Source organism: Kitasatospora sp. Ki12 (assembly GCF_054601375.1).
The window spans coordinates 2773537-2885201 of record NZ_BAAIHT010000002.1 but is presented as its reverse complement, the minus strand read 5'-3'; the positions used below and the strand labels follow the sequence as shown (position 1 = coordinate 2885201).

The window sequence follows — 111665 nt, the reverse complement described above, 5'->3', positions numbered from 1 at the left end:
CGGCCAGCGGGACCACGCGGACGTCCGTGGTCTCGATCACCGCGACCCGGCGGCCGTCCGAGTCCAGGACGGCGGCCAGCTCGCCGACCTGCGGCAGGGGGTCGCCCTCGTGCTCGTAGTCGGCGACCAGTCCGGTGGTGCTGGTCTTGGCGCCGCTGAGGACGGCCGCGACCAGCTGGTCGCGCAACGGACCGGGGAAGGCGAACTCCTCCGGTGGCAGGGCGGTGACCCGCGGGTCGTCCGGGCCGCTGTAGGGGTGGTCGGCAGGCTGGCCGCCGGGCTGCTCGCTCATGCGGGCGAGCGTAGCCCCGGGCCGGCCGGACGGCCGCGCATTTTCCGGCGGGCGCTGGGCGGCGGGCGGTGGGTGGTGCGGTGGGTGGTGGGTGGGGAGGGGGTGGGAAGGGGAAGGGGGGAAGCCCCCACCGGCGGTGCCCGAATGGCGATGTCCGATTCCCGCCAGTCACCCCCCACCCGATCCCGCAGACTGGACAACGTGATCGACGACGACATCCGGTACCGAGCCGTGGACAGCCGAGACGCCCGCTTCGACGGCGTCTTCTTCACGGCCGTCACCTCCACCGGCATCTACTGCCGACCGAGCTGCCCGGCCGTGACCCCCAAGCGCGTCAACTGCGTCTTCTACCCCAGCGCCGCGGCCGCCCAGGGCGCCGGTTTCCGGGCCTGCCGGCGCTGCCGCCCCGACTCGGTGCCGGGTTCGCCGGAGTGGAACCACCGCGCCGACCTGGTCGGCCGCGCGATGCGCCTGATCGGCGACGGCGTGGTGGACCGCGAGGGCGTGGCGGGCCTGGCCGGCCGGCTCGGCTACAGCTCCCGCCAGCTGCAGCGCCAGCTCACCGCCGAGCTCGGCGCCGGCCCGATCGCGCTGGCCCGCGCCCGGCGCGCCCAGACCGCCCGGCTCCTCCTGCAGACCACCGAACTGCCCGTGACCGACGTCGCGTTCGCGGCCGGCTTCGCCTCCGTCCGCCAGTTCAACGACACCGTCCGCGAGGTCTACGACCGCACCCCCAGCGGCCTGCGCGCCGAGGTCGCCGCCGGCCGCCGCACCGCCACCCCGGCCGGTGGCCTGACCCTGCGCCTCGCCTACCGCGGCCCGCTGGACAGCGAGCACCTGATCGACTTCCTCGCCCTCCGGGCCGTTCCCGGCGTGGAGGAGGTGGTCCCCGGTGCGTTCCCCGGCGTCCGTACGTACCGGCGCACCCTCGCGCTGCCGTACGGCCACGGCATCGCCGAGGTCGACGGCCTGGCGCCGGACGAGCCGCGCACCCGCGGCTGGCTGGACTGCCGCCTGTTCCTCGCCGACCTTCGCGACCTGCCGACCGCCGTCCAGCGCCTGCGCGTCCTCTTCGACCTGGACGCCGACCCGCTCGCGGTCGACGAGCAGCTCGGCGCCGACCCGGTGCTCGGTCCGCTGGTCCGGGAGCGTCCCGGGCTGCGCTCGCCCGGCCACGTGGACCCGCACGAGCTCGCCGTCCGCGCCGTCCTCGGCCAGCAGATCAGCGTCGGCGCGGCCCGTACCCTGGCAGGGCGGCTCGCCGAGAAGTACGGGACCGAGCTGCCCGAGCCCAGCGGCGGCCTGCGACTGCTCTTCCCGACCGCGGCGGCGCTGGCCACCGCCGACCCGGAGGACTTCGCGATGCCCGCCGCCCGCCGCCGCGCGCTCACCGGACTGTGCGCGGCCCTGGCCGAGGGCACGGTGAGCCTCGACAGCGGGGTCGACCGGGAGGAGGCCGCGGCCGGGCTGCTGGCCCTGCCGGGCATCGGCCCCTGGACGGTCGGCTACCTGCGGATGCGGGCGCTCGCCGACCCCGACGTCTTCCTCCCGAGCGACGTGGGCGTCAAGCACGGCCTCGTCCGGCTCGGCGCCCCCGGCGACCCGAAGTCCGCCGCCCACGCGGCCGAGACCTGGGCGCCGTGGCGCTCCTACGCGGTCCACCGGCTGTGGGCCGGCCCCGCGACCACCAGCACCGGAACGGAGAACGCACCAGCATGAGCACCACCGACCCGATCACCGACCCGACCATCGGCAGCGACAGCGCTGCCACCACGGACAGCGCCGCCGCCACCAGCGTTTACACGACCATGGAGAGCCCCTTCGGCCGGCTGCTGCTCAGCGGCGTCCTGCCCGAGGACGGCGGGCCGGCCGCGCTGGCGACCGTCACCGCGCCGGGCCAGAAGTACGCGCTGGCCGAGCCCGCCGACGACTGGGTCCTCGACCCGGAGGCGCTCGCCGAGCCGGTCGCCCAGCTGACCGCCTACTTCGCGGGCGAGCGCACCGAGTTCGACCTGCCGCTCGCACCCGTGGGTACCGAGTTCCGCCGCAGGATCTGGGCCGCGCTGGACGAGATCCCGTACGGCAGGACCGTCACCTACGGCGAACTCGCCGAACTGGCCGGGCAGGAGCCGCGGATGGTCCGGGCGGTCGGCGGCGCGGTGGGCGCCAACCCCTTGCTGATCGTGCGCCCCTGCCACCGGGTGCTCGGCGCCAACGGTTCGCTCACCGGCTTCGCGGCGGGCGTGGACCGCAAGCGCCGACTGCTGGAGCTGGAGAGCGGCACCCTCTTCTGAACCCCTTCCGGGCGCCGCTCCGAGCCCGGTTCAGGGCCCCGTTCCCAGCCGGCGGGTCACTCCGAGGCGCGCAGGTCCACCCGCCAGTTGTGGCTGCGCATGAACCGGCCGGGAGGGAACTCGAACTCGGTCTCGCCGAGCAGCGTGAACCCGGCCTTGGCGCACACCGCGTTGGAGGCGGGGTTGTCCACCGAGGGGAAGGCGTGCAGGTACCGGTGGGCGGCCTCGCGGCGGGCGGCCGCGACGGCGGCGCGGGTGGCGGTGACGGCGATGCCCCGGCCCTGGTGACCGGGCAGGACGTTCCACCCCATCTCGTGGACGGTCTCGCCCTCCCAGGTCCGGGTGCCGTAGCCGACCGTGCCGACGGCCTCGCCCGCGGCGGTCCCGCCGTACGCAGCCACGCCGTCCGAGGCCTCGCCGTCCGCGGCACCGTCGTCGGGCAGCAGCACGATCCGGTACATGCAGCCGAGGCCGGACGGGACGAAGTCCAGGTAGCGGCCGTGCCGGACGAGCAGCTGCTCCTCGGTCTCCGGTCCGCCGACGTGCTTCTTCATCTCCGGCGTGTTGACCCGGCGCAGCAGCGCCAGGTCGGCGTCCGTCCAGGGCTCGATCCGTACCCGTGCGGTGGTCATGCCGGGGAGGGTAGTGCTCGGCCCGGGGCGGTGACCAGTGGTTTTGTCCGCGGGGTGGGCCCTCGGTGTCAGTCCGTGCCGGTGTCAGTCGGTGCCGGTGCCGGTACCGCTGCCCGGCTGGGCGAGGGCACGGGCGAGCTGTTCCAGCGCGGGCAGGGCGTGGACGACCGCCTCGCGGTCGGCGGGGTCGAGGGTGCCGAGCGCGGTGGCGATGCGGCGTTCGTGGGCGTGCTGCCAGTCGTCCAGCTGGCGCCGGCCGGCCGGGGTGAGGGCGATCCGGGCGGTGCGGCGGTCGCCGGGGTCGGCCTGGCGGTCGACGAAGCCGGCGTCGAGCAGCTTGCCGACCAGTCCGCTGACGGTGTTGGGGGCGAGTCGCTGCCGGGCGGCGAGTTCGCCGACCCGCAGCGGTGCGGCGGCGAGGGTCTGGAGGAGTTCGACCTGCGCCATCGGCAGGGACTCCCACGGGTAGTCGGTGCGGATGCTGCTGCGCAGGGCGCGGCGCAGCCGGGTGACGGTGTCGGTCAGCTGCCGGGCGTGCTCGACCGCCGGGTCCGGGCCTTCGGTGGCGGAATCGGGAACGTGCGGTGACGACGGCATGGCGGACAGCGTATCTCCTGGTGCAGGGCGTTTCGGGGGCGCGGTCCGCTTAGCGGACGCGGGTGCGGACACGGGTGCGGACGCGATGTGGACGCGGGTGCGGACGCGATGTGGACGCGGTACGGACGCCCTGTGGGACGCTTCGTATCGCAGGGCGAGCTGCTCGTAGAAAGAACATATCTGTATCCGATATATTCGTGGCATGAACGCCACCGCCCTCGCCGCCCGGCTGCTCACCGAGCGGCCCCGCCCCCGCGGCATCGCCGGCTGGCGCCACGCCCACTGGCTGGCCGTCGGCACGGTCTGCCTCGGCGCGTTCCTCGGCCAGCTCGACGCCAGCGTCATCGCCCTGGTCTTCCCCGCGATCGGCCACCACTTCGACGCGGGCTTCGCCGCCGTCGAATGGGTCGCCCTGGCCTACCTGCTCGTCCTGGTCGCCCTGCTGGCCCCGATCGGCTGGCTGTCCGACCTGGCCGGCCGCAAGACGATGTACATCGGCGGCTTCGCCGTCTTCGGCCTCTCCTCGCTCGGCGCCGGATTCGCCGGCAGCCTCTGGATCCTGGTCGGCTGCCGTGCCGTCCAGGCCGTCGGCGCCGCGATGATGCAGGCCAACAGTGTCGCCCTGGTCGCACGCGGTGTGCCCGAACGCGCGATGCGGCGCGCGCTCGGCATCCAGGCCTCCGCTCAGGGCCTCGGGCTGGCGCTCGGGCCCAGCCTCGGCGGGCTGCTGGTCGAACACGCCTCGTGGCGCTGGGTGTTCTGGGTCAATGTGCCGATCGCGGTGTTCGGCATCCTGGCCGGCTGGTACCTGCTGCCGCGCACCCGGACGGGCGGCGGGGGCCTCGTTCCCAGCCCCCGGACGCGGCGACCGGCGGGTCCCTCGGCTGGTCCCTTGGCCGGTCCTGCGCGGGACGACGCCCGCTTCGACCTGCCCGGCATGCTGCTGCTCACCGGCGCGACCACAGCGCTGCTGCTCGCCCTCTCCACCGCCTCCGGCCTGCCGCTGCCCGGCTGGGCCGTCACCGTCCTGCTGCTCGCCGCCGCCGTGCTCACCGTGGCGCTGGTGCGCCAGGAGCGGCGGGCGGCGCGGCCGATCCTGGCGCCGGGGCTGGTCAACACCCCGGGTGTGCGGTCCGGCCTGGTGCTCGCGCTGATCGGGTACCTGCTGCTGTTCTGCCCGTTGGTGCTGGGCCCCGTCCTGCTGACCGGCGCGGGCGTGTCGACGGCCGGTGCCGGACTGCTCGTCACCCTGCTGCCCGCCGCGTTCGCCGTCGCCGCGACGGTCGGTGGCGGGCTGCTGCCCGCGGGCTGGTCGGACGTGGCCAGGTGCCGCCTCGGCGCGGCCGTCGCGGCGGGCGGGCTGCTGCTGTTCGCCCTGCTGCCGGCCTCGATCGCGTCGGCCGCTCCGCTGCTGGTCGCCGGGTACGGGCTGGGCCTGCTGCTGCCGGCCAACAACGCGCTGGTGATGCGGGCCGTCCCGGCGGAGTGCTCGGCGGTCGGCGGCGGCATGGTGAACATGGCGCGCAGCCTCGGTACGGCGCTCGGCATGGCGCTGTCCGTCCTCGGTGTCCACCTGGCGGGCGCGGCGTCCGGTGGGCGGACGGTGCTGTTCGCCCTCGCGGCGGTCGCGGCGGCGGCCGCGCTCCTCACCCGCCCGGCCCACCACCCGCTCCGCAGCCCGTTCCGCAGCCCGTGGACCGGGCACGCTCCAGGGGCGCCCGGGGATTCTCACTCGAAGTCGTCGGCCGCGGTGAGGCCTTCGAGGAACGACCGGAAGTCCGGGGCGAGCGGGAACTCCCGGCCGAGGTCCGCCTCGAACCAGGTGACGGACGGTTCCCCGTCCCGGCCGCCGTCCCGGTAGTCCAGCCCGAGCCAGCACGGTCCCTCGCCCGCGAACAGGACCACCGGCGCGGGCAGACCCCACTCCGCGACCAGGTACGGGCTGTCGAGCAGGGACAGCGCCCCTTCGCGGCGGCCGATGCCCAGCAGCCAGTCGAACGGCACGTGGTCGCCGCTCCACGAGGTCGGCCGGCTGGTGGGGAAGGCGTTCCGGTCGTCCGCGACCTCGCCGCCGTCGCGGTGGTGCAGCAGTTCCAGGAGGGCGGCGGGGAGGGTGACGCCGAGCAGGTGCTCGGCCTCGGCGACCGCCTCGGCGGTCAGCGCCGACCGCCCGTCGTCCTGCCGCGCGTCGTCGCCGGGTCCGGCGCTCCACAGGGAACGCCGGAGGTCCTCAGCGCCCGCCATGGTCAGCCTCCGCGCCGTGACCGGTCTTCGCGCCGTGACCGGCCTCCGTACCGTGACCGGCCTCCGTGCCGTGACCGGCGTCAGGTGCGGGGCGGGCGTTCAGGGTGTCCTGGGCGCGGTTCAGGCCGAGCCGCACCAGGGTCTCCAGGGCGTCCGCGCAACGGTCCAACTCGCCGGGCATCACGGCCAGTTCGTCGTCCGAGAACTTCTTCAGCACGAAGTCGCCGACGCTCTGCCCCTTCGGCGGACGCCCGATGCCGAACCGCAGCCGGACGAAGTCGCGGGTGCCGAGCACCTCGCCCACCGAGCGCACCCCGTTGTGGCCGCCGGGCCCGCCGCCGCGCTTGAGCCGGGCGGAACCGAACGCGAAGTCCAGGTCGTCCTGCACGACCACCAGCCGCTCCACCGGCACGCCGTGCCGGCGCAGCAGCGCGGCCACCGGGCGGCCGGACAGGTTGATGAACCACAGCGGCTTGGCGAGCAGCACCGGCCGGCCGTCGACCTCGATCTCCGCGACCAGGGTGGCGATCCCGCGCCGCCGGAACCGGGCGCCGTGCCGCTCGGCCAGCCGGTCGACGGCCAGGAAGCCCGCGTTGTGCCGGGTCTGCCGGAACCAGGGGCCGGGATTGCCCAGCCCGGCGATCAGCCAGCGGCGGTCCGGGGCGCCGGCGGGGTCGGCGGCACCGGTGGGGTCGGCGGCACCGGTGGGGTCGGGGGTCATGTGAGGGGTCTCCGGGAGGTGGTACGGCGGACGGCCGGGGCGCGGCGCGGACGGTACGGGACCGTCGGCCGTGCCCCGGCCGTCCGGGGAACGAGAACGCTGGGCCGGTTCGGGAGCCGGTTCGGGAGCCGGCTCAGGAGGCGGGCACGCCGGGGGCGGCGCCGCGTTCCTGGAGCATGTCGGTCATCAGCTGCAGCTCCGAGGTCTGGGCGATCACCATCGACTGCGCGAGCCGCTTCTCGGTGTCGTTCTTGGCCAGGTCCACGTAGCCCTGGGCCATCTCGACGCCGCCCTTGTGGTGCTCGATCATCAGCTGCAGGTAGAACACCTCGGCGTCCCGCCCGCTGAGCGAACGCAGCTTCGCGATCTGGGTGTTGGTGGCCATGCCGGGCATCAGCGAACCGTCGTGGGCCTGGTACTCGTGGCCCATCTTCATCCACGCCATCGGCTTGGCGTTCACGTGCTGCGTCAGCCCCCACTGGTCCAGCCAGCCCATCATCATCCCGCGCTGGTTGGCCTGGGTGTTGATGATGTCGAAGGCGAGGGTGCGGGTCGGCTCGTCACCGGTGCGGTCCCGGACAGCGAACGACAGGTCCACCGCCTGCTGGTGGTGGGTCGCCATGTCGCGGGCGAACCCGGCCTCGGGCGAGTCGTCCGCCGGGACGGAGAGCGAGCTGCCGGAGGCCGAGGTCCCGCTCGCCACCAGGGCCGGCACCCCGAGCGCCAGCGCCACGGTGGCCGCCAGCGCGGCCGGCCACCACATCCGCCGGTGGCGCGGCGCGGCGGCTCCGCCGTCCTCGGCGGTGACGGCTCCGGTGACGGCTTGGGCGGCCGTCCCGACAGCGGCCTCGGACGCGCCTCCCTCGGCAGCGGACCCCTTGGCAGCGGGCCCCTCGGGACGGCCCGGGTCGGCGGTCACATCTGCCCCATGGTGCAGGAGGCGCCCGGCTCCTGGGTCTGCTTGCCCTGGACGTACTTGGTGAAGAACTGGTTCACCCGGGGGTCGCTGGCGCTGTCCACGACGAGCTGGGTGCTCCAGGCGTTCAGGGTGATGGTGCCCTGCTCGTCCGGGTACGGGCTCATCAGCGAGTACGGGGTGGTCTTGACCTTGTCGGACAGGGTCTTGATGTCGTCCGGCGTGGCCTTGCCGTTGTAGGTCACCCAGACCGCGCCGTGCTCCAGCGAGTGGACGGCGCGCTCGTTCTCGACCGGCTGGTCGTAGACGTGGCCCATGCAGTCCAGCCAGATCGCGTTGTGGTCGCCGCCGACCGGCGGGGTCATCGGGTAGGTGACCTTCTCCTTGACGTGGTTGCGGGTCAGGTCGCCGAAGGTCTTCACGCCCGGGATGTCCGCGTTGGCGGCGGCTTCCTTGTCCTTCTTCTTCTGGTTCTGGTCCATGACGACCCAGGTGCCGGTGGCGATCGCGCCGATCACCAGCACACCGGCCGCCACCGAGGCGACGATCTTGTTGCGGCGGTCGCGGCGCTGCTCGGCGGCGCGCAGCTCGGCTATCCGGGCGCGGCGGTCGAGACCGGCCTGCTTGCCGCCGGACTTGTTGGACTGCTTGGAGGCGGAACCCATGGCGGTGTCCTTGTCTCCGCCGCGCACCGGTCGGTGGCGACGGTCAGCTGGAAGGTGAGGCGGGGCGGATCCGCCGGCGGCAGCGCCGGCGGTGGGTTCCGCTCAGGACCGGTGGACCTGGAGCTCGTGCAGGTCGGGCGCCGAGTGCGAACCGTCCAGCAGGCCGGCGGGCACCACCCGGGGCAGCGCATCGGGCGCGGCCGGGGCGACGGGTGGCACGACGGGCAGCGGCTGCGGCGGGGGATTCGGCAGCTGGGCGTCCTGCGGGCAGTACGGGTGGCTGGAGCAGCCGTTGTTGCGCGGGGGCTCGCCGTCGGCGGTGCAGAGGATCCAGTGCCCCTGGCTCTGGCCCTCGGCGATCCGGCGGTGGTCGGAGGCCTTCGCGGCCTTGCCGCCCGGGTCGCTCCGGTCGCCCGGGTTGCCAGGGGAGGCCCGGTCGCCTCGGTCACCTCGATCGCCGGGGGAAGCCTGGGCGGTCCCGGCGGAGCCGACGAGCTTCGCGGCCTTGGCGGGCCTGGTGGCCCGGCCTCCGTGGCCGGGGTGGGGCGCCTGTCCGGTCGCGACCTCGACGCTGACCACGCTGACGGCACTGACCGGGGCCGCGGCCGGCACCGGAGGGTTGGACCCGTCCAAGGCCTTCGCCTGGCCCGCGCAGGGCAGCATCGTCAGCAGGGCGACGAGCAGAAGGACCAACAGTGCACCCACCGGGCGGCCCGCCGGTGCGGCCCACCCCGGTCGGGGCGAGCTGGGGGCCGACGCGGTCATGCGGACATTTAATCAGCCGAACGTGTGAAGCGATGCCCCCCATCGGCCCTCATTTTCGGGGGCCGACACGCCCGGATCTCCAGGAAACACCCTGCTCCGGGCACATCCGGCAAGCCTGGACGGAACGGAAGCGGACCAGGAGCCGACCGGAGGCGAACCGGAAGCCGACCGGGCGGTGACGCCCACGCCGCCGCCCCCGCGGCGCGGACGACGAACCGGCTGGTCGGCGCGGTGGCCGGGATGTTCCGATGGGTGACCGGTTGTCGCCGAAACCCGGACAGGGTCGTTGCACTTGGAGAACAATGACGTCGAGCCCGGCCCGCCGGGGGCGGCGCGCGACCCACGGACCGAGCAGGAGCCGCCAGATGAGCAAGCAGGGTGCACCCGCACAGCCGCCCCGGCCCGACGACGGCTGGTGGGACACCGTCTACGACGGCCCGGCGGGCACCCTCCCCGACACCCCGCACGCCGACCCGGGGGACGGCAGCGTCGACGACTGGTTCGACACGGCGGCGGGACTCATCGGGCAGCAGCGATCGGCGGAGCCGGATCCGGAGCTGCTGGTGGAGCCGGAGCCGCTGGTGGAGCCGGAGCCCGCGCTCGCACAGGACAACCGGGACAGCATCGACGACTGGTTCGACACCGCGGTCGGCGTGATCAGCGGGTCGGAGGGGATCGGCCGCCAGCGGACATCGTCCACGGAGACCCACCAGTTCCGGGCGCCCTCCTTCGCCGACGACGCACCGGAGGCGGCGGTGGAGCCGGAGGCGGCGCCTGCGCCGGAGCCGGAGGCTGAGCCCGTCTCGCTGGAGAAGGCCGCCCCGTCCGCCGACTCCGACTCCGACTCCGAGCCCGAGCCGGTTGCCGAGGTCGAGCCCCAGCCGGTCGTCGCCGAGACCCCCTCAGCTCCCGAGGTCGTCTCCGCCCCTGAGGCCCCTGAGGCCCCTGAGGTCCCTGAGGTCCCCGTGACCCCTGAGGTCCCCGCGGTGGACGAGGCCCCCGTCCCCGACCCGGTCCCCGTGCCCGAACCCGAACCCGACCACGCGGCGGTGCCCGAGCCCGACCCGGAACCGGCGCCCGCCATCGTCCCCGACCCCCGGCTGGCCGTCCGCGCACCGCTCGCCGACGGCGGGGCCGCCGTCCCGCACGTCGGCGAGCGCCCCCCGACGTACGGGCCCGAGCCGACGGCCGTACCGGAGGCCGACCCGGGCGCGCTCCGCTCGCTCGTCCCGGACACCGTGCTGGAGGGCGCGCAGTACGGGCCGTCCGTCCTGCGCGCCGTTTCCGTCCGGGGCGACTCCGCCCGCTACCGGGGCGAGCCGCGCCGGGACTCCCTACTGGTCACCCGGTTCGGCGAAGGACCTGACGGACTGCTGCTCGCCGTCCTCGGCGGCTTCGACCGGGCGGACGGCGCCGAGGTCGACACGGTCACGGCCGAGGCCGTCGCCACCGCCTCTGGTGAGGCCTGCCGCCAGCTCGCCGCCGCGATCGGACGCAGCCGGGCCGGCCTGGCCGCCGACCTGCGCGACGGCGCCCGGGACCGGCTCCGCTACGGGCTCCAGCGACTGGCCACCAGCGCCGTCGCCCCGCTACGCGCGCTCGCGCCCCGGACGGAGGGGGACGACACGCCCTCCCCGGCCTCGCTGCACTGCCTGATGGTGTCGCTCGACCCGGAGGCCGGCTACCGAGCGGCCTTCGGCGTCGGCCCGGGCGGCCTCTACCTGCTGCGCTCCGGCCACTGGATCGACGCGTACGCGGCCCGCCTGCTGCACCACCCGGACGGCCAGCCGCCGGTGCCCGAGGCTCCCGTCCCGGACCCGCGCCCGTTCCGCTTCCGGCTCGTCCCCGCGACCCCGGGCGACATCCTGCTGCTCTGCACCCCCGGCCTGGCCCGCCCGATCGCCGACGAACCCGCCGTCGCCCACTTCCTCTCCACCCACTGGGCCCACCCCCACCCCCCTGGCACCGTCGACTTCCTGCGCCAGGTCCAAGTCCGCGCCAAGGGGTACGCCGACGACCGCACCGCCGCCGCCATCTGGACCGACTGACCACAGCACCCCCGCGCCAGAAGTCGCCCCACCCGACTTCTGGCGTACCCACCTGCTTATCCCAGTGAAATCTGTAGACCGGTCGTCATATTCGAGGCGAAGCCCTGCGCCGGCAAGCCGCACCAAAAGTCGGCCCAGCCGACTTTTCGTGCGCGCGGTCTCCTGGCGCCCATCAATCAGTAGACCGGTCTGCATATTTCTCGGGCTCCTCCCGCGCGCCGGGTCGACGAGCCGTACAGGAAGTCGGGCTGGTCGACTTCTGGTGCGGGCAGCTGGGCAGGGGTCGGGAAACGGAATCACTAGACCGGTCTGCAGATTCACCGGGGGTGGGGCGGCGGTGGGTGGCACAGGAAGTCGGCGGGGCCGACTTTTGGCGCGCGGGGCGAGGGGCTCCGTGGGCAAATCTGTAGACCGGTCGTCATATTTCCCCCGCGCCGGCGAGCCGCATCGCAGGAAGTCGGTTCCGCCGACTTTTCGCGCGTACGGGGCCGCTGGGGCGAGCCTGATCTGTAGGCCGGTCTGCATATTTCTCGGGCTCCTCGCGCACGCCGGGTCGACGAGCCGTACAGGAAGTCGGGCTGGTCGACTTCTGGTGCAGGCAGCTGGGCAGGGCCGGGCAGCAGAATCACTAGACCGGTCTGCATATTCCCCCCGCGCCGCACAGGGTCGGCTTCAGGGTCGGCTTCAGGTGCGGAGGAGGATGCCCGTCACCGTGGTGGCTTGGGTGAGGGCGGTAGGGGGGTGGGCGCCGGGGAGGCCGATGGCGATGGGGACGGCGAGGCCGTCGAGGAGGGCGCGGATCTGGAGGGCGCGGTCGGCGGCGGGGCCCGGGGTGAAATGGCCGGTGGCGGTGCCCTCCTCGATGAGGGAGACCAGGTCGGTCTGCCAGGGGGCCTCGATCTCCTGCTGTCCCTGGCGGATCTCGGCGCTCGCGGGGGAGCGGCCCCACACCTCGACCCAGAGGATCCAGCGCGGGTCCCCCGCTCCCTCGGGCAGGTAGAGGCGCAGGTAGGCGTCGAGGCGTTGCCAGGGGTCGAGGGCGTGGTCGGTGAGGGCGTCGCGGCGGCGGGCGCCGAGCTGGTCCTCGCTCCAGCGGAGGGTCTCCAGCAGCAGCTGGTCCTTGCTGCCGAAGTAGTAGAGCAGGTGTCCGGCGCTCATCTGGAGCTGTTTGCCGAGTCCGGCCATGGTGAGTTTGGCGAGCCCGTGTTCGGCGATCGCGGCCCGGGCGGTGGCGAAGACCTCCTCGCGGGGGCGCGCCGGCCTGCGCGGGCGGGGGTCCGCCATGTGGGTTGCTCTCCCTCGGTGGAACGGAGGTTCGAAGGCTACCGGAGTGGAGCGGGGCCCCACTCCGGTGGCGACGGGTCTCGCGGCGGGTGTCAGAGCGCCTTGGGCTGCTGCTGGGTGATGCAGTGGATGCCGCCCCCGTTGGCGAAGATCTCGCGGGCGTCGACGAGTTCGACGGTGCGGCCCGGGTAGGCGCGGCCGAGGACGGCGGCGGCTTCCTGGTCGCGCGGGTCGGCGAAGGCGCACAGGATCACGGCGCCGTTGGCCACGTAGTGGTTGATGTAGGAGTAGTCGACCGGCTCGCCGTCCTCGTCCAGCAGGACGGTGGGGGCGGGCAGTTCGATGACCTCCAGGGCTCGGCCCCGGGCGTCGGTGGAGGCGCGCAGGACGGCGACGAGTTCCTGGCAGACCTGGTGGTCGGGGTGGGCCGGGTCGGGCTGGACGTGGGCGACGACGACGCCCGGGCGCACGAAGGAGGCGACGATGTCGATGTGTCCGCGGGTGCCGAACTCGTCGTAGTCGCGGGTGAGTCCGCGCGGCAGCCAGATGGCCTTGGTGGTGCCGAGGAAGGCGTGCAGCTCGGCCTCGACCTCCTCCTTGGTCCAGTCCGCGTTGCGGCCCTCGCCGAGCTGGACGGTCTCGGTGACGAGCACCGTGCCCTCGCCGTCGACGTGGATGCCGCCGCCCTCGTTGATCAGCCGGGAGGCGAAGCGCTGGACGCCCGTCAGTTCGCCGATGTGCTCGGCGACGTGCTGGTCCTTGTCCCAGCGGGCCCAGGACTGCGCGCCCCAGCCGTTGAAGATCCAGTCGGCGGCGGCCACCGAGCCCTTGCCGTCGATCAGGAAGGACGGGCCGATGTCGCGCATCCACGCGTCGTTGAGCGGGCGCTCGACGATCTCGACCTGCTCGGAGACGTACTTGCGGGCCTCCGCCGTCTCACCGGTGTTGACGATCAGCGTCACCGGCTCGTACCGGACGATGGTGTCGGCGACGGCGGCCCAGGCCTCGCGGCCGGCGTGCAGTGCCTCGGGGGTGTCGAAGGTGGGGTTGGCGGTCGGGAAGGCCATCCAGGTGCGGTCGTGCGGGTGCCATTCGGCGGGCATCCGGTAGCCGAGGGAGGCGGGCGTGGGGGTGGTCATCGTGGAGTCCTCAACAGTGGGGGGATCAAGTGGGGGATCAGAGGAAGTAGAGGCGGCTGAGCGAGACGCTGTCGGCCGGTTCGGAGCGCAGCGGTGCGCCGTCCAGCGAGACCAGTCCGGTCTCGGTGACCTCGACGTGGCCGACGCGGGCGTTGCGCACCATGTCGCGCGGCCCGATGCCGCGGGTGCCCCGGACGCCGACGCGGCGGCGGCGGGTGGGCAGCCCGTCGGCGGGCCGGTCGAGGTAGGCGCCGTCGGCGGCGGCCTGGGCGACGAAGGCCACCGAGATGTCGGCGGCGGTCGCTCCGTGGGCGCCGAACTGCGGTCCCAGGACGAGGGGTTCGCAGCGGTCGGTGGAGGCGTTGGGGTCGCCGACCACGCCGTACGCGGGGAAGCCGGACTTGAGGACGAGTTGCGGCTTGGCCCCGAAGTGGTCCGGGCGCCAGAGCACGATGTCGGCGAGCTTGCCGATCTCGATCGAGCCGACCTCGTGCGAGAGGCCGTGCGCGATGGCCGGGTTGACGGTGAGCTTGGCGATGTAGCGGAGCACGCGCTCGTTGTCGTCGCCGCTCTCGGTCGTCCCGTACGAGCCGCTGCCGTCGAGCGGGCCGAGTTCGGCCTTCATCTTGCCGGCCATGGCGAAGGTGCGGCGGACGGTCTCGCCGGCCCGGCCCATGCCCTGGGCGTCGGAGGAGGTGATGCCGATGACGCCGAGGTCGTGCAGCACGTCCTCGGCGCCCATGGTGCCGGCCCGGATGCGGTCGCGGGCCATGGCGGCGTCGCCGGGCAGGTCGACCTTGAGGTCGTGCGCGGAGACGATCATGCCGAAGTGCTCGCCGAGGGCGTCGCGGCCGAACGGCAGGGTGGGGTTGGTGGAGGAGCCGATGACGTTCGGCACGCCTGCCATCTTGAGCACGTTGGGGACGTGGCCGCCGCCGCAGCCCTCGATGTGGAAGGCGTGGATGGTCCGGCCCTCCAGCACCCTCAGGGTGTCCTCGACCGACAGGCACTCGTTCAACCCGTCGGTGTGCAGGGCGACTTGGACGTCGTACTCCTCGGCGACCCGCAGGGCGGTGTCCAGCGCGCGGGTGTGCGCGCCCATGTCCTCGTGCACCTTGAAGCCGGAGGCGCCGCCCTCGGCCAGCGCCTCGACCAGCGGGGCCGGGTCGGAGGACGAACCGCGGCCCAGGAAGCCGATGTTGACCGGCCAGGCGTCGAAGGCGTTGAACGCGTGGCGCAGCGCCCAGGGCGAGTTGACGCCGACGCCCCAGACCGGGCCGAACTCCTGGCCGATGATCGTGGTGACGCCGGAGGCCAGCGAGGCCTCCATGATCCGTGGCGAGAGCAGGTGGACGTGGGTGTCGATGGCGCCGGCGGTGGCGATCAGGCCCTCGCCGGAGACGATGGTCGTGCCGGTGCCGACGACCACGTCCACGCCGTCCAGGGTGTCCGGGTTGCCGGCCCGGCCGATCGAGGCGATCCGGCCGCCGATCAGGCCGATCGAGGTCTTGCGGATGCCCTGGACCGCGTCGATGACCAGGACGTTGCTGATCACCACGTCGCAGGTGTCGCGGACGGCGGCGGGCTTGAGGTGGAGGCCGTCGCGGGCGGTCTTGCCGAAGCCGGCCAGGAACTCGTCGCCGGGCGCCTGGGAGTCGGACTCGACGCGGACGATCAGGCCGCTGTCGCCGAGCCGGACCCGGTCCCCGGCGCGCGGGCCGTGCACGGAGATGTAGTCGTGGGGGGTGATCGACGTCATGACGGCACCTCCGCGTCGTCGAAGCCGGTCAGGTAGCCGGTCGCGCGGGCCTTGGCCAGGGCGGCATCCTTCGCGCCGGGCGCGTCCAGGGGGCCGTCCACGAGCCCCGCGAACCCGATCGCGACCCGTGCGCCGCCGATCGGCACCAGGCCGACCTCGACGGTGGCGCCGGGGTCGAAGCGCACCGAGGAGCCGGCCGGGACGGCGAGGTGGGTGCCGTACGCGGCGGCGCGGTCGAAGGCCAGGCGCGGGTTGGCCTCGAAGAAGTGGAAGTGCGAGGTGACCGAGATCGGCACCTCGGAGGTGTTGTGGACGGGGATGAGCAGCGTCTCCTCGACCGGGTCGTAGCCGGCGCCGTCGCCGATCAGCGCACCGCCGGGGGCCTCGTCGCCGAGCGAGCCGGCGCCCTTGAACGGGTCGTTGACGACGGCGAGGCGGGTGCCGTCGTCGAAGACGGCCTCGACCTGGACGACGGTGACCACGTCCGGCACGCCGGGCAGCACGTCGTCGGCGGTCAGCACGGAGCGGCCGGCCTCGATGGCCTCGGCCAGGCGCCGGCCGTCGCGGGCGGCCTCGCAGACGGTGTCCGCGATCAGGGCGGTGGCCTCGGGGATGTTGAGGCGTACGCCCCGGGCTCGGCGGGCGCGGGCCAGCTCGGCTGCCGTGAAGATCAGCAGCCGGTCCCGCTCGGTGGGGGTCAGTCGCACGGTACCTCGCTCGCGGTCGCCGGGGGGAGGGGGTCGGCTCGGGTCTCGGGGTCTCGGGGGCTCGGGGCTTCCGGGGCTTCCGGGGTGATGTTAGAACGTCGTTCAAACATCTCGGGTCATTGAACCCGCGCCGGGCCGCCCTGTCCAGCGTTGCCGGTCCGCGCGGGTTCGGCGCCCTGGGCGGGGGATGGGGGTGAGGAGCCCCGGCCCCCGATCCGCCCCGACCCCGCCCGCCCCCGGCCCGCCCCGGCCCCGGCGCGCGGCGGGAGCGGAGCAGGGGGCGCGTGGTCGGGCGCACGGCTCGTACGGGCGCCGGGTGTGCGCGGGATCGGGTGGCGGCGGGTTCGAAAACGGCCTCTGCGCTTCGCAAACCTGTCCGGCGCGGGCGGTTGGATCACGCGAACCTCCCCGTGCCCCTTTCACCCCACGTGATCGGACGCACACTGTTGCAAACGCCGTCAACTGGGCATGAGGATGGTGGTCAGATCGAGGGGGCCACCCGGCCGGCGGGGGATTCCGGAGGCGGGGGCCCGGATTTTCAGGGCGGGGGCATGTGGTGATGGACGGTCAGTCGCGATTCCCGCGGCAGCGGACGAGTTCGGGCGACGCCTACCGGTCCGGTCCGGTCCAGGGCCCGGTCGGCGGCGGTAAGGCCGGGAAGGCCGGGGGCACCGGAGCGACCGGTACGACCGGGACGGCCCTGCCGGGCGCGCCGGCCCCCGGCTGCGCGCTGCACCGGCGGCTGCACCTGACGCTCGACCCGGCCGACCTGGTTGCGGTCGGGTCGGTGCGGCGGCGGCTGCGTTCGGCGCTGAGCCACTGGGGGGTGCCGGAGCTGTCCGACACCGCCGAGCTGCTCTCCTCCGAGCTGGTCACCAACGCGCTGCTGCACACCGGCAAGGGCGCGGTCTTCGACGCGGTGCTCGGCTCGGACCACCGGCTGCGCATCGAGGTGCAGGACGGCACGAGCCGGCTGCCCGGGCGCCGGCGCGATCCGGAGGCCGAGTACGCGACCTCGGGGCGGGGCCTGCTGCTGGTGGAGGCGCTCGCGGACTCCTGGGGCGTCCAGTTGAGAGGCGACGGAAAGGTCACCTGGTTCGAACTCGCGTTGCCCTGAGTCCGGTCGTATGGTCGTACGATTGTTCGCAGCCGATTGATTCGCTGTCGAAGGAAGCCCTGAACAGAAGGCGGAACGGAAGATTTCCGGCCCGTTGGCATTGCCGCTCGGCGGAACTTTGGCCAGGATGGTGGGAATGTGTGTCCACGTGCGGGAAGCAGCGGGGAGACCGAACCTCGACTGACCACCGTCCGTCGGCACCGTCCTATCCAGCACGACCCATCTCACCGCCACGCGGCCCGGCCGGACGGTCGGCGCGGTCCGCCACGGCAGCGGCAGGAGCAGCATGCCCACTGAGCCCGAGTCGCCGGGGCCGGCGCTTCCTCCCGGCGCGTCCGCCGTAGAACCGCGAGCCGTGGAACGGCGTGCCGTGGAGACCGGAACCGTGGAACCGCGCATCGCCGAGCAGCCCACCGCCGGCCCACCCGCCGCCGAGAAGCCTGCCGCCGGCCGGGCCACCGCCGGTCAGCCCATCGCCGGTCAGGCCACCGCCGGACGGACCACCGCCGGGACGGGCCGGGCCCGGCCGCCCGCGCAGGCGACCCGCAGGACCCCCGCGGCGCGCCCGTCCCCCAGCCTCGCCGCCGCCCGGCTGGCGCCGGTGCTGTCCGGCGGACTGCCGCCCTCCTCCGCCGACACCATGCCGGACTGGCTGGAGCCGGCGATGGCCGCCAACGGCATCGGCTCCTTCGACTGGGACATCCGCCGCGACGTCCTGGAGGGCGACCAGCGGGCCTGCGCGATCATCGGTCTGGACGCCGCCGAGCAGGCCCGCTTCGACCGCACCGCCGCCTCCTTCCTGGCCCTGCTGCACCCCGAGGACGCGCCCGTGGTGCGCCGCCGGGTCGAGCGCGCGGTGGCCGAGCTCGGCCAGTGCGGCGCCTACTACCGCACCGTCGGGCCGACCGGGGCCATGCGCGCGGTGCGCTTCCGCGGCCGGGTGCTGGCCGACGCCTTCGGCCGGGCCTCCCGGATGGTCGGCTTCGTCTGGGACGCCACCGTCGAGCTGCACAAGCGCGTCCACGCCGACCGGATGGCCCTGCTGCGCGAGGAGCGCTCCCGGTTCATCAAGGAGGCGGCCCGCGCCCTGTCCGAGGCCGTCACCGTCCGGGACGTGGCCCGGGTGTTCACCGAGCTGCCGCTGCCCGGGCTGCCGCCGGACGGCCTGGTGCTGGCCTCCTTCGAGGCCGGACGGGCCCGGATCCTCGGCGCCTCCGGCTACCGCGCCGAGGCGCTGGCGGTCTGGGACCGCACCGTACTGCCCGCCGGCCACCCGGCCGCCGAGGCGCTGCGGCACCGCGCGCCGGTGTTCGTCTCGACCCGCGAGGACTTCCGCGACGGCTACCCCGAGGTGTGGGAGCCGACCAGCCGCACCGGCCGCGGCTCCTGGGCGTACCTGCCACTGGTGGCCAGCGGCCGGGCGATCGGCGTCTGCGTGGTCAGCTTCGACGACGAGCGCGAACTGGACGCGGACGAGCGCACCCTGCTGACCACCCTGGGCGGGCTGGTCGCCCAGTCGCTGGCGCGGGCCCGGCTGCACGACGCCGAGCACGAGCTGGCGGCCGGCCTGCAGCGGGTGATGCTGCCGCGCACCGTCCCCTCGGTGCCGGGTGTGACCACCGCCGTGCGCTACCTCGCGGCCGGTTCCGGCCTGCAGATCGGCGGCGACTGGTACGACGTGGTGCCGCTGCCCGGCGGGCACGTCGGCCTGGTGATCGGCGACGTCCAGGGCCACGACGTGCACGCCGCCGGCATCATGGGCCAGCTGCGGATCGCGCTGCGCGCCTACGCCGCCGAGGGCCACCCGCCGGCCGCCGTGATGGCCCGCGCCTCCCGCTTCCTCGCCGACCTGGACACCGACCACTTCGCGACCTGCACCTACGCCGAGGTCAACGTGGACTACGGCGTGGTCTACGCCGTCCGGGCCGGCCACCTCGACCCGGTGGTGCGCCGCGCGGACGGCACCGCCGCCGTGGTGCCGGTGGCCGGCGGGCTGCCGCTGGGCATCGACCCGGACCAGGAGTACCGGGTCACCCGGTTCAGCCTGGACCCGGGCGAGACCGTGCTGCTCTGCACCGACGGCCTGGTCGAGGCGCGCGGCATGGACCTGGACGAGGGCATCGCCCGGCTCACCCGGGCGCTCGCCCGCCCGCTGCCGTCCGCCGCGGAGGCGGCCCGCGACCCGCTGGAGGAGCTGGCCGACCGGATCGCCTCCCAGGCCGCCGACTCCAACGAGCGCGAGGACGACATAGCGCTGCTGCTCCTGCGCTGGGACGGCCCGGCGGGCGGTCTCGCCGCCCAGCAGCTGCGCCGCCGGATCGGCCAGGCCGACCTGGCACGGGTGGCCGAGGTGCGGGCCGAGCTGCGCGACGCGCTGCGCCGCTGGGGCGTCGCGGAGTTCATCGACACCGCCGAGCTGCTCTCCTCGGAGCTGGTCACCAACGCCATCCGGCACACCGACCGGGACGCCATGTTCACCGCCCGGCTCTACCGGGAGCCGGAGCAGGACGGTGGCCGGGCCCGGCTCCGGGTCGAGGTGGAGGACGAGTCGGACCTGTGGCCGACCCGCCGGACCCCGGGGGAGCAGGCCTCCTCGGGGCGCGGGCTGATGCTGGTGGAGGCCTTGGCGGACTCCTGGGGCGTGGAGCCGCGCGGGTCCGGCAAGCGGATGTGGTTCGAGCTCAGCGGGGCGGCCGCAGCCTGAACCCCGGACGGCGCCGCCCGCCCTTCCACGGGCGGTGGCGGCGCCCCCCGGCGGAGCGTCAGGACCGGGCGTCGGGCCCGAATCTGAGGCCCGAACCCGAGGCCCGAACCTCAGGATCGAACGTCAGCCCCGGGTATCAGGACCGGGCATCAGCCGAACTGCTGCTCCAGGTCCTTCAGTTTGCGCTCCAGCGAGTCCAGCCGGGGCAGCGTGACGGTGTCCTCCTCCAGCGTGAGGTCGATGGTGCGCCGCTCCGGGCGGGCCGGCAGACCGGGCTGGACGACCGTGCCTTCGGCGGGTTCGACCTCGCGCGGCGCGGGGGCCGGCTCCACCTCGGGGCGCTCGGCCGCGGCGGGCCGCTCGACCCCGCGCCGTTCGGTCACGGCCGACCGCTCGACCCCGAGCCGTTCGGTGACGGCGGGCCGTTCGGCCCCGGGCCCGCCGGCTATGGCGGGCTCCGAGCCGGACTCCAGCTGCCGCGCGGCGGTGCCGCGGCGCCAGGTGCTGTGGGAGCGGTTGATCGCCCGGATCTCGGCCCGTTCGCGCCGCCCGGCCAGCCTGCGGCGCTCCTTGTCCAGGGCGCGCTCCCGCTTGTCCTCGCGGACCTCGTCCACCGCCTCGTCCAGGCTGCGCACGCCCTCCAGGAGCATCAGCGACCAGGCCGCGTAGGTCTCGCGCGGGGCGCGCAGCCAGCGGACGATGCGGATCTGCGGCAGCGGGCGGGGGACCAGCCCCTGCTCGCGCAGCGCGGCCCGGCGGGTCTGCTTCAGCGCCCGGTCGAACAGGACCGCCGCCGAGAGGGACATGCCGGAGAAGAACTGGGGGGCGCCGGCGTGGCCGAAGCCGCGCGGGGCGTGCACCCAGTTGAACCAGGCCGAGGCGCCGGCGAAGACCCAGACCAGCAGGCGGGAGCCGAAGGCGGCGTCGCCGTGGCTGGCCTCGCGGACGGCGAGCACCGAGCAGAACATCGCGGCGCCGTCGAGCCCGAACGGGACGAGGTACTCCCACCCGTCGGACAGCCCCAGGTTCTGGACGCCGAAGCCGACCAGTCCGTGGAAGGAGAGGGCGGCGGCGACGGCGGCGCAGCAGAACAGCAGCGTGTAGGAGGCGGCGCCGTACAGGGATTCCTTGCGTCGGCGCCGTTCCTCGGAGCGCTCCCAGGAATCGCCGCCGGCGGTGCCTGCGGATCCCCGGCTGCGGAGCAGGGCCACCAGGAGTGCGCTGACCAGCAGCCCCGCGACTCCGGTGACGGCCCACCCGAGCGGTATGTCGGACAATTTCATCGCCGGAACCAGCCTCGCTTTCCTGCGTCGCTTTCCTGTGCCGTGATGGCGGGGACCATCATGACGGATGCTCGGCGGGCGAATGGCGGATTCGCTGTCAATGCGCTGGGGAGAGGGATTTCTGACTCAGCGACAAAAAGATTGTCTGATGAATCTGAAGCGGATTCTTCCTGAAATTCCGGGCTTTCCGGATCTGGTGTCGGACAGGTTTTCGTCAACCTCGCGTGACGCGCGGGCAGCCGCCGCACATCTCTCCGGGTTCCACGGTGTAGACGAGGCAGCAACTGGCCCGGGCCCGGTCCGTGTCCGAAGCGTCGGGGGTCGCCCCCGGGGCGGCCGAAGCGTCGTCGCGGCCGGGCGCCGGGGGTGCGAAGCCGGCGCCCGGGGTGAAGGGGGCCGGGGCGGGAGCGGGGTGCCCGTCCGCGCCGGGCGCGTGCGCGGACCCGGCGCGCCCGCCGGACTCCCCGGGCGCCAGCAGCGCGGACAGCTCGGCGCGCGCCCGTTCCGGCTCCCCGAGCAGCCCGCCCGCGTACCAGAGCCCCTCCACCACCGCGTCCGTGGCCATCGCCCACAGCACCCGGGGCCCGCGCCGCGTCTCCGGGCGGAAGGCGGCCAGCACCGGGGTCAGGAACTCGCCCAGGGCGCACCGGAGTTCGGCGGCCAGCGCGGACTCGTCCGGCACCGTACGGGCCTGCGGCGAGCCGCCGGCCTGATCACCCCGGCCTCCCGCCTGATCACCCCGGCTGCCGTCCGGGCCTCCCCGGCCCCCGGCCTGATCGCCCCCGCCCGGACCACCCCGGCCGGCCGCCGGGTCGTCCGGCAGGCAGACGAACCCCGTCGGGCGGACGGTCAGCTCCACCGCCTCGGGCCGTCGGCGCAGCGAGACGTCCCCGGGTGAGAGCAGCGGCACGCGCCGCTCCAGGAACCAGGGCAGCGTGAACAGCAGGGAGACTGGCCAGACGAAGCGGTGCAGCCCGAAGCCGGCCGCGACGTCCGGGCGCAGTGGCTGCCCGTAGCGGGCGAGGCCCCGCCGGGCGTCGTGGGCGATCAGCTCGCGCACCGCCTCGGGGCGGGTGGTGAGGTCGGCGGCGGGCAGCCAGCCGTTGCCCCGCCGGGGCGCGGCGCAGCGTACGGCGAGTACGGGGGTGAGCCCGGTCAGCCGGTGGTACGAGGCAGCGCCCGGGGCGGTGCGGGCCGGTCCGGTGGTGGGGGCGTGCGCCCCGGTGCTGCGGGGGGCGCACGGCGCGGGGCCGGGCCTGGTGCTGCTCGCGGTCATGGGCGGGCCCCACATCGGGTCGACCGGGGCCGCCGATGGGACCGCCCGGCGCCGCCCGGCGGTGGTGGCCCCCGGGCGTGGCCGGACCGGGGCATGGCGGTGCCCGGGGATCGGCAAGGCGACCCGGCCGGGGCACTGCTCATCCCCGGACAGGTTAGGCTCACCTTAGCTGATTGTTCCCCCGGTCTCGCTGGCGATGCGTCCGTCCGGGGGAGGCCCCGGCGCGCGGACGGCACCACGGGGCGTGCCGGGCGCGCCCAGCTGGCGCGCGAGCCAGACCGGCACCCCGCCCAGGGCCTGCACCAGCCGGGTCGCCTCGGCGCGCAGCCGCGCGGCCTCGGCCGGCTCGGACACCTCGGCGAGCGCCGCGAGCGCCGGAGCCACCCCCACCGTGAAGCCGAGTTGCTCCCGCAGCCGCAACGAGGCGTCGAAGCCCTCCCGGGCGTGCCCGTGGTCCCCCCGGGCGAGCGCCAGTGCGGCCAGGTGGCGCCAGGTGTACGAGCGCAGCAGTTCGTCGCCGCGCTCGCCGGCCCCCTCGTGCGCCCGCCGGTAGGCGATCCAGGCGGCGCCGCGGTCGCGCAGCAGGTTCTCCGCGACCAGTCCGCGCCGGAAGTCCAGCAGCGGCCGGCCCGGTGCGTCCGGCGGCAGCAGCGCCGAGGTGCGGCCGAGCGCGGCCTGGGCCTCGTCCAGCCGGTCCCGCGGGCCGAGCACGCTCGCCACGTACGCGAGGAAGCCGCGGGCGCAGGCGGCGCCCGCGCGCTGTTCGGTGCCGGCCGCCAGTGCCTCCGCCAGGCGCAGCGCCTGCTCCGCCTGGGGCCAGTTGGCGGCGGTGAACAGGCACTGCTCGATGAGGAGTTCGGCCCGCCCGAGGGCCGCCGCCGGGTCCTGCTCGGCAGCCGGGCGCAACAGTTCGGCGGCCTCCTGCCAGCACCCCCGCGACCTCAGTCGCCACACGGTGTCACCCGGCTCCTCCGCTGCCGCCCGCCCCCGCCCGTCCGGGCCGCTCGGGTCCCATCCGTGCTCCGACAACGCCACCTCCTTGTGTGCGCCATCCAGCATGGGCACGGACCTGCCCCTGGGATCCTGCCGCCACGACCCGTGCGCATGGCGACGGCAGGGCGAAAGGCCCGCGCTGTGGCGGCAATTCAACACGGGGGTGAGCTTGTGCACCAGATCACGAGCGGAGGTTGTTGCTTTCGGCGGAGAAATGATCTAGTGGGGCGTCCCGGCGGTCAGGAGGTCCAGCCGGTCTCCATCAGGGCCTCGGCGGCGCCGTTCGCGGGCTGCGGCACGCCGGCCAGGTCCAGGCTGAACAGGGCGACCAGCAGCTGTTCACCGCGCACGGTGGCCTGGTGCGAATAACCCGCGAGGGTGAACATCGCGGCGGCCATCTCCTCGGCGTGCAGGGTCTGCAGCCACAGGCACTCGACCGACTTCACGTCGGCGGGCTCGGTCCAGGTGTCGACCTGGGCGACCATCCGGCTGCCCAGCAGGGTGACCCCGTCGCGTTCCTGCGCCTCGGTCAGCTCCAGGTCGTCGAAGCCGAGCCACTCCAGGTAGCGGGCGGCGGTGAACACCGCGTCCTGCGAGGTGCGCACCGGGTGCGGGCGGAAGGGCGCGCGGTGGCGGAACGGGCGGGCGCGGCCGGTGGAGCCGCCGGGCACCGCGGGCGGGGCCGGCACCGGCGCGCCCATCGGGTGGGCCGGGTGGGGGCGGGCGGCCTGCGGGCCGGGGGCGGCGAGCGGACCGGCGGTGCCGCTGCCCAGGCGGGTGGTGCGGTCCACCGGCAGCCGGACGGTGGCACCGCAGTTGCAGGTGAACTCGGGCTGCGGCCACTGGTCGGAGCGGCCGCAGTGCGGGCAGCGCATGCTCAGCCAGGAGTCTTCCCAGGAGCGGAAGCGCACCTGCACCGGCACGCCGCCGCGCAGCAGCGGCACCTTGAGCGAGGCCCCGCACGGGCAGGGCAGCGACGGCGGCTCGTACAGGTGCTCGCGGCGGCAGGCGGGGCAGCGGATCGCCCGGGCGGCGGCACCGCCCGCCCCCGGCCGCGTGGGGTCGTGTCCGGTGAAGTCGTCGGGCAGTCCGGCCATCGCGGGCTCCGTCCGTCGGTGTCGGGTGGGTGGGACGATTCCCATGCTCCCCGAAATGTCCGGCGCTGGGCGCGGAATGGGGCAATCCTCAGGGACGGATCAGGGGCCCCCGACCGTCCGGGACGAGGCGGCCTCCCTCCTGAGGGGGACGGTCAGCCGGCGGACCAGCGGGCCAGGTCGGCGGGGGTGTCCAGGTCGTCCGGGACGGCGACGTCGGCGCACTCGACCAGGACGATGTCCGCCGCGTGCGCCGCCAGCAGGGCGCGGGCTCCGGCGTCGCCGGAGGCACCCGCGGCGGCCTCGGCGAAGTGCCGCGCGCCGATCAGCACCGGATGGCCCCGCCGCCCGTGGTACGCCGCCGCGGCCAGGTCGGCGCCCGCCCGGTGCGCGGCCAGCAGCCGGGCCACCGCGGCCGGGGTGACGCCCGGGGTGTCCACCAGCATGACGAGCACCGCGGGGGCCCGCGGCGGCAGCGCGGCCAGGCCCGCCCGCAGTGAGGAGCCCATGCCGTCCGCCCAGTCCGGGTTGGCCACCAGGCGGCAGCCCGGCAGGTGCGCCGTCGCCCGGACCTGCTCGCCCGCCGCGCCCAGCACCACCGTGACGTCCGGGCAGCCGCCGGCCCGGACCACCGCCACCGCGTGCTCCACCAGCGGCCGGCCCCCGTACCGGATCAGCGCCTTGGGCCGGCCGCCGAGGCGCCGCCCGCCCCCGGCGGCGAGCACGAGGGCGGCGACCGGGGCGTCCCCGGGGGGTGTCGGCGTGGTCTGCATGGGCCCAGCCTGCCCCGGCCGGCCGGGGGCGCGCATTGTGGGAATCCACAAGGCGAAGCCGCAGGTCGCGGCCGCTCCCCGGCGGTTCGGCCGCTGGTCTGGCGGGCTCCCGCCGCCTGTACTGGGGCGATGAACACCGCACCGCGCCCGCTGGTGGACCGTTTCGGCCGGGTCCACACCGATCTGCGGGTCTCGCTGACCGACCGCTGCAACCTGCGCTGCACGTACTGCATGCCGGCGGAGGGCCTGGACTGGCTCGCCCGGGCCGAGGTGCTGGACGACGACGAGGTGGTGCGGCTGGTACGGATCGCGGTCGAGCGCCTCGGGGTGGCCTCGGTGCGGCTGACCGGCGGGGAGCCGCTGCTGCGGCGGGGACTGCCGGGGCTGGTCGGACGGCTGGCCGCGCTCGGGGTCGAGCTGTCGTTGACGACCAACGGGATCGGACTGGCGCGGACGGCGGGGGCGCTGCGGGAGGCCGGCCTGGGGCGGGTGAACGTCAGCCTGGACACGCTGCGCCCGGAGCGGTTCGCCGCGATCACCCGGCGGGACCGGCTGGCGGACGTGCTGGCCGGGCTGGCGGCGGCGCGGGCGGCGGGGCTCGGCCCGGTGAAGGTGAACGCGGTGCCGGTGCGGGGGGTGAACGAGGACGAGATCGTGGACCTGGCGGAGTTCGCCGTGGAGCACGGCTACCTGATGCGGTTCATCGAGTCCATGCCGCTGGACGCGCAGGGGAGTTGGGACCGCGCGGCGATGGTGACCGCGGAGGAGGTGCTGGCCGCGCTGGGGGAGCGGTTCGACCTGGTGCCGGTCGGTCGGCGCGGCGCCGCGCCCGCCGAGGAGTGGCGGATCGCCGGCACGGAGGCGGTGGTCGGGGTGATCGCCTCGGTGACCCGGCCGTTCTGCGGGGGGTGCGACCGGGTGCGGCTGACGGCGGACGGGCAGCTGCGCAACTGCCTGTTCGCCACCGAGGAGTCGGACCTGCGGGCGCTGCTCCGGGGCGGGGCGGACGACGCGGCGATCGAGGAGGCCTGGCGGACCTCGGTGGCGGGCAAGGGCCCGGGGCACGCGATCGGCAGCGCGGACTTCGTCCGGCCCGACCGCCCGATGTCCGCCATCGGCGGCTGAGCGGGACTCAGCGTGTGACTCATCGGCGGCTGACCTGGGCCGATGTGAGCTTCGACATGCTTTCCGGGCCCCACGTGGCGTCACCTTGATTCTCCCCGGGGCGGCTGATCTGCTGGTTCGCCGTCAACCCGCCCCGACCCCGGGAGTTCTCCGTGCCCGCCCGCCGCACCACCCTGTCCGCCGCCACCGTGTTCCTGATATGCGCGCTCGCGCTGGTCGGCTGGCTGATCGGCGGCCGCGACCACGGGGCGCCCGACGCCAAGGACGGTGGCGGCGTCGCCGCGCCCGCCGGGAGCCGGGGCACCAGCCCGCTGCAGAACCCGGACGGCACCAAGCCCGGCCTGGCGCCGCTGACCACCGGCGAGGAGCGGAAGGCCGGCCGGGAGGTCATCGCCAAGGTCGCCACCGCCGCCGTCGGCGCCAAGGACGGCTACGACCGCAACGAGTTCGGCCCCGCCTGGACGGACAACGTCGACGGCGTCCCGCTCGGCGGCAACAAGTGCGACACCCGCAACGACCTGCTCGCCCGGGACGGCACCGCCGTCGAGCACAAGGACGGCTCGGACTGCACCGTCACCGCGATGACCATCTGGGACCCGTACACCGGCAAGAGCGTCCAGTGGACCAAGCAGCAGGCGAGCAGGATCCAGATCGACCACGTGATGCCGCTCTCCTACGACTGGCAGATGGGGGCGAGCGCGTGGGACAGGGCCAAGCGCGTCCGGATCGCCAACGACCCGCTCAACCTGATCCCCGCCGACGGCTCGCAGAACGCCTCCAAGGGCGACTCCGGCCCTGCCGCCTGGCTGCCCGCCGACACCGGGATCCGCTGCTCGTACGCCGTCCGCTTCGCCCAGGTCTCGCTGAAGTACCAGCTGCCCGTCACCGAGGCCGACAAGAAGGCCATGCTGCAGCAGTGCGGCGGCTGACGAAACGATACGCCCGGGCCGTGGAAGGCGGGCACGATGTGCCCCGGGCTCGGACCGGGCCCGGGGCAGGTGGTATTCGTGGGCGGTGGCCCCGATGATCTCCCGAGCTCCCCGCCCCCCGCACCCTCCCCGGTCGCCCCGGCTCGCCCGGCGCACCCGCGCGCCGCGGCTCCCCGGACGTGCCCTGCCCGGACGCGCCCTGCCCGCGCTCGCCCTCGCCGCCGCGCTCGCCCTGGTCGGCGGCTGCACCGGCTCCGGAGGCCCGGGCCGCACGGATGCCCGGCCCCCGCTCGACGACCTGGTCGCCGCCACCGCCGACCCGGCCCTGCGCGCCCTCTACGCCCAGCGGATCGACTGGCGGCCCTGCCCCGACGCGGGTGCCGACGCGGACGGCCCGGCCGTCGAGTGCGGCACCCTCACCGTCCCGCTGGACTACGCCGACCCCGGCGGCCGCACCATCGGCGTCGCCCTCGCCCGCAAACCCGCCGCCGACCGGGACGAACGGATCGGCGCCCTGCTGGTCAACCCCGGCGGCCCCGGCAACTCCGGCGTCGGCATGGTCCGTTGGGACTGGCAGGGCTACCTCGGCCCGCTGCACGACCGCTTCGACCTGGTCGGCTTCGACCCGCGCGGCGCCGGGGACACCACCCCCGTCCACTGCCTGGACGACCGCACCCGCGACGAGTGGAACGCCACCGACGACCCCGGCTACGACCACGGCCGGATCCTCGCCGACGCCTGCCGCGCGGCCCACGCCGACCAGCTCCCGCACCTCGGCACCCGCGACACCGCCCGCGACCTCGACGTCCTGCGCGGCGCCCTCGGCGAACGCAGGCTCGACTTCCTCGGCCTCTCCTACGGCACCCACCTCGGCGCGCTCTACGCCGAGGAGTTCCCCGACCGCACCGGCCGGCTCGTGCTCGACGGCGCCGTCGAGCACGGCACCGACCCGATGCGGCTCGACGTCGAGGCCGCCGCCGCGGCCGAGGACGCCTTCCGCGCCTTCGCCACCGGCTGCGCCACCGACGACGCGGACACCTGCCCGCTCGGCACCGACCCGGCCGCCGCCCCGCAACGCCTCGCCGACTTCCTCGACGGCCTGCGCACCCACCCGCTGCGCGCCGACGACGGCCGCACCCTCACCGCCGCCCTCGGCTGGACCGCCACCCTCAACGTCCTCTACGACGGCCACCGCTCCTGGTCCCGGCTGCGCGACGCCCTCGCACCGGCCCTCGGCCAAGGCGCCGGCGACGCCCTGCTCGAACTCGCCGACGGCGCCAACGGCCGTGGCCAGGACGGCCGTTACACCACCGCCGCGGACGCCTACGCGGCCATCTCCTGCGCGGACCTCCCTGCACCCACCGAGGACCGGCTGCGCCCCGCCCTCGCCGACCTCGCCGCCCGGGCCCCGCTGACCGGCCGGCACAACCCCCTGACCACCCTGCTCGCCCCGGACTGCCGCCCCTGGCCGTACCGCACGCCCGAACGCCCGCACCCGGTCCGGGCCCCCGGCAGCGCCCCGATCCTGGTGATCGGCTCCACCGAGGACCCGGTCACCCCGTACCCGTGGGCACAGCGGCTGGCCGCCGGGCTGGCCCACGGCGTGCTGCTGACCAGGGAGGGCGACGGGCACACCGCGTACGACAAGAGCGCCTGCGTGCGGACGGCCGTCGCCGGGTTCCTGGTGGACGGCCGGATGCCGGCGGCGGGCACGCACTGCGCGTCCGACTGAGCACGGCGGAGGGGGCGCGCCGCGCGAACGCGGAACGCCCCCTCGGGAACCGTCGTGGCCGGGATCAGGAGGTCGGGGCCGTCAGGTCGTAGAACGTGGCCGAGCCGACCGTCCTGGCGGTGAAGTGGGCGGCCACCCAGGACTCGATCTGCGCGCTCTCCGACTCCTTCCGCTCGCCGCCGCTCGCGTCGCCGCCCGTGGTGCCCGTGGTGCCCGTGGTGCCCGTTCCGCCGAAGCCGCCCGCACCACCGCCGAAGCCGCGGGAGCCGCCGGCGACGAACCAGTGGACCTTGCCCTCCTGGACGTACTTCTGGAAGCCGGCCAGGGTCAGCGACGGGTCGGTGCCGTTGAAGCCGCCGAGGGCCATCACCGGTTCACCGGTGGCGAGTTGGTAGCTGGCGGCGTTCTGCGAGCCGACCGTGGCGGCCGCCCAGGTGTAGTGGTCGGCGTTCTCCTCGAGCAGGTTCGCCGCCTCGTCGCTCACCTTGGTGCCGCCGAGCAGGCCGCCCATGCCGCCACCGCCCATGCCGCCACCGGCCGTGCCGCCGGGGGCGCCGGGAGCGCCGGGGACGGTGCCGTCGCCGGTACGGCCGTCGGTCCCGTCCGTGCCGCGCTGGTGCCGCCCGTTCCCCTGGTCGGAACCGGAACCGGAGCCGGAGCCGGAGCCGGCACCCGAACCGCCGCCGGAGAAGCCGGGGAACCCGCCGTGGAAGCCCCCGCCGTTCTGCCCGCGCGGTGCCTGGCCGCCACCGGGGAAGCCCTGCTGACCGCCCTGGCCGCCCTGGCCGCCGCCCGGGAACCCCTGGCGGCCCGGGAAGCCCTGGCCGCCCTTGCGCCCGCCGCCGCCCGGCCCGAACGCGCCCTTCACGCCCGGCCCGGCGGTCACGATCGAGCCGGTGTGCGCCGTGTTGACGGTGTCCACCGCGTACGCGGCCGGACCGCCGAGCGCCGCCGCCAGACCGACCAGGCCCGCCACCGAGGCGATCCGCGCACCGGCCCGTCCGGCGGTCCGCCCGGCGAACTGCCCGGCGACCAGCGCGACCGCCGCCACCAGCCCGCCGACCAGCACCGCCCAGCGCAGCCACGGCACGAAGCCCGAGGTGCGGCCGAGCAGGACGAACGCCCAGACCGCCGTCACCGCGAGCGTCCCGGCCAGCACCAGCGCCCAGGGCAGCCGGTGCCGGGCCCGCCACAGCCCGTCCACGCCCATGCCGACCAGCGCCGCCACGGCCGGGGCCAGGGCCACCGTGTAGTACTGGTGGAAGATCCCGGACATGAAGCTGAAGATCAGCGCGGTGGAGAGCAGCCAGCCGCCCCAGACCAGGAACGCCGCGCGGGCGGTGTCGGTGCGGGCGTACCGGCGGGTCGCCCAGAGGCCGACCAGCAGCAGGATCAGCGCGGCCGGGAGCAGCCAGGCGATCTGCCCGCCGACGTCCGTGCCGAACATCCGGGTGAGGCCGGTCTCGCCCCAGCCGCGGCCGCCGCCGCGCGTCGCACCGCCCGGCAGGTCGAGCCCGGCCGGCATCCGTCCGCCGCCGCCGACGCTGCCGCGCTCGTTGCCGTCCACCCGGCCGAGGCCGTTGTAGCCGAAGGTGAGCGAGAGGAAGCTGTTGTCCTGCGAGCCGCCGACGTACGGGCGGGCCGAGGCGGGCATCAGCTCGACGATCGCGACCCACCAGCCGCCGGAGACCAGCAGCGCCACGCCCGCCAGCAGGGTCTGCCGCACCCGCCGCCAGAAGCCGGTGGGCGCCACGACCAGGTAGATCACCGCGAACGCGGGCAGGATCAGGAACGCCGCCAGGGTCTTGGTGAGGAAGGCGAAGCCGAACATGACCCCGATGAACAGCAGCCACTTGGTGCTCGCCGCCTCGACCGCCCGCACCATGCCGTACGCGGCGAGCGTCAGCAGCAGCACCAGCAGCGCGTCCGGGTTGTTGAAGCGGAACATCAGCGCCGCCACCGGGGTGAGCGCCAGCGCGGCGCCCGCCAGCAGGCCGCCGAGCGGGGAGAAGCGGCGGCGCACCGTCGCGTAGAGCACGCCGACGGTGGCCGCGCCCATCAGCGCCTGCGGGGCCAGCACCGACCAGGAGGAGAGGCCGAAGATCCGCGCCGAGAGCGCCATCGGCCACAGCGCGGCCGGGGGCTTGTCGACGGTGATGAAGTTCCCGGCGTCGGAGGAGCCGAAGAAGAGGGCCTTCCAGCTCTGGGAGCCGGCCTGGACGGCGGCCGAGTAGAAGGCGTTGGCCCAGCCGGAGGCACTCAGGCCCCACAGGTAGAGGACGGCGGTCGCGGCCAGCAGCGCCAGCAGGGCCGGGCGCACCCAGCGCGGGTCGTCCGCGCGCCCTCGCCAGGCCCTGGCCGGGAGGGTGCGCAGCCGGCCGGACCAGGAGGCGGGGCCCTTGGGGCCGGCGGGCGGCAGGGGCTGCTCGGGGAAGAGCGGTGCCGGGTCCGGCCGGGCGGGGCCCGGCTGCGGGACCTCCGGCGGCGGGTGGTTCGCGGCCTCGGGCCACGGGTCGCCGGCCGGAGGTGAGTAGCTGCTCGTGGTCATGCGCCATACGGTGGGTGGCGCGGCTGAGAGGACCGTGAGACGGGGCTGTGAGCCGGGTGTGATCTGCCGGGCTTCAGGGCTTCAGGGCCTCAGGCGGCCGGCGGCATGCTGAGGTGGGTGCCCAGCCACTCCAGCGCCGGGGGGATCTCCCGGGTCCAGGTGTGGAAGTTGTGGCCGGCGGTGTCCAGGGTGATGGTGGACATCTTCGTCGGGGCCTTGAAGGCCGCGACCATGGCCTTGGTCTCGTCGTAGTTGTTCTCGTCGTAAGCGGTGGTCAGCAGCAGCGAGACCGGGGCGGGCGGCTGGTTCTTCAGCCGCCACAGCAGGTCGTTCTCCTGCTTCAGCCGGGCGTCGCCGCCGAACAGCTCGCCGGTGCTCGGGTCGTGGGCGGCGCTGTAGTAGCCGGAGAGCGCGATCGCCGCCGGGTAGGAGTCCGGCTTGCGCAGCGCGAACTTGAGCGCGCAGTAGCCGCCGGTGGAGTTGCCGATCACGGCGCGGTTGGCCGGGTCGGTGCCGATCCGGTAGGTGCCGGCGAGGGCCTTGGGCAGGTCGGTGGTGAAGAAGGTCTCCACCTGCGGACCGTTCGGCACGTCCACGCACTCGGTGTCCCGGTTGCCGACCAGGGTGGGGCGGGTCATCACCAGGATCGTCGGCGGCAGCTTCTTCTGCTCGATCGCGTTCAGGGTGGAGGCCGGGTACTGCATCAGCGAGATCAGCTTCTCCGGGGTGCCCGGGTAGCCGGTGAGCACCAGGGCCATCGGGAAGCGCTGCTTGGCGAAGTCCGGCTGGAAGTACTGCGGCGGCAGGTAGACGTACGCCTCGGTGCTCAGACCGCTGCCCGCCCCTTTGACGGCGACCTGCTGGATCAGGCCGGAGCGCTGCGGGTCCGAGCCCTGGGCGGAGTAGAAGCTCTGCTGACCGGTGACGGCCACCCCGGCGGCGTTCGGCGTGTGGTCGACCACCGTGCCGAGCTTGCCGCTGGTGCCGAGCAGGTCGGTCCAGGAGCTGTAGAAGCCGAAGTAGCTGTTGGCGACCAGGCCCATCGCCACCAGTACCGCGACCTGGGTGGCCAGGAAGGCGCCGATCCGGCCCAGCCAGGACTTCCAGCCCTTCCCGCCGAACCGTGGCCAGAGCCACATGGTGGCGGCGAAGACGACGATCGCGATGACCGCTGCGATGATCTGGAGCGGGAGTCCGGTGAGGCTGAGCACGTGCCCGATCGTAGTTGACCCCGACGGGCGGCCCGGGGCGGGCCCTTCGGGCGATCGTTCGAATGCCGTTGACGGGGGTGGTTCGTACTCGGCAGCATGTCGGTTCGTGTGCGCGTGGGGAGCGCGTGCCGGATGACATCAGGGGTGGGGTCGTGAAGTCCGTGGGGTCCGTGTTCAGGTCCGGCTCGGTCATCGGCGGGGTGCTGCTGCTCGCGGCGTGCTCGGGCGGCGGGGGCGGGGGCGGGAGCGCTGCGCCGAGCGTGTCGGCGACGGCCGCGCCGACGCCGTACAGTACGACCCTCGACCAGGCCCTCGCACCGATCAACGCCGGTCTGGGGAAGGTGGCTGCGGCCAAGACCGTGACCGAGCTCGGTTCCGCGCTCGCCACCGTCGAGTCCGACGCCGACCGCGCCGCGCGCAGCCTGAACGCCACCGGAACGCCCGCCGGGGCCGAGGCGGCGCGCACCGAGCTGGTGAACGGCCTGAACGCGCTCTGCTCCGAGGCGCTGTCGATTCGCGTCGAACTCAAGGACAAGAAGCTGTGCACCGTCGGTGTCGTTCAGGCTCGGCTGGGCGCCGGTCAGGGGCTGGTGGCGGTCCCGGCAGCCCTGGCCAAGCTGGCGACGGCCGGTTACCAGGCCGCCTTCACCGTCCCGGAACTGCCCAAGCCGCAGCCGCAGCCGCGGTCCCTGGAGAACGGCGCGGTGGTCCGCGACGGGGGGAACAGCGGCAAGGGCACGCTGAAGTTCAACAACAACGGCTCGACGGACGCCGTCTTCATGCTCGCGGCCGACGGCAAGGCGGTGGCCTCGGCGTACGCGGTCAAGGGACAGGTGGCCACCATCGAGGGCGTCAAGGCCGGGGCGTACGACATCTACTACACCAGCGGGGTGGACTGGGACTCCGAGGCGAAGCAGTTCACGCAGAGCTGTCAGTTCGTCAAGGTGGGGGACAAGCACGAGTTCGCACCGGACGGAGGCGGGACGATCTGGACCGTCAAACTCCGCGCGGAGGACGGCAAGGGCAATGCCAAGGCCGAGAGTCAGACCGTCTACTCGGCTCCGCAGCCGTAGCACGTAACGGGCATACCGGGACGGGTGGTTGCCGCCGGTGGCACAACAGGCGACGAGGAGTGGCGAGTTCGGCCAGAACGGTTGACCCTGTTGAAGTGGCCATGGCACTTTCGTGCGGCGCGGGCGTCGACGACCAGTCGTACACCCCCGCGATCCCCCACAAGGAGAGCCATGTTCAGAAGACTTGTCGCGGTGGCCGGTACGAGCGCCGTCGTCGCGGGCGGGCTGGCCTTCGCCGCCGCCCCCGCACACGCCGTCCAGGCGGCCGACCTGACGGCCACCATCGCCCTGAGCAACTGCTCGGCCTCGCTGGTCCGTTACCCCACCTCGGTGGCCGGCGACCGGGCGCTGATGCTCACCAACGGGCACTGCCTGCCCACCATGCCCTCGGCCGGTCAGGTCATCCAGAACGTCAGCGCCAGCCGCAGCGGCACCCTGCTCGACGGCGCGGGCAACAGCCTCGGCACCGTCCAGGCCGACAAGGTCCTCTACGGGACGATGACCGGCACCGACGTCGCGCTCTACCAACTCACCGACACCTACGGCTCGATCAGCTCCAAGTACGGCGTCACCGCGCTGACCGTCGACGACGCGCACCCGGTCGACGGCGCCGCGATGTACATACCCTCCTCGTACTGGAAGCAGGTCTGGAACTGCTCCGTCAACGGGTTCGTGCCCACCCTCCGCGAGGACGAGTGGACCTGGCACGACTCGCTGCGCTACAGCTCCGGCTGCAACACCACGCACGGCACCTCCGGTTCGCCGATCGTCTCCTCCGCCAGCGGGCGGATCATCGGCATCAACAACACCGGCAACGACGACGGCGCCATGTGCACCCTCAACAACCCGTGCGAGGTGGCGGCCGACGGCACCACCAAGGCCGTCAAGGGCCAGAGCTACGGCGAGGAGACCTACTGGTTCACCACCTGCCTGAACTCCAGCCGGGCCATCGACCTCAACGTGGCCGGCTGCCTGCTCACCAAGCCGGCCGGCAGCGGCGCCGTCTCGGTGACCAACCCCGGTGACGTGTCCACCGCCGTCAACGCCGCGGTCAACCTGCAGATCAACGCCTCCGGCGGCACCGCTCCGCTGACCTACTCGGCCACCGGTCTGCCGGCCGGTGTGTCGATCAACGCCTCCACCGGTCTGATCACCGGCACCCCGACCACCGGGGGCGTCTCCAGCGTCACCGTGACGGTCAAGGACGCGGCCGGCAAGACCGCTTCCGCGACCTTCAACTGGAACGTCTACGGCAGCGAGGGCTCCTGCATCCCGGCGCAGCTGCTCGGCAACGCGGGCTTCGAGACCGGTTCCGCCTCGCCGTGGACGTCGAGCTCCGGCGTGGTGGACAACAGCGCCAGCCAGGCCGCGCACGGCGGTTCGTGGAAGGCGTGGATGGACGGCTACGGCTCCAGCCACACCGACTCGCTGTCGCAGACGGTGACCATCCCGAAGGGCTGCAAGGCGACGCTGAGCTTCTGGCTGCACGTCGACACCGCGGAGACGGGCAGCACGGCGTACGACAAGCTGACCGTCTCGGTCAACGGCACCGCGCTGAAGACCTACTCCAACGTGGACGCCGCGGCCGGCTACCAGCAGCGCACCTTCGACCTGTCGGCCTACGCGGGCCAGTCGGTCACCGTGAAGTTCAACGCGGTCGAGGACACCTCGCTGCAGACCAGCTTCGTGATCGACGACACCGCCGTCCAGACCGCCTGACGCGCCACCCCGCCCACAGGGGCCCGGCGGCCACCGCCGCCGGGCCCCTGAGCGGGTGGGGGCCGCGCCTAAGCTGGGCGGATGAGTGAGCCGATAGAACTGGTGATATTCGACTGCGACGGCGTGCTGGTGGACAGCGAGGTGATCGCCGTGCGGGTGCTGGTGCGGTTGGGGGAGGAGTACGGCTGGGCGCTGAGTGAGGCGGAGGCGATCGAGCGGTTCGTCGGGCGGTCGGAGGCGGCCAACCACGCGACGGTGGCCGAGCGGCTGGGGGAGGAGACGGCGACGGTGTGGGACAAGCGGTTCCGCGAGCTGCACGCCGAGGCCGTGGACGCCGGGCTGACGCCGGTGGACGGGCTGCCCGAGGCGCTGGCCGCGATCACCCTGCCCACCTGCGTGGCCTCCAGCGGGCCGCACGAGAAGATGCGGCACACCCTCGGGCGGACCGGCCTCCACGACCGTTTCGCCGGGCGGATCTTCAGCGCCACCGACGTCGGCCGCGGCAAGCCCGCGCCCGACCTGTTCCTGCACGCCGCGCGTTCGATGGGCGTCGACCCGGCCGCCTGCGTCGTGGTCGAGGACAGCCTGCCCGGCGTCCAGGCCGCCCGCGCCGCCGGGATGCGCGCGCTCGGCTACGCCGGCGGGATCACCCCGGCGGAGCGGCTGGCCGGCCCCGGCACGGTGGTCTTCACGGACATGCGCGAGCTGCCCGGCCTGATCGCGGCGGGGGCGGTCCGGCAGGGGTGAGCCACCAGGCCAGGGTGAGCCACCAGGCCAGGGTGAGCTACCAGGAGTGGTGGCCGCCCTCCGGGTGGAGGAAGACCCCGGTCGGCCCGGTCGCCGCCTCGTCGAGCTGCCGGGCGATGCGGCGGCCGCCCTCCTCCGCGCTGGCGTGGCCGCTGTGCCCGTTGAGGTCGGTCGCGCAGTACCCCGGTTCCAGCGCGCTGACCTTGATGCCGCTGTCGCGCAGCGCCCGGGCGTAGATCAGGGTGACGGCGTTGAGCGCGGCCTTGGAGGAGTTGTAGGCGAGCAGGGTCGCGTGTTCCCAGAACGGGGAGTCCGGGTCGGACAGGAGGGCGAGGCTGCCGAGGCCGCTGGAGACGTTGCCGATCAGCCCCGACGGTGATTCGCGCAGCAGGGGCAGCATGGCGTTGGTGACGGTCACGACGCCGAAGACGTTGGTCTCGTACGCCTCGCGCATGGCCTCGACGGGCAGTTCCTCCGGTGTGCGCCGCCAGTCCGGGGCGACGCCGGCGTTGTTGACGAGGGTGTCCAGCCGGCCGTACTCGGCGGTGATCAGCGCGGCCGCGGCGGCGGCCGTCGCGGGGTCGGTGACGTCCAGGTGGACGGGGCGGGCGTCGAGGCCCCGGGCGGTGAGCCCGGCGGCGGCCGCGGCGCCGCGCTCGGGGTCGCGGGCGCCGATCAGTACGGTGTGCCCGGCGCGGGCGAGTTCCCCGGCGGTGGCGAGGCCGATGCCCTTGGTGGCGCCGGTGATCAGGACGATGCGGTGCTGGGGTGCGGTGGTCATGGGCTCCACCCTGGCCGGGCGGCGCGCGGGGCGGGAGAGCACTGTCGAGGGTGGTACCGGCGGTGCCATGGTGGGCGGGGCCCGGCCGGGCCAGACTGGGGGCGTGGAACACGTGGACCGGGCGGAGCTGGCCGCCTTCCTGCGGCGCTGGCGCGCCCGGGTCCAGCCGGCCGACGTCGGCCTGCCGGCCGGCGAGCGGCGCCGCACTCCGGGCCTGCGCCGCCAAGAGGTGGCGCAGCTCGCGGGGATGTCGGTGGAGTACTACATCCGCCTCGAACAGGGCCGGGGGCCGCGGCCGTCCCGCCAGATGATCGGGGCGATCAGCCGGGCGCTGCGGCTCTCCGACGACGAACGCGCCCACCTGCACCACCTGGTGGGCGAGCCGCCGCTGCCGCCGTCCGGCCCGGCCCGTGACGTACGGCCGGGGGTCCTGCACCTGCTCGACCGGCTGGACGACACCCCGGCGATGGTCTGCAGCGCGGCCCGGGACGTCCTCGCCTGGAACGCCATGGCGGCCGCGCTGCTCGGCGACTTCTCCGCCCTGCCGCCCGGCGAGCGCAACCTGATCTGGCGCTTCTTCACCGACCCGGACGCGCGCGCCCGCCACGACCCCGCCGGCCAGGCCGGGTTCGCCCGCCGCGCGGTCGCCGACCTGCGGTCCGCCGCGGCCCGCTACCCCGCCGACAGCGCCCTGCGTGCCCTGGTCGAGCGGCTGCTCGCGCGCAGCGCCGAGTTCCGGGAGCTGTGGGCGCGGCAGGACGTCGAGGTCCGCCGTTCGACCCGCAAGCGGCTCCTCCACCCGGTGGTCGGCCCGCTCGACCTGGACTGCGAGGCGCTGCACGACCCGCACCGCGACCAGTGGACGATCTTCTACACCGCCGCCCCCGGCACGCCCTCGCACGCGGCGCTGCGGCTGCTGAAGGTGGTGGGCAGTCAGGACCTCGCGGTCCGGGAGTGAGCGGGCGCGGGGGCGGAGGTGGGCCCGGATCCATGCCCGGGCGGTATCAATGCGTACGGAAGGGCATTGGACGCCCGCCGCGGCGGCTCGGAGACTCGACCCATGACCGACACCCATCTCACGGCCGACGGGCGCGGGACCGCCCTCGTCGTCGGCGCCTCCCGCACCCTCGGCCTCGGCATCGCCGCCGAGTACCTCCGCCGCGGCTGGGACGTCATCGGCACCGTGCGCGGCGGCCACCGCACCGCCCTGCACGATCTGGCGGACTCCGCCGGCGGGCGCCTCACCGTCGAGTCGCTGGAGATGACCGATCCGGCGCAGATCGCGGCCCTGCGCGACCGGCTGGCCCGGCGCAGCCTCGACCTGCTCTTCGTCAACGCCGCCGTCACCCGCGGTGACCTGCCGATCGGCGAGGTGTCGACGGAGATGTTCACCGAGGTCATGGCCACCAACGCGCTCGCCCCGATGCGGGTCGTGGAGACGCTCGGCCCGCTGGTCCCGCAGACCGGGACGATCGGCGTGATGTCCTCCGACCAGGGCAGCGTCTCGCTGAACACCGAGGGCGGGCAGGACCTGTACCGGGCGAGCAAGTCCGCGCTGAACCAGCTGATGCGCTGCTACGCCGTCCGCCAGGCCGGTGGCACGCGCAGCCTGCTGCTGATGGACCCGGGCTGGGTCCGCACCGAACTCGGGGGCATGGAGGCCGAGTTGAGCGTGGAGGAGAGCGTTCCCGGCGTGGTGGAGACGATCGAGCGCCATCGCGGCGAGCCCGGACTGCGGTTCCTGGACCACACGGGCGCGGTTGTGCCCTGGTAGATGACGCAGGCCCGAATTCGGTTGCCGGGCGCGCCGTTCGGCGGCAGGGTGGGTCGCCATGTCCTCCTCCCGCACGATGCACGCCGACGAACTCGACATCGACGAGGCCCTCGTCCGCCGGATGGTCGCCGCACGGTTCCCGCACTGGGCGGGCCTGTCGGTGGAGCCGGTGGCCACCGTCGGGACCAGCAACGCGATGTACCGGCTGGGCCCGGACCTGGTGGTGCGGATCCCGCGGATCCCGGGGGCCGTCGAGGACATCGCGAAGGAGTGCGTCTGGCTGCGGCGCCTCGCCCCGCAGCTGCCGGTCGCGGTGCCCGTACCGCTGGCCCAGGCCGGGCCGGTGGACGACTGCCCGTGGCCCTGGTCGGTCCTGCGCTGGTTGGACGGTGCCAATCCGGTGACCGGTCGGGTGGCCGAACCGGCCCTGCTGGCAGCCGACTTGGCGGCCTTCGTGACCGCCATGCGAGGGATCGACCCGGCCGGTGGCCCCGCCTCCTACCGCAGCGAGCCGCTGTCGGAGCGGGACGGCGCGGTCCGGACGGCGCTCGCGGCCCTGGCGGACGTCGTCGACGCCGGGGCGGCGGCCGCCGTCTGGGAGGAGGCGCTCCGCGCCCCCGGGCACCCCGGTCCGCCGGTCTGGATCCACGCCGACCTGCAGCCCGGCAACCTGCTGGTGGACGACCGCGGCCGGTTGAGCGCCGTCATCGACTTCGGCTGCGCGGGCCTCGGTGACCCGGCGGTGGACCTGATCACCGCCTGGTACGTGCTGCCCGCGCCGGTCCGCGCCGCCTTCCGGGCGGCGGTGGCCGCGGACGACGCCGCCTGGACCCGCGGCCGGGGCTGGGCGCTGTCCGTCGCCCTGCTGGAACTCGCCTACTACCGGGAGAGCAACCCGCGGATGACGGGCATCGCCCGGTACGTGATCCGCGAGCTGCTCGCCGATCAGGCCTCGCCGGCCGGCAGCCGCCACTCGTAGGGGAACAGGTCGTCCTCCCAGCCGGGTGAGGAGGCCAGGTCGGCGGCCGCCCGCGGGGTGCGCAACAGGCAGCGGTGGCGCAGCAGTTCGCGCCGCTCGGCGGGGGTCAGCAGGCGTTCCTCGGGGCCGAGGTCCCGGTAGTGGCCGAGCTCGGGGCGGCCGTCGACCGAGCCGTTCTCGGCGACGTTGAGGTGGTCGCCGCCGGGGGTGCGGTAGTCGAGACGGAAGTCCGTGCTCCACTGGGAGTTGCTGCCCCAGCCCTGGGACAGGTCGCGGGTGGGCCGGTCGGCGCGGCGGAACGTCCAGTAGAGCGGGAAGCGGTCGGCCACCCCGCGTTCGGCGTGTGCGGCTCCGGCCCGGACCCGCACGCCGGCGCGGCCGAACAGCAGCTCGCCCAGCATCAGCCCGGGGTGGCGGACCTCCAGGACCTCGATCGGCGTCTGCCGGTCCGCGGCCTGCTCGACCTCGACGATCTCGTGCAGGAAGGGGTCGAAGGGCCCGGCCCCGTCGAACGGTGTCATGCCGAGGGCGGTGAACAGACGCAGCCGGGCGCTGAGGGAACCGACGGGGTCGAGCAGCAGGAGGTCGGCGACCCGGCCGAGGGCGTAGAGCTCCTCCAGCAGGGCGGGCCCGCCGCGCTCCTCGTCGGCCCACCAGCCGGAGTGGGCGGCGGCGGTCCGCAGGCGTTCGCGGTAACCGGGGGCGGCGGCCTGGCCGAGCCAGCGGTCGATGTCGTCCTGGCAGGGCTCGTCCTGGCGGGGCCCGTCGTGGTCGAGCAGGTCGTGGTAGAGGGTGCGTGCCTTCACCGGAGCGATCCTGGTGAGGTTTTACCGAACGGTCAACCAACGGCCCGCCCGGGTTGGGTAGCGTCCAGGGCCATGAGCTTGGTCGATGTGAACGAGCGGGCGGCACGGCTGCCCGAGGCCTGGCGGTCCCAGGTGCTGGGCCGGGTCGGGACGACGGCGGTGAAGGTCCTGCGGATGGACGGGCGGGAGCTGGAGCCGGAGGTGCACGGGACGGCCGAGGCGCTGTTCGTCGCCGAGGGGAGCCTCGAACTCCTGGTGGACGGCGAGGAGTCGACCGTACGGACCGGCGAGCTGTACGTCGTCCCGGCCGGTGCGCGGCACGCGGTGCGGGCGGGCAGCCGGGGGACCCTGCTGATCGTGGAGGTGCCGGAGGAGGAGTGACAAAGGACCGGGGGACCGGGGGTGGAGTCAGCGGCCGTCGAGGGCGGCGGCCACGGCAGCCTCGGCGTGCAGCCGGGCGGTGGGGAACAGCGGGACGGGGCTGTCCTCCTGACGGACCAGCAGCTCGATCTCGGTGCAGCCGAGGACGATGCCCTCCGCGCCGGCCGCCACCAGTTCGCCGATCACCCGACGGTAGGCCGCCCGGGACTCCTCCCGGACCACCCCGAGGCAGAGCTCCTGGTAGATCACCCGGTGGACCAGGGCGCGCGCGTCGGTGTCCGGGACGAGGACGTCGAGGCCGCCGGAGGCCAACCGGCCCCGGTAGAAGTCCTGTTCCATGGTGAACGCCGTCCCCAGCAGCCCGACCCGGCGCAGCCCGGCGGCCCGTACGGCGTCCGCCGTGGCGTCGGCGAGGTGCAGCAGGGGGACGGAGACCGCCGCCGCCACCCGGTCGGCGACCTTGTGCATGGTGTTGGTGCAGATCAGCAGGAGTTCCGCGCCGGCCGCCTCCAGGGACCGGGCCGCGCCGGCCAGGACCTCCCCGGCCTCCTCCCACCGCCCGGCCGTCTGCAGCCGCTCGATGTCGGCGAAGTCGACCGAGTGGAGGACGAGGCGGGCGGAGTGCAGCCCGCCGAGGCGGTCGCGGGTGAGTTCGTTGAGGAGGCGGTAGTACTCGGCGGTGGATTCCCAGCTCATGCCGCCGATCAGGCCCAGGGTCTTCATGCCGCCCTTTATAAGCCAGTATCGACAATCAATGCAATTGTATAAGTGAATCTTTTAGGGGTTCTTCCGGGGCACCCGGTGCTGCCACTCGCGGGAGAACACCACCGATCCGGCCTCCAGCGCCCGCAGCTGCACGATGCTGAGGAAGTGCCCGGCGTCGCAGCGCAGTTGGGCGCGGGTCTGGAGGGTGACGTCCCAGCCGATGTCGGGGCGCTCCAGCCGTACGGTGTGGTCGGTGCGGGCCTGGGCGCTGAGCGGGGCGTCGGTGAGGACGCGGTAGGCGGTGACGGTGTGCTCGTCGCGGACCAGGCCGTCGGGGTGGGTGCGGGTGCCGTCGGTGGCGGGGGAGAGTTCGGTGCGCCACTCGTGGCGGCCGATGTCGTGGACGGTGAGGTGCTCGGGCCGGGCGGTGAGCGGCTCGGTGAGGTGGACGTCCAGCGGTTCGGGCAGCTCCGGGGGATCGAGGGCGACCGGTGCGGCGCCGACGTCGGCGGCGAGGTGGCGGACGGGCAGGCTCAGCACGGAGCGGGACGGGTCGAGGGCGTACCCGGAGGGGTCCGCCGGGGGCCACACCCACGGCCAGTAGACGGAGGAGAACGCCAGCCGCAGCCGGTGCCCGGTCGGTACGGTCCGGGCGCAGGCGGCCAGCTCCACCTCGGCGTCCGGCCCGTCGGCGACCAGGACGCCCCGGGTGACCAGCTCCGAGGTGCCGTCCGGGCCGACCGCGCAGAGCCGCACCGCCACCAGGGCGGCCGACCCGCCCTCGCTCAGCCGCAGCCGCAGCCGTACGGTCGGGGCGCCGAGCACTTCGACCGGCTCGGGCAGCGGCTGGGAGTCGAAGCAGACCGAGCGGCCGTCCTCCTCGCGCTGGTCGGGCGGCTGGTCGGCGGGGCGGCCCCGCTGGACGTGGGCGCCGGCGTTGAGGCCGGTGTGCTGCGGGGAGCGGACCCGGACGTAGCGGTCGTCGGAGGCGGTGCCGGCGGTGCGCAGCGGTCCGTCGAGGCCGTAGTGGATCTCGCGGACGTCGGGGGAGGGCCAGGCCTCGTCGCCGGTCCAGCGGGTGCTGATCCAGCTGCGCAGGGCGGGCTCCCCGGCGGCGCCGGTGTCGACGCCGCGCAGCCAGTGGTCCCACCAGCGCAGGGTCTCGGGCAGGGCGTCCTCGGGCAGGCCGTGCGGCCAGGGGCCGATCAGGGCGCGGGCGGTGGGGTCCTCGGCGAGCAGGCGCAGCACGAAGGAGCAGGACGGGTCGCCCCAGCCGGCGATCGCGAGGGTGGGGACGGAGACCGGGACGCTGGTCTCGCCGGCGGCGATCCAGGTGTCGACGGGCGGCTCCAGGGACTCCAGGCGGGTCAGCCAGCGCTCGCGCCAGGCGTCGCCGACGTGGCGCGGGTCCGGGGGCAGGGCGGCGTCGGCGACCAGGGCGGTGAGCCGGGTGTGCAGGTCGGCGGCGAGGAGGGCGCCGCCGAGCCGGTGGCCGCCCTCGGGGCAGGCGGTGACCACGGCGCCGACGGTGTCCGGCACCCGGGCGGCCAGCCGCAGCGCGGTGGTGCCGGCCGCGCCGGCGCCGAGCAGGCCGACCCGCCCGCTCGACCAGGGGCGGCGGGCCAGCCAGTCGACGGCGGCGGCGCCGTCGGCGAGCTCCTGTTCGCCGCCGGGCTCGCCGGGAGTGCCGTCCGAGTTGCCGTGCCCGCGGGTGTCGACCCGCAGGGTGGCGTAGCCGTGGCCGGCGTACCAGGGGTGGCGGCGGGCGTCCTCGGCGGCGGTGCGGTCGCTGAGGCGGTCGCCGGAGTACTCCAGCAGTACCGGGACGGGTTCGTCGCCGACCGGCCGCCACAGCCGGGCGGCCAGCCGGGTGCCGTCGGGCAGCGGGACGTGGACATCCTCGCGGGTGGTGCGGTAGGGGTACGACGGCATGGCCGCTCCCATCGGGTCCCGGGCCGGGTGGGCGCCGGCGGGCCCGCGGCGCGCGGTGCGTACGGGTGTCGCCCCGTACCCGCGCGCCGCGGGCGTCGGCATTCCGACCCTAGGGGAGGAACCGGCCGTTTTCCTGATGAAGGCCGCGCGGTGGGGCCGGGCGGTCATGTCCCCGTCCGGCCGGGCGGTCAGGCCTTGCTCAGCCAGGCGGTGGCGTTGAGGGCGAGGGCGGCGTCGGTGCCCGCCGGGTCGTCCCAGCCGTTGAAGAGGGTGTTGCCGGACTGGCCGGTGCCGTCGTCGATCGGGGAGCTGTCGCCCCAGACGGCGACCCGGCCGGAGCCGAAGGTGCTGGTGACGAAGAAGGCGCCGGTGTTGCCGCTGGAGCCGGTCCGGTAGACCAGGCCCTTGACCGAGGGGTTGTCGGCGGGCTTGAGGGTGAAGGTGGTGCCGTTGCGCAGGATCGAGCCGGTGACGGTGCCGAAGGGGCCGTGCAGCACCGGGTCGGTGGCGTCGTTGATCGCGCGCGGGTTGTCGGTGGTGATGTTGAGCAGGTCGACCGAGAAGCCGAAGGGGTCGTTGTTGTTCACCCCGTTGCTGGTCAGCAGGTCGTTGATGATCTTCGGCGAGTCCCAGCCGTCGTTGTTGCGGTCGCTGTTGACGTGGTCGGAGACCAGGAAGAGCCCGCCGCCGTTCTGGACGAACCGCATGACGGCGGTCTTCTCGCTCGCGCTCAGCCGGATGTTGGGCTCCGGGAGCACGAAGGTGTCGAAGTTGGCGAGGTCGAGCGCGCCGCCGGTGCCGTAGGTGATGGTGGAGCCGGCCGGGAGGGTCTTGAGGCTGTACTGGCCGGTCTTCTGCAGGGCGACGCCCCAGGCGGACAGCGCGCCGGTCCAGCTCTTCTCGGTGGTGGGGGCGGGGTTCTGGGCGAGCGGGTCGGGCTGGCTGGTGCTGATGATCCAGTCGGCGTTGCCGGCGGTCTCGGCCTTGCTGTTGTCGAACAGCACCCGGTGCGGCGTGGCAGCGGCGGCGGTGGCCGTCGTGGCGGTGGCCGTCGAGGTGGCGGCGTTCGAGGTGGGGGCGGCGGTGGCGGCCGGGGCGAGGGTGGTGAGACCGGCCGCGAGCAGCGCCGCGCCGGACAGGGCCGCGGCGGCTCGAATACGGATCGTCATGTGCCGTTCCTCCGTGGGGAGTCGAGGGTTTCGGCGCCAGGGTTTTCGCGCGTAGACGCGAGTATCCGCGCGTAGAGCGACCGGAGAAAGGCTCGGGAGGTGACGAGGTCCTGTACGGATCGTGGTGATCCAGGGGTGGGCGGAAACCGTTCCGTAATTGCGCATGACTTGCAACTGCGCGCGTCCAGGCGGAAAGATGGCCCAGCTCCGCCCGCCCCACCGAAAGGAACACGACGATGACCGCCCCTCGCTGGCGCGACCGGCTCACCCGTGAGGAGTGGATCCGTCTGGCCGGAATGGGCGGGTTCATCCTCGCGCTGCACGTCATCGGCTGGTTCACCCTGCTGGCGCTGGTCGCGCCCGAGCACTACACCGTCGGCGGCCAGGTGTTCGGCGCCGGCATGGGCCTGACCGCCTACACCCTCGGCATGCGGCATGCCTTCGACGCCGACCACATCGCCGCCATCGACAACACCACCCGCAAGCTGATGGGCCAGGGCAAGCGGCCGCTGTCGGTCGGCTTCTGGTTCTCGCTCGGGCACTCCTCGATCGTCTTCGGCCTCTGCGCGCTGCTGGCCTTCGGCATCCGCTCGCTGGCCGGCCAGGTGGAGTCCGACGACTCGACGCTGCACGAGATGACCGGCCTGATCGGCGTCACCGTCTCCGGCACCTTCCTGCTGCTGCTCGGCCTGATCAACCTGGGCGCCTTCAACGGCATCCTCAAGGTCTTCCGCCGGATGCGCGTGGGCGAGTACGACGAGGCCGAGCTGGAGCGCCAGCTGGAGCGGCGCGGGCTGATGAACCGCATCCTCGGCCGGGTGACCAGGGCCGTCACCAAGCCCTGGCACATGTACCCGGTGGGCCTGCTGTTCGGCCTGGGCTTCGACACCGCCACCGAGGTGTCCCTGCTGGTGCTGGCGGGCGGCGCGGCGGCGTTCTCGCTGCCCTGGTACGCGTTGCTCACGCTGCCGATCCTGTTCGCGGCCGGGATGAGCCTGCTGGACACCATCGACGGCTCGTTCATGAACTTCGCCTACGAGTGGGCGTTCTCCAAGCCGGTCCGCAAGATCTACTACAACCTGACCGTCACCGGGCTGTCGGTGCTGGTCGCGCTGGTCATCGGCTCGATCGAGCTGATCGGCCTGCTCGGCGAGAAGCTGGACATCACCAGCGGGCCGATCGCCTGGGTCGGCGGGCTGGACCTCAACTTCGTCGGCTACGCGATCGTCGGACTGTTCGTGCTCACCTGGGCGGCGGCGATCGCGTACTGGAAGTTCGGCAACGTCGAGGAGAAGTGGTCGGCCGGACTGGCCGCCGCCTCCGCTCCGGCCGCCGCCTCTGTCTCCGCCTCGTCCGAAGCCGAGTAGCGGCTAACGGCGGACGGCGAACGGCGGAGCCGAGGGGCCGGTGACCGGGGTCTGGTCACCGGCCCCTCGGGGCTCTCCGGGGCCGTTCGCCGCAAGACGCGCGTCCTCGGCGCGGGCCTACCGCAGCGCGGCGAGCACCGCGTCCGCCATCACCTTCTCGCCGGTGGCGTTCGGGTGGAACGGCACCGCGGGCGAGCCGGGCAGCGCGCCCTCGATCCAGCGGTCGTCCGAGCAGACGTCGTGGCCGACCGTCGGCGTCGCGGTGTCCACGTAGGTCGCGCCGTTCGCCGCCGCCGTGGACTTCAGGGCGGCGTTCAGCTTGTTGAGCACGCCGTACATGTACTCGACGTCGCCCGGTGTCACCGGCTGGCGCAGGACGCAGGTCGAGCCGTCGGCGGGCAGGACGGACGGGTAGCCGACCAGCAGCACCTTGGCGTTGGGCGCCTTGGCGTGGATCTGCCGGAGCGTGCCGGCGATCTGCGGGGCGATCGTGCCGGTGATCCGCTCGGCCAGGTCGTCGGTGCCGTACTGCCAGGACCAGGTGCTCCAGTCCCAGTAGCCGTGGTGGTAGACGTCCTTGCAGGGCGTGCCCAGCGGGTTGACCACCGCGCCGGCGACGCAGGTGGCGACCAGTTCGCCGAGGCCGAGGTCGCTGGCCGCGAGGTCGTTGCCGCCGATCCCGAGGGTGACCAGGTCGGTGTCGCCGGTCAGTGCGTCGAACTGCGGGTCGTTGACCTTGATGAAGGCGTCGTACTGGGACTGCGTCATGTGCTTGACCTTGGCGGCGGCGCAGGTCACGTCGGTGTAGGCGCCGGCCTTCAGGGCGGCGGCGACCAGGTGGCCGTAGTTGCGGTCGGAGCGCAGGCAGAGGCCGGCCGACTGGCCGGGCACGCCGGCGCCGGCGGCGTAGGAGTCGCCGAGCGCCACGTAGTGCTTCGGGGCGGGCGTGGCGGCCTGGGCGCTCGTGGAGGTGAGTGCCAGGGCGGCGCCGAGGGCGACCGCGGCGAGCGCGGTGGAATTGCGGAGGTGCCGGGAATTCCGGGCAGGGCGGAGCACGGTTCCTCCTGGGGGAGAGAAACGACGGGTGGGGGTCGTACCGAGCCGGGCCGCAGCTACCAGCAGGTAAGTTACCGCCAGGTTACGTGGCCGTCCATGGTTCGCGGGGAAATTCCCGAAATTCCGTCAGATGGTGTCCGGTGACATTTCGAATTTCGCTCCACCGTGTATCGAAGACATTTCCGAAACGGTGTGGAGCGGAATTCGCGTCGCTGTTCGTCACCTTCCGGTCCACCGGCGGTTGACCGGGCGTCACCACAGGCCGCACTATCGGCGCACAGCGACGGCCGGTCCGCGGGCCCGCCGCCACCGCGAGCCGCGACGGAGGACTGCGCATGGCCCTGGACGCCGACGTCATCGTCATCGGAGCGGGACTCGCCGGCCTCGCCGCCACCGCCGAACTCGCCGACGCCGGACGGAAGGTGATCCTGCTCGACCAGGAGCCGGCGGCCTCGCTCGGCGGGCAGGCGCACTGGTCCTTCGGCGGCCTCTTCCTGGTCGACTCGCCCGAGCAGCGCCGGATGCGGATCCGCGACTCGCACGCCCTCGCCTGGCAGGACTGGCTCGGCACCGCCGGCTTCGACCGGCCCGAGGACGACTGGCCGCGCCGCTGGGCCGAGGCGTACGTGGACTTCGCGGCCGGTGAGAAGCGGGCCTGGCTGCACGGGATGGGCGTGCGGCTCTTCCCGGTGGTCGGCTGGGCCGAGCGCGGCGGCTTCCTCGCCGACGGGCCCGGCAACTCGGTGCCGCGCTTCCACATCACCTGGGGCACCGGGCCGGGCCTGCTGGCGCCCTTCGTCCGCCGGGTCCGGGAGGCCGCCGCGCGCGGGCTGGTCGACCTGCGCTTCCGGCACCGGGTCACCGGGCTGTCCGCCACCGCCGGCGCCGTCGACACCGTCACCGGCGAGGTGCTGGAGCCGAGCCCGGCCGCCCGGGGCGAGGCCAGCTCCCGCGAGGTCGCCGGGCGCTTCGACCTGCGCGCCCAGGCCGTGGTCGTCACCTCCGGCGGCATCGGCGGCAACCACGACCTGGTCCGCAAGGCCTGGCCGGCCCGGCTCGGCACCCCGCCCGCCAAGCTGCTCTCCGGCGTGCCCGCGCACGTGGACGGCCTGATGCTGGACGTCGCCGGCGCGGCCGGGGCCGGTCTGATCAACGGCGACCGGATGTGGCACTACACCGAGGGCATCGAGAACTGGGACCCGATCTGGGCCCGGCACGGCATCCGGATCCTGCCCGGCCCGTCCTCGCTCTGGCTGGACGCGCGCGGCCGGCGGCTGCCCGTCCCGCTGTTCCCCGGCTTCGACACCCTCGGCACGCTCGAACACATCATGTCCACCGGCCACGAGTACACCTGGTTCGTGCTCAACCAGCGGATCATCGAGAAGGAGTTCACCCTCTCCGGCTCCGAGCAGAACCCCGACCTGACCGGGAAGTCCGTGCGCGGCGTGCTCGGCCGCGCCCTGCCCGGCGCCCCCGGCCCGGTCCTGGGCCACCTGCGGCACGGGCGGGACTTCGTCACGGCGGGCAACCTCGCCGACCTCGCCCGGGGCATGAACGCCAGGACCCGCGAGCCGCTGATCGACCCGGACGAGCTGCGCCGCACCGTCGAGGACCGCGACCGCCAGCTGGCCAACCCCTTCGCCAAGGACCTCCAGGTCACCGCCATCCACGGCGCCCGCCGCTACCTCGGCGACCGGCTCGTCCGCACCGCCGCCCCGCACCGGATCCTCGACCCGGGCGCCGCCCCGCTGATCGCCGTCCGGCTCAACATCCTGACCCGCAAGTCACTGGGCGGACTGCACACCGACCTGTCCGCCCGGGTGCTGCGGCCGGACGGTGAGGTGCTCCCGGGGCTGTACGCGGCGGGCGAGGCCGCGGGCTTCGGCGGCGGGGGCATGCACGGCTACCGCTCGCTGGAGGGCACCTTCCTGGGCGGCTGCCTGTTCTCCGGACGTACGGCGGGCCGGGCCGCGGCCTCGGCGGTGGGGTAGCGGGGCCCGGGGTCCGGAGCCTGTCCGGGCCCTGGTGGACGCCCCCTGACCGGCGGGTACAGTGCGGGTGCGGAGCGGCTGCGGAGCGCACCGCCGACACCGCCGACACCGCCGACACCGCCGACCACCAGGGGGACCAGGACCGATGAGCCGCCGAGACCGCGACCGCGACGGCGCCCGGGAGCAGGACCGGAAGCGGGGCGCGGCCTCCCCGGTGACCGTCACCGTCTGCCGCGGCTGCTGCTGCGGCACCGAGGCGAAGCACCCCGGGGTGGACCACGCGGGCCAGTACGAGCGGCTGCGGACGGCGGTGGGTCCGGCGGGGCGGGTCCGGGCCGTCAAGTGCCTGGACGTGTGCAGCCAGTCCAACGTGGTGGTGGTCGGCCCCTCCGCCGAGGGCCGGGCCGCGGGCGGGCGTCCGGTCTGGCTCGGCTTCGTGCTGATGGACGAGATGATCGACGACATAGCCGCCTGGGTGCGCGCGGGCGGCCCCGGCCTGGCCGATCCGCCCGGCCTGCTCGACCTCCAGCTGATCTCGGTCTCCCGCCGGGTCCGCGAGGGCCTGGCGGAGTAGCGGCCGCCACCGGACGTCCGGGCGGCCCGCCGCGGTCCGACGGACCCGGCCGGAATGAGTCCCCGACCGGAATGACTGACTGATCGTCAGATCGCCGTCCCGGGGTGGTCCGGCGGCCCGCACCACTACCATGACCGGTGGCGCCGAGCGGTTCCGCGCGAGGGAGGAAGACGATGACGACGGTCTGCCGCATCTGCGCGGGCACCGGCCGGACCGCCGGCCTCAGCTGCCGGACCTGCCAGGGCACCGGCACCACCGAGGTGGGCGGCGGGGGCGGCAACTGCTTCCTGTGCGACGGCACCGGGGTGTACGTCCGCTACCGGGTGGACGCGGGCGGCGCCAAGCACGCCTACCGGGACGAGATCTGCCGTACCTGCGACGGCACCGGCAACCGGGCCCCCACGCAGTGGGACGAACCCTCCTGACCCTCCGGCGGGTCATCCCTCTGGGGAGGATCCGCCGACACCCACTCAACCGACGTGGCTGGTGAGGGCCATGATCCCGGGTCGGTTCGACGCGGACATGCCCCTTTACCGAACCATGGTCGAACATTGGCGTTCGAATGGGGGATACGCTGCGGCCCGTTCACCGTGCGTCCGTGTCCGCTCCACACGCCGCTGACAGAGTCCCGCGCATGGATATCCCCAACATGGGCGTGCCGGCCAAGCTTGCCGACCGCATGAGCATGGCCGAGCAGCACGAGTACCTGCGGGCCCGCTTCTCCCGCCGCCGGATGCTGCGCGCCGGTGCCGTGACCGTCGGTGCCGTCGCCGTCGGCGGTGCCCTGGGCAGCGGCACCGCGTTCGCGGCGCCGGCCGGCCCGCAGCTGCTGACGGGCGGCACGACGGACGGCATCGACGGCGCGCTGGTCGCGCCGGTCGGCCGCCACCTCCAGTTCGGCCCCGAGCCGGACACCCAGTTCCGCGTCTCCTGGCAGGTCCCGGCGCCGGTCAGGAAGCCGTTCCTGCGCTTCGGCAAGACCCCGTGGGAGCTCAGCCACAAGGTCCAGGCCGAGGTCCGCGCCCTGCACACCCCCGCGCTGACCCCGACCGGCCAGCCGGTGGACCAGTACTACCTGCACGTGGCGCTGGAGGACCTGCACCCCGACACCACCTACTACTACGGTGTCGGCCACGAGGGCTTCGACCCCGCCTCGCAGCAGCAGATCTCCACCCTGCACACCTTCCGCACCGCGCCGTCCCGCGACCACCGCTGGGGCAAGGTGTACGAGCCGTTCACCTTCACCGCCTTCGGCGACCAGGGCGTCAGCGCGCACGCGGCGGGCAACGACCACATCATCAAGGCCCAGAAGCCGGCCTTCCACCTGCACGCCGGCGACATCTGCTACGCCGACCCGGCCGGCTCCGGCACCGACCCGGACAAGTCCGTCTTCAACGCGAAGACCTGGGACGACTTCCTGGTGCAGACCGAGACCGTCGCCGCCGAGATCCCGTGGATGGTCGCCTACGGCAACCACGACATCGAGGCCTGGTACTCGCCCAACGGCTACGGCGGCGAGAACTCCCGCTTCTTCCTGCCGAACAACGGCCCGGACCCGCGCAACGTCCCCGGCGTCTACACCTTCCGCTACAAGAACGTCGGCGTCATCTCCCTGGACGCCAACGACGTCTCCTACGAGATCCCGGCCAACCTCGGCCTCTCGGCGGGCAAGCAGACCAAGTGGCTGGAGCGCACCCTCAAGGACCTGCGCAACGACGAGACCATCGACTTCGTCGTGGTCTTCTTCCACCACTGCGCCTTCTCCACCACCGTCGCGCACGCCTCCGAGGGCGGCGTCCGCGAGGCCTGGGTGCCGCTGTTCGAGAAGTACCGGGTGGACCTGGTCATCAACGGCCACAACCACATCTACGAGCGCACCGACGCCATCCTGGGCAACAAGGTCTCGAAGCAGGTGCCGAGCGGCGCCACCATCGAGCCCGAGAAGGACGGCGTGGTCTACGTGACCGCGGGCGCCGCCGGCCGCAGCCTGTACAAGTTCGACGTGCCGGACACCTACGAGGGGCACGAGAACCACCAGGACGAGGTCAAGACCTACTACTGGAGCAAGGGCCGGGTGAAGACCCCCGAGACCATCCAGTGGTCGCGGGTGCGCTACACCGGCTACTCCTTCATCAAGGTCGACGTCACCCCGGCCCACCTGGGCCAGAAGTCGGTCATGAAGGTCACCGCGCTGGCCGAGGACGGCACGCAGATCGACAACTACTCGATCCTGCGCAAGGTCGGCGAGGGCTGGGACTCCAACCGCGACGACGACGGCGAGGGCGGCGGCTGGGGCTGGTAGTCCCCGAAGTCCCGTAGCGGGCCCCGGCGTCGAGGGAGGACCTCAGCGCCGGGGCCCGTACATGAGGACCTCAGCGCCGGGGCCCGTACATGATCACGGCGACCCCGGCCAGGCAGACCAGCGCGCCCGCCACGTCGTAGCGGGTCGGCCGGAAGCCGTCCACGGCCATGCCCCAGAGCAGCGAGCCGGCCACGAACACCCCGCCGTACGCGGCCAGCACCCGGCCGAAGTCCGCGTCCGGCTGCAGCGCCGCGACGAAGCCGTACGCGCCGAGCGCCACCACCCCGATCCCGGCCAGCCACCAGGGCCGTTGCTCGCGCACGCTCTGCCAGACCAGCCAGCAGCCGCCGATCTCGGCGAGCGCGGCGAGGGCGAACAGGGCGATCGAGCGCAGGACGGTCATGACCGGTGAGCGTACGTGCTGTCGGCTCCGGCGGCGCCCGTCAGCTCCGGCGTTACCCGTCAGCTCTGGCGGTACGTCGCCAGGAAGCGGCCGATCCGGTTGACGGCCGTCTCCAGGTCGTCGGTGCGGGGCAGGGTGACGAAGCGGAAGTGGTCCGGGCGGGGCCAGTTGAAGCCGGTGCCCTGGACGACGTGGATCTTCTCGCGCAGCAGCAGGTCCAGCACGAACCGCTCGTCGTCGACGATCCGGTGCACCGCCGGGTCCAGCTTGGCGAAGGCGTACAGGGCGCCCTTGGGCTTGACGCAGCTGACGCCGGGGATCTCGTTCAGGGCCCGGACCGCGACGTCGCGCTGCTCGGTGAGCCGGCCGTTGGGCAGCACCAGGTCGTTGATGGACTGGTGGCCGCCGAGCGCGGCCTGGACGGCGTACTGGGCGGGCACGTTGGGGCACAGCCGCATGCCGGAGAGCATGGTGAGGCCCTCCAGGTAGTCGGAGGCGTGCTGCTTGGGACCGGAGACGACCAGCCAGCCGCTCCGGAAGCCCGCCACCCGGTAGGCCTTGGAGAGGCCGTTGAAGGTGAGGGTGAGCACGTCCTCGGCGAGGGCGGCCAGGCAGTGGTGCTCGGTGCCGTCGTAGAGGATCTTGTCGTAGATCTCGTCGGCCAGGACCATCAGCTGGTGGCGGCGGGCCAGGTCGAGGATGCCCTCCAGCAGTTCCTTCGGGTAGACCGCGCCGGTGGGGTTGTTGGGGTTGATGACCACGATCGCCTTGGTGCGGGCGGTGATCTTGGCGGCGATGTCGTCGAGGTCCGGGTACCACTCCGCCTCCTCGTCGCACAGGTAGTGCACGGCCTTGCCGCCGGCCAGCCGGACCACGGCCGTCCAGAGCGGGTAGTCCGGCATCGGCACGAGCACCTCGTCGCCGTCGTCCACCAGCGCGGTGACGGCCATCTGGATCAGCTCGGAGACGCCGTTGCCGAGGTAGACGTCGTTGACGTCGACGCCCTGGACCCCGCGCTGCTGGTAGTACTGCACCACCGCGCGGCGGGCCGGCAGGATGCCGCGCGAGTCGCTGTAGCCGTGCGCCTTGGGCAGGTTGCGGATGATGTCCTGGATGATCTCCTCGGGCGCCTCGAAGCCGAACGGTGCCGGGTTGCCGGTGTTCAGCCGCAGCACGGTGTGCCCGGCCTCCTCCAGGGCGTTGGCCTGGTCGACCACCGGGCCGCGGATCTCGTAGCACACGTCATTCAGCTTGCTGGACTGCCGAAACTCCACCTGAGGCCTCCCGACCGTCACCACCGCATCGTTGCTTCTGCTTTGTTCTACCAAGTAGGCACTTGGAAAGTCCAACCTTTTGGCTATGCTGATCCACATGTCACGCCGAAGCTACGACCAGTACTGCGCCGTCGCCCGCGCCCTGGACGCGGTGGGGGAGCGCTGGAGCCTCCTGATCGTCCGTGAACTCCTCGGCGGCCCGCGCCGCTACACCGACCTGCACGCCGACCTGCCCGGCGTCTCCACCGACATCCTGGCCGCCCGGCTCAAGCAGCTGGAGGGCGAAGGGCTGGCCACCCGACGACGGCTGGAACGGCCGGCCAGCGCGACGGTCTACGAGCTGACCGGGCGCGGACGCGAACTGCGGCCGGTCATCGAGGCGCTGGGGGCGTGGGGCCTGCCCGCCCTCGGCGAGCAGCGGCCCACGGACGCCGTGCGCGAGCACTGGTTCACGCCCCGGGCGGCGGAGGCCGGGACGGAGGTCGGGGCGGAGGTCGGGGTCGTCGCGGGCTGAACGCCGACGGGCGGTCGCCCGGGTGGGGCGGCGGCAAGGCCCCCGTCGCCGGCCGCCGCCCCGTGGCCCCAGGGTGGCGCGGGCCGATAAACGAACGCTCGGCGTGCGATGAGCGCCCAGGTCCGGGGCCCGCACTCAGGTCCGGGGCCCGCGCCCAGGTCCGGGCCTCGTGCCGGGGGCGTACGGGCCCACGCGTACGATCGTCGGACCGCGAAGCGTCCCTGGAGAGCGGAGGCCAGTCCGTGCCCACCACCTACCGCAGCTACGCCGACTACGTCGCCATCGGTGACTCCTTCACCGAGGGCATGTGCGACGACCTGCTGCCCGACGGCCACTACCGCGGCTGGGCCGACCGGGTCGCCTCGGCGCTGGCGGCGGAGCGCACGGACGGCGACTTCCGGTACGCCAACCTCGCCGTCCGCGGCAAGCTCATCGGCCAGATCCACGACGAGCAGCTCGCCCCCGCCGCCGCGCTGGGCGCCGGGCTCGTCACCCTGGCCGGCGGCCTCAACGACGTGCTGCGCCCCGGCTGCGACATCGACCGGGTCGAGCGGCTGCTCGGCGACTGCGTCCGGGAACTGCGCGCCACCGGCGCCACCGTCGTCCTGTTCACCAGCACCGACCCCACCCGCAGGATGGCCGGCAGTGCCCGGCTGCTGCCCACCATCCTGCGGATGAAGGCCTTCGTGCAGGAACTCGGCCGACAGGACGGCCTCGCCGTGGTCGACCTCTTCTCCGCCCCCTGCTTCGACGACCGCCGGCTCTGGGCCGAGGACCGGCTGCACCTCTCGCCGGAGGGCCACCGGCGGGTCGCCGAGGGCGTGCTGGAGGCGCTCGGCCGCCCCGCCTCCTTCGACTGGCGCGCCCCGCTGCCCGTCGCCGCCCCGCCCGGCCGCGCCGAGCGCCTGCGCGCCGACGCCCGCTGGCTGCGCACCCACCTCGGCCCGTGGATCGGCCGGCGCCTGACCGGCCGCTCCTCCGGTGACGGCCGCCCGCCGAAGCGGGCCGAGCTGCTGCCGTACGCCTAGTCGGCGGCCGGCTCCGGTTACGGCTGCGGCTCCGGCTCCAGGACCAGGCTGGCCATCGGGGCGTGGGTGGTCCAGCCGAGCGCCGTGTAGAGCGCCTGTCCGTCCGGCGTGCCGACCAGCACGCCGGTGCGCGCGCCCCGCTCGTACGCGGCGGACTGCAGCGTGCGCATCACCAGGCCGCCCAGGCCCCGGCGGCGGAACCCGGGCACGGTGGTGATCTGGTCCGGGACGGCCACCGGGCCCGCCAGGCCCGCCTGGCCGCGCGCCGCCAGGTGCCCGGCCCCGGTGCGCACCAGCGCCCGGAGCACCCCGCCCCGCTCCCAGGTGGTCACGGTGAAGCCCGCCGGCGGCTCGGGCCGCTCGGGGCCGAGCGGGGTGCTCATCAGGAAGCCCGGGACGTCCAGTCGCCACCGCGGGCCCAGCCAGGGGCGCACGACGGTGTCCTCGGCGAACAGCTTCAGCCAGGTGTGCGGCGCGGTGGTGTTCTCGGCGATCTTGCGGACCTCGGCCTCGGTCGGCTCGGGCAGCACGTGCCGGCCCACCTCGCCGGCGGGCGCGCCGACGTCGATGGACCAGCCCCAGGGCTGGTCCACCGGCTCGGCGGAGCCGCGCGAGACCGCCCAGCCCGAGATCCACATCCGGACGAGTTCCCAGGTGCCCGGCTCCTGCATGCTGTCCACCCCGCATTGTGTGTAATGGTTACTCTTGCGATAAGAACCTTACAGGCGTGGAGGGTGCTCTGCCCAGTAGGATTCCTGGGTTCACGGCGCCGCCCCGGCGCCCGGCTGGAAGGACCCCGGACGTGCGCGAGACCGAGTCGCCGCAGGACCCCAAGGCGGCCGCGCCGACCTCGCTCGAGTCCGACTGCGGCAACTGCTTCGGGCTCTGCTGCGTGGCCCTGCCCTTCTCGGCCGGCACCGACTTCGCCGAGAACAAGCGGGCCGGCAACCCCTGTCACAACCTGCGGACCGACTTCACCTGCGGCATCCACGCGCGACTGCGCGAGAGCGGCTTCCAGGGCTGCACCGTCTACGAGTGCTTCGGCGCCGGACAGCGGATCTCCCAGGTGACCTTCGGCGGCCGCAGCTGGCGCGAGGAGCCGGACACCGCCGGGCCGATGTTCGACATCTTCCCGATCGTGCGGCAGCTGCACGAACTCCTCCGCTACCTCACCGAGGCGCTCACCTTCGAGCCCGCCCGGCCGGTCCACGCCGAGCTGCGGCAGGCCCTGGAGGAGACCGACCGGCTGGCCGGCGGCACCCCCGAGGAAGTCCTCGCCCTCGACGTCCCGGCCCACCGGCAGCGGGTCAGCGACCTCCTGCTGCGGGCCGGCGAACTCGTCCGGGCCGCCGTACCCGGCCGCCCCGAACACCGCGGCGGCGACTTCTTCGGCGCCCGCCTGCGCGGCGCCGACCTGCGGGGCGCCAACCTGCGCGGGGCGATGCTGGTGGCCGCCGACCTCTCCGGCGCCGACCTCCGGCTGGCCGACCTCATCGGCGCCGACCTGCGCGACACCAACCTGGCCGGCGCCGACCTCAGCACCGCCCTCTACCTCACCCAGTCCCAGCTGCACGCCGCCCGCGGCGACGCCGGCACCCGCCTCCCGGCCGGCCTCACCCGCCCCGCCCACTGGCCCACCACGACGGCCCCGACGGTCGCCCCGACGGGCAAGCCGCGCACCGGGGCCGGGAGCAGGTCCGGGACCGGCAAGGGGGGCACCAACCCGGCCCGGGGGCGCCGCCGCTGACGTCCGCCGCCGGCCGGGGCCTCGGTCACTGGCCGACGCGTCCGTCGACGCACTCGCGCAGCAGGTCGGCGTGGCCGCAGTGCCGGGCGTACTCCTCGACCCGGTGCACCAGCAGCTCCCGGATCGCGATCCGGTCCGGGCCGACCCGTTCGCCCAGGTCGGGGAACCCGGCCAGCATGGCGTCGGTCGCGGCCTGCTCGCGCGCCAGGTCGCGGAACGAGGCCTCCACCACGGACTGTTCGGCCACCGCACCGTCGAAGTCGGCGTCCCGTCGGCCGTACAGCTTGGGCAGCGGCTCGCCCTCTGTGATCCAGTTGCGCCAGTCCCGTTCGACCTCGGCGAGGTGCCGGACCAGCCCGAGCAGCGACATCGTCGACGGCGGGACGGAGCGGCGGGCCAGCTGTTCGGCGTCCAGGCCCTCGCACTTCATCCGCAGGGTCAGCCGGAAGTTCGTCAGGCAGTCCTCCAGCGCCCCGAGTTCGCCGTCCGGGCTCGGCCCTTCGTTGTTGCGGGGGTCGCCGTCGGGGTCGGCCCACATGCCGGGGTGGACGGTCGCCTCGGTCCATCGCGTGGGTTGCTCGGTCATACCGCGCATGGTCGTTGACGACCGGCCCTTCCCGCCACCGGGTTGTCGCCGGGGGGAGTGGCGCGTGGGAAGTCGGCCGGGCCGACTTCCCACGCGAGCGGCCGGGGCGGCTCAGCCGGTCAACAGGCGGGCGCGCAGGCTGTCGATCCGGTCGCGGTCGAGGCCGAGGGTGCCGGTGAGGTAGCCGTCGACCGAGCCGTGGCGGGCGGCGAGGTCGGCGAGGGTGAGGCGGATGACGGCCTCCGGGGCGCGGCCGTAGCCGGGCCAGCGCAGGGTGCGGCCGGGGTGGGCGGCGTGCCACTCGGCGACGAGGTGCGGGGTGGCGAGTTCGGTGAGGGCGAAGTCGGCGGCGATGTCGTCCTCGGCGACGCCGAGCAGGGTGTGCAGCAGGGCGGCGATGAGCCCGGTGCGGTCCTTGCCGGAGGCGCAGTGGAAGACCACCGGGGCCTCGGCGGCCGCGATCACGTCCAGGACCTGGCGGATCTCCTTCACCCCGTCCTCGGCGACCTCGGCGAAGCGGTCGGCGAGGTGGCGCCAGGGGTCGAGCTCCGGGTCGATCTCGGCCTGGTCGTACGGGCGGTGCTCGATCGAGAGGTTGTGGTACTCCAGCCCGTCGATCTCGGGTACCCGGCCCTTGGCGGCGATCTCCCAGGGGTAGCGCAGGTCGATCACGGTCCGGATGCCGAGGCTCCGGAGCTTGTCGAGGTCGGCGGGCGAGGTGAGCTTGCCGAGCGAGTCGGAGCGGTAGACCAGGCCCCACCGTACGGAACGTCCCCCGGCGGCCGGGTAGCCGCCCAGGTCGCGGAAGTTGTGCAAGGCCTCGAAGCTGTGGTGACGGGTTGTCATGATCGTTACTCTAATCAGCCGTTCAGCCGTTCAGCTGCTCAGCTGCGGGGCCAGCCCGGCAGCTCAGCCGCCGGCGGGCCCGCCGTAGCCGTGGGCGAGGAGGTCGAAGGCGCGGGTGGCGTCGCCGACGGCCTCGGCGTGCAGGTCGTCCGCGGTGCGGCCGCCGTCCTGGATGCGGTGCCAGTTGTGCAGGGCGAGGACCCGCTGGGTGGCGGTGACCTGGGCGGCGAGCAGCCGGGCGGTGAGTTCGCGGGGTTCGGGGAGGTCGGGGGCTTCGCGCAGGGCGTCGGCCAGGGAGGTTTCGGCGCGGGCCACGTACTCGCCGACCCGGGCGGCCAGGCTGGGGGTGCCGTAGACGAGGGCGGTGAAGGCGAGCACGGCGGGGTGGTCGTTGAGGCCGGTGACGGGGTCGCGCCGGGTGAGGCCGGTCAGGAAGTCGCGGAGCAGGGCGTCCAGCACCGGTTCGCCGGCGAGCCGGCCGCGGACGACGTCGGCCGCCTGGTCCTGGTGGTCGGCGAAGCGGTGGACGACCAGGTCCTCCTTGCTGGGGAAGTAGGAGAACAGCGTCGGCTTGGAGACCTCGGCGGCCGCCGCGACGTCCGCCACCGACACCTGGTCGAAGCCGCGCTCCAGGAAGAGGGTGATGGCCGCTTCGGAGATGGCCCGCCGGGTCTGTTCCTTCTTGCGCTCGCGCAGTCCAGTCATGGGGTCCAGGCTAGCAGGAACCTTGACCGGGGAAGGTTTTTTACTCGGTATTCGTGCGGCTGGTCCGGCGCCGGGCGGTGACCTCGATCTCGATCCTCATCCGGGGATCGGCGAGCCCGCACATCTGCATGGTGGCGGCCGGCCGGACCTCGCCGAAGCAGCGGCGCAGGACCGGCCAGCAGGGCTCGAAGTCCGCGCGGTCCGGCAGCAGGTAGCGCACCCGCACCACGTCGGCGAAGCCGCAGTCCGCCTCGGCCAGCGCGGTCGCGATGTTGCGCAGGCACTGCTCGGCCTGCTCCACCACGTCGGCGGAGATGGTCATCGCGGTGTAGTCGAAGCCGGTCGTCCCGGACACGTGGACCCAGTCGCCGTCCACCACGGCACGGGCGTAGCCGATCTGCTCCTCGAAGGTCGAACCGCTGAGGATGGCGCGTCGTTCTGTCATGCCGGGAACGCTAGGTGGCCTGCGGGGATACGTCCAACACTTCCCGTGCGACGGTCTGATATCCCTGGAGATATGGAACGCCCCGAACTCCCCCTGCCGCAGCTGCACGCCTTCGTCGTGCTCGCCGAGGAGCTGCACTTCGGCCACGCCGCCGCCGGCTGGGCATCGCCCAGCCGCCGCTGAGCCAGCAGATCCGGCGGCTGGAGGACAAGGTCGGCCACCCGCTGTTCCGCCGCGACCCGGGCGGCGTCGCGCTGACCCCGGCCGGCCGCGAACTCCTGCCCGCCGCCCGGCGGGCGCTGACCGACCTCGCGGACGCGCTGGCCGCCGCCCGCGCCGTCGGCAGCGGCGAGGCCGGCCGGCTGCGGATCGGGTTCTCCGCCTCCCTCGCGCTGACCGTGCTGCCCGGCCTGCTGGACACCTTCCGGCAGCGCAGCCCCGCCGTGCGCCTGGACGTGCGCGAGATGACCAGCGCCCCGCAGGTCGCCGCGCTGCTGGAGCGGACCGTCGACGTCGGCCTGCTGCGCGAACCCCCGGCGGACGAGCCGCGGCTGCGCTTCCGCACCGTCCTCACCGAGCCGTTCGTCGCGGTGCTGCCGGCGCACCACCCGCTGGCGGGCCGGCGGACCGTACGGCTCGAACGGCTGGCGGACGAGCCCTTCGTGCTGCTGCCCCGGGAGGAGGGGCCGCAGCTGTACGACCGGATCACCGGGCTGTGCGCCGGGGCGGGCTTCACCCCGGCGATCGCCCAGCACGCGGTGGAGTGGCAGACGGTGTGCGCGCTGGTCGGGGCCGGTCTGGGCGTCTCCCTGGCCCCGGAGAGCATCCGGCGGATCCGCCTGCGCGGCGTCGCCTTCCGGCGGATCGAGCCCGGCACCGCGCGGACCCGGGTCGCCGTGGCCTGGCGCGCCGACGACCCCGACCCCCTGGTGCACCGCCTGCTGGAGGCCGTCGGCGACGGACGCCCGGCGTGGAACGGCTAGACGCTGCGGTCGGTCAGACGCTGCGGTCGGCGAGCACCTCGCGGACGACGTGGCGGGCGTTGGCGGTCAGGGCCTGGTCGGTGTGCCGGTAGTACGGGATCGTCACCAGCGCGATGGAGAAGGCCCAGGCGCGGCCGCGGGCCCACATGGCGTCGTCGGCGCCGAGGGCGGCGCGGTAGGTGGGGCGGGCGGCGGCGGGCAGCAGGTTCCAGGCGGCGATCAGGTCGGCGGTCGGGTCCCCGACGCCCATCAGGGCGAAGTCGATGACGGCGGCGAGCCGGCCGGTCCGGGTGAGCAGCAGGTTGCCGGGGGTGAGGTCGCCGTGCGTCCAGACCGGGGGGCCGGCGTAGTCGGGCAGGCGGAGCGCCTTGTCCCACAGGGCGGTGGCCGCGGCGGTGTCGATCGATCCGGTGAGCTGGGCGATGGCCGCGCGGGTGGCGCCGTCCCGGGAGGCGAGCGGGGCGCTGCGGCGGCCGGCCGGGGCGTCGGCCGGGTCGGCGGCGCGCAGGGCGTTGACGAAGCCGGCCAGGTCGCGGGCGAGTCCGGCGGGCGCGGCCAGGACGCCGACGGCCGGGTTGACGCCGTCGAGCCAGCGCAGCACCGACCATTCCCACGGGTAGCCCGCGGCGGGCCGGCCGAGCGCGAGCGGGGCGGGGACGGGCAGTGGCAGCCGCGGTGCGAGCCGGGGCAGCCACTGGTGCTCGCGGCGGACGTCCCCGGCGGCCCACTCCACCCGGGGCAGTCTGACGGCGAGTTCGGGCCCGAGCCGGAACATCGCGTTGTCCGCCCCGGCGGGGCCGACCGGGGTGATCGGAAGGCGCTCCCACTGCGGGAACTGGGCGGAGATCAGACGTCTCACCAGGGCCGCGTCGACCACCGGCTCGTCGGGGTGCATCCGGGTGGCAGCGCACATGCCCGGCAGCGTACAGCGCCGATCGTTTTCGTTCAGCCGTATTCCCCAACTGCGCGGACTTATAGGCTGACGGCATGGTGATCGGTCAGCAGACGGCGGGAGAACGCCGGGCCCTGCGCGCGGCCCTGGGCGTGCTGGCGCTGCTCGTCCTGCTCGGCGCGGTCGGGCGGTACGGCGAGCGCCAGGGCGGTCTGCTGGTGCTGCGCGACTGGTTCGACCGGCCGCTGCTGCTGGGCACCGTCGCGCTGCCGGTGCTGCTGGTGGTGCTCTACTGCGTCACCTGGCGGGCCTGGATCCGGGTGGTCCTGGGCGTCGGCGTGCTGCTGACGGCCGCGGCGACGGTGCCGCTGTGGATCTTCCTCGACGCCCCGCGGTCCATCGCGACGCGGCCGGCACCCGACCGCCCCGACCGGCGGATCGTCCGGCAGGAGCAGCCCGGGATGCTCGACGTCGCCCAGTGGGTCTTCGTCGACCAGGGCAACGGCCTGACCACCCGCCGCTGGCAGCTCGCCTTCGCGGACTTCCGGTACGGCGACACGGTCGACGCCGCCTGGGACGGCCCGGACCGGGTCAGGCTGACCTACGGCGGCCGGACGACGGTGATCGGCCTGGCCGCCGACGGCCGGCCCGACGGCTCGCTCACGCTGGGGTGACCCGCACCCCGACCGTGCCGCCCTTGCCGAAGCGCAGCACGTTCGCCGTCAGCGCGATCGCGCACAGCAGCCCGTACTTGCGCCGGAGCAGCTTGCGGTAGGCGGGCGCCCGGTCCGGGTCGAGCACGGCGGTGGCCGGGACCTGCGCCCCCAGCAGGTTGCCGCGGATGTCGCTGGGGCCGACCAGCACGTCCGAACGGTTGCGCAGGCGCTTGACCTTGCCGGTCTTGGTGACCGTGGTGAAGACCAGCGCGTCACCGTCCCGCGCGACCCAGACCGGGGTGGCCACCGGAGTGCCGTTCCTCCGGTAGGTGGTGAACAGCAGGTACTTGGCGGCGGCGAGCCGCTCCAACTCGGCGGCGGCATCCAGAGTGTCCATGCCCGCCAGCCTAGGGAGCGGCAACTGGGCATCGCTTGAGCCTTCTTGGGGCCGCGGACCGGCACGCCACGCCCGGCGGTCCCGGGTGCGGCCGGGCGCCGTCGTCGGCACCTGCCAGAATGCAGGGCGTACGGCGAAAGCACTGAAGGAGAAGGTGACCGGCTTCGTGACCACGCCAGTCGAACAGGTGGCCCGCCAGGCCCAGCAGGCGATCGAACGCAAGATCGCCGAGGAACTGGGCGTCCGCGAGGGGCAGGTGAAGGCTGCCGTCGACCTGCTCGACGGCGGCGCGACCGTGCCCTTCGTGGCCCGCTACCGCAAGGAGGTCACCGGCTCCCTCGACGACGCCCAGCTGCGTGCCCTGGAGGAACGGCTCCGCTACCTGCGGGAGCTGGAGGAGCGCAGGGCGGCCGTCCTGGAGTCGATCGAGTCCCAGGGCAAGCTGGACGACGCGCTGCGCGCCCGGGTGCTGGCCGCCGACTCCAAGGCCCGCCTGGAGGACATCTACCTGCCGTTCAAGCCGAAGCGGCGCACCAAGGCGCAGATCGCCCGCGAGGCCGGGCTGGAGCCGCTGGCGGACACCCTGCTCGCCGACCCCTCCCAGGACCCGGCGGCGCTGGCCGGCCGGTACCTCAACGAGTCGGTGGCGGACGCCCCGGCGGCCCTGGAGGGCGCCCGGGCGATCCTGGTCGAGCGCTTCGGCGAGGACGCCGACCTGGTCGGCTCGCTGCGCGAGCGGATGTGGACCCGCGGCCGGGTGGTCGCCACCGTCCGCGACGGCAAGGAGCAGGACGGCGCCAAGTTCGCCGACTACTTCGACTTCGCGGAGCCGTACACCAAGCTCCCCTCGCACCGCATCCTGGCGATGCTGCGCGGCGAGAAGGAGGAGGTGCTCGACCTCGAACTCTCGCCCTACGACGGCGAGTCGGAGGGCGACCTGCCCGGGGAGAACGACTACGAGCGGCGGATCTCGGCCCGCTTCGGCATCGCCGACCGCGGCCGCCCGGCCGACAAGTGGCTGGGCGACACCGTCCGCTGGGCCTGGCGCACCCGGATCCTGGTCCGGCTCGGCATCGACCTGCGCTCCCGGCTGCGCGCCGAGGCGGAGGACGAGGCGGTGCGCGTCTTCGCCGCCAACCTGCGCGACCTGCTGCTCGCCGCCCCGGCCGGCACCCGCGCCACCATGGGCCTGGACCCGGGCTTCCGCACCGGGGTGAAGGTCGCGGTGGTGGACGCCACCGGCAAGGTCGTCGCGTACGACACGATCTACCCGCACCAGCCCGCCAACAAGTGGGACGCGGCCCTGCACACCCTGGCCGCGCTGGCGAAGAAGCACGACGTCGACCTGGTGGCGATCGGCAACGGCACCGCCTCGCGGGAGACCGACAAGCTCGCCGAGGACCTGCTCAAGCTCCACCCCGAGCTGAAGCTCACCAAGGCGATGGTCAGCGAGGCCGGCGCCTCGGTCTACTCGGCCTCCGCGTTCGCCTCGCAGGAACTGCCGGAGCTGGACGTGTCGATCCGCGGTGCGGTGTCCATCGCCCGGCGGCTGCAGGACCCGCTGGCCGAACTGGTCAAGATCGACCCCAAGTCGATCGGCGTCGGCCAGTACCAGCACGACCTGAGCGAGGTGAAGCTCTCCCGCTCGCTGGACGCCGTGGTCGAGGACTGCGTCAACGCCGTCGGCGTGGACGTCAACACCGCCTCGGCGCCGCTGCTCACCCGGGTCTCCGGGATCACCGGCACGCTCGCCGACAACATCGTCGCCCACCGCGACGCCAACGGCCCGTTCCGCACCCGCAAGCAGCTCAAGGACGTCTCCCGGCTCGGCCCCAAGGCCTTCGAGCAGTGCGCCGGCTTCCTGCGCATCCCCGACGGCACGGACCCGCTGGACGCCTCCGGCGTGCACCCCGAGGCCTACCCGGTGGTGCGCCGCATCCTCGCCGCGGCCGGCGGGGAGCTGCGCGAGCTGATCGGCAGCGGCGAGCGGCTGCGCGCCCTGCGACCGGCGGACTTCGCCGACGACACCTTCGGCGTCCCGACCGTCACCGACATCCTCGGCGAGCTGGACAAGCCCGGCCGCGACCCGCGCCCGGCGTTCCGCACGGCCGTCTTCAAGGAGGGCGTCGACAAGATCGGCGACCTGGAGGTCGGCATGGTGCTGGAGGGCGTGGTCACCAATGTGGCGGCCTTCGGCGCCTTCGTGGACGTGGGCGTCCACCAGGACGGGCTGGTGCACGTCTCGGCGCTGTCGCGGACCTTCGTCAAGGACCCGCGCGAGGTGGTCAAGCCGGGCGACATCGTGAAGGTCCGGGTGGTCTCGGTGGACGTGCCGCGCAAGCGGATCGGGCTCACCCTGCGGCTGGACGACGAGGTCGGGCGCGAGCGCGGCGACCGCGGCGACCGGGGCGACCGGGGCGACCGGCAGGCCCGCCCGCCGCGCCAGGAGCGGCGCGGCGGCGGCGGTCAGGGCGGTCAGGGTGGTCAGGGTGGTCAGGGCGGTGGTCAGGGCGCCCGTGGTGGCCAGGACCGGCGTGACCGGGGCGGCTCCGGCGGCGCGGCCGCGCCGGCCAACAGCGCCATGGCGGACGCGCTGCGCCGGGCCGGCCTGACCGGCGGCGACGGCGGCTCGGGCGACCGGCGCTCCGGGCGGCGCTGACCGGGCACCGACGCACGGCGGGGCCGGTGGACGTGGTGTCCACCGGCCCCGCGACCGTCCGTCCTCAGACCAGGAGCTTGTCCTTGGCCTTCTGGTACTCCTCGTCGGAGATGGCGCCCCGCTCCTTGAGGTCCGCCAGTCTCGCCAGGTCGTCGACGTGGCTGCGGCCGCCGCCACCGGTGTCCGCCCCGGACCCGGCCGCGTCCCGGATGTAGGCCTTGACCGCGGCCTCGGTCTGCTGGGCCTGCTCGACGTCGCGCTTGCCCATCGACTGCCCGCGGGCGATCAGGTACGCGAGGACGCCGATCAGCGGCAGGATGATCACCAGGACCAGCCAGCCGGCCTTGCCCCAGCCGCTGAGGTCATGGCTGCGGAAGATGTCCGTGATGATCTTGAACAGCAGGAAGAACCAGAGGATCCAGAGGAACAGCTCCAGCATCGTCCAGAAGATGTTGAGTACCGGGTAGTCCACGGCCAGCAGTTTGGTCTCCATGGCCGAGTCATATCACCGTAAAACGGACACCGCTCTCCGCTGTTCGGCCGATCCAGTGGTCTTCCGGCTCGATGGGAATAACCCGACCGGCAGGCCTCAGCCCAGTCCGGCCCGGCGCCGCAGCTCCACGGCCAGCTCGATCAGCTCGCCCCACCAGGCGTCGTGCCCGGTCAGCAGCAGCCGTCGCGCCTCGTCGGCCGGGACCGCCCGCACCTCGACCACCTGCTCGCCGTCCGCCGGGTTGGTCGGCGAGGAGTCCAGCACGACCTCGCCCCAGCCCCACAGCCAGGCCTTCTCCGGGTGCGGCTGCCACGGCCGGTACGGCACCGGGTCGTCGGTCCGGCACCGGTGCGCGCCCAGCCAGCCGGGCTCACCCAGCAGCCGGGCGCCCGCCTCCTCGCGCAGCTCGCGCTCCAGGCAGACGGCGACGCTCTCGTCGCGCTCCCGGGTGCCGCCGGGCAGGAACCAGTGGTCCCGGTCGTCCCGGCAGAGCACCACCTCGCCGTCGGCGAAGCCGACCAGGTGGATGTTGGTCACCAGGTCGTCCGGCGGCAGCTCGGTGGAGAACTGCGCGTCGTACCGTCCCCAGCTCCAGTACTGCGGCGCGTGCAACGCCGGGAAGCGGGCGGCGAGTTCGGCGGCTCTGGCAGAAGTGTCGGTGCGCTCCGTGGTGTCGGTCATTCGGTGATCGTAGTGCCGGCCGGGAAACGGCGGGGGACGGTCGGATGGACGAGGGCGATGTCGGAAGTGGAGATGGCGCGAGGCCGTCGAGGGCGCAGCACGTCGGTCGGCGCGCCGACCCAACTCCCCAGCGAGATCTCGGCGGTGATGCCCGGACCGAAGCCGGCGATCAGTCCGGTGGTGCCCTCGGTCACGCCGCCGTCGGCGAACAGCCGGGCGAGGGCGTCGAAGACGACGGCACTGGCGATGTTGCCCCGCTCGGTGAGCGTCGCGCGGCTGTAGCGGAAGGTGGCCGGCTCCAGGTTGAGGAAGCGGCAGAGGTCGTCCAGGATCCGCGGGCCGCCGGCGTGCACGATGTAGAAGCCGAGCCCGGAGACGTCCCAGCCGTGCTCGCCGGCCAGTCCGCGCAGCGCGGGCGCGAGCATCTCCATCGTGCCGGGCACCCGCTTGTCCAGCTGGAAGTGGAAGCCGGTGTCCCGCACCCCGTACGAGATCCAGTTCTCGGTACCCGGGACGAGGTGCGAGCCGTTGCGCTCGATCTGCACCCCGCGCCCGCCCTGCCCGCGCATCACCACGGCGGCCACCGCGTCGCCGAACAGGCCGTTGGAGAGCAGCGAGCCGACGCCGAGGTCGGTCGGCTGGTAGCAGAGCGAGCAGAACTCGCAGGAGACGATCAGCACGTTGGCGCCCGGGTAGGCGCGGCAGAAGTCGTGCGCGCGGTTGACGGCGGCGCCGCCGGCCGCGCAGCCGAGCTGGGCGATCGGCACCTGGCGGGTGTCGGAGCGGAACCCCATGGTGTTGATCAGCCAGGCGGTCATCGACGGCATCATGAAGCCGGTGCAGGACACGTAGACCATCAGGTCGATGTCCCGGGCGGTCAACTCGGCGTGCGCGAGGGCGCGTTCGATCACCTCGGGGACGCGGAGCTTGGCCTCGCGCTCGTACACCTCGTTGCGGACGGTGAGGCCCGGGTGGGTGAGGGTCCGCTCGATCGGCTGGACCAGGTGCCGGGTGCGCACCCCGGTGTTCTCGATCAGCCGCAGGGCCAGGCCGAGTTGGGGGTGGCCGGCGTGCAGGGTGCGGGCCAGGTCGAGGGTCTCGTCGAGGGTGATGACGTGTTCGGGCACGGCGATGGCGGGGCGGCAGAGTGTTGCCATGGGTGTCGGGTCTCCCCTGGGGGCCTGGTCGCAGGCCGGTGGATGCGTGGAACGGTACGGGCGGCCGACGCGACGGCGGGTGGGCCCGTGGGCGGGCGGTGGCCCGACGGCGGGTGGGCCCGTGGGCGGGCGGGGGAGGTGGCTACGGCTACCAGGCCACCGGCAGGGTGTGGGGGAAGCGCCAGATCGAGCCGGAGTCCCAGTCGAGTTCGGCGGGGTCGACGGCCAGCCGCAGGTCGGGGAAGCGCCGCAGCAGGGTGCCGATGGCGACCTGCAGCTCCATCCGGGCCAGGTGCGAGCCGAGGCAGTGGTGCTGCCCGTACCCGAAGGCCATGTGGGTGGGCGCGCCGCGGTCGAGGTCCAGCTCGTCGGGGCGCTCGTACACCGCCGGGTCGCGGTTGGCGGTCAGGTAGGAGACGTGCACGGCCTCGCCGGCCCGGATCAGCACACCGCCCAGCTCGACGTCCTCGGTGGCGACCCGGGCGATGCCGACGCCCTGGCGGAACGGGATGAAGCGCAGTAGCTCCTCCAGCGCGCGCGGCAGCAGGTCCGGCTGGGCGCGGAGCTTCGCGAGCTGCTCGGGGTGGGTGAGCAGGGTGTAGGCGATGTTGCCGAGCTGGTAGGTGCTGGTGTCGTGGCCGGTGACCAGCAGGACCATCGCCATGACGGTCAGCTCGTCGGCGTCCAGCAGTTCGTCGCCGTCGCGGGCGGTGGCGAGGGCGCTGATCAGGTCCTCGCCCGGGGCGGCCCGGCGGGCGGCGGTGAGCTCGCCGAAGTAGCCGCGCAGGGCGGCCTTGGCGGCTTCCTGGCCGTCCCGGCTGCCGGGGCCCATCCGCATCATCGCGACGGCGTGGCCGCGCAGTTCGGGGCGGTCGGCCTCGGGGATGTCCAGCAGCTCGCAGATGGTGGTGAGCGGGAGCCGGGCGGCCAGGAAGCGCATCAGGTTGGCGGGGGCGCCGTGCTCCGCCATCTCGTCGTAGTAGCCGTCGACGGTCCGCTGGGTGGCCGGGCGCATCCGCTCGACCTGGCGGTTGGTGAAGCCCTGGGCGACCAGGCGGCGCAGCCGGTTGTGCGCGGGCGGGTCCATCAGGTTGATCGCCTCGGCCTGGGCGATCGGGGCGGGCGTCATCCGCGGCAGGTCGCGGCCGATGCCCGCGGCGCGGCTGAACCGGCGGTCGGTGGTGACCACCCGGACGTCCTCGTAACGGGTGGCCAGCCAGGCCTCGCCCTCGCCGTGCGGCAGGCGGATCCGGGCGATCGGGGCCTCGGTGAGCAGCCGCTTGAGGAGGGGGTCGAACTCCAGGCCGTCGGTGTGGTGGAAGGGGCAGTCCCACACGGGGGCGGTGGTGGTCACGGGCCTGTCCAATTGTCTTCGTCATGCCGGTTGAGGGCGCCCGGGGTGGTGCTCGTGGTTCGGACGCGGACATGCAGATGTTGCCCCATGGGCGGGTAAAACGGGGGATTCGACCGGGAGTTACCTCTAATGAGTGAGATGGCTGATTGTCATGCGAACGGTCTTATGTCCGGGGCGGGTTGGGGATCGGCGGGTTTGGAATCGGTGGCTTGGGATCGGCCGGTTGGGGATCGGCGGGTCGGGAATCAGTCGCGGTCGCCGCCGCCGGGCGCCACCAGTCCGGTCTCATAGGCGAGCACCACCGCCTGTGCCCGGTCGCGCAGGTTCAGTTTGGCGAAGATCCGGGCCACGTGCGTCTTCACCGTCGACTCGCTGAGGGTCAGTTCGCGCGCCAGCTCGGTGTTCGACAGCCCGCGGCCGAGCAGGGCGAGCACCTCCGCCTCGCGCGGGGTGAGCGGGGCGAGGTCGCGGTGCAGCGCCGGTCCGCCCGCGCCGGCCGCCGGGTGCGGGGCGCCCGCCGCGAAGCGCTCCACCAGCCGCCGGGTGATCGAGGGCGCCAGCAGGGCGTCGCCGGTGTCCACCAGCCGTACGGCGGCGGCGAGGTGGGCCGAGGTGACGTCCTTCAGCAGGAACCCGCTGGCCCCCGCGGACAGGGCGGCGTAGACGTAGTGGTCGAGGTCGAAGGTGGTCAGCATGATCACCCGGCACCCGGGGACCCCGGCGAGGATCCGGCGGGCCGCCTCCAGGCCGTCCATGCCGGGCATCCGGATGTCCAGCAGGGCGACGTCCGGCCGGTGCAGGACGGCGGCGGCCACCGCCTCGGCGCCGTCACCGGCCTCGGCGACCACGTCGATGCCGCGTGCGGTGAGGATCAGCCGGAAGCCGGTGCGGACCAGCTCCTGGTCGTCGGCGATCACGACTCGCGGGCGGCGCTGCTCGGCCGGTTCCTGTGCCACGGTCTCCTCCACGCTGTCTTCTGCCTGCTCTTCTGTCGGGGGCTCTGTCCGGTGCCCGGTCACGGCCGGTCCAGCGGGATGCGGGCGCGGACCCGGTAGCCGCCGCCGAGCCGGCGCCGGGCGTCCAGGTCCCCGCCGTACACCGCGACGCGCTCGCGCAGGCCGACCAGCCCGCGCCCGGCGCCGTCCGCCGGGCGCGGTGCCCGGCTCGCCGACCCGCCGGAGAGCACGCTCGGCCCGCTGTTGAGCACCTCGACCCGCAGGTAGTGGTCGGCGTAGCGCACCGTCACCTCCGCCGTCCCCCCGTCCCCGTGCTTGAGCGCGTTGGTCAGCGCCTCCTGGACGATCCGGTACGCCGTCACGTCGATCCCGGCGGGCAGCGGCCTCGGCTCGCCGGAGACCCGGACCTCCACCGGCAGCCCGGCGAAGGAGAACCGGTCGATCAGCGGGCTCAGCCGGCCCAGGCTCGGCTGCGGGGCGAAGTCCTCCGGGGCCGGCTCCTCGCTGCCGTCCGCGGCCGGGGCCAGCAGGCCCAGCAGGTGCCGCAGTTCGGTCATGGTGTCCCGGCCCGCCGCCTCGACCGCGCCCATCGCCGCCGCCGCCTCCTCCGGCATGGTGGTCAGCACCTCGCGCGCCGCGCCCGCCTGGACCACCATCAGACTCACGTTGTGGCTGACGATGTCGTGCAACTCGGCCGCGATCCGCGCCCGTTCGGCGTCCACGGCGGTACGGGCGGCGCTCTCCCGCTCGCGTTCCAGCAGCCAGCCGCGCTCGCCGATCGCCGCCCGGTACAGCCGCCGCGCCCGCACCAGTGCCACGGCCAGCCAGCCGACGCCCGCCACCGTCGTCGTCGCCGCCACGACGGCGGCCCAGTCCCATCCCGTTCCCCACACGGCGTCAGCTTCCCAGGTCACGGCATGATCCACATCATCCGGGGGTGCCGGTCCGTACATCCCCGGTACTACGGCGACCTGCGGTTACACCCGGGGTGGGACGTACCGGCCGGGCACCCGCGCCTACCGTCATCGACATGAACACCGACCACGACGGGACCTCCCGGCCGGACGACGCGCAGGTCGTCGTCGAGCTGACCGGGGTGCACAAGGAGTTCGGCGACGCCAAGGCGCTCGACGGCCTCGACCTGCGGATCAGGGCGGGCGAGGCGGTCGCCGTGATGGGCCCCTCCGGGTGCGGCAAATCCACCCTGCTGAACATGGTGGCCGGACTGGACCGCCCCACCTCCGGCACCGTCCGGGTACAGGGGCAGGACCTCGGGCCGCTGAACGAGAACGGGCTGGCCCTGTTCCGCCGCCGCCACATCGGGATGATCTTCCAGTTCTTCAACCTGATCGACGACCTCCCGGCCCTCGACAACGTCGCGCTGGCCGCCCAGCTGACCGGCACCACCGCCCGCCAGGCTCGCCGCCGCGCGCTGGAACTGCTCGACGAACTCGGCGTCGCCCACCGCAAGGACGTCTACCCGGCCGCGCTCAGCGGCGGCGAACGCCAACGGGTCGCGGTGGCCCGGGCCCTGATGAACCGCCCTGCCCTGCTGCTGGCGGACGAGCCGACCGGCGCGCTGGACAGCCGCTCGGGGGAACAGGTGATGGACCTGCTGATCGACCTCAACCAGATCGGGCAGACCCTGCTGATCGTCACCCACGACCCCGCCCTGGCCACCCGCTGCGCCGGCCGGCTGGTCGAGATGGCGGACGGCCGGGTGGCGCGCGAGCGGATGCTGGAGGCGTCCTCGTGAACGGAGTGAAGGGAGTGAAGGGAGCGAACGGCGCCGTGTGGCGCGCCTCCCGGGCGGCCGTCAAGCGCCGCCGGGTGCAGACCGTGGTGATCGGCCTGGTCGTCTTCTGCTCCACCACCACCGTGCTGCTCGCCCTCGCGGTGATCAGCGCCGCCCGGGCGCCGTTCGACGACGCGTTCGCCCAACAGCGAGGCGCCCACGTCGTCGCCGCCTTCGACCCGGCCAAGGCCTCGGCGGAGCAGCTCGCCGCCACCGCCCACCGGCCGGGCGTCGAGGCGGCCGCCGGGCCGTTCGACCAGGCCGTGGTGGAGATCCCCACCGACTGGGTCGGCCGCCCGCCCGGAGCGCTCACCCTGGTGGGCCGGTCCGACCCGGCCGGGCCGGTGGACCGGGTGCGACTCCTCGGCGGCCGCTGGGCCGCCGGACCGGGCGAGGTGGTCGTCAACGAGCCCTTCGGGGGCTTCTCGGAGAGGTTCCTGAACCATCCGCTCCCGCTCGGCGACGGCCGGCAGCTCACCATCGTCGGCTTCGCCACCAGCATGAGCCAGAGCGCCGGCGGCTGGGTCACCCCCGAGCAGGCGGCCGCCCTGCACCCCACCGGCCGGCAGATGCTCTACCGGTTCTCCGACGCCTCCGGTGAGCAGCGGCTCACCTCCGCCATGGGCACCGTCACGGAAGGCCTGCCGAAGGACGCGCTCACCAACGCGCAGTCGTACCTGGTGCTGAAAGAGGCCTTCTCGGCGGGCGCCGACGCCTACCTGCCGCTGATGACGGTCTTCGGCGTGCTCGGCCTGGTCGTCGCCGCGCTGATCGTCGGCAACGTGGTCAGCGGCGCGGTGGTCTCCGGCTACCGGCACATCGGCGTGCTGAAGTCGATCGGCTTCACCCCGCGCCAGGTGGTCACGGTCTACCTGACCATGGTCTCGGTGCCCGCCGTCGCCGGCACCGTCCTCGGTACGGCGGCCGGCTGGGCCGCGGCACACCCGATCCTCCAGGCCGCGTTCTCCGGGATCACCACCGGCATCGCCGTCATCGAGCCGGCCGGCTGGCTGCCCGCCGCCACCCTGATCAGCGTCCCGCTGCTGGTCCTCCTCGCCGCACTCGTCCCGGCCTCGCGCGCCCACCGGCTCTCCGCCGCCCAGGCCATCTCGGCCGGCAGCGCGCCGCGCAACGGGCGCGGGCTGAAGATCCAGCGCCGGCTGGGCGGGACCCGGCTGCCGCGCGCCGTCAGCCTGGGCCTCGGCCAGCCGTTCGCCCGCCCCGCCCGTACCGCGCTCACCATGTCGGCGATCATGCTCGGAGTGCTCACCGTGACGGTGACCACCGGCCTGGGATCCACCCTCACCAGGCTGGTCGACCACGCCGACGGCCGCACCCACATCAAGGTGCTGACCGCCCACTTCGCGGGCGACGCCACGACCGAGCCCAGGCTGACCCCGGCCCAGACCGAGGCGATGCTGCGCGCCACCCCCGGCGCCGAACGGGTCTCCGTACGCGGGCTGGTCCAGGTCGGGCTGGTCGGCTACCCCCAGCCGGCCTTCGCCGACTTCTACAGCGGCGACGACGCCGTCGACACCAAGCGGCTCCAGGTGGTGCGGGGCCGCCCGGCGACCGGGCCGAACGAGATCGAGGCCGGGCCGTCCTTCATCCGGCAGCACGGGCTCAAGCTCGGCGACCGGCTCACCCTGGACCTGGACGGCCGACACCTGACCGTCACCCTCGTCGGCGAGGAGAGTGAGGGCAACCCCCGGGCGTTCGCCTCCAACGACGCCACCCGGGCCGCGCTCACCGACGACCCGCACGCGGTCGAGTACGACGTGAGACTCGCCGAAGGCGCCGACCCCGAGGCGTACCAGCGGGCCGTCTCGGCCGCCGACCCGAGCCTCTCGCCCTCGGTGTTCGCACCCGACATGGGCGGCCCGATCGTCGCGGTCATCAGCTTCGCCACGATCTTCACCGTGCTGCTGTCGGTGGTCGCCGCGCTCGGCGTCTTCAACGCCCTGCTGCTCACCATCCGCGAACGCCGCCGGGACCTCGGCATGCTGAAGTCGATCGGGATGACGCCCCGGCAGGTGGTGACCATGACGCTCGCCTCGGTGACCTGGCAGGGCGCGGTCAGCGCGGCCATCGGCGTCCCGGCCGGAATCCTGGCGCACCGGCTGCTCGTCGAGAACGTCGGGAGCATCGTCTTCCCGGAGTCGGCGATGGACGTCTGGGACGTCCCGCTGCTCATCGGGCTCGCCCTGGCGGGCGTCGGCATCGCCGTCCTGGGGGCGCTGGTCCCGGCCCGCTCGGCGGCGCGGCTGCCGATCGCGGAGGTGCTGCACAACGAGTGAGCGGCGGGGTGGTCGCGGTGGGGGGTGATGGGAGGCCGCCGAATGCCTGACGTGACGTCAACGGCGGGTGTCCGACGGCCTATCATCGCGCCATGCCCACCGCTGAGCTGATCCGCATCGTCTCCCGCTCCTCGCCCATGGCGCTCGCCCAGGTCGAGCGGGTCCGCGCCGAACTCGCCGCCCTGCACCCGGACCTGCGCACCGAAGTGGTACCGGTCACCACCTCGGGCGACCGCTGGACCGGCGACCTCGCACACCTGGGCGGCAAGGGCGCGTTCACCAAGGAGGTCGACGCGGCCCTGCTCGCCGGAGAGGCCGACGTCGCCGTGCACTGCCTCAAGGACGTGCCCGCCGACCGTCCACTGCCCGCCGGCACCGTCTTCGCGGCCTACCTGCGCCGGGACGACATCCGCGACGCCCTCGTCCACCCGGGCGGCCTGACCCTGGCCGAACTACCGCCCGGCACCCGGATCGGCACCTCCTCCGTCCGCCGCGTCGCCCAGCTCGCCGCCACCCACCCGCACCTGGAGTGCGTGCCCATCCGCGGCAACGCCAACAGCCGGCTCGCCAAGCTGGAGGCCGGGACCGTGGACGCCCTGCTCCTCGCCGTCTCCGGCCTGGAACGGATCGGCGAGCAGGCGCGGATCACCGAGGTCCTCGGCATCGAGGCGATGTGCCCGCCGATCGGCGCCGGCATCCTCGTCCTGCAGTGCCGCGAGGACGACACGGCGACCATCGAGGCCGTCACCACGCTCGGCCACCGCGACACCTGGCGCGAGGCGGCGGCCGAGCGGATGTTCCTGCACGTGCTCCAAGGCCACTGCAACAGCCCGATCGCCGGCTACGCCAAGGCCGAGCCGGACGGCCGCCTCTCCCTGCGCGGCCGGGTCTTCACCCCGGACGGCAAGCAGGTGCTGGACGCCCACGAATGGGCGGGCGCGCTCAGCCCGGAGGACCTGGGGACCTCGGTCGCCCTGGCGCTCAAGCGGCAGGGGGCGCAGGAGCTGATCTCCTCGATCCCGCACTGACGGCGGCCCTCGGGGGGCTTCCCGGGCGGTGGAGGAACGGCCGGAGGAACGGCCGGAGGAACGGGGCGAACGGTCGGACGCAGCGGCCGGACGAACGGTCGGACGTACCGGCCGGGGAGTGGTCAGAACAGGGCGTCGGCGAGCCGGTCCACCTGGTCCGGATCCGAGGACCAGCAGTAGAGCACGACCTCGTCCGCGCCGACGGCCGTGAAGTCGTCCACGGCGGCCCGGACCGCCTGCGAGGTGGTGAGCAGGTGGTCCGCCACGTGAGCGGCCCGGCCGGTGAAGTCGTAGTACGAGCGGATGTTCCGGCGAGCCTGTTCGATGGTGGGCCCGGGGCCGAGTGCCACGTTCACCTGGGCGACCAGCCGGGGCCGCCCGGACCGTCCGTGCCGCCGCCAGGCCGCCTCCACGTCCCGGAACAGCCCGCCCATCGCCTCCGGCGGCAGCGCCGCGCCGAGGAATCCGTCCCCGAACCGGGCGACCCGCTCCAGTGCGGCCGGGGCGAAACCGCCGAACAGCACCTCGGGGCCGCCGGGCGTCACGGGCGCGGGGCCGATCGGGCCGACCTCCTCGTCGTACCGTCCGCCCGCCCAGAGCCGGCGCAGCACGGGCAGCTGCTCGTCCAGCCGGCGGCCGCGGCGACGCGGGTCGATGCCGGCGGCCCGACAGTCGTCGGCGCGACCGCCGATCCCGATGCCGAGCGTGAACCGGCCGCCGGACAGCCGGTCCAGGGTCGCGGTCTGCTTGGCCAGCAGCGCGGTGTTGTGGTGGGGCGCGAGCAGCACCTCGGTCTGCAGGCGGATCCGGGCGGTCGCGCCGGCCAGGGCGGCCAGCGTGACCAGGGGCTCGGGATTGTCGAACACCAGCCGGTCGAGGAGCCCGAGCGTGCTGAACCGGGCGGCGTCGGCGCGCCGGGCCCAGGTGAGCAGGAGGGCGGGGTCGTCGACGGGGAGGCCGAGGCCGATCTTCACGGGAGGACCGTCTTTCGGAGGGGGCAGGCCGCGTCCGCGGGCATGCCGGATACCGGTGCCGCCCCTCCATGGGCCCGCGCTGCCTCGTGGCCGCGGGCCGTGCTCCCGTTCTGCGGCTGCTTCGTCCCGGGGAGCGTGATCGTCGGAGTGCGGCGACGGTAACGCGGGGCGTCCGGGCCGGGCAAGGCCTTTTCGCGGCGGCGTCTCCGTGATGCCCTTCCGCGGCGGCCCTCCTTCGCACGGGGCGGATGCCGGAACGGAATCTCCCGCGGTGGGCGAGAACCGGGCGGGGGTCCGCGGCGTCCGTTGAGGAGTGATCAGTGCGGTGCTCGGCGGGATGCCGATGTTCTGGCCCGGGCTGCTGCTCTCGCTGGTGCCCGCGGCCCTGTTGAACCGGCCGGTGGGGCGGCTGCTGCGGGCCCACTGGGCGGTGGGCTTCGTTCTGCTGCTCGGACTCGGCGGGGTGGTCGTGGCGACCCTGCTGCCGGACGCGTTCCAGCTGTCCGAGGACGCCGTCCGGCACTGCACCGTCGCGGGCGGGCGGCCGCGGTCGCCGTACGAGCTGCTGCACGTCCGGCACATCGAGCTCAAGCTGGCGACCTTCGCCCCGGTCGGCTTCGCGGCCGCGCTGGCGGGCACCCGCCGCCGGGCGGTGGTGGCGCTGCTCGTCGCGGCGGTGCTGCCGTTCGCGGTGTCGGCGCTGCACTACGCGCTGCCGGTGATCGGGCGGGACTGCGACGTGCAGGACGTCTGGGACGGGGTGCAGGGCGTCGTCCTGGGCGCGGCGGCCGGGCTGCTGATCGGACCGCTGGTACGGGCGGTGGCGCGGCAGTCCTGGCGCCGGGCCTGAGCGTTCGGGCGCTTCGCGGGCCAGGCCGGGTGGGTCGCGCCCGGCGGATTACGGCCGGGGGTTACGGCCGGTGGCGGGGTTCGCCCGGGAGTTCGCCCGGGAGTTCGCCCGGGAGTTCGTCCGGGAGTTCGCCCGGGAGTTCGTCCAGGAGCGGGAAGAGCCGGGTGACGGCGGCGACCGGGCGGGCGTCGGCGGGTCGGGCGGCCGGATCGGTCTCGCGGTCGCGGTAGCGGGCGAGTACGCGGCGGACGGCCTCGCCGACGGCCGTCAGCTCCTCGGGGGTCAGGTAGACCACGGCGCTGAAGGCCTCGTCGTGCTGCCAGTCGGCGGGGGCCTCGCCGCGGCGGGCGAGCCAGCGACGGTAGCTCTCGTCCTCCAGGCCGCGGGCCAGCGTGCCGAACCCGTCGCCCGCGTCGCTCGCGTCGCCCGCGTCGCCCGCGTCGCCCGCGTCGCTCGCGTCGCCCGCGTCGCCCGCGTCGCCCGCGTCGCTCGCGTCGCTCGCGTCGCTCGCGCCCGGCGCGTCCCGGGGGGCCTCGGGCCGGGGCAGGCGCCAGGGCCGGGCGCGCCCGTCGACGGGCGGGGCCTCCTCGATCAGCCCGTGCAGGCCGAGCCTGCGCAGGTGGAAGGAGCAGAGGCCGGAGCTGAGCCCGAGCCGGGCGGCGGCCTCGGTGGAGGTGATGGTGCCGTGCTCGGCGAGCAGCCCGAGCAGCGCGGTACGGACGGCGTGCTCGGGGAGGGTTCCGGCGGCGGCGAGATCTTCTTCTGTCACTTTGCAAAGTCTGCTACTTTGCAAAGGCAGTGACAAGCCGTCATGCCCGTCCGTCCCGTCCGTGTCGAGGAGTGCCGTTCCATGTCCGACCCGCGCGAACGTTCCGACCCGCGCGAACGTCCCCCCGTCCTGCGGATCACCGAGATCGGGGAGCCGATCCTGCACGGCCCCTGCCGCCCGGCCGGCGAACAGGACTACGGCAGCCAGGAGTTGGCGCAGCTCATCGACTCCATGTTCGCGACCATGTACGTCGCCGACGGCTGCGGGCTCGCCGCCAACCAGGTCGACGTGGACCTGCGGCTGTTCGTCTACGACTGCCGCGACGACGACGGCGTCCGGCACACCGGGCACCTGCTCAACCCGGTCGTCGAGCCGCAGACCGCGGGGCGCCCGCTGATCGAGGAACCCGAGGGCTGCCTCTCCGTCCCGGGCGCGGGCACCTCCGCGCTCGCCCGCCCGGCCCGCACGGTCGTACGCGGCTACGACCGGCACGGCAACCCGCGCACCGTCGAGGCCACCGGCTACTTCGCCCGCTGCCTGCAGCACGAGACCGACCACCTCGACGGGCAGCTGTACGTGGACCGGCTCGCGCGGCGCGAACGCAAGGACGTACTGCGGCAGACGGCGGACCGGCGGGAAGAGGTCTTCGCGCAGCGGGCCGCCGCCACCGGGCAACTGGACTGGACCGGCCCGGCGGAGGAGTGCGCCGCCTCGTGCCGCTGCCGCCGGCTCGACCCGACGGCCTGAGCGAACCCGCCCACCTCGCCGCATTCCTGACCTCCGACGACACCGTCGCCGCCGACCGCTCGGCAGCATCCTCGCCCGGTAGGACAGCTGACTGGCTCTGCCGGGGGAGTAGGTCACCCCGCGCGACCGAGGCGCGACGGCGCGGCCCCGGCGACGGTGGAACCATGCTGAAGAACATTCCGGTCGGTGACACCGAACGCCCCGTACCCCGCTGGGCGCTGCGCCTCGCCAAGGCCCTGCCCTTCGTCCTGCTGCCCCACTGCCTGTGGCGGCTGCCCTTCGCGGTGGACTACCGGATGGGGTTGATCGACCCCCTCGCCCCGGCCTACGACTGGTGGGCCACCCCGTACGTGATCGGCCTGAGCGTGCTGACCGAGGCCCTGGCGCTGCTCACCATGGGGCTGGTCAGCGGGTGGGGCGAGGTGTTCCCGTCCTGGGTACCCGGCCTGCGCGGCCGGCGGGTCCCGCCGCTCGCGGCCGTCATCCCGGCGGTCCTGGGCGGACTGACCCTCGTCGCCCTCTTCGACCCGATGCCACTGGCCTGGCTCGGCGTACTCGGCTTCGAAGAACTCCCCTACACCACCGTCTGGTGGCAACTCCTGGCCCGGACCTGCACCGCACCCGCCATGCTCTGGGGCCCCATCCTCCTCGCCCTGGCCCTCGCTTACTACCGCCGCCGTCGCCGCCCCGCCCTATCGGAGGCAGCCCCGCGCGGGGCAAGTATGTAGACCGACCGTCATATTCCTTATGGGCCGCGCCCGTCTTGCCGCAGAGTGCTCGCGCGAGAAGTCGACTCGGTCGACTCCCTGTGCACGGGCGCTGCTTCCCCGGACAAATATGTAGACCGACCGTCATATTCCCTCGGGGGCCGCCGCAGGGCGCCGCGCGCGAGAAGTCGGGCCTGGTCGACTTTTCGCGCCGGGTTGCTGCCGTGGGTGGGGTTGCTATGTAGACCGGTCGTCATATTCTTCGGGCGGGGTCCTGTGGTGGGCTGGGCAGTTGCGCAGGAAGTCGGCCCGGTCGACTTCCTGTGCGCACGTCGCTGCTTCTCCGAGCAAATATGTAGACCGACCGTCATATTCGTCGCGATGAGATGCGAGGCGGGCGGGTGCGTGCGCGAGAAGTCGGTCTGGCCGACTTCCGGTGCGCGTGGTGTGGCTGAAGCCGCTGGAGGCTCGCCGGCGGTCGGGTATGTAGACCGGTCGGCATATTTCCCTGACCGCCCCTGTCCGGGGGGCTCGCGCAGGAAGTCGGCCGGGCCGACTTCCTGCGCGACGATCCAGCCGCCCCCTATGCGCTCCCGTTCCCCGTGATCAGCGCATCGGTGAGCCGCTCTGCCGCGCCCGGGTCGAGGGGTGCGTGGCCGAGGAGGAAGCGGTACCAGAACACCCCGTAGACCTGGTCCACGATGAGGTCCAGGTCGGCGTCGTCGGCGAGTTCTCCGCGCTCGCGGCCGCGGGAGAGGAGTTCGCGCAGGGCGGTGCGGCGGGTCGCGGTGAAGGTCTGCATGAGTTCGGCGAGGTGCGGGTCGCGGGCGGCCTCGCGGGCAAGGGTGCGCAGTGCGGAGGCGGTGGTGCTGCGCTGGGCGGCGTCGAAGGTGGTGGCGACGAAGGCGTGCAGGTCGGTGCGCAGGGTGCCGGTGTCGGGGCCCCGGACGTCCTGGTCGGCGCGGTCGGTGAGGGCGTCGAGCAGGACGGCGCCCTTGGAGGGCCACCACCGGTAGACGGTCTGTTTGCCGACGCCGGCGGTGCGGGCGATGGCGTCGATGGTGACGGGTGTGCCGTCGGAGTCGGCGAGCAGGTTCAGGGCGGCGTCGAGGATCGCCCGGTGGGCGGCCTCGTTGCGGCGGCGTCCGGTGTGCGGGCGGCCGGGAGGGGCCTGCTCGGCCGCCGGGTCGTCGTGCCCCTGCGCTGCCTGGGGTTCGGTTCCGCTCATGGTGTCCCTCTCTCCCGTTCCCTTGCCGACACTTGACAAGACTAGCAGTCTCGACAAACATCATTGCCGGAACCAACAGTCTCGACAAGCTGAAAGGCCCCACCATGAGCACTGCGTCAAACCTCTTCGCCGGTCAGCGCGTCGTCGTGATGGGCGGCAGCTCGGGCATCGGTGAGGCGGCCGCCACCGCCTTCGCGGCCGACGGGGCCGAGGTCGTGGTCACCGGCCGTGACCGTGAGCGGTTGGACGCGGCCGTCGCCCGGATCGGTGGCAAGGTCACCGGCCGGCAGCTGGACGCGGCCGATCCCGCCGCGGTCGCCGCCTTCTTCGCGGCGGAGGGCGCCGTGGACCACCTGGTCGTCGCGGTCAGCGGCGCGGCCGGCAGCGGCCCGTTCGCCGGGCTCGACCTGGCCGATCTCGCGACCGGCTTCGACGCCAAGTTCTGGCCGCAGGTCCGCGTCCTGCAGGCGGCCCTGCCGCACCTGCGCGCGGACGGTTCGGTCACCCTGATCACCGCGGCCTCCGCCCGTGCCGCCATCCCCGGCACCGCCGGGCTGGCCGCCATCAACGGCGCGCTGGAGGCGATGGTCCCGCCGCTGGCCGTCGAGCTCGCCCCGCTGCGGGTCAACGCCGTCTCGCCCGGTGTCATCGACACCCCGTGGTGGGACCGCGTCCCGGCGGAGCAGCGCACCGCGCTCTTCGAGGGCCTCGCCGCGACCACCCCGGTCGGCCGGGTCGGTCGCGCCGAGGACGTCGCCCGGGCGATCCACATGCTCGCGGCCAACACCTTCGTGACGGGCGTGGTCCTCGACTGCACCGGCGGAGCCAACCTGCCCACCGGGCGCTGAGGCGCCGAGGTACCCGAGGACGCGGCCCGGCCCGGGGGAGTGTCCCCGGGCCGGGCCGGGCCGTTGTCGCAGGTCGCGGCTACGGTTCGACCATGAACGTCCCCGAGCTGATCCCGATCCGGCACGAGCCGGAAGGGCGCACCCGTACCGTCGGCCGCTGGCAGGGCGGCGAGTTCTTCGCCTCCGTCACCGGGCCGGCCGGCCGCCCGGGGTGGTACGCGGTGCTGCACCGTTTCGACGCCGCCGGCCGGCACCTCGATTCGAGCATCGAGCCCGCCGGCACGGGCGCCGAGGCCCGCCGACTGCTGGACGGGTGGCTCGACGCCCTGCCCGGCCGGGAGTACCGGGACATCGCGATCGCGCCGTTCGAAGTCCGGGTCGACGGCGAGCTGTTCGGGCTCGTCGTCGAGGAGGACGACGAGGTGGAGGAGGACGAGGAGGACTACCGCTTCACCGCCGAGCTCCACCCGGACGGCCTGGGGTTCCACGAGCCCTGGTGCGGCAGCTACGACACCTGAGCCGCGACACCTGAGCCACGACGCCTGAGCTACGACGCCTGAGCCGTCACCACTCCGCCACCCGGTAGTCCTTGAGGAACACCCCGGACACCGGGTGCCCGGCCTCGCCCCGCACGATCGGGTCGTAGACGCGGGCCGCGCCGTCCACGATGTCGAGCGGCGTCCGGAAGCCCCGCTCGGCCAGGTGGGCCTTCTTGGGTGCCGGGTTCTCGTCGGTGATCCAGCCGGTGTCGACGGCGCACATGTGCACGCCCTGGGTGGCGAGTTCGGCGGCGCTGGTGCGGGTGAGCATGTTGAGCGCGGCCTTCGCCATGTTGGTGTGCGGGTGCCGGTTGGTCTTTTTCCGTACGGCGAACCGGCCCTCCACCGCGGTGACGTTGACGATGTAGCGGGCGGGGTGCGGGGAGGCCAGCAGCAGGGGCAGCAGCCGGTCGCAGAGCAGGGCCGGGGCGAGGGCGTTGACCAGCTGGACCTCCAGGACCTCCGCCGGGTCGAGCGAACCGAGCGTGGCGGACCAGGAGTTGGCGGGGGCGAGGTCGGGCAGCAGTCCGGCCTCGTCGGTACGGAGGCTCAGGTCACCCGGGCCACCTATGCCGCCGAACCCACCTATGCCGCCGAACCGACCCGTGCCGCCGAACCCGCCCAGGCCGTCGAGCTCGCCGAGCGCGTCGATCCCCGCGTTCCCCCCGAACCCGCCGACCCCGGGCAACGGCCCGGCGCCGGAGGCCAGTTGGGAGTGCGTGGCGGCCGGGAGGAAGCCGGGGGCGTGGCTGATCGCCCGGCGGTCGGCGGCGGGCAGGGCCTCCTGCTCGCCGGCGGCCAGCAGCGCGTACGACTCGGGCGGGCGGCGGAGCGTCTGGGCGGCGTTGTTGACGAGGATGTCGAGCGGACGTCCTTCGGTGCGGAACTGCTCGGTCAGGCCGAGGACTTGGCGCGGGTCGCGGAGGTCGATGCCGACCACGGTGAGCCGGTCCCACCACTGCTCGCTGCCCTCGGCGGCGCGGAAGCGGCGGACGGTGTCCTGCGGGAAGCGGCTGGTGACGGTCAGCTCGGCGCCGTCGCGCAGCATCATCAGGGCGAGCTGGAAGCCGATCTTCACCCGCCCGCCGGTGAGCAGCGCGCGCCGCCCGCGCAGGTCGGTCCGCAGGTCGCGGCGGGTGGTGTTGTCGGCCGAGCAGTCCGGGCAGAGCATGTGGTAGAAGCCGTCGACCTGGCGGTAAGCCTGTTTGCAGACATAGCACTTGCGCGGTATCCGCAGTTCGCCGACGGGTCCGCCCCCGGGGGCGAGCGGCGCGTCCTCGCGCCGGTTCCGGCTGCCGGTCGCGGTGGCGGTGAGCAGTGCGGTGTCGGCGTCGCGGACGGCCTGCCGGGCCTCCTGGCGGCGGCGCTTGCGGTTCTCCATGACGAAGGAGTGGAGCTGCCGCTCGGCGTGCAGCCGGGTGTGGTCGGTCGGGGGGAGCGCCCGCAGGCGGCCGAGGGTGCGGCTGAACGCGGCGAGTTCCTCGGCGGTGAGGTCGGCGTCGCGGCCGGTCTCGTGCGCGCTGTCGAAGCAGCTTTCGCGGCCGGCGTCGCCGGTCGCAAGGATCGTGTCTCGTTGGTTGTGGTCGTCCCGGACCGTCATGGCCGCCCCCTCGTGCCGTACAGATGGGACGGACAGTAGTCGACGGTCCGGGACGATGAGATGCCAATTTCTTCGGGCGCGGCCCTGGCCGGGCCTCAGCCGTAGCCGGAGCCTCAGCCGCAGTCGGACGTCAGCGAGCCGACCCGGCGCCCGTCGAGCTCGTGGTCCCCGAAGCCGACCGGTGGGCGGCCGCGGCCGCAGGCGCGATCGGGTCGGGCTCAGCCCGCGTACTGGGCGAAGAGCTTCGCGAACTCGTACGGCTGCTGCGGGATGTTGGTGCACTTGGAGAGCGAGCCGCCGGTGCAGGCGTTGGCGTCCCGGGTGGCGTCCCAGAAGGCGAGCAGACCGAGGTGGTTCTGCTGGGCGAAGGCCACCAGCTGCCGGGCGTCCGCCTGGTCGTAGACCTGGTGGTCGTCGTTCTCGCCGATCATCGGGGTGACGCCGACCATGGCCCACAGCTGGGCGTCGGTCTTCGCCGGGTGGAGCGCCTTGAGCTGGCCGAACAGCGACTGGGCGGCCTGGACGGCGGCGTTGCCGTAGTCCGTCCCGCCGCGGTAGTAGTCCATCGCCATGATGTTGACCAGGTCGGTGTTCACCCCGGCGTCGCGGGCCGACTTGACGATGGCGACGCCCTCGGCGGTCAGACCCTCCGGCAGGACCGGCAGGGTGAAGGAGACCTTGAGGCCGGGGTGGGCCTGCTGCAGCTTGGCGAGCGCGGCGGAGCGGCGGTCGTTGGCGGCGGTGTCGGCGATCGCCGCGCCCTCGATGTCGAAGTCGACGTAGCGCAGGCCGTACGCCTTCACCACGGCGTCGTACTCGGCGAACAGCGAGTCCACCGAGGTGCAGGCGGCGGCGAGTTCGGTGCCGCTGGCGCCGCCGAAGGAGACCTTGACGTCCCCGCCCGCGGCGCGCAGCGCGTCGATCTGGTCCTTGGCCCAGCCGGTGCGCGGGTCGTAGGCGTTGAACCAGCTGGCCTTGCAGCCGACGCCGGTGACGAACCCCATCGTGTAGCCCTTGAGGTTGCCGGCCTTGGCCAGGTCGGGCATGGACGGGGTGGGCCAGGCGCCCATGTCGATGTACGGGGCGACCGGGAGCGCGGTGCTCGGCGGCGGGGTGCTCGGGCCGCCGGTGGGCGTCGCGGTCGGAGAGCCGGTGGGCGTACCGGTGGGGGTACCGGTCGGGGTCGGCGTCGGCGTGCCGCCGGGGCCGGTCAGCGTGATGTCGTCGGCGAGGTAGCCGCCCTGCCCGTACCAGCCGTGCAGGTACACGGTGACGCTGGTGGTGGCCGGGCCGGTGGTGAAGCTGGTGGACAGCTGCTGCCAGCCGGTGCCGCCCGGGGTCCAGGTGGCGGGGTCGGTGACGCCGCTGCCGGTGGCGCCGAGGTAGACGTACTGGCCCTGCACCGAGGCGCTGAGGCTGTAGGCGGTGTTGGGCCGGACGCTGACGGTCTGCCCGCACTGCGCGGTGTCGCTCGCGCCGACCGCCCCCTTCAGTGCGTAGCTACCGCTGTGCGCACCGGAGTTGACGACACTGCCGGTGCCGGCGGAACAGCTCCAGGGGGTGAGCGCGCCGCTCTCCAGGCCGCCGTTGGCGAGCAGGTTGCCGTCGGCGGCTCCGGCGTTCCCGGCGAGGACGGCGATTCCGCCCGCGGCCAGTGTGGTGGCGGCGGCGAGGCTCAGCAGGGTGGTCCGGCCGGTGGGACGGCGGTGCGTGGGGGCGTGCTGGAGCGCGCTGGGCATGGGGGTGCCTCTCGGGACGTGGTGGGCCGCCCGCGCCGCGAGGGGGGCGCGGGTCGGGCGGCGGCCTGGGGTGGTCCGGTGCGGGGGAGCGCGGTGCTGAGCATCAAACTGGACTAGACCAGCTGTGCACGTCAAGCACTTCCCCGCACCGGAGGCCTCACCGAGGGCAGGTTTTAGCGGGGGTTAAGGCGGCGGCGCCGCGGGCTCCCGCCGGTCAGCCGCAGCACGGCTTGCACTCCTTCACCTGCACGTTGTCGAGCACCGGCCCGTGCGCCCCGGCCACGGTGCTGGTGAAGGTCAGGGTGGTGGAGGAGTTCTGCGCGACGAAGCTGAACTGCCGTCCCACGTACCCCATCGCGGCCCTGGTCTTGCCGGTGGAGTCGAAGGAGAAGTCCTGGAAGTCCTGGCCGTCGATCAACGCCCGGCCGGTCTTCACGGCCGGTCCGCCCCCGGGGTTGGCGGCCAGCGCGTAGGTGACCGAGTAGGTGGTGCCCGGGACGGTGGTGAAGGTCTGGGCGACGGTGCCGGCGGCGGCGCCGTTGAGGTCGACGGACTGGTCGCCCTCGGCGGCCTGCCAGAAGCCGGCGCCGATCAGGTCGACGCTGCCGGCGGTGACCTGCCACGGGCCGATGACCTGACCGGCGCTCAGGGCGCTGTAGGCGTTCGCCGGGGCCTTGGGCGACTCGAAGCTGCCGTCGTCGAAGTGGCTGAGCGCGCGGTTCCCGCCGGCGGCGTGGGCCGGGACGGCGAGCGCGGTGGTGGCGGCGGCGAGCAGGGCGACGGCGGCGATGCGGGTGCGCGAGAGCTGCATGGGGTTCCTCCCGAATGGACGTGGCCGGACGTGAAAGGACGGGCCTGGCAGCGGCCCGGCAATGACCTGACTGACGAGCCGATGATCGGCCGTGTGCAGAGCGTCGACCGCCGCGATGGGCTCTGCCAAGGCCGGACGGACGGCGCCCGGTGGTGCGGACGGTTCGTGAACGTGCTCTTCCGCGCCGGTTTGACGGAGGGGCACCTGTGGCGGCCCGGTGAAAGGTCCGGGAAGAACGGTGCGGGGTTGACGGCCGGTTCGTCGTGCCCGGGTGGTGAGACCGGAATCGCGCGCCCCGATCGCACCTCTACGGTGGGCCGATGACCATACGAAACGGCGACGACGCTCCCCGGATCTGCTTCCTCGGCGACTCCTTCGTCCAGGGCCTCGGCGACCCGGAGTTCCGCGGCTGGGTCGGCCGGGCACTGCAGGCCGCCGCCCCGGCCGCCACCGCGTTCAACCTCGGGGTCCGGCGCGACACATCGGCCCGGGTGAGACACCGCTGGCAGGCCGAGGTCGAGGTGCGGACCGCCCCCGGGGCGGACAACCGACTGGTGCTCTCCTTCGGCGCCAACGACGCGATGGAGGAGGACGGCGCACCGCGCGTGGCGCCCGACGAGACCCTGCGCAACCTCGCCGCGCTGCTCGACGGAGCCCGCGACCTCGGCCTGGGTGTGCTGGTGGTCGGCCCGCCGCCGGTGGTCTGCGGGGGAACGGCCCACCTGGACCGGCTGCGTGAGCTCGTCCCGGGGATGGCCGGGATCTGCGCCGCCGCCGAAGTCCCGTTCGTCGACGTCACGGAGGCGCTCGCGGCCCACCCGGTCTGGACGGCCGAGGTCGCGGCGGGGGACGGCGCGCACCCGGGGGCGGGCGGGTACGCGGCACTCGCCGACCTGGTCCTGGCGGGCGGGTTCCGCGAGTGGGCCGGAACGGGCTTGACCTCGAGTGCACTCCAAGGTGAAAGCTGAAGGCGTTGATCACGCACCACCACGCGAACCGCGGGACGGCACGCCGGCCACGCGGCACCCACGACAGGAGCACCGTCATGCGCAACGCCCCGTTCGGTACCAACGGCCCGCAGACCGGCGTCATCGGCCTCGGCTGCATGGGCATGACCTGGGCCTACGACGTGCAGAACCGGGACGACGAGAACTCCGTCCGGGTGATCCGGCAGGCGCTGGACCTCGGCGTCAGCCTGATCGACACCGCCGACATGTACGGCCCGTACACCAACGAGGAGGTCGTCGGCGCCGCACTGGCCGGCCCGTACCGGGAGCGCGCCTTCCTTGCCACCAAGGTCGGCATCGTCCCCGGCGGGGAGGGCCAGACGGAGCGCAACGGCCGGCCCGAGCACGTGCGCCGCTCGATCGACGAGAGCCTGCGCCGCCTGGGCACCGACCACGTCGACCTCTACCAGCTGCACCGGATCGACCCGGAGGTCCCGATCGAGGAGACCTGGGGCGCGTTCGCCGAGCTGGTCGCGGCCGGCAAGGTCCGCAACATCGGCCTCTCCGAGGTGACCGTCGAGGAGATCAAGCGGGCGCAGTCGGTGCACCCGGTCGCCTCCGTGCAGAACGAGCTGTCGCTGTGGACCCGGGACGCGCTGGCCGAGGTCCTGCCGTACACCGAGGAGCAGGGCATCGCCCTGCTGCCGTTCTCCCCGCTCGGCCGCGGCTTCCTGACCGGCAGCATCTCCTCCTTCGACGAGCTGCCCGCGGACGACTTCCGCCGTCGGCTGCCGCGCTTCCAGCAGGACGCGCTGAAGGCGAACCTGGCGCTGGTGGCGAAGGTCCGGGAGGTCGCCGAGCGGATCGGGGCCACGCCGGCGCAGGTGGCGCTGGCCTGGGTGCTGGCACAGGGCCGGTACGTCTTCCCGATCCCCGGGACCAGGACGCCGCGCTACCTGGTGGACAACGTGGGTGCGGCCGAGGTGACGCTCTCGGCGGCCGACCTCGCCGAGCTGGACGCGCTGCCGGCGCCGACCGGCGAGCGCTACTGACCGGCGAGCGCTACCGACCGTCCGAGTCGTGGCCGTTCCGGACAGCCGCGTCCGGGGCGGCCCCGGGCCGCTCCTTGACCCACACCAGCTGCCGGCCGGTCTCGCCCGGGGCCCGGACGGCGGTCGCGGTGACCCGGTCCAGCCGGTAGCCGAGCTTGCGCGGGACGGCGGCGCTGGCGGCGTTGGCCCGGTCGCAGCGGATCTCCACCCTGGTGATCCCGGGCAGGGCCAGCGCGGCCTCGGTCAGCGCCCCGGCCGCAGTGGTGGCGATGCCCCGGCCGACGTGGCCGGTGGCGACCCAGTAGCCGATCTCCAGCGCGCCCGGGCCGATCCGCCCGTGCAGGCCGAAGGCGCCGATCACGCCGCCGGGTTCGGCGTCCAGGCCGGCCAGGTACATGAAGTCGGTGCCGGCCTCCCAGGCGGCGGAGCCGGCCCGGGTGAGCTCGGCGGTCTGCGCCCGGGTGGGGGCCTCGGCCGCCCATTCCATCCACGGCCGCAGGTGGTCCAGGTTGGCGCGGACGGCCCGGTTCAGCGCCACCGCGTGGGTGCTGCTGCGGCGGCGCAGCCAGAGGCCGCCGGGCAGCCGCAGCAGCTCGGGCGGGCGCCCGGCGGTCACCTCCGCGGCCGTCCGGGCCCGTCCGGCCGCCGGCGCGGTGCCGGCCGCCCGCTCCCGGTCGGCCGTGCGGTCCCGTTCGCCGGCCTGTTCCCGGTCGCTGGTGTGCTCCCGGTCGTCCGCCCGCTCCCGGTCGGCGGTGCGGTCCCGGTCGGCCGTGCGGTCCCCTCGGGCCGGGGTCGGGTCACAGGACCGTGGCTGCGCTTGGCTCATGTCGGCGATTATGTCCTTGGCCCGGACCTGTCACCATCCGGGCCCCCGCCGGACCCCCTGACGGCGGGCGCGCGGGCTCGCCGCCCCGGCGCGTCAGAGCCGGACCATCACCTCGTCGAGCTCCTTGCGCCGCAGGTCCGGCACGCGCGCCCCCTCGGCCGGGTAGCCGACCGGGATCACGTACGCCGCCCGCTCCTCGGCCGGGCGGTCGCACACCTCGTTGAGGAACCTCATCGGGCTCGGGGTGTGGGTCAGCGTGGCCAGCCCGGCCTGGTGCAGGGCGGCCAGCAGCAGTCCGACCGAGATCCCCACCGACTCCTTGGTGTAGTACGGGCGCGGCGAGTCCGGTCCCTTGTGCACCTCGAAGACCACGATCACGGCGGGCGCGTCCTCCAGGAACGGCTTGCGCCAGTCGGTGCCGATCGGCGCCAGCGCCGCCAGCCACTCCTCCGACGCCCGGTGCCCGTAGAACTCGCGCTCCTCGGCCTCGGCCGCCTCGCGCAGCCGCCGCTTGCGCTCCGGGTCGGTGATCACCACGAACCGCCAGGGCTGGACGTGCGCGCCGCTGGGGGCGGTGCTCGCGGTCCGGACCGCCCACTCGACCACCCCGTCCGGGATCGGGCGGGTGGAGTAGTCGCGGACGGTCCGGCGCTGGGCCATCACGTCGTGGAAGGACCTGCTGCGGGCCTCGGCCTCGTGGGCCGGGACCGTCATGGGGGTGAGGGGGACGGTCGGGTGGGACGTCCCCGCCACGGCGCTCTCTGCACTGTCAACCATGGCGGACAGCACAGCACATGACGGCCCCTCCGGGAAGAGGTAGAGACCAATCTGCGGCCCGGGTCGACCCTGGGCGGGGCAGACCGGTCCACGGGCGGGCCGTCCCACGGGCAGGCCCGCCCACGGGACGGCTACAGCTCGTGCGCCCGCCCGTCCCGGACCTCGATCCGCCGGTTCACCGCGACGGTGTCCAGCATCCGCCGGTCGTGGGTGACCAGCAGCAGGGTGCCGGTGTACGAGGACAGCGCGGACTCCAGCTGCTCGATCGCGGGCAGGTCCAGGTGGTTGGTGGGCTCGTCCAGCACCAGCAGGTTGACCCCGCGGGCCTGCAGCAGCGCCAGCGCGGCCCGGGTGCGCTCGCCCGGGGAGAGGGTGCCGGCCGGGCGCATGACGTGCACCGCCTTGAGGCCGAACTTGGCCAGCAGGGTGCGGACGTCCTCCGGCGAGAGCTCCGGCACGGCGGCGGAGAAGGCCTCCGCCAGCGGCTCGCCGCCCAGGAACAGACCGCGCGCCTGGTCCACCTCGCCGACCACCACGCCGGAGCCCAGGGTCGCGCTGCCGCCGTCGAGTTCGAGCCGGCCGAGCAGGGCGGCCAGCAGCGTGGACTTGCCCGCGCCGTTGGCGCCGGTGATGGCGACCCGGTCGGCCCAGTCGATCTGCAGGTCCACCGGGCCGAAGGAGAAGTCGCCGCGCCGGGCGGTGGCCCCGCGCAGGGTGGCGACCACCGAGCCGGAGCGCGGCGCGGTGGCGATCTCCATCCGCAGCTCCCACTCCTTGCGCGGCTCCTCGACCACGTCCAGCCGCTCGATCATCCGCTGGGTCTGGCGGGCCTTGGAGGCCTGCTTCTCGGTGGACTCGGCGCGCACCGCGCGGCCCATCTTGTCGTTGTCGGAGGACTTGCGGCGGGCGTTGCGCACGCCGTGCTCCATCCAGCCGCGCTGCATCCGGGCGCGGGCCTCCAGCCCGGCCTTGGTGTCGGCGTACTCCTCGTACTCCTCGCGGGCGTGCCGGCGGGACACCGCCCGCTCCTCCAGGTACGCCTCGTAGCCACCGCCGTACAGGTTGACCTGCTGCTGGTGCAGGTCCAGCTCCAGCACCTTGGTCACGGTGCGGGCCAGGAACTCGCGGTCGTGGCTGATCAGCACGGTGCCGGCGCGCAGGCCCTTGACGAAGGCCTCCAGCCGCTCCAGGCCGTCCAGGTCGAGGTCGTTGGTGGGCTCGTCGAGCAGGAAGACGTCGTAGCGGGAGAGCAGCAGTGAGGCGAGGCCGGCCCGGGCGGCCTGGCCGCCGGAGAGCGCGGTCATCGGCAGGTCGAGCGAGACCTTCAGCCCGAGCGAGTCGGCGACCTCCTCGGCCCGCTCCTCCAGGTCGGCGCCGCCGAGCTCCAGCCAGCGGTCCAGGCTGACCGCGTACGCGTCGTCGGCGCCCGGCCGGCCCTCGACCAGGCCCTCGGTGGCCTCGTCCAGCGCGGCCTGGGCGGCCGAGACGCCGGTGCGGCGGGCCAGGAACTCGCGCACCGACTCGCCCTCGCGCCGCTCCGGCTCCTGCGGCAGGTGGCCGACGTTGGCACTGGCCGGGCTCAGCCGCAGCGATCCGCCCTCGGGGGTGTCCAGGCCCGCCAGCAGGCGCAGCAGGGTCGACTTTCCGGCGCCGTTCACGCCGACCAGACCGATCACGTCGCCGGGGGCGACGACCAGGTCCAGGCCGGAGAAGAGGGTGCGTTCGCCGTGGCCGGCGCTGAGGTCCTTGACTACGAGTGTGGCGCTCATGATGGGGCCGATTGTAAGAGGAGCGGGGGCGCCACCGGAAAAAGCCGAGCGCAGGGCCCCGACCGGGGACGGAGAACCCGGGGAGACGGAAAGGCCCGGGGGCCGCGGCTGTGGCAGCCGCGGCCCCCGGGACCGGTGGGGATCATCCCCGGTGGATCACTTGGCCTTCTTCGAGAAGTACTCGAACATGTGCTGGGCCACGTCCTCCAGGTACGGACCGGCCTCGTAGGTGTTCGCGCCGTTGCCGATGGAGGTGTCGCTGACCAGGGCCGGCTTGCCGTCCTTGGTCGCGAACCAGCCGCCGCCGCTGCTGCCGCCGGTCATGTTGCAGCCGATCAGCAGCATCGCCGGGCGGCTCGGGTCGCCGGTCTTCTTGGACGGCTTGCCGCCGTCGCAGTGCTCCAGCTCGACGCCGTCGAAGGGCTTGCCCTCCGGGAAGCCGTAGTTGGAGACGGCGGCCAGCTGGTCGCGCGGGGCGTTGAACCACAGCGGCACCGAGCCGCCTACGGTCTCCTCCAGCGACTTGCCGTTCGGGTCGGGGTTGGCGACCTTGATGATGCCGAAGTCGTACTGGCTCCACGGGCCGCCGTGCTCCGGGTCGGCCTCGCCGGTCCACTGCGGCGAGACCATGCCGGCGGTCGCGCCCCACTCGCCGTACGGCTCGGCGTCGTCCAGCTTGGACTTCTGCTTGTTGCCGTTGCTCAGCACGCCGTTGCTGTTGAAGGCCGGGGCGAAGGTGATGTCGGTGTAGTACTTGTTGCCCTTGCCGCCGTGCAGGCAGTGGCTCGCGGTCCACACCAGGTTGCTCTTGCCCGGGTTGGCCGGGTCGGAGACGACGGTGCCGGAGCACACGTAGTCCTCGTTGCCGTCCTTGAAGAAGATCTTGCCGTTGACGTGCATGTTCTTCGGGAACGGGTGCGCGACGGGCTTCGCCGGGACCATGGCGGGCATCTGGTCCGGGCCGGCCGGCGGCTGCGCCGCGGTGGGCTGGGCCGGGGCCGGGGCCGCGCTGGTCGGCTGCGCGGTCGGCTGGGCGGGCGCCTGCGTCGGGTCCTGGGCCGGGGCCTGCGGCAGCGGCTTCGGCTTGGCGTTCAGCAGCTTCTGCAGGGTCCAGTAGCCCTTGACCGCCGGGGTGATGACGTTCGCCTGGGCCCACTTGTCCCAGTCATCGAGCTTCCAGGTCTTCAGCTCCTCGACCGTCGGAAGCTTGATCGGAGCCGCGCCCGGCTTGCCGGAGGCGCTGGCCGCGACCGTGGGAGCCGTGGTCTGTGCTCCGGCCGGGTCGGCGTTGTCCGGTCCGCACGCGGTGGCGACCACCATGGTCAGCGCGGCGACGGAGGCGCCCAGGACGGCTCGGCTCGGCCGGGATATCGGTGACATGAGTTCAAATCCCCCTGTTGACTACCGCCATACGGCCCGTTCCTCGGGTGCGGCCCCGGGGCCGCAGGTATGGCAGTGGAGGAGTCTGCCATGTGGATAAGGAAGTCCTTAAACCCGACCCCGGCTGGGACGAGGCTGTCACCGGATCGGCACCGGATCGGCACGGAGCCTCCGTCGGGCCATCGTCGGGGCGCTGACCGCGGCCTCCTCCGCAGCCTCCGCCAACGGCCTCCGCCGCGGCCCGGAAAACCGGTTGCACGCGTCTTCCGGGGTACCTAACGTGGTCAGGGTCGTCAGCCAGACAAGGAGAAGGCCGTTGATCTACTGAGGTCCCGGGACACCGCCCCGCCACGCAGGCCCTCTTGCCGCGTGGTGCGCGAGTGTGCGACCTCAGTCACGGCCCCGTGGCGATCCTCCGTGTGACGTCACCCCTTCCTTCCTCCGGCCGTACCGGTTCCGCACCCGCGGTGTCTCCCCGTGTTGCTCACCACCCCTTCGGCAACCAACCCGGGAGGCCTTCATGGCACAACCCACCACCGCCGTCCTCTGCACCGACCTCGCGTTCGAGTGGCCCGACGGCAAGCCCGTCCTGGACGGGTTCCACCTCGCCGTCGGCCCCGGCCGCACCGGCCTGATCGGGCTCAACGGCGCGGGCAAGTCCACCCTGCTGCGGCTGATCGCCGGGGACCTCACCCCGACCGGCGGCACCGTCCGGGTCGACGGCGAACTCGGCTACCTGCCGCAGGGCCTGACGCTCGACACCACGCTGCGGGTGGACGAGGCGCTCGGCGTCCGCGCCGCCCGCGAGGCCCTGCACGCCATCGAGTCCGGCGACACCGACCAGCGCCACTTCGACGCCGTCGGCGACGACTGGGACGTCGAGGAGCGCGCCCGGGCCACGCTCGACCGGCTCGGCCTGCAGCGCCTCGGGCTCGACCGCACCACCGGCGAACTCTCCGGCGGTGAGGCGGTCCTGCTGCGGCTGGCCGCCCTGCTGATGGCCCGCCCCGACGTCCTGCTGCTCGACGAGCCCACCAACAACCTCGACCGGGCCGCCCGCGAGCGGCTCTACGAGACGGTGGCCGGGTGGCACGGCGTGATGCTGGTCGTCAGCCACGACCGCGAGCTGCTGCGGCACGTCGACCAGATCGCCGACCTCCGGGACGGCGACGTCACCTGGTACGGCGGCAACTTCGAGGCGTACGAGCGCACGCTCGCCGCCCAGCAGGAGACGGCCGAGCGGCTGCTGCGCAACGCCGAGGCCGACGTCCAGCGTCAGAAGCGGGACTTGGTCGACGCCCGGTCCCGGCTGGACCGCAGCGTCGCGTACGGCAAGAAGCGCTCGGTCACCCGCAACGACCCGCACATCTTCCGGGGCATGCTCAAGCGCAAGGGCCAGGAGACGGCCGGCCGTCTCCAGGGCATGCACACCGAGCGGTTGGAGGAGGCCAGGGCGCGGCTCACCGAGGCCGAGGAGGCCGTCCGGGACGACGCCGAGATCCGGATCGACCTGCCCCGTACGGCGGTCCCGGCCGGGCGCACGGTGCTCACCCTGCAGAAGGTCCGGCTGCCGCACGGCGTCACCGCCGAGCTGGACCTGCGCGGCCCCGAGCGGATCGCGCTGACCGGCCGCAACGGGTCCGGCAAGTCCACCCTGCTGCGCACCATCGCGGGCGAACTCGCCCCGCTGGAGGGGGAGATCACCGCCCCGGTGGCGCTGCGGCACCTCCCGCAGCGGCTCGACCTGCTGGACGAGGGGCTCAGCGTCGTGGAGAACGTCAAGCTGTTCGCCCCCGCCGCCGGGGACAACGCGATCCGCGCCCGGCTCGCCCGCTTCCTGTTCCGGGGCGCCCGGGCCGACCAGCCGGCCGCCACCCTCTCCGGGGGCGAGCGGTTCCGCGCCACGCTGGCCGCCCTGTTGCTGGCCGACCCGCCGCCGCAGCTGCTGCTGCTCGACGAGCCGACCAACAACCTGGACCTCGCCAGCGTCCGCCAGCTCACCCAGGCGCTGGCCGCCTACCAGGGGGCGCTGATCGTGGCCAGCCACGACGTGCCGTTCCTGCGCGGCCTGGGCGTGACCAGGTGGCTGGAGCTGGACGGCGAACTGAGGGCGGTGGATCCGATGTAGCGGACCCGGCCGGGGCCGCGGGCACTGCCGCTACTCCTCGCTCCCGTCGCTTTGGCCACCCTGCTCACCCCGGGCGTCCTCGGTGAGCACCCGGCGGGCCGTGCTCAGGGCCGAGTCCCTGAGCGCGGCCAGCTCGCCGGGGGTGAACACCGGGGTGCGCAGGTTCGGCGGGATGCCCGGTCCGTCGAAGGTGCTGCCGCTCCTGGTGAGGTACTTCTCATTCGGCAGGACGACCATGAGCTCCGGCGAGAGCGTCTTGATCAGCACGTCGGAGAAGACGCCCTGGGTGTTCTCGCCGATCCGGAGCACCCGGGGGGAGCGGCCCGTCATGGCCTGGGTGAAGGTCTCCGCCGCGCTGGCCGAGATCGAGGAGGTCAGGATCGTCACCGGTCCGGTGAAGTGCGCGCCCGCCGAGGGCCGCACGGTGACCGGTTCGGGCCGGGTGAACACCGTCGGGTCGGCCGGGTCGTCCCGCGCCACCTTCCGGTAGGCGAGGTAGGGGCGGTCGGTCAGCCGGGCGGCGATGTGCAGCCCGAGCGCGTCCGAACCGCCGCCGTTCAGCCGCACGTCGACGACCAGTCCGGTGGGCCGGTCCGGGCCGGCCAGCAGGGCGTCCAGGGCCCGGTCCAGCTCGGCGACCTGGCTGCGGTAGTCGCCGCCGGTGTAGTCGTCGAAGCTGCTCACCCGGAAGTAGCCGATGCCGCCGGGGAGCCGGCCCACGCCGAGCCGGCCGCCGGCGAAGGTCTGCTCCGGGCCGGTCAGCTGGGCGGCCGACGCCTGAAGGGCCCGCGCCTTCAGCTCGTCGGTGCGCACCGTCGAGCCGGGCCGCCGTCCGCCGAAGACCGGTTTCGGCGCCCCGTCGACCACCCGGGCGAGGCCGGTGTGCGCGTCGCCCAGCGGCCGGAGCATGTCGATCAGGACGTTCTGCAACTCCTCGACGGTCGTCGTCGGGGTGATCCTGCGCCGCTGCTCGTCCCGGACGGCGTGCCAGTCGATGCCCTTGGCCGCGAAGAAGGGGTAGTTCTCCTCGAAGGTCTCCCAGAACCGGTCGAAGACCGCGAGCGGGTCGTTCGGCGCCGGCCGGGCGCACAGCGCCGGCAGCGCGTCGAGACGGTCCAGCGTCTTGCTTCCGACCCCGCCCTCCTCGCGCTCGACCGCCCGGTTCCGCCCGGCCGGGGTGAGCGTCAGAGCGTTGGTGCCCACGGTGTACCGGGTGGTGCCGTCCGGGCCGGGCGTCCCGGACTGCGTGGCGGTGATCCAGCCGGGCACGCAGCTGTGCCCGGTCACGTCGTAGCTGGTGAGCCGGCCCCCGGTGACCGCGATCACCAGGCCGTAGCCGTCCGTCCGCCAGATCCCCGTCAAGGGGTTGCCCGGCCCTCCCCGGTCCGCGGCCGCCGCCGGCGCCGCCAGCCCCGCCGCCGTCGCGAGCGCCACCACCGCGGCCCCCGCCCTGCCGATTCCCCTGCGTGTCCTCGTCGGCCCGTGCGTCATCTCCGGCCTCCGCCGAATCCCGGCCTCCCCCGCGGAACCCCTCCGCCGCCGCTGTCACCGACGCTACGGCCGGCCCCGCCGCCGGGGCGTCATCCGCCGCGCCGTACCCGGTTCCTCCTCCGGGCCTACCCGGGGCCCCGGCGGAACGGTCCCAGGGGGTATCGACAGCAAACCGTTTTGACGGCGGGTGGAAATCCGCCGGCGGCCGCCCAGGGCGCCGGCCGCCGTCCGGGGCGTCAGGCCTGTGGCGCGGGCCGCAGTTTGTCCGCGACCCGGGTCCCGAGCCGGTCCAGTCCGATGACGAGGGCGGCGAGCAGGACGAACTCGACGGTCAGCTGGGCGATCTGGCCCCAGACGTAGCCGTAGCCCTTGGTGGTCGGGTCGAAGAAGAAGTACGGGTAGGGCAGCGGGTAGTCGTCGAAGAGCGCGTTGCGGGCGAGCACGATCGCCGCGTAGCCGAGCGGGAAGGCCAGCCAGAGCGGGATGTCCTTCCAGGCCGCCGCGTTGCGCGGCTTGAGCACCAGCCAGTCGACGATCACCATCACCGGCGTCACGTAGTGCAGGAAGAACGAGGACCAGTTGGCCAGCTTGTCCGGCCCGCTGACCAGCCCGGGCAGCGGGTTGGCGCCGTGCTGCAGCAGGACGTGCGAGACCAGCCCGGTGATCAGGATGTACAGGGTGGCGGCGCCGCGCAGCCGGGGCGCGGGCGCGTCCACGCTGCCCCGCTGGACCATCCAGTACACCGCTCCGATGAAGTAGCCGAGCACGATCACGTTGCTCTGCACGGTGAAGTAGACCAGCGGTGCTGTCCCGAGGGTCAGGCCGAGGCCCGCCGAGAGCACGATGCCGATGCGCCACCAGAGCGCGGGACGGGTCCGGACTGTCATGCGGCCACCAGTTCGTTCCAGGCGATACGGGAGGTATCGGACGGTTGAGGGGAAAATCGCACTTTACCTCGCGGTGTCGGCGGGGTGGAATCCGTGTGCGAAACCGGTGTGCGACACCCAGGTACGGTGACCGTCCTCCGGCCGGGCTCAGCCCGGCAGCACGAACCCCGACTCGTAGGCCGCGATGACCGCTTGGGTGCGGTCCCGGGCGCCGAGTTTGGCCAGCACGCTGCCGACGTGCGTCTTCACCGTCTCCTGACTCACCACCAGCCGGGCCGCGATCTCGCCGTTGTTGAGCCCGGTGGCCATCAGCCGCAGCACCTGCCCCTCCCGGTCGGTCAGCCGTCCGATCGGTCCCCGCTCGACCGCGGCCTCCCGGCGGCGGTCCGCGCCGTGGCGCAGCGCCAGTTCGCGGACGGCCGTCGGGAAGAGCAGCGAGTCCCCGCGCGCGACCAGCCGTACGGCCTGCACCATCTCCTCCGCCCGTGCCCGCTTCAGGAGGAACCCGGCGGCGCCCGCGCGCAGCGCGTCGTACACGTGGTCGTCGTGCTCGAAGGTGGTGACCACCAGGATCCTGGGCGGTTCGGCCATCCCGCCGACCAGTTGCTCGGTGGCCCGGATCCCGTTGATGCCGGGCATCCGGACGTCCATCAGCACCACGTCCGGCCGCAGTTCGCGCACCAGCGGGACGACCTCGGCGCCGTCGGCGGCCTCGCCGACCACGGTGAGGTCCGGCTCGGCGTCGATCACCACCCGCAGGCCCATCCGGACCAGCCGTTCGTCGTCCGCGATCACCACACGGATGCCCGCACCGCGTCCGTCGCCCACGTCGCCCGGAGCGCCCTGGTCGCCCTGGCTGCTCGGGCCACCGGCACCGTCCACAGCGTTCACACCGTTCACCGTGCCCCCGTCGTCCCTCATGCGGTTCCTCCCACCGGCAGCCAGACGGCCAGCCGCCACGTCGTTCCGTCCGCGCTCGGCCCCGCGGTGCTGCCGCCGCGCAGGGCCGTCGCGCGTTCCCCGATCCCGCGCAGTCCCCGTCCGCCGCCGGGGCGGCTCGGGCGGGTGGCGCCCAGCGGGTTGGTCAGTTCGATCTCCAGCCGGTCCCCGGCCAGCCCGACCCGGAGTCCGGCGGGGGCGGGGCCGGCGTGCCGCAGCACGTTGGTCAGGCCCTCCTGCACGATCCGGTACGCCTCGCGGGAGACCGGGGCGGGCAGGCCGGCCAGGCCGGGGGCGAGTTCGGCTTCCACCGTCACCCCGGTGCGGGCCAGTTGGCGCAGCAGGTCGTCCAGCCCGGCGAGGGTGGGGCCGGCCGGCCCGGTGGCCTCCGGGTCCTCCTCGCGCAGCAGGCCGAGCACGGTGTCCAGTTCGGCGACGGCCGCCCGCGCGGTCTCCTCGATCGCGTGCAGCGCCTCGGCGGCGAAGTCGGGGTTGCTGCGCAGGACCCGTGCTGCGGCCGAGGCCTGGATGCCGACCGCGCTGAGCGCGTGTCCGACCGAGTCGTGCAGCTCCCGGGCGAGCCGGTTGCGCTGGGCGAGTACGGTGGCCCGGCGCTCGGCGGCGACCAGCCGTTCCTCCGGGGTGGGGCCGAGCAGGGCGGGCGCCAGGCGGGCGAGCAGCGCCCCGCAGCCGGCGTTGGTGAGGACGATCAGCAGCAGGACGCCGACGCCGAGGGTGGGGCCGGTGACCATCCAGCCGGGGAAGCGGTCCTCCCAGAACGCGACGAAGTCCCGGACCCCGTCGAGGTTGAGGATCAGCACCACCGCGAACGGCGTCCCGGCCAGGGACATCCCGGCGACCACTCCGCCGAAGAACACGTGCAGCACGAACCAGAGCGCCGTGCGCCACCGGGCGGGCCAGGCGCGGGCCGGGCCGGTGGCCAGCTCCTCCGGCCGCGCGGCCGTGCAGAGCGCCCGTGCGGCGGCGCCCTCCAGCCCCCGGACCGTCGGCACCAGCGCGGTGGCCGCGGCCATCGGCAGGGAGGTGAACAGCGCGAGGAGTTGCATCAGCAGCTGCCGGGGCTGCCCCTGCGCCGGGTTGAGCGCCCCGAGCAGCACCACCGACAGCAGCCAGTACGGCATCAGCAGCGCGCCGCCCAGCACCAGGTGCACCCAGCGCAGCCGGGCCCGCCGTCCGACCATCGCCCCGGCCGCACGCCGCCACCACGCGCCCTCCGCACGCCGCCACCGCGCCCCCGCCGCACGTCGCCACCGCGTGCCCGCCCCCGTGATCACCTGGGTGACTCTACGTCAGCGGCGTTGTCGCGGGTTCCCCGTTCGGTGAGCGCGATCGCCCCGACGGCCAGCACCAGCACCCCGGCGACCACCTGGCCGGCCTGCACCAGTGGCATCAGCCCGGGCACCGCCCGCCCCAGGTCGGTCACCCGGGTGGTGCTCGCCCCGAAGGCCACCAACTGCCAGCTGCCCCAGCCGAACAGCGAGCCGGCCGCCGTCCAGGCCACCAGCAGCGGGACGAGCAGCCGCCGCCGCGGCCGGACCCGGAACACCAGCACCAGCAGCGCCGCCGCCGCGGCCACCGCCATCGCCGCGGTCACCCCGTCCATCACCGCCATGCCCCGGTTGTGCTCCTGGGCCATCGCGACCGGTACCCCGGCGGTGCCGCCCGCCGCCCAGTACACCCGGGCCGCCGCGACCCCGGCGGCGAGCAGCGCGGCCACGCAGGCCAGGGCGCGCTGCACGGTCAGCGTGGCGGTGGCCGGCAGGTCGCCGATCCGGTCGGTGCGCAGCCCGGCCCAGCGCCGCCGGGCGTACAGGGCGAAGGCGGTCAGCAGCGCGAGGCCCTGCACCGTGAAGCCGCCGTACACGACCAGGAAGACCCAGTCGCTGAGCCCCTTGTCGTCCGGCGCCTTGCCCTGCTCCGGCCCCAGCAGCAGGGAGCTCAGCAGGGACAGCGGCAGCGCCACCAGGATCGTGCCGAGCAGTCCGGTCGCCACCCACATCGGGAACGCCACCAGCCCGGCCGGCACCCGTCGCCCCCACGGCCGTACGAAGGCCAGCGCCAGGGCGACGGCGATCGCGTCCATCCCGAAGGTGAGCAGGTTCACCAGCCACAGGCCGTCCATCTCGCCGGGGCTGTCCGACCCCACCGGATGGCCGGTCAGCCAGAGCAGTTTGAGCGTCAGGTACGGTCCCGTCGCGGCCACCGCCGTCCACGCAGCCCCGGCCCGTACGACACCTTCGTTGATCCTCATGCCGCTACGGTCGCGCCGGGCCCCGGCCCCGGTCCTCCGCCCGTGGCCCGATCCCCCTCCCCCCGGCGGGGGATCTTCGGCTCAGGCCATGCGGTGGATCAGCCGGTCCTCCTGGTCGACCCGCCCGTCCGGGTCCGCCACCAGCCCGAGCCGCTCGGCGAGCCGTCGGGAGGTCAGGTTGTCGGCCCGGATCAGGGCGACCACCGGGATTCCGGGGAACCGCGGCCGCGCCTCCGCCATCGCCGCCCGCGCCGCCTCCGCCGCGTAGCCCAGGCCCCAGGCGGAGGGCCGGAACCGGTAGTAGAGGTTGAACACCCGCTCGCCGTCCAGCGTGTGCAGGTAGAGCCCGGCGTACCCGATGACCACCTCCGGCTCCGCCCGCGTCGACACGGCGCAGTACCCCACCCCGTCCCGCACCCAGTCGGCCACGAACCCGTCCAGCGCCTCCTGCGCCTGTGCCCTGTCCCGCTGCGGGCCGTGCGGGTTGTACCGGTTGGTCTCCGGATCCCCGTGCACCGCGAACATGGCCTCCACGTCCCCCTCCTGCGGCCGCGTGAGCACCAGGCGCTCGGAGACGGCGACGACCGTGCGGGCGGTGTGCTGGGCAGTGGTCATGGTGGTCCCCCGTCATCGGTGTCATCCGTCGTAATGGTCAGGTCGGAGAATAGACCATTACGCCGAAACTCGCCCGGCCATTTCCCCCGGGCCCCGCACGCCCCTGCGGGATCGACCCCCATCCTGCTCGCCCGCACCCCCGGCGGTGACGCCCGAGGTGGTTCCGGTCGCGCGGGGAGTGTGCGGCGTTCGGCGGGGTGGAAGGGGGTGGGTGGACCGGCGCGGAGGTCTTGTTACCGGCGGGTCGCTTGCCTATCATCCCGAGTGTTACAGCTTTACTGTCAAACCCCGAAGGGTCTGCGGCCAGTGCGTGACACAAGCAGTCCACCGGGCGGTCGCGGCCCGGCACCGTCGCAGATGCCCTCGCCGTCGGCCGGTGGGCCGCTGGCGGGCGTGCGGGTGGTGGAGCTCGCCGGGATCGGGCCGGGGCCGTTCGCGGCGATGCTGCTGGGGGACCTCGGCGCGGACGTGGTGCGGGTGGACCGGCCGGACCCGTCGCCGCTCGGGACGGACCCGGCGTACGACCTCAGCAACCGCAACAAGCGCTCGGTGCTGGTCGACCTGAAGGCCCCCGAGGGCCCCGGACTGGTGCTCGACCTGGTCGAGCGGGCCGACCTGCTGATCGAGGGCTACCGGCCCGGCGTCGCGGAGCGGCTCGGAGTCGGCCCGCAGGACTGCCTGGCGCGCAATCCGGCCCTGGTGTACGGGCGGATGACCGGCTGGGGGCAGCAGGGCCCGCGGTCCGCGACCGCCGGGCACGACCTCGGGTACGCGGCGGTCGCCGGGGTGCTCGGGATGGTGGCGGCGCCCGGCGGTGCCGACGAGGCGCCCGGGATCCCGGCCAACCTGCTGGGCGACTACGCGGGCGGCTCGCTCTACATGGTCGTCGGCCTGCTCGCCGGGCTGCACCACGCCCGGTCCACCGGCGCGGGCCAGGTCGTGGACGCCGCCATCGTGGACGGCGCGGCGCACCTCGGCAGCATGCTGTGGGGCCTGCTCGCGGCCGGCCACTGGCAGGACCGCCGGGGCGTCAACCTGCTGGACGGCGGTGCGCCGTTCTACGCGGTCTACCGGGCCGCCGACGGTGGGCACCTGGCCGTCGGCGCGCTGGAGCCGCGCTTCTACGCCGAGTTCGCCCGGCTGCTGGACCTCGGCCCGGACGCCCCCGGGCAGTACGACCTCGCCCGCTGGCCCGAACTCCGCGCCCGGATCGCCACCCGCTTCGCCACCCGGACCAGGGCCGAGTGGGAGGCCGTCTTCGCGGGCTCCGACGCCTGCGTGGAACCGGTCCTGACGATGCGTCAGGCCGTCGTGGACGACCACCTGTCGGCGCGCGGGACGTACGTCGAGGCGGGCGGCGTCACCCAGCCCGCCCCCGCCCCCCGCTTCTCGGCCACCCCCGGCGCGCTGCGCCGCCCGCCGGCCCGGCCGGGGGCGGACACCGCCGAGGTGGCCAGGGACTGGGGCGTGCCCGGCCTCGGTGCCGGGCTGGGCCTCGACGCCGGGGCGGGCCTCGACGCCGGGGTGGGCGGCGGCCCGCCGGAGGGCAGTTCTCCGGTAGCCACCCCCGCAGTCAACTCCGCAGCAGAGCAAGGAGAGTAGCGGTGCAGCGCGAGATCTTCACCGAGCAGCACGACGACTTCCGGGCCACCGTCAAGGCCTTCCTCGCCAAGGAGGTGCTGCCGCACTACGACCGCTGGGAGAAGGCGGGCATCGTCGACCGGTCCGTCTGGCTCGCGGCCGGCCGCCAGGGCCTGCTCGGCCTGGCCGTGCCCGAGGAGTACGGCGGTGGCGGCACCCCGGACTTCCGCTACGCGGCCGTGCTGGCCGAGGAGTTCGCCCGGGCCGGTGCCTCCGGGCTGGCGATCGGCCTGCACAACGACATCATCGGCCCCTATCTGACCTCGCTCGCCACCGAGGAGCAGAAGCGCCGCTGGCTGCCCGGATTCTGCTCCGGCGAGCTGATCACCGCGATCGCGATGACCGAGCCCGGCACCGGCTCCGACCTGCAGGGCATCCGCACCCAGGCGGTCGACCGGGGCGACCACTTCCTGCTCAACGGCGCCAAGACCTTCATCTCCAACGGCATCCTCGCCGACCTGGTGATCGTGGTCGCCCGCACCACCCCCGAGGGCGGCGCCCGCGGGCTGAGCCTGCTGGCCGTCGAGCGGGGCACGCCCGGCTTCGAGCGCGGCCGCAACCTCGACAAGATCGGCCAGAAGGCCCAGGACACCGCCGAGTTGTTCTTCGAGGACGTCCGGGTGCCGAAGGAGAACCTGCTCGGCGAGCTCAACGGCGGCTTCGTCCACCTGATGCAGAACCTCGCCCAGGAGCGGCTCACCATCGCGGCCGCGGCGATCGCCGGCGCCGAGTACCTGGTGGAGATCACCACCGACTACGTCAAGCAGCGCGAGGCCTTCGGCCGGCCGCTCGCCAAGCTGCAGCACGTCCGCTTCGAGATCGCCGAGCTGGCCACCGAGTGCGCCGTCACCCGGACCTTCGTGGACCGCTGCATCACCGAGCACAACCGCTACGCGCTCACCCCGGCCGACGCCTCGATGGCCAAGTGGTGGGCCACCGAGCTGCAGAAGCGCACCGCCGACCGGTGCCTCCAACTGCACGGCGGCTACGGGTACATGAGCGAGTTCCCGGTCGCCCGGGCGTTCACCGACGGCCGCATCCAGACCATCTACGGCGGCACCACCGAGATCATGAAGGAGATCGTGGGCCGTTCCATCCTCGGCTGAGCCCCGTCCGGAGCCCTCAGGAACTCCCGGAACCCTCAGGAACCCCCGGAGCCCTCAGGAACCCCCGGAATCCCCAGGAACCCCCCTGCCCCGAAAGGCATTCCCATCGTGACCACCGAAGCGTACGTCTACGACGCGATCCGCACCCCGCGCGGCCGGGGCAAGGCCACCGGCTCCCTGCACGGCACCAAGCCGATCGACCTGGTCGTCGGCCTGATCCACGAACTGCGCCGCCGCTTCCCCGACCTGGACCCGGCCGCGATCGACGACATCGTGCTCGGCGTGGTCAGCCCGGTCGGCGACCAGGGCTCCGACATCGCCCGGATCGCGGCCATCGCGGCCGGCCTGCCCGACACCGTCGCCGGCGTCCAGGAGAACCGCTTCTGCGCGTCCGGCCTGGAAGCCGTCAACCTGGCCGCCGCCAAGGTCCGTTCGGGCTGGGAGGACCTGGTGCTGGCCGGCGGCGTGGAGTCGATGTCCCGGGTCAAGATGGCCTCGGACGGCGGCGCCTGGTTCGCCGACCCGATGACCGCCTACGAGACGAACTTCGCGCCGCAGGGCATCGGCGCCGACCTGATCGCCACCATCGAAGGCCTCTCCCGCACCGACGTGGACGCCTTCGCCGCCGAGTCCCAGGCGCGCGCCGCCAAGGCCCAGGCGGACGGCCTGTTCGACCGCTCGGTGGTCCCGGTGCGCGACCGCAACGGCCTGGTCGTGCTGGAGCGCGACGAGTTCATCCGCCCCGGCACCACCGTCGAGACCCTGGCCGGCCTCAAGCCCTCCTTCGCCGCCATCGGCGAGGCCGGCGGTTTCGACGCCGTCGCCCTGCAGAAGTACCACTGGGTGGAGGCCATCGACCACGTCCACCACGCGGGCAACTCCTCCGGCATCGTGGACGGCGCCGCCCTCGTCGCCATCGGCAACCGCGAGGTCGGCGAGCGGTACGGGCTGCGCCCGCGCGCCCGGATCGTCTCCGCCGCCGTCTCCGGCTCCGAGCCGACCATCATGCTCACCGGTCCCGCCCCGGCCACCCGCAAGGCGCTCGCCAAGGCCGGCCTCACCGCCGCCGACATCGACCTGGTCGAGATCAACGAGGCCTTCGCGGCGGTCGCGCTCCGCTTCATCCGCGAACTCGGCTTCCGCCCCGACCAGGTGAACGTCAACGGCGGCGCGATCGCGCTCGGCCACCCGCTCGGCGCCACCGGCGCCATGCTGCTCGGCACCGTGATCGACGAGCTGGAGCGGCGCGACCTGCGCTACGGCCTGATCACCCTCTGCGTGGGCGGTGGCATGGGCATCGCCACCATCGTCGAGCGCATCTGAGACCACCCGTCGCCCGCCGCCGCCCGTCCCGGGACAGGCCGCGCGTGGCACCTCCTTTGCCGATCTGGAGAACCTCATGAGCGACACCACCACCATCCGCTGGGAGCAGGACCAGGACGGTGTGGTCACCCTCGTCCTCGACGACCCCACCCAGTCCGTCAACACCATGAACGAGGCCTTCACCGCCGACTTCGAGACCGTCGTCGGACGGTTGGCCGAGCTCGGGGACGGGCTGCGCGGCGTGGTGATCACCTCCGGCAAGAAGACCTTCTTCGCCGGGGGAGACCTGCGGATGCTCTCCGCAGCCCGCCCCGAGGACGCCGAGGCCGTCTTCGAGAAGTCGATGCGGATCAAGCGCTCGCTGCGCACGCTGGAGACCCTCGGCAAGCCGGTCGTCGCCGCCGTCAACGGCAGCGCGCTCGGCGGCGGCCTGGAGATCGCCCTCGCCTGCCACCACCGGATCGCGCTGAACACCCCGGCGAGCCGGATCGGCCTGCCCGAGGTCACCCTCGGCCTGCTGCCGGGCGGCGGCGGAGTGGTCCGTACGGTGCGGCTGTTCGGCATCACCGACGCACTGCTCAAGTTCCTGCTGCAGGGCAGCCAGTACCGCCCGGCGCAGGCGCACGAGCACGGGCTGGTGCACGAACTGGTCGACACCCCCGAGGAGTTGACCGCCCGGGCGCGCGCCTGGATCGAGGCCAACCCGGCCGCCGTCCAGCCCTGGGACGTCAAGGGGTACAAGATCCCCGGCGGCACCCCGTCGACCCCGGCCTTCGCCGCCAACCTGCCCGCCTTCCCGGCCAACCTGCGCAAGCAGCTGAACGGCGCGCCCTACCCGGCCCCGCGCAACGTGCTGGCCGCCGCCGTGGAGAGCGCCCAGGTGGACGTCGACACCGCGATGGCGATCGAGGCCCGCTACTTCACCGAGCTCGCCTGCGGCCAGACCAGCAAGAACATGATCCAGGCGCTGTTCTTCGACATGCAGGCCGTCAACTCCGGCGCCGGGCGCCCCAAGGGCGTCGAGAAGCGGACGGTCCGCAAGGTCGCCGTGCTCGGCGCCGGGATGATGGGCGCGGGCATCGCCTACGCCTGCGCCAAGGCCGGCATCGAGGTCGTGCTCAAGGACATGAGCACCGAGGCTGCCGAACGCGGAAAGGCCTACTCCGAAGGCCTGTTGGACAAGGCCGTCGCGCGCGGCCGCTCCACCGAGGCCAAGCGCGACGAACTGCTCGACCGGATCACCCCCACCGGCGACGCCGCCGACCTGGCCGGCTGCGACGCCGTCATCGAGGCGGTCTTCGAGAACACCGAGCTCAAGCACAAGGTGTTCCAGGAGATCGAGGGCGTCGTCGAGCCCGACGCCCTGCTCTGCTCCAACACCTCCACCCTCCCGATCGGCCTGCTCGCCGAAGGCGTCCGGCGCACCGGCGACTTCATCGGCCTGCACTTCTTCTCGCCGGTCGACAAGATGCGGCTGGTGGAGATCATCCGTGGCCCGCAGACCGGGGACGAGGCGCTGGCCCGCGCCTTCGACCTGGTCCGGCAGATCGACAAGACCCCGATCGTGGTCAACGACTCGCGGGGCTTCTTCACCTCGCGGGTGATCGGCCAGTTCCTCAACGAGGGCGTCGCCATGGTCGGCGAGGGCATCCACCCGTCCAGCATCGAGCAGGCCGCCGCCCAAGCCGGCTACCCCGCCAAGGTGCTCTCCCTGATGGACGAGCTCACCCTCACCCTGCCGCGCAAGATCCGCGACGAGTACCGGCGCTCGGTCGAGGCCGCCGGCGGCACCTGGACGCCGCACCCGGCGGACGCCGTGGTCGACCGGATGGTCGACGAGTTCGGCCGCCCCGGCCGCAGCGGCGGCGCGGGCTTCTACGAGTACGGCGAGGACGGCAAGCGCGGACGGCTGTGGCCGGGGCTGCTGGAGCACTTCGGCGGTGCCGGCTCGGGCGCTTCGGACGCCTCGGACGCCCCGGGCGACGCTCAGGGTGACGGCGGGGTGCCGTTCGAGGACCTCAAGGAGCGGATGCTGTTCAGCGAGGCGCTGGACTCGGTGCGCTGCCTGGAGGAGGGCGTACTGACCTCGGTCGCCGACGCCAACGTCGGGTCGATCCTCGGCATCGGCTTCCCGGCCTGGACCGGCGGCGTCTTCCAGTACATCAACGGCTACGAGGGCGGCCCGGCCGGCTTCGCGGCCCGGGCCCGCGAACTCGCCGCCGCGTACGGCGAGCGGTTCGCGCCGCCGGCGCTGCTGGAGCGGATCGCGGCCGAGGGGCGGACGTTCACGGACTGACCGGTCCGGGGGACCCGGGTGAGGGCGCGCGCGGCGAGGCCTCACCCGGGTCCCCGTGTCCGTTTTTGTGTCACTCCTCGCCCGGCTCCTCGCCCGGCTCCTCGCCCGGCTCTTCGCCGAGCTCCTCGCCCAGCTCCTCCCGGAGCGAGCGCTGGAACGCCGTGACCAGGGCCTGCGCCACCATCGGCTGGATGTGGTCCGTCAACGCCTTCATCCGGGCGAGCTCCGCCGGCGCCGGTTCGCTCTCCCGGTACGGCTTCCAGACCGTCTCCCGGAACAGCCGCTGCAACTCCCGCGCCGTCGCCCGGCTGTGCTCCACCACCACCGCCCGGGCGGCCAGCAGCGTCTCCAGCGGGATCGGCACGTCCAGGATCCGCACGCCAAGCGGCAGCAGGCCCGGATCGACCCGGAACACCTCCGGGTCCTCGGTCCGCTCCAGCGCCCCCATCGCCGCCAGCCGTTCGAGCTGCTCCTCCGACAGCCCCTGGCCGGCCCGCCGCTCCAGCTGTGCCCGGCCCAGCTCCTCGAGGGACTCGGGCGTCCAGGACGCCACCAGCGCCCGGTGGATCGCCAGGTCCAGCGGGGTGCTGTCCTCCGGCAGCCGTGCCAGGTACCGCTCGATGGCCGCCAGCGTCAGCCCCTGCCGCTGCAGCTCCTCGATCAGCTCCAGCCGGTCCAGGTGCGTCGCCCCGTACAGCCCCACCCGGCGCGGCCCCAGCTCCGGTGGCGGCAGCAGACCCTTGGTGCCGTAGAAGCGCACCGTCCGCACCGTCACCCCGGCGCGCGCCGCCAACTCGTCCACCGTCAGCCGCACCCCGCCCGCTACGGCGCCGTGCTCCCCCATCTGCTGCCTCCCACTGGCACACTCCTGCTGTGACAGCTGCAGTGTGACAGTGCTGCTCGTACCGGTCCACCGGTCCACCGGTGCGAGGGGTCGGTCCGCCGGTCCGAGGGGCGCCGGTCCGAGGGGCGCCGGTCCGTTGGTCTGGCGGCCCGTTGCCAGGGGTGGGCAGGCCGACGCCCCTGCCGGCCGCCGGGGCGGGAGTGGGCAGGGGCGTCGGTGCGGGGGTTCCCGGTTCCGTCGGTCCGGGGCCGGAGCGGGTCCGCTCGTTCCCCGGGTCGTCGCGGCGTGGGTCAGGCGAGGGCGGAGTGGTGGAGGCGGGTGACCTCGGGGTGGGCCCGGGTGTAGCCCTTCCACTCGTTGAGGCCGAAGTCGGCGAAGAGCGGGTTGTCCGGGTCCTCGGTGGCGCCGGGGGCGTGGTGGGCGAGCGGGAACTCCAGCGGCGCGATGTGGGCGTCGAGGCGCGGGTTGTAGAAGAACGGGACGGAGTAGCGCTCGCGGGCCCCGGCCGGGCTGATCACCCGGTGGCTGGTGGCCTTGAGGTAGCCGTCGGTGGCCACCTCCAGCAGTTCGCCGAGGTTGACGACGAAGGCGCCGTCGAGCGGCGGGACGTCGAGGAAGGAGCCGTCCTGTCGTTCGACCTGGAGGCCGCCGACCGTGTCCTGGAGCAGCAGGGTGATGAAGCCGTAGTCCTTGTGAGCGCCGACGCCCTGCCCGGCGCCGTCCGGGGCGGTGCCGGGGTAGCGGACCAGCTTGAGGCGCAGGTGGGGGTGGCCCGCGAAGGCCTCGTCGTAGAAGTCGGCGCGGGCGCCGATCGCGGTGAGGAGTTCGTGCAGCAGTCGCCGGGCGACGGCGCCGAGGCGGTCGATCCAGCCGAGCGCGGCGGTGCGCAGCTCGGGGAGCGCCTCGGGCCACTGGTTGGGACCCTCCAGCCACCAGTACGGGGGCTCGCCGCTGCCGGGCACGTGCGGGGGCAGCTCGGCGCCGATGTCCAGCTGGTCGCGCCAGTCCTGGCTGCCGCCGGTGCGCTCGTCGCCGGTGCGGGTGTAGCCCCGGTAGTGGGGGGAGTTGAGGTTGCTCACGGCGAGCCGGTCGGCTTCGGGGAGGGCGAAGAAGGCGCGCATGGCCTGGGTGAGCGCGGCCGTCTCCTGCGGGGTGACGCCGTGGCCGACGAGCTGGAAGAAGCCGACGCCGGTGGCCGCGGCGCGGAGCTCGTCGTGCAGACGGCGGCGCTCCTCCGGCGTGCCGTCGGCGAGCGAGAGGTCGATCACCGGGAGGGCGTCCGCGAGGGTGGAGCCGGTGCCGGTTTCGGGTATGGGCGTGTGCTGCTGCGTCATGTGTGACATCCGCTGGGTCTCGTCCCGGCCGGGCCCGGTGGTCGACCGGGGGCGCCGGAGCAACGCCTGGTGCGGCGTGTGCTGCGGGAGCCGGGAGGCGGGGGCGGCCGGGTGGGGCCGTCGTTGAGGGTGGGTGGAGCGAGGTTCAGCCGGAGCGTCGACAGGACATGGTGGTCACGCGGAGCAGGTCCACGTGGCGGCGGCGAACAAGGATGAGCACGTGACCAGCCTAGATGACGGGTTCGGCGGCAGGCGAGCCCCCTGCCGCGGAGGACCGCTCATCACTTGTCGGTGACCTTTCAAGTCTCGGGTGCGCGGATACCCGTGTGTGGCGGTGGGCGGCTCCTCTCGGGCGTTCTTCGGGCGTTCTTCGGGCGTTTGCCGGCGTTCTTCAGGCGTTGTTGAGGTACGCCAGGACGGCCAGGACCCGGCGGTTGTCGTCATCGGAGGGCTGGAGGTCGAGCCGGACGAAGATCGACGCGGTGTGCTTGGCGACTGCCCGTTCGGTGATCACCAGCTGCTGGGCGATGGCGGCGTTGGAACGGCCCTCCGCCATCAGCGCCAGCACCTGCCGCTCGCGCGGGGAGAGGGTGGAGACCGGGCCGGCCGAGGAATTGTGGGTGAGCAGCCGGGTGATCACCTCCGGATCCATCGCGGTGCCGCCCTGGGCGACCCGGCGGACGGCGTCGATGAACTGGGTGCCGTCCATCACCCGGTCCTTGAGCAGGTAGCCGATCCCGCCGGTGCTGCCCGCCAGCAGCTCGCGGGCGTACAACTGCTCGACGAACTGCGACAGCACCAGGACGGGCAGGCCCGGGTGGGCCTGACGGGCGGCCAGGGCCGCCCGCAGCCCCTCGTCGGTGAAGCCCGGCGGCAGCCGGACGTCGACGACGGCGATGTCCGGCCGGTCGGCGGCCACCGCGGCGAGCAGCTCGTCGCCGTTCTCGACCGCCGCGGTGACCTTCATGCCGTTGGCCTCCAGCAGCCTGGTCAGGCCGTCCCGGAGGAGGAAGAGGTCTTCGGCGATGACAACGCGCACGGGATCTCCAGGTTCACGATGGTCGGTCCACCGGACGGGCTGCTGATCGCCAGCACCCCGTCGAAGGCGGCCAATCTGCGTTCGGTTCCGCTGAGGCCGGTACCCCGGGACGGGTCGGCGCCGCCGCGCCCGTCATCGGTGACCGATATCCGCAACAGCCCGTCACTGTGCCCTATCTCGATCCACACGTGCGAGGCACCCGCGTGCTTCACCACGTTGGCCAGCAGCTCGGTGACCGCGAAGTAGGCCGCCGACTCCACCGGCGCGGGCACCCGGCCCGGCAGGACGCCGGTGAAGGTGACCGGCAGCGGGAGGTCCAGCGCGGTCGCCTGCACCGCGTCGGCCAGCCCGCGGTCGGCGAGCACCGGGGGGTGGATGCCGCGGACCAGGTCCCGCAGCTCGCCGAGCGCCTTCACCGAGGACGTCCGGGCCTCGGCCAGCAGCGGGCCCAGGGCATCCGGGTCGTCCTTCAACTGCTCGGCCACGGTCAGCAGCATGCCCAGGGCGACCAGCCGGGCCTGCGCCCCGTCGTGCAGGTCCCGCTCGATCCGGCGCAGCTCGGCGGCCCCGGCGTCGATGGTGTCCGCCCTGGTGCGGGCCAGGTGGCTGACCTGGTGGGCGAGCCGGGCCTGCCGGGAGGGCCCGAGCAGGGACCGGACGGCCCGCTCGTGGATCCGCAGGACCGGTGGGGCGGCCCACAGGGCGGCCGCCGGGGCGGCGCACAGCCCCAGCCCGTAGACGATGGCCAGCGGGAAGAACGGCCCGTGCCGGCCGAAGACCTCCAGGGCGATCGGGGTGAACAGGACGACCGCGGCGGTGAGCAGCACCGCGGCGCCGGAGAGCAGGGCCCAGGCGGCGTCCCGCCAGGTCGCCGGGTCGGTCAGCCAGCCGCCGGCCCGCAGCCGCTGCCAGGGGCCGGCCGCGCCGGGCGGGCGCCGGTACGGCACCGGGACCGGCCGTCCGCTCCACTTCCCGACCGTCCGCCTGCTCTCCGTCGCGATCCAGCGCGCGCCGAACAGCCCGAGCACCAGCAGCGCGGGCGCCAGCCAGAGCGAGACCGAGCGGCCGCCGGGCGCGGCGCCCCCGT

The 111665-nt window shown here is 73.9% G+C and carries 98 protein-coding genes and 4 pseudogenes (2 of these 102 only partly in view); 42 read left to right on the top strand and 60 right to left on the bottom strand.

Annotation, left to right across the window (positions count from 1 at the left end):
• Positions 1 to 292 carry the 5' portion of an ASCH domain-containing protein gene (locus tag ACYP53_RS30435; RefSeq protein ID WP_189914822.1) on the bottom strand. The gene continues 188 nt to the left of window position 1, outside the view, so the window shows 292 of its 480 coding nt (coding positions 1-292); its start codon is at positions 290 to 292; its stop codon lies beyond the left edge, outside the window.
• Positions 293 to 436: 144 nt separating this feature from the next.
• Here ACYP53_RS30435 and ACYP53_RS30430 point away from each other — a divergent pair, with 144 nt between their 5' ends.
• A complete protein-coding gene (locus ACYP53_RS30430; protein ID WP_459649733.1) occupies positions 437 to 2011 on the top strand; it encodes a DNA-3-methyladenine glycosylase 2 family protein in 1575 nt (524 codons plus the stop codon).
• Positions 2008 to 2586: a methylated-DNA--[protein]-cysteine S-methyltransferase gene (locus tag ACYP53_RS30425; protein WP_459649732.1), complete on the top strand. Its 579-nt coding sequence runs from the start codon at positions 2008 to 2010 to the stop codon at positions 2584 to 2586. Before ACYP53_RS30430 ends, ACYP53_RS30425 begins: the two co-directional genes overlap by 4 nt.
• 56 nt (positions 2587 to 2642) lie before the next feature.
• Here ACYP53_RS30425 and ACYP53_RS30420 read toward each other — a convergent pair whose 3' ends face one another.
• Both ACYP53_RS30420 and ACYP53_RS30415 read right to left on the bottom strand, forming a co-directional pair.
• On the bottom strand, positions 2643 to 3218 hold the full coding sequence (locus ACYP53_RS30420) for a GNAT family N-acetyltransferase (protein WP_459649731.1): 576 nt from the start codon (positions 3216 to 3218) through the stop codon (positions 2643 to 2645).
• 84 nt (positions 3219 to 3302) lie between these two features.
• Positions 3303 to 3815, bottom strand: coding sequence for a MarR family winged helix-turn-helix transcriptional regulator (locus ACYP53_RS30415; RefSeq protein WP_189914816.1), 513 nt, complete (start codon positions 3813 to 3815; stop codon positions 3303 to 3305).
• Between the two features lie 202 nt (positions 3816 to 4017).
• Here ACYP53_RS30415 and ACYP53_RS30410 point away from each other — a divergent pair, with 202 nt between their 5' ends.
• Positions 4018 to 5676 carry an MFS transporter gene (locus ACYP53_RS30410; protein WP_459649730.1) on the top strand — a complete coding sequence of 553 codons (1659 nt, stop codon included), beginning with the start codon at positions 4018 to 4020 and terminating at the stop codon, positions 5674 to 5676.
• Here ACYP53_RS30410 and ACYP53_RS30405 read toward each other — a convergent pair.
• The 5 genes and pseudogenes from ACYP53_RS30405 to ACYP53_RS30385 form a co-directional block, all read right to left on the bottom strand.
• A pseudogene (locus tag ACYP53_RS30405) lies at positions 5634 to 6059 on the bottom strand (SMI1/KNR4 family protein); the annotation flags it as partial. The gene ACYP53_RS30410 and the pseudogene ACYP53_RS30405 sit on opposite strands and share 43 nt — an antisense overlap.
• Positions 6046 to 6780 carry an aminoacyl-tRNA hydrolase gene (gene pth, locus ACYP53_RS30400; RefSeq protein ID WP_459649729.1) on the bottom strand — a complete coding sequence of 245 codons (735 nt, stop codon included), beginning with the start codon at positions 6778 to 6780 and terminating at the stop codon, positions 6046 to 6048. The gene pth and the pseudogene ACYP53_RS30405, both read right to left, overlap by 14 nt.
• 133 nt (positions 6781 to 6913) lie before the next feature.
• A complete protein-coding gene (locus ACYP53_RS30395) occupies positions 6914 to 7543 on the bottom strand; it encodes a DUF305 domain-containing protein (RefSeq protein WP_189915355.1) in 630 nt (209 codons plus the stop codon).
• Between the two features lie 152 nt (positions 7544 to 7695).
• The gene (locus ACYP53_RS30390) at positions 7696 to 8361 is read right to left on the bottom strand and encodes a DUF3105 domain-containing protein (protein ID WP_189914809.1); all 666 of its coding nucleotides are present in this window, start codon (positions 8359 to 8361) and stop codon (positions 7696 to 7698) included.
• Positions 8362 to 8463: 102 nt separating this feature from the next.
• The gene (locus tag ACYP53_RS30385) at positions 8464 to 9054 is read right to left on the bottom strand and encodes a hypothetical protein (protein WP_459649728.1); all 591 of its coding nucleotides are present in this window, start codon (positions 9052 to 9054) and stop codon (positions 8464 to 8466) included.
• A 437-nt stretch (positions 9055 to 9491) separates the two neighbouring features.
• On the opposite strand from ACYP53_RS30385, the gene ACYP53_RS30380 reads away from it, so the two are divergent.
• Positions 9492 to 11174 (top strand): PP2C family serine/threonine-protein phosphatase, encoded by a 1683-nt coding sequence (locus ACYP53_RS30380; RefSeq protein WP_459649727.1) that lies wholly within the window; start codon positions 9492 to 9494, stop codon positions 11172 to 11174.
• Positions 11175 to 11858: 684 nt separating this feature from the next.
• On the opposite strand, the gene ACYP53_RS30375 is transcribed toward ACYP53_RS30380, so the two are convergent.
• The 4 genes from ACYP53_RS30375 to ACYP53_RS30360 all read right to left on the bottom strand — a co-directional run bounded on the left by ACYP53_RS30375 (position 11859) and on the right by ACYP53_RS30360 (position 16063).
• Positions 11859 to 12458 (bottom strand): TetR/AcrR family transcriptional regulator, encoded by a 600-nt coding sequence (locus ACYP53_RS30375; RefSeq protein WP_189914803.1) that lies wholly within the window; start codon positions 12456 to 12458, stop codon positions 11859 to 11861.
• Positions 12459 to 12550: 92 nt separating this feature from the next.
• A complete protein-coding gene (locus ACYP53_RS30370; protein WP_459649726.1) occupies positions 12551 to 13597 on the bottom strand; it encodes an agmatine deiminase family protein in 1047 nt (348 codons plus the stop codon).
• Between the two features lie 37 nt (positions 13598 to 13634).
• The gene (locus ACYP53_RS30365) at positions 13635 to 15356 is read right to left on the bottom strand and encodes an urease subunit alpha (protein WP_459649725.1); all 1722 of its coding nucleotides are present in this window, start codon (positions 15354 to 15356) and stop codon (positions 13635 to 13637) included.
• A complete protein-coding gene (locus ACYP53_RS30360; RefSeq protein ID WP_459649724.1) occupies positions 15353 to 16063 on the bottom strand; it encodes an urease subunit gamma in 711 nt (236 codons plus the stop codon). The genes ACYP53_RS30365 and ACYP53_RS30360 overlap by 4 nt, the downstream gene beginning before the upstream one ends.
• Positions 16064 to 16622: 559 nt before the next feature.
• Here ACYP53_RS30360 and ACYP53_RS30355 point away from each other — a divergent pair.
• On the top strand, positions 16623 to 17180 hold the full coding sequence (locus tag ACYP53_RS30355) for an ATP-binding protein (protein WP_459649723.1): 558 nt from the start codon (positions 16623 to 16625) through the stop codon (positions 17178 to 17180).
• Between the two features lie 385 nt (positions 17181 to 17565).
• Entirely contained in the window at positions 17566 to 19884 is a 2319-nt protein-coding gene (locus ACYP53_RS30350) for an ATP-binding SpoIIE family protein phosphatase (protein WP_459649722.1), read from the top strand.
• A gap of 149 nt (positions 19885 to 20033) precedes the next feature.
• On the opposite strand, the gene ACYP53_RS30345 is transcribed toward ACYP53_RS30350, so the two are convergent.
• The 5 genes from ACYP53_RS30345 to ACYP53_RS30325 form a co-directional block, all read right to left on the bottom strand.
• Complete coding sequence (locus ACYP53_RS30345) at positions 20034 to 21167, bottom strand: DUF2637 domain-containing protein (protein ID WP_189914793.1); 1134 nt, start codon at positions 21165 to 21167, stop codon at positions 20034 to 20036.
• Between the two features lie 214 nt (positions 21168 to 21381).
• Complete coding sequence (locus tag ACYP53_RS30340; RefSeq protein ID WP_459649721.1) at positions 21382 to 22443, bottom strand: (2Fe-2S)-binding protein; 1062 nt, start codon at positions 22441 to 22443, stop codon at positions 21382 to 21384.
• A 165-nt stretch (positions 22444 to 22608) separates the two neighbouring features.
• Positions 22609 to 23502: a hypothetical protein gene (locus ACYP53_RS30335; RefSeq protein WP_459649720.1), complete on the bottom strand. Its 894-nt coding sequence runs from the start codon at positions 23500 to 23502 to the stop codon at positions 22609 to 22611.
• A 173-nt stretch (positions 23503 to 23675) separates the two neighbouring features.
• A complete protein-coding gene (locus ACYP53_RS30330) occupies positions 23676 to 24533 on the bottom strand; it encodes a hypothetical protein (protein WP_229928450.1) in 858 nt (285 codons plus the stop codon).
• Between the two features lie 152 nt (positions 24534 to 24685).
• Positions 24686 to 25303 carry a nucleotidyltransferase family protein gene (locus ACYP53_RS30325; RefSeq protein ID WP_459649719.1) on the bottom strand — a complete coding sequence of 206 codons (618 nt, stop codon included), beginning with the start codon at positions 25301 to 25303 and terminating at the stop codon, positions 24686 to 24688.
• Positions 25304 to 25432: 129 nt separating this feature from the next.
• On the opposite strand from ACYP53_RS30325, the gene moaA reads away from it, so the two are divergent.
• The 3 genes from moaA (at position 25433) to ACYP53_RS30310 (ending at position 29089) form a co-directional block, all read left to right on the top strand.
• Positions 25433 to 26428 carry a GTP 3',8-cyclase MoaA gene (moaA, locus tag ACYP53_RS30320; RefSeq protein ID WP_189914787.1) on the top strand — a complete coding sequence of 332 codons (996 nt, stop codon included), beginning with the start codon at positions 25433 to 25435 and terminating at the stop codon, positions 26426 to 26428.
• A gap of 152 nt (positions 26429 to 26580) precedes the next feature.
• Complete coding sequence (locus ACYP53_RS30315) at positions 26581 to 27357, top strand: HNH endonuclease family protein (protein WP_189914785.1); 777 nt, start codon at positions 26581 to 26583, stop codon at positions 27355 to 27357.
• Positions 27358 to 27451: 94 nt separating this feature from the next.
• A complete protein-coding gene (locus tag ACYP53_RS30310) occupies positions 27452 to 29089 on the top strand; it encodes an alpha/beta hydrolase (protein WP_459649718.1) in 1638 nt (545 codons plus the stop codon).
• A 64-nt stretch (positions 29090 to 29153) separates the two neighbouring features.
• Here the strand turns inward: ACYP53_RS30310 and ACYP53_RS30305 are convergent, their stop codons facing one another.
• Together ACYP53_RS30305 and ACYP53_RS30300 are read right to left on the bottom strand one after the other, a co-directional pair.
• The gene (locus ACYP53_RS30305; protein WP_459649717.1) at positions 29154 to 31637 is read right to left on the bottom strand and encodes a glycosyltransferase family 39 protein; all 2484 of its coding nucleotides are present in this window, start codon (positions 31635 to 31637) and stop codon (positions 29154 to 29156) included.
• An 89-nt stretch (positions 31638 to 31726) separates the two neighbouring features.
• Positions 31727 to 32848 carry an alpha/beta hydrolase gene (locus tag ACYP53_RS30300; RefSeq protein ID WP_229928448.1) on the bottom strand — a complete coding sequence of 374 codons (1122 nt, stop codon included), beginning with the start codon at positions 32846 to 32848 and terminating at the stop codon, positions 31727 to 31729.
• A 152-nt stretch (positions 32849 to 33000) separates the two neighbouring features.
• Between ACYP53_RS30300 and ACYP53_RS30295 the strand changes: the two genes are divergently transcribed.
• The 3 genes from ACYP53_RS30295 (at position 33001) to ACYP53_RS30285 (ending at position 36387) form a co-directional block, all read left to right on the top strand.
• Complete coding sequence (locus ACYP53_RS30295) at positions 33001 to 33921, top strand: hypothetical protein (protein WP_459649716.1); 921 nt, start codon at positions 33001 to 33003, stop codon at positions 33919 to 33921.
• A gap of 171 nt (positions 33922 to 34092) precedes the next feature.
• The gene (locus ACYP53_RS30290) at positions 34093 to 35640 is read left to right on the top strand and encodes a putative Ig domain-containing protein (RefSeq protein WP_189914777.1); all 1548 of its coding nucleotides are present in this window, start codon (positions 34093 to 34095) and stop codon (positions 35638 to 35640) included.
• An 81-nt stretch (positions 35641 to 35721) separates the two neighbouring features.
• Entirely contained in the window at positions 35722 to 36387 is a 666-nt protein-coding gene (locus ACYP53_RS30285) for an HAD family hydrolase (protein ID WP_459649715.1), read from the top strand.
• A gap of 37 nt (positions 36388 to 36424) precedes the next feature.
• On the opposite strand, the gene ACYP53_RS30280 is transcribed toward ACYP53_RS30285, so the two are convergent.
• Entirely contained in the window at positions 36425 to 37168 is a 744-nt protein-coding gene (locus ACYP53_RS30280) for an SDR family NAD(P)-dependent oxidoreductase (protein WP_459649714.1), read from the bottom strand.
• 103 nt (positions 37169 to 37271) lie between these two features.
• Between ACYP53_RS30280 and ACYP53_RS30275 the strand changes: the two genes are divergently transcribed.
• From ACYP53_RS30275 to ACYP53_RS30265, 3 genes are all read left to right on the top strand, one after another.
• Complete coding sequence (locus tag ACYP53_RS30275) at positions 37272 to 38126, top strand: helix-turn-helix transcriptional regulator (protein ID WP_459649713.1); 855 nt, start codon at positions 37272 to 37274, stop codon at positions 38124 to 38126.
• Positions 38127 to 38228: 102 nt separating this feature from the next.
• On the top strand, positions 38229 to 38942 hold the full coding sequence (locus ACYP53_RS30270; RefSeq protein WP_459649712.1) for an SDR family oxidoreductase: 714 nt from the start codon (positions 38229 to 38231) through the stop codon (positions 38940 to 38942).
• 58 nt (positions 38943 to 39000) lie between these two features.
• A complete protein-coding gene (locus ACYP53_RS30265) occupies positions 39001 to 39921 on the top strand; it encodes an aminoglycoside phosphotransferase family protein (RefSeq protein WP_459649711.1) in 921 nt (306 codons plus the stop codon).
• On the opposite strand, the gene ACYP53_RS30260 is transcribed toward ACYP53_RS30265, so the two are convergent.
• Positions 39888 to 40727, bottom strand: coding sequence for a hypothetical protein (locus ACYP53_RS30260; RefSeq protein WP_459649710.1), 840 nt, complete (start codon positions 40725 to 40727; stop codon positions 39888 to 39890). The two genes, ACYP53_RS30265 and ACYP53_RS30260, sit on opposite strands and share 34 nt — an antisense overlap.
• Before the next feature lie 72 nt (positions 40728 to 40799).
• Between ACYP53_RS30260 and ACYP53_RS30255 the strand changes: the two genes are divergently transcribed.
• Positions 40800 to 41108 (top strand): cupin domain-containing protein, encoded by a 309-nt coding sequence (locus tag ACYP53_RS30255; RefSeq protein WP_189914769.1) that lies wholly within the window; start codon positions 40800 to 40802, stop codon positions 41106 to 41108.
• Between the two features lie 27 nt (positions 41109 to 41135).
• Here the strand turns inward: ACYP53_RS30255 and ACYP53_RS30250 are convergent, their stop codons facing one another.
• The 3 genes and pseudogenes from ACYP53_RS30250 to ACYP53_RS30240 all read right to left on the bottom strand — a co-directional run.
• A complete protein-coding gene (locus ACYP53_RS30250) occupies positions 41136 to 41831 on the bottom strand; it encodes an aspartate/glutamate racemase family protein (protein ID WP_459649709.1) in 696 nt (231 codons plus the stop codon).
• A gap of 54 nt (positions 41832 to 41885) precedes the next feature.
• A complete protein-coding gene (locus ACYP53_RS30245; RefSeq protein WP_459649708.1) occupies positions 41886 to 43745 on the bottom strand; it encodes a CocE/NonD family hydrolase in 1860 nt (619 codons plus the stop codon).
• 191 nt (positions 43746 to 43936) lie between these two features.
• A pseudogene (locus ACYP53_RS30240) lies at positions 43937 to 44914 on the bottom strand (hydrolase); the annotation flags it as partial.
• 236 nt (positions 44915 to 45150) lie between these two features.
• Between ACYP53_RS30240 and nicT the strand changes: the two are divergent.
• Positions 45151 to 46281, top strand: coding sequence for a Nickel transporter NicT (gene nicT / locus ACYP53_RS30235; protein ID WP_459649707.1), 1131 nt, complete (start codon positions 45151 to 45153; stop codon positions 46279 to 46281).
• Between the two features lie 117 nt (positions 46282 to 46398).
• On the opposite strand, the gene ACYP53_RS30230 is transcribed toward nicT, so the two are convergent.
• A complete protein-coding gene (locus tag ACYP53_RS30230; protein WP_189914759.1) occupies positions 46399 to 47337 on the bottom strand; it encodes an SGNH/GDSL hydrolase family protein in 939 nt (312 codons plus the stop codon).
• 335 nt (positions 47338 to 47672) lie between these two features.
• On the opposite strand from ACYP53_RS30230, the gene ACYP53_RS30225 reads away from it, so the two are divergent.
• From ACYP53_RS30225 to ACYP53_RS30210, 4 genes are all read left to right on the top strand, one after another.
• Entirely contained in the window at positions 47673 to 49328 is a 1656-nt protein-coding gene (locus ACYP53_RS30225; protein WP_459649706.1) for an FAD-binding dehydrogenase, read from the top strand.
• 145 nt (positions 49329 to 49473) lie between these two features.
• Positions 49474 to 49902 carry a (2Fe-2S) ferredoxin domain-containing protein gene (locus tag ACYP53_RS30220; RefSeq protein WP_459649705.1) on the top strand — a complete coding sequence of 143 codons (429 nt, stop codon included), beginning with the start codon at positions 49474 to 49476 and terminating at the stop codon, positions 49900 to 49902.
• A 173-nt stretch (positions 49903 to 50075) separates the two neighbouring features.
• Positions 50076 to 50327: a hypothetical protein gene (locus ACYP53_RS30215; RefSeq protein ID WP_189914755.1), complete on the top strand. Its 252-nt coding sequence runs from the start codon at positions 50076 to 50078 to the stop codon at positions 50325 to 50327.
• Between the two features lie 209 nt (positions 50328 to 50536).
• Positions 50537 to 52204 carry a purple acid phosphatase family protein gene (locus tag ACYP53_RS30210; RefSeq protein ID WP_189914753.1) on the top strand — a complete coding sequence of 556 codons (1668 nt, stop codon included), beginning with the start codon at positions 50537 to 50539 and terminating at the stop codon, positions 52202 to 52204.
• Between the two features lie 70 nt (positions 52205 to 52274).
• Here ACYP53_RS30210 and ACYP53_RS30205 read toward each other — a convergent pair whose 3' ends face one another.
• Positions 52275 to 52607, bottom strand: coding sequence for a YnfA family protein (locus ACYP53_RS30205; RefSeq protein WP_189914751.1), 333 nt, complete (start codon positions 52605 to 52607; stop codon positions 52275 to 52277).
• A 59-nt stretch (positions 52608 to 52666) separates the two neighbouring features.
• Entirely contained in the window at positions 52667 to 53881 is a 1215-nt protein-coding gene (locus tag ACYP53_RS30200) for a pyridoxal phosphate-dependent aminotransferase (RefSeq protein ID WP_189914749.1), read from the bottom strand.
• A 97-nt stretch (positions 53882 to 53978) separates the two neighbouring features.
• Here ACYP53_RS30200 and ACYP53_RS30195 point away from each other — a divergent pair.
• Together ACYP53_RS30195 and ACYP53_RS30190 are read left to right on the top strand one after the other, a co-directional pair.
• A pseudogene (locus tag ACYP53_RS30195) lies at positions 53979 to 54386 on the top strand (winged helix-turn-helix transcriptional regulator); the annotation flags it as partial.
• 251 nt (positions 54387 to 54637) lie between these two features.
• Positions 54638 to 55423, top strand: a complete 786-nt coding sequence (locus tag ACYP53_RS30190) for an SGNH/GDSL hydrolase family protein (protein WP_459649704.1) — start codon at positions 54638 to 54640, stop codon at positions 55421 to 55423.
• A 17-nt stretch (positions 55424 to 55440) separates the two neighbouring features.
• Here the strand turns inward: ACYP53_RS30190 and ACYP53_RS30185 are convergent, their stop codons facing one another.
• Positions 55441 to 56094, bottom strand: coding sequence for a GNAT family N-acetyltransferase (locus ACYP53_RS30185; RefSeq protein ID WP_459649853.1), 654 nt, complete (start codon positions 56092 to 56094; stop codon positions 55441 to 55443).
• Positions 56095 to 56225: 131 nt separating this feature from the next.
• Between ACYP53_RS30185 and ACYP53_RS30180 the strand changes: the two genes are divergently transcribed.
• Positions 56226 to 57170 carry a pentapeptide repeat-containing protein gene (locus ACYP53_RS30180; RefSeq protein ID WP_459649703.1) on the top strand — a complete coding sequence of 315 codons (945 nt, stop codon included), beginning with the start codon at positions 56226 to 56228 and terminating at the stop codon, positions 57168 to 57170.
• Positions 57171 to 57195: 25 nt separating this feature from the next.
• Here the strand turns inward: ACYP53_RS30180 and ACYP53_RS30175 are convergent, their stop codons facing one another.
• From ACYP53_RS30175 to ACYP53_RS30160, 4 genes are all read right to left on the bottom strand, one after another.
• On the bottom strand, positions 57196 to 57756 hold the full coding sequence (locus ACYP53_RS30175; protein WP_459649702.1) for a DinB family protein: 561 nt from the start codon (positions 57754 to 57756) through the stop codon (positions 57196 to 57198).
• A 111-nt stretch (positions 57757 to 57867) separates the two neighbouring features.
• Positions 57868 to 58602: a tyrosine-protein phosphatase gene (locus tag ACYP53_RS30170; RefSeq protein ID WP_459649701.1), complete on the bottom strand. Its 735-nt coding sequence runs from the start codon at positions 58600 to 58602 to the stop codon at positions 57868 to 57870.
• A gap of 63 nt (positions 58603 to 58665) precedes the next feature.
• Positions 58666 to 59307: a TetR/AcrR family transcriptional regulator gene (locus tag ACYP53_RS30165; RefSeq protein ID WP_459649700.1), complete on the bottom strand. Its 642-nt coding sequence runs from the start codon at positions 59305 to 59307 to the stop codon at positions 58666 to 58668.
• A gap of 40 nt (positions 59308 to 59347) precedes the next feature.
• On the bottom strand, positions 59348 to 59752 hold the full coding sequence (locus ACYP53_RS30160; RefSeq protein ID WP_189914734.1) for a RidA family protein: 405 nt from the start codon (positions 59750 to 59752) through the stop codon (positions 59348 to 59350).
• A gap of 72 nt (positions 59753 to 59824) precedes the next feature.
• Between ACYP53_RS30160 and ACYP53_RS30155 the strand changes: the two are divergent.
• A pseudogene (locus tag ACYP53_RS30155) lies at positions 59825 to 60735 on the top strand (LysR family transcriptional regulator).
• A gap of 13 nt (positions 60736 to 60748) precedes the next feature.
• Here the strand turns inward: ACYP53_RS30155 and ACYP53_RS30150 are convergent.
• The gene (locus ACYP53_RS30150; protein ID WP_229928445.1) at positions 60749 to 61648 is read right to left on the bottom strand and encodes an aminoglycoside phosphotransferase family protein; all 900 of its coding nucleotides are present in this window, start codon (positions 61646 to 61648) and stop codon (positions 60749 to 60751) included.
• Between the two features lie 74 nt (positions 61649 to 61722).
• Here ACYP53_RS30150 and ACYP53_RS30145 point away from each other — a divergent pair, with 74 nt between their 5' ends.
• Positions 61723 to 62301 (top strand): hypothetical protein, encoded by a 579-nt coding sequence (locus ACYP53_RS30145; protein ID WP_189914730.1) that lies wholly within the window; start codon positions 61723 to 61725, stop codon positions 62299 to 62301.
• On the opposite strand, the gene ACYP53_RS30140 is transcribed toward ACYP53_RS30145, so the two are convergent.
• On the bottom strand, positions 62288 to 62680 hold the full coding sequence (locus tag ACYP53_RS30140) for a PPOX class F420-dependent oxidoreductase (protein WP_459649699.1): 393 nt from the start codon (positions 62678 to 62680) through the stop codon (positions 62288 to 62290). The two genes, ACYP53_RS30145 and ACYP53_RS30140, sit on opposite strands and share 14 nt — an antisense overlap.
• 166 nt (positions 62681 to 62846) lie before the next feature.
• Between ACYP53_RS30140 and ACYP53_RS30135 the strand changes: the two genes are divergently transcribed.
• Complete coding sequence (locus ACYP53_RS30135; protein WP_459649698.1) at positions 62847 to 65339, top strand: Tex family protein; 2493 nt, start codon at positions 62847 to 62849, stop codon at positions 65337 to 65339.
• Between the two features lie 64 nt (positions 65340 to 65403).
• Here the strand turns inward: ACYP53_RS30135 and ACYP53_RS30130 are convergent, their stop codons facing one another.
• The 6 genes from ACYP53_RS30130 to ACYP53_RS30105 all read right to left on the bottom strand — a co-directional run bounded on the left by ACYP53_RS30130 (position 65404) and on the right by ACYP53_RS30105 (position 70894).
• Positions 65404 to 65832 carry an SHOCT domain-containing protein gene (locus ACYP53_RS30130; protein ID WP_189914724.1) on the bottom strand — a complete coding sequence of 143 codons (429 nt, stop codon included), beginning with the start codon at positions 65830 to 65832 and terminating at the stop codon, positions 65404 to 65406.
• Positions 65833 to 65928: 96 nt separating this feature from the next.
• Positions 65929 to 66513, bottom strand: coding sequence for an NUDIX hydrolase (locus ACYP53_RS30125; protein ID WP_189914722.1), 585 nt, complete (start codon positions 66511 to 66513; stop codon positions 65929 to 65931).
• Positions 66510 to 67670, bottom strand: a complete 1161-nt coding sequence (locus ACYP53_RS30120) for a type III polyketide synthase (protein ID WP_459649697.1) — start codon at positions 67668 to 67670, stop codon at positions 66510 to 66512. The genes ACYP53_RS30125 and ACYP53_RS30120 overlap by 4 nt, the downstream gene beginning before the upstream one ends.
• Before the next feature lie 148 nt (positions 67671 to 67818).
• Complete coding sequence (locus tag ACYP53_RS30115; RefSeq protein ID WP_459649696.1) at positions 67819 to 69024, bottom strand: cytochrome P450; 1206 nt, start codon at positions 69022 to 69024, stop codon at positions 67819 to 67821.
• Between the two features lie 245 nt (positions 69025 to 69269).
• On the bottom strand, positions 69270 to 69980 hold the full coding sequence (locus tag ACYP53_RS30110; RefSeq protein WP_189914716.1) for a response regulator: 711 nt from the start codon (positions 69978 to 69980) through the stop codon (positions 69270 to 69272).
• A gap of 59 nt (positions 69981 to 70039) precedes the next feature.
• Positions 70040 to 70894, bottom strand: a complete 855-nt coding sequence (locus ACYP53_RS30105) for a sensor histidine kinase (RefSeq protein ID WP_229928444.1) — start codon at positions 70892 to 70894, stop codon at positions 70040 to 70042.
• Positions 70895 to 71010: 116 nt separating this feature from the next.
• Between ACYP53_RS30105 and ACYP53_RS30100 the strand changes: the two genes are divergently transcribed.
• From ACYP53_RS30100 to hemC, 3 genes are all read left to right on the top strand, one after another.
• Entirely contained in the window at positions 71011 to 71736 is a 726-nt protein-coding gene (locus ACYP53_RS30100; protein WP_459649695.1) for an ABC transporter ATP-binding protein, read from the top strand.
• 14 nt (positions 71737 to 71750) lie between these two features.
• Entirely contained in the window at positions 71751 to 74072 is a 2322-nt protein-coding gene (locus ACYP53_RS30095; RefSeq protein ID WP_459649694.1) for an ABC transporter permease, read from the top strand.
• Between the two features lie 92 nt (positions 74073 to 74164).
• Complete coding sequence (gene hemC, locus ACYP53_RS30090) at positions 74165 to 75100, top strand: hydroxymethylbilane synthase (protein ID WP_459649693.1); 936 nt, start codon at positions 74165 to 74167, stop codon at positions 75098 to 75100.
• A gap of 122 nt (positions 75101 to 75222) precedes the next feature.
• Here hemC and ACYP53_RS30085 read toward each other — a convergent pair whose 3' ends face one another.
• Positions 75223 to 76074: an LLM class flavin-dependent oxidoreductase gene (locus ACYP53_RS30085; RefSeq protein WP_459649692.1), complete on the bottom strand. Its 852-nt coding sequence runs from the start codon at positions 76072 to 76074 to the stop codon at positions 75223 to 75225.
• A 313-nt stretch (positions 76075 to 76387) separates the two neighbouring features.
• Here ACYP53_RS30085 and ACYP53_RS30080 point away from each other — a divergent pair, with 313 nt between their 5' ends.
• Entirely contained in the window at positions 76388 to 76924 is a 537-nt protein-coding gene (locus tag ACYP53_RS30080) for a hypothetical protein (protein ID WP_189914707.1), read from the top strand.
• A 61-nt stretch (positions 76925 to 76985) separates the two neighbouring features.
• Here the strand turns inward: ACYP53_RS30080 and ACYP53_RS30075 are convergent, their stop codons facing one another.
• Positions 76986 to 77693 carry a winged helix-turn-helix domain-containing protein gene (locus ACYP53_RS30075; RefSeq protein WP_459649691.1) on the bottom strand — a complete coding sequence of 236 codons (708 nt, stop codon included), beginning with the start codon at positions 77691 to 77693 and terminating at the stop codon, positions 76986 to 76988.
• A gap of 81 nt (positions 77694 to 77774) precedes the next feature.
• Here ACYP53_RS30075 and def point away from each other — a divergent pair, with 81 nt between their 5' ends.
• Together def and ACYP53_RS30065 are read left to right on the top strand one after the other, a co-directional pair.
• On the top strand, positions 77775 to 78440 hold the full coding sequence (gene def / locus ACYP53_RS30070) for a peptide deformylase (RefSeq protein ID WP_459649690.1): 666 nt from the start codon (positions 77775 to 77777) through the stop codon (positions 78438 to 78440).
• Between the two features lie 164 nt (positions 78441 to 78604).
• Entirely contained in the window at positions 78605 to 79168 is a 564-nt protein-coding gene (locus tag ACYP53_RS30065; RefSeq protein ID WP_459649689.1) for a hypothetical protein, read from the top strand.
• A 562-nt stretch (positions 79169 to 79730) separates the two neighbouring features.
• Here ACYP53_RS30065 and ACYP53_RS30060 read toward each other — a convergent pair.
• Positions 79731 to 80375: a TetR/AcrR family transcriptional regulator gene (locus ACYP53_RS30060; protein ID WP_189914700.1), complete on the bottom strand. Its 645-nt coding sequence runs from the start codon at positions 80373 to 80375 to the stop codon at positions 79731 to 79733.
• Positions 80376 to 80479: 104 nt separating this feature from the next.
• Between ACYP53_RS30060 and ACYP53_RS30055 the strand changes: the two genes are divergently transcribed.
• Both ACYP53_RS30055 and ACYP53_RS30050 read left to right on the top strand, forming a co-directional pair.
• Positions 80480 to 81223 carry an SDR family oxidoreductase gene (locus tag ACYP53_RS30055; RefSeq protein ID WP_459649688.1) on the top strand — a complete coding sequence of 248 codons (744 nt, stop codon included), beginning with the start codon at positions 80480 to 80482 and terminating at the stop codon, positions 81221 to 81223.
• A gap of 92 nt (positions 81224 to 81315) precedes the next feature.
• Entirely contained in the window at positions 81316 to 81741 is a 426-nt protein-coding gene (locus tag ACYP53_RS30050) for a hypothetical protein (RefSeq protein WP_189914698.1), read from the top strand.
• Positions 81742 to 81787: 46 nt separating this feature from the next.
• On the opposite strand, the gene ACYP53_RS30045 is transcribed toward ACYP53_RS30050, so the two are convergent.
• From ACYP53_RS30045 to ACYP53_RS30035, 3 genes are all read right to left on the bottom strand, one after another.
• Positions 81788 to 83362, bottom strand: a complete 1575-nt coding sequence (locus ACYP53_RS30045) for an SDR family NAD(P)-dependent oxidoreductase (protein ID WP_459649687.1) — start codon at positions 83360 to 83362, stop codon at positions 81788 to 81790.
• 218 nt (positions 83363 to 83580) lie between these two features.
• Positions 83581 to 85101, bottom strand: coding sequence for a carbohydrate binding domain-containing protein (locus tag ACYP53_RS30040; RefSeq protein ID WP_459649686.1), 1521 nt, complete (start codon positions 85099 to 85101; stop codon positions 83581 to 83583).
• 214 nt (positions 85102 to 85315) lie between these two features.
• Entirely contained in the window at positions 85316 to 85912 is a 597-nt protein-coding gene (locus ACYP53_RS30035) for a choice-of-anchor C family protein (protein ID WP_459649685.1), read from the bottom strand.
• Between the two features lie 320 nt (positions 85913 to 86232).
• On the opposite strand from ACYP53_RS30035, the gene ACYP53_RS30030 reads away from it, so the two are divergent.
• Both ACYP53_RS30030 and ACYP53_RS30025 read left to right on the top strand, forming a co-directional pair.
• Complete coding sequence (locus ACYP53_RS30030; RefSeq protein ID WP_459649684.1) at positions 86233 to 86880, top strand: GDSL-type esterase/lipase family protein; 648 nt, start codon at positions 86233 to 86235, stop codon at positions 86878 to 86880.
• 77 nt (positions 86881 to 86957) lie between these two features.
• Complete coding sequence (locus tag ACYP53_RS30025) at positions 86958 to 87911, top strand: aldo/keto reductase (RefSeq protein ID WP_189914688.1); 954 nt, start codon at positions 86958 to 86960, stop codon at positions 87909 to 87911.
• A 10-nt stretch (positions 87912 to 87921) separates the two neighbouring features.
• Here ACYP53_RS30025 and ACYP53_RS30020 read toward each other — a convergent pair whose 3' ends face one another.
• The 4 genes from ACYP53_RS30020 to ACYP53_RS30005 all read right to left on the bottom strand — a co-directional run bounded on the left by ACYP53_RS30020 (position 87922) and on the right by ACYP53_RS30005 (position 92663).
• The gene (locus ACYP53_RS30020; protein ID WP_459649683.1) at positions 87922 to 88737 is read right to left on the bottom strand and encodes a GNAT family N-acetyltransferase; all 816 of its coding nucleotides are present in this window, start codon (positions 88735 to 88737) and stop codon (positions 87922 to 87924) included.
• Between the two features lie 93 nt (positions 88738 to 88830).
• Positions 88831 to 89514 (bottom strand): nitroreductase family protein, encoded by a 684-nt coding sequence (locus tag ACYP53_RS30015; protein WP_373313686.1) that lies wholly within the window; start codon positions 89512 to 89514, stop codon positions 88831 to 88833.
• Between the two features lie 131 nt (positions 89515 to 89645).
• Entirely contained in the window at positions 89646 to 91283 is a 1638-nt protein-coding gene (locus tag ACYP53_RS30010) for an ABC-F family ATP-binding cassette domain-containing protein (protein WP_459649682.1), read from the bottom strand.
• 156 nt (positions 91284 to 91439) lie between these two features.
• Positions 91440 to 92663, bottom strand: a complete 1224-nt coding sequence (locus ACYP53_RS30005) for a trypsin-like serine peptidase (protein WP_189914681.1) — start codon at positions 92661 to 92663, stop codon at positions 91440 to 91442.
• A 520-nt stretch (positions 92664 to 93183) separates the two neighbouring features.
• Between ACYP53_RS30005 and ACYP53_RS30000 the strand changes: the two genes are divergently transcribed.
• Positions 93184 to 94791 carry an ABC-F family ATP-binding cassette domain-containing protein gene (locus tag ACYP53_RS30000; RefSeq protein WP_189914679.1) on the top strand — a complete coding sequence of 536 codons (1608 nt, stop codon included), beginning with the start codon at positions 93184 to 93186 and terminating at the stop codon, positions 94789 to 94791.
• 30 nt (positions 94792 to 94821) lie between these two features.
• Here ACYP53_RS30000 and ACYP53_RS29995 read toward each other — a convergent pair whose 3' ends face one another.
• From ACYP53_RS29995 to ACYP53_RS29970, 6 genes are all read right to left on the bottom strand, one after another.
• Entirely contained in the window at positions 94822 to 96153 is a 1332-nt protein-coding gene (locus tag ACYP53_RS29995; RefSeq protein WP_459649681.1) for a S41 family peptidase, read from the bottom strand.
• 365 nt (positions 96154 to 96518) lie between these two features.
• A complete protein-coding gene (locus ACYP53_RS29990) occupies positions 96519 to 97169 on the bottom strand; it encodes a Pr6Pr family membrane protein (protein ID WP_189914675.1) in 651 nt (216 codons plus the stop codon).
• 147 nt (positions 97170 to 97316) lie between these two features.
• Positions 97317 to 98069 carry a response regulator transcription factor gene (locus ACYP53_RS29985; protein WP_459649852.1) on the bottom strand — a complete coding sequence of 251 codons (753 nt, stop codon included), beginning with the start codon at positions 98067 to 98069 and terminating at the stop codon, positions 97317 to 97319.
• A gap of 17 nt (positions 98070 to 98086) precedes the next feature.
• Positions 98087 to 99403 carry a sensor histidine kinase gene (locus ACYP53_RS29980; RefSeq protein ID WP_459649680.1) on the bottom strand — a complete coding sequence of 439 codons (1317 nt, stop codon included), beginning with the start codon at positions 99401 to 99403 and terminating at the stop codon, positions 98087 to 98089.
• Positions 99400 to 100380: a hypothetical protein gene (locus tag ACYP53_RS29975; protein WP_189914669.1), complete on the bottom strand. Its 981-nt coding sequence runs from the start codon at positions 100378 to 100380 to the stop codon at positions 99400 to 99402. Before ACYP53_RS29975 ends, ACYP53_RS29980 begins: the two co-directional genes overlap by 4 nt.
• Positions 100381 to 100461: 81 nt before the next feature.
• The gene (locus ACYP53_RS29970) at positions 100462 to 100995 is read right to left on the bottom strand and encodes a GNAT family N-acetyltransferase (RefSeq protein ID WP_459649679.1); all 534 of its coding nucleotides are present in this window, start codon (positions 100993 to 100995) and stop codon (positions 100462 to 100464) included.
• Positions 100996 to 101352: 357 nt separating this feature from the next.
• Between ACYP53_RS29970 and ACYP53_RS29965 the strand changes: the two genes are divergently transcribed.
• The 4 genes from ACYP53_RS29965 (at position 101353) to ACYP53_RS29950 (ending at position 107361) form a co-directional block, all read left to right on the top strand.
• Complete coding sequence (locus ACYP53_RS29965; protein ID WP_459649678.1) at positions 101353 to 102597, top strand: CaiB/BaiF CoA transferase family protein; 1245 nt, start codon at positions 101353 to 101355, stop codon at positions 102595 to 102597.
• Positions 102598 to 102599: 2 nt separating this feature from the next.
• On the top strand, positions 102600 to 103742 hold the full coding sequence (locus ACYP53_RS29960) for an acyl-CoA dehydrogenase family protein (RefSeq protein ID WP_459649677.1): 1143 nt from the start codon (positions 102600 to 102602) through the stop codon (positions 103740 to 103742).
• 108 nt (positions 103743 to 103850) lie between these two features.
• Positions 103851 to 105065, top strand: a complete 1215-nt coding sequence (locus tag ACYP53_RS29955; protein WP_459649676.1) for an acetyl-CoA C-acetyltransferase — start codon at positions 103851 to 103853, stop codon at positions 105063 to 105065.
• Positions 105066 to 105141: 76 nt separating this feature from the next.
• Positions 105142 to 107361, top strand: a complete 2220-nt coding sequence (locus ACYP53_RS29950) for a 3-hydroxyacyl-CoA dehydrogenase NAD-binding domain-containing protein (RefSeq protein WP_459649675.1) — start codon at positions 105142 to 105144, stop codon at positions 107359 to 107361.
• Positions 107362 to 107431: 70 nt separating this feature from the next.
• Here ACYP53_RS29950 and ACYP53_RS29945 read toward each other — a convergent pair whose 3' ends face one another.
• From ACYP53_RS29945 to ACYP53_RS29930, 4 genes are all read right to left on the bottom strand, one after another.
• A complete protein-coding gene (locus ACYP53_RS29945) occupies positions 107432 to 108205 on the bottom strand; it encodes a MerR family transcriptional regulator (RefSeq protein ID WP_459649674.1) in 774 nt (257 codons plus the stop codon).
• A gap of 290 nt (positions 108206 to 108495) precedes the next feature.
• Complete coding sequence (locus tag ACYP53_RS29940) at positions 108496 to 109539, bottom strand: isopenicillin N synthase family dioxygenase (protein ID WP_189914655.1); 1044 nt, start codon at positions 109537 to 109539, stop codon at positions 108496 to 108498.
• 391 nt (positions 109540 to 109930) lie between these two features.
• Positions 109931 to 110578, bottom strand: a complete 648-nt coding sequence (locus ACYP53_RS29935; protein ID WP_189914653.1) for a response regulator — start codon at positions 110576 to 110578, stop codon at positions 109931 to 109933.
• Positions 110530 to 111665: the 3' portion of a sensor histidine kinase gene (locus tag ACYP53_RS29930; protein WP_459649673.1), read on the bottom strand. It continues 346 nt past the right edge of the window; only the last 1136 of its 1482 coding nucleotides appear in the window; the start codon falls outside the window, past its right edge — the gene reads right to left on this strand; it ends in the stop codon at positions 110530 to 110532. The genes ACYP53_RS29935 and ACYP53_RS29930 overlap by 49 nt, the downstream gene beginning before the upstream one ends.

What these genes read in the sequence shown, in the direction of transcription:
- ACYP53_RS30060 (WP_189914700.1), bottom strand. Translation starts at nt 80,375, where the DNA reads ATGAGCGGAACCGAACCCCAGGCAGCGCAGGGGCACGACGACCCGGCG.
- ACYP53_RS30100 (WP_459649695.1), top strand. Translation starts at nt 71,011, where the DNA reads ATGAACACCGACCACGACGGGACCTCCCGGCCGGACGACGCGCAGGTC.
- ACYP53_RS30305 (WP_459649717.1), bottom strand. Translation starts at nt 31,637, where the DNA reads ATGACCACGAGCAGCTACTCACCTCCGGCCGGCGACCCGTGGCCCGAG.
- ACYP53_RS29950 (WP_459649675.1), top strand. Translation starts at nt 105,142, where the DNA reads ATGAGCGACACCACCACCATCCGCTGGGAGCAGGACCAGGACGGTGTG.
- ACYP53_RS30050 (WP_189914698.1), top strand. Translation starts at nt 81,316, where the DNA reads ATGAACGTCCCCGAGCTGATCCCGATCCGGCACGAGCCGGAAGGGCGC.
- ACYP53_RS30335 (WP_459649720.1), bottom strand. Translation starts at nt 23,502, where the DNA reads ATGCTGGATGGCGCACACAAGGAGGTGGCGTTGTCGGAGCACGGATGG.
- ACYP53_RS30205 (WP_189914751.1), bottom strand. Translation starts at nt 52,607, where the DNA reads ATGACCGTCCTGCGCTCGATCGCCCTGTTCGCCCTCGCCGCGCTCGCC.
- ACYP53_RS30010 (WP_459649682.1), bottom strand. Translation starts at nt 91,283, where the DNA reads ATGAGCGCCACACTCGTAGTCAAGGACCTCAGCGCCGGCCACGGCGAA.
- ACYP53_RS30015 (WP_373313686.1), bottom strand. Translation starts at nt 89,514, where the DNA reads ATGGTTGACAGTGCAGAGAGCGCCGTGGCGGGGACGTCCCACCCGACC.
- ACYP53_RS30145 (WP_189914730.1), top strand. Translation starts at nt 61,723, where the DNA reads ATGGTGATCGGTCAGCAGACGGCGGGAGAACGCCGGGCCCTGCGCGCG.
- ACYP53_RS30310 (WP_459649718.1), top strand. Translation starts at nt 27,452, where the DNA reads ATGATCTCCCGAGCTCCCCGCCCCCCGCACCCTCCCCGGTCGCCCCGG.
- ACYP53_RS29945 (WP_459649674.1), bottom strand. Translation starts at nt 108,205, where the DNA reads ATGGGGGAGCACGGCGCCGTAGCGGGCGGGGTGCGGCTGACGGTGGAC.
- ACYP53_RS30030 (WP_459649684.1), top strand. Translation starts at nt 86,233, where the DNA reads ATGACCATACGAAACGGCGACGACGCTCCCCGGATCTGCTTCCTCGGC.
- def (WP_459649690.1), top strand. Translation starts at nt 77,775, where the DNA reads ATGTCCGACCCGCGCGAACGTTCCGACCCGCGCGAACGTCCCCCCGTC.
- ACYP53_RS30265 (WP_459649711.1), top strand. Translation starts at nt 39,001, where the DNA reads ATGTCCTCCTCCCGCACGATGCACGCCGACGAACTCGACATCGACGAG.
- ACYP53_RS30410 (WP_459649730.1), top strand. Translation starts at nt 4,018, where the DNA reads ATGAACGCCACCGCCCTCGCCGCCCGGCTGCTCACCGAGCGGCCCCGC.
- ACYP53_RS30430 (WP_459649733.1), top strand. Translation starts at nt 437, where the DNA reads ATGGCGATGTCCGATTCCCGCCAGTCACCCCCCACCCGATCCCGCAGA.
- ACYP53_RS30215 (WP_189914755.1), top strand. Translation starts at nt 50,076, where the DNA reads ATGACGACGGTCTGCCGCATCTGCGCGGGCACCGGCCGGACCGCCGGC.
- ACYP53_RS30210 (WP_189914753.1), top strand. Translation starts at nt 50,537, where the DNA reads ATGGATATCCCCAACATGGGCGTGCCGGCCAAGCTTGCCGACCGCATG.
- ACYP53_RS30345 (WP_189914793.1), bottom strand. Translation starts at nt 21,167, where the DNA reads ATGAAATTGTCCGACATACCGCTCGGGTGGGCCGTCACCGGAGTCGCG.
- ACYP53_RS30285 (WP_459649715.1), top strand. Translation starts at nt 35,722, where the DNA reads ATGAGTGAGCCGATAGAACTGGTGATATTCGACTGCGACGGCGTGCTG.
- ACYP53_RS29970 (WP_459649679.1), bottom strand. Translation starts at nt 100,995, where the DNA reads ATGACCACTGCCCAGCACACCGCCCGCACGGTCGTCGCCGTCTCCGAG.
- ACYP53_RS30355 (WP_459649723.1), top strand. Translation starts at nt 16,623, where the DNA reads ATGGACGGTCAGTCGCGATTCCCGCGGCAGCGGACGAGTTCGGGCGAC.
- ACYP53_RS30245 (WP_459649708.1), bottom strand. Translation starts at nt 43,745, where the DNA reads ATGCCGTCGTACCCCTACCGCACCACCCGCGAGGATGTCCACGTCCCG.
- ACYP53_RS30420 (WP_459649731.1), bottom strand. Translation starts at nt 3,218, where the DNA reads ATGACCACCGCACGGGTACGGATCGAGCCCTGGACGGACGCCGACCTG.
- ACYP53_RS30290 (WP_189914777.1), top strand. Translation starts at nt 34,093, where the DNA reads ATGTTCAGAAGACTTGTCGCGGTGGCCGGTACGAGCGCCGTCGTCGCG.
- ACYP53_RS30270 (WP_459649712.1), top strand. Translation starts at nt 38,229, where the DNA reads ATGACCGACACCCATCTCACGGCCGACGGGCGCGGGACCGCCCTCGTC.
- ACYP53_RS30055 (WP_459649688.1), top strand. Translation starts at nt 80,480, where the DNA reads ATGAGCACTGCGTCAAACCTCTTCGCCGGTCAGCGCGTCGTCGTGATG.
- ACYP53_RS30365 (WP_459649725.1), bottom strand. Translation starts at nt 15,356, where the DNA reads ATGACGTCGATCACCCCCCACGACTACATCTCCGTGCACGGCCCGCGC.
- ACYP53_RS30370 (WP_459649726.1), bottom strand. Translation starts at nt 13,597, where the DNA reads ATGACCACCCCCACGCCCGCCTCCCTCGGCTACCGGATGCCCGCCGAA.
- ACYP53_RS30375 (WP_189914803.1), bottom strand. Translation starts at nt 12,458, where the DNA reads ATGGCGGACCCCCGCCCGCGCAGGCCGGCGCGCCCCCGCGAGGAGGTC.
- ACYP53_RS30185 (WP_459649853.1), bottom strand. Translation starts at nt 56,094, where the DNA reads ATGCAGGAGCCGGGCACCTGGGAACTCGTCCGGATGTGGATCTCGGGC.
- ACYP53_RS30380 (WP_459649727.1), top strand. Translation starts at nt 9,492, where the DNA reads ATGAGCAAGCAGGGTGCACCCGCACAGCCGCCCCGGCCCGACGACGGC.
- ACYP53_RS30065 (WP_459649689.1), top strand. Translation starts at nt 78,605, where the DNA reads ATGCTGAAGAACATTCCGGTCGGTGACACCGAACGCCCCGTACCCCGC.
- ACYP53_RS29965 (WP_459649678.1), top strand. Translation starts at nt 101,353, where the DNA reads ATGCCCTCGCCGTCGGCCGGTGGGCCGCTGGCGGGCGTGCGGGTGGTG.
- ACYP53_RS30140 (WP_459649699.1), bottom strand. Translation starts at nt 62,680, where the DNA reads ATGGACACTCTGGATGCCGCCGCCGAGTTGGAGCGGCTCGCCGCCGCC.
- ACYP53_RS29975 (WP_189914669.1), bottom strand. Translation starts at nt 100,380, where the DNA reads ATGAGGATCAACGAAGGTGTCGTACGGGCCGGGGCTGCGTGGACGGCG.
- ACYP53_RS29940 (WP_189914655.1), bottom strand. Translation starts at nt 109,539, where the DNA reads ATGACGCAGCAGCACACGCCCATACCCGAAACCGGCACCGGCTCCACC.
- nicT (WP_459649707.1), top strand. Translation starts at nt 45,151, where the DNA reads ATGACCGCCCCTCGCTGGCGCGACCGGCTCACCCGTGAGGAGTGGATC.
- ACYP53_RS30220 (WP_459649705.1), top strand. Translation starts at nt 49,474, where the DNA reads ATGAGCCGCCGAGACCGCGACCGCGACGGCGCCCGGGAGCAGGACCGG.
- ACYP53_RS30280 (WP_459649714.1), bottom strand. Translation starts at nt 37,168, where the DNA reads ATGACCACCGCACCCCAGCACCGCATCGTCCTGATCACCGGCGCCACC.
- ACYP53_RS30325 (WP_459649719.1), bottom strand. Translation starts at nt 25,303, where the DNA reads ATGCAGACCACGCCGACACCCCCCGGGGACGCCCCGGTCGCCGCCCTC.
- ACYP53_RS30340 (WP_459649721.1), bottom strand. Translation starts at nt 22,443, where the DNA reads ATGACCGCGAGCAGCACCAGGCCCGGCCCCGCGCCGTGCGCCCCCCGC.
- ACYP53_RS30150 (WP_229928445.1), bottom strand. Translation starts at nt 61,648, where the DNA reads ATGTGCGCTGCCACCCGGATGCACCCCGACGAGCCGGTGGTCGACGCG.
- ACYP53_RS30160 (WP_189914734.1), bottom strand. Translation starts at nt 59,752, where the DNA reads ATGACAGAACGACGCGCCATCCTCAGCGGTTCGACCTTCGAGGAGCAG.
- ACYP53_RS30000 (WP_189914679.1), top strand. Translation starts at nt 93,184, where the DNA reads ATGGCACAACCCACCACCGCCGTCCTCTGCACCGACCTCGCGTTCGAG.
- ACYP53_RS30395 (WP_189915355.1), bottom strand. Translation starts at nt 7,543, where the DNA reads ATGTGGTGGCCGGCCGCGCTGGCGGCCACCGTGGCGCTGGCGCTCGGG.
- ACYP53_RS30390 (WP_189914809.1), bottom strand. Translation starts at nt 8,361, where the DNA reads ATGGGTTCCGCCTCCAAGCAGTCCAACAAGTCCGGCGGCAAGCAGGCC.
- ACYP53_RS30025 (WP_189914688.1), top strand. Translation starts at nt 86,958, where the DNA reads ATGCGCAACGCCCCGTTCGGTACCAACGGCCCGCAGACCGGCGTCATC.
- ACYP53_RS30250 (WP_459649709.1), bottom strand. Translation starts at nt 41,831, where the DNA reads ATGAAGACCCTGGGCCTGATCGGCGGCATGAGCTGGGAATCCACCGCC.
- moaA (WP_189914787.1), top strand. Translation starts at nt 25,433, where the DNA reads ATGAACACCGCACCGCGCCCGCTGGTGGACCGTTTCGGCCGGGTCCAC.
- ACYP53_RS30425 (WP_459649732.1), top strand. Translation starts at nt 2,008, where the DNA reads ATGAGCACCACCGACCCGATCACCGACCCGACCATCGGCAGCGACAGC.
- ACYP53_RS30020 (WP_459649683.1), bottom strand. Translation starts at nt 88,737, where the DNA reads ATGAGCCAAGCGCAGCCACGGTCCTGTGACCCGACCCCGGCCCGAGGG.
- ACYP53_RS30125 (WP_189914722.1), bottom strand. Translation starts at nt 66,513, where the DNA reads ATGACCGACACCACGGAGCGCACCGACACTTCTGCCAGAGCCGCCGAA.
- ACYP53_RS30120 (WP_459649697.1), bottom strand. Translation starts at nt 67,670, where the DNA reads ATGGCAACACTCTGCCGCCCCGCCATCGCCGTGCCCGAACACGTCATC.
- ACYP53_RS30045 (WP_459649687.1), bottom strand. Translation starts at nt 83,362, where the DNA reads ATGACGGTCCGGGACGACCACAACCAACGAGACACGATCCTTGCGACC.
- ACYP53_RS30415 (WP_189914816.1), bottom strand. Translation starts at nt 3,815, where the DNA reads ATGCCGTCGTCACCGCACGTTCCCGATTCCGCCACCGAAGGCCCGGAC.
- ACYP53_RS30165 (WP_459649700.1), bottom strand. Translation starts at nt 59,307, where the DNA reads ATGACTGGACTGCGCGAGCGCAAGAAGGAACAGACCCGGCGGGCCATC.
- ACYP53_RS30035 (WP_459649685.1), bottom strand. Translation starts at nt 85,912, where the DNA reads ATGCAGCTCTCGCGCACCCGCATCGCCGCCGTCGCCCTGCTCGCCGCC.
- ACYP53_RS30170 (WP_459649701.1), bottom strand. Translation starts at nt 58,602, where the DNA reads ATGACAACCCGTCACCACAGCTTCGAGGCCTTGCACAACTTCCGCGAC.
- ACYP53_RS30175 (WP_459649702.1), bottom strand. Translation starts at nt 57,756, where the DNA reads ATGACCGAGCAACCCACGCGATGGACCGAGGCGACCGTCCACCCCGGC.
- ACYP53_RS30330 (WP_229928450.1), bottom strand. Translation starts at nt 24,533, where the DNA reads ATGGCCGGACTGCCCGACGACTTCACCGGACACGACCCCACGCGGCCG.
- ACYP53_RS29990 (WP_189914675.1), bottom strand. Translation starts at nt 97,169, where the DNA reads ATGACAGTCCGGACCCGTCCCGCGCTCTGGTGGCGCATCGGCATCGTG.
- ACYP53_RS30130 (WP_189914724.1), bottom strand. Translation starts at nt 65,832, where the DNA reads ATGGAGACCAAACTGCTGGCCGTGGACTACCCGGTACTCAACATCTTC.
- ACYP53_RS30225 (WP_459649706.1), top strand. Translation starts at nt 47,673, where the DNA reads ATGGCCCTGGACGCCGACGTCATCGTCATCGGAGCGGGACTCGCCGGC.
- ACYP53_RS30005 (WP_189914681.1), bottom strand. Translation starts at nt 92,663, where the DNA reads ATGTCACCGATATCCCGGCCGAGCCGAGCCGTCCTGGGCGCCTCCGTC.
- ACYP53_RS30255 (WP_189914769.1), top strand. Translation starts at nt 40,800, where the DNA reads ATGAGCTTGGTCGATGTGAACGAGCGGGCGGCACGGCTGCCCGAGGCC.
- hemC (WP_459649693.1), top strand. Translation starts at nt 74,165, where the DNA reads ATGCCCACCGCTGAGCTGATCCGCATCGTCTCCCGCTCCTCGCCCATG.
- ACYP53_RS30040 (WP_459649686.1), bottom strand. Translation starts at nt 85,101, where the DNA reads ATGCCCAGCGCGCTCCAGCACGCCCCCACGCACCGCCGTCCCACCGGC.
- pth (WP_459649729.1), bottom strand. Translation starts at nt 6,780, where the DNA reads ATGACCCCCGACCCCACCGGTGCCGCCGACCCCACCGGTGCCGCCGAC.